General features: G+C 35.9%; 104 protein-coding genes, 1 tRNA gene and 1 riboswitch (1 of these 106 running past the window's edge). Of the genes, 47 read left to right on the top strand and 58 right to left on the bottom strand.

The annotated features are described in order from the left end of the window. Window positions 1–134: 134 nt before the first annotated feature. Window positions 135–1,520 carry a DNA repair protein RadA gene (gene radA, locus IPZ78_RS03130; RefSeq protein WP_225551481.1) on the bottom strand — a complete coding sequence of 462 codons (1,386 nt, stop codon included), beginning with the start codon at window positions 1,518–1,520 and terminating at the stop codon, window positions 135–137. A 141-nt stretch (window positions 1,521–1,661) separates the two neighbouring features. Here radA and IPZ78_RS03135 point away from each other — a divergent pair, with 141 nt between their 5' ends. From IPZ78_RS03135 to IPZ78_RS03150, 4 genes are all read left to right on the top strand, one after another. After that, a complete protein-coding gene (locus IPZ78_RS03135; RefSeq protein WP_225551482.1) occupies window positions 1,662–3,515 on the top strand; it encodes a Xaa-Pro dipeptidyl-peptidase in 1,854 nt (617 codons plus the stop codon). A gap of 304 nt (window positions 3,516–3,819) precedes the next feature. Beyond that, window positions 3,820–4,329, top strand: a complete 510-nt coding sequence (locus IPZ78_RS03140; RefSeq protein ID WP_225551483.1) for an RNA polymerase sigma factor — start codon at window positions 3,820–3,822, stop codon at window positions 4,327–4,329. Further along, window positions 4,326–5,009 (top strand): hypothetical protein, encoded by a 684-nt coding sequence (locus IPZ78_RS03145; protein ID WP_225551484.1) that lies wholly within the window; start codon window positions 4,326–4,328, stop codon window positions 5,007–5,009. Before IPZ78_RS03140 ends, IPZ78_RS03145 begins: the two co-directional genes overlap by 4 nt. A gap of 195 nt (window positions 5,010–5,204) precedes the next feature. Then, window positions 5,205–5,705, top strand: a complete 501-nt coding sequence (locus tag IPZ78_RS03150; RefSeq protein WP_225551485.1) for an ecotin — start codon at window positions 5,205–5,207, stop codon at window positions 5,703–5,705. A gap of 81 nt (window positions 5,706–5,786) precedes the next feature. On the opposite strand, the gene typA is transcribed toward IPZ78_RS03150, so the two are convergent. The 3 genes from typA to IPZ78_RS03165 all read right to left on the bottom strand — a co-directional run bounded on the left by typA (window position 5,787) and on the right by IPZ78_RS03165 (window position 9,560). After that, window positions 5,787–7,592 (bottom strand): translational GTPase TypA, encoded by a 1,806-nt coding sequence (typA, locus tag IPZ78_RS03155; RefSeq protein WP_225551486.1) that lies wholly within the window; start codon window positions 7,590–7,592, stop codon window positions 5,787–5,789. A 203-nt stretch (window positions 7,593–7,795) separates the two neighbouring features. Next, window positions 7,796–8,983, bottom strand: a complete 1,188-nt coding sequence (kbl, locus tag IPZ78_RS03160; RefSeq protein WP_225551487.1) for a glycine C-acetyltransferase — start codon at window positions 8,981–8,983, stop codon at window positions 7,796–7,798. Window positions 8,984–9,128: 145 nt separating this feature from the next. Next, a complete protein-coding gene (locus tag IPZ78_RS03165; protein ID WP_225551488.1) occupies window positions 9,129–9,560 on the bottom strand; it encodes a DUF2147 domain-containing protein in 432 nt (143 codons plus the stop codon). A 164-nt stretch (window positions 9,561–9,724) separates the two neighbouring features. Between IPZ78_RS03165 and IPZ78_RS03170 the strand changes: the two genes are divergently transcribed. After that, window positions 9,725–10,072 carry a phage holin family protein gene (locus tag IPZ78_RS03170; RefSeq protein WP_225551489.1) on the top strand — a complete coding sequence of 116 codons (348 nt, stop codon included), beginning with the start codon at window positions 9,725–9,727 and terminating at the stop codon, window positions 10,070–10,072. 52 nt (window positions 10,073–10,124) lie between these two features. On the opposite strand, the gene IPZ78_RS03175 is transcribed toward IPZ78_RS03170, so the two are convergent. Further along, window positions 10,125–11,537 carry an aldehyde dehydrogenase family protein gene (locus IPZ78_RS03175; RefSeq protein WP_225551490.1) on the bottom strand — a complete coding sequence of 471 codons (1,413 nt, stop codon included), beginning with the start codon at window positions 11,535–11,537 and terminating at the stop codon, window positions 10,125–10,127. Window positions 11,538–11,597: 60 nt separating this feature from the next. After that, window positions 11,598–12,707: a DUF4407 domain-containing protein gene (locus tag IPZ78_RS03180; RefSeq protein ID WP_225551491.1), complete on the bottom strand. Its 1,110-nt coding sequence runs from the start codon at window positions 12,705–12,707 to the stop codon at window positions 11,598–11,600. A 230-nt stretch (window positions 12,708–12,937) separates the two neighbouring features. On the opposite strand from IPZ78_RS03180, the gene IPZ78_RS03185 reads away from it, so the two are divergent. Then, window positions 12,938–15,049: a M3 family metallopeptidase gene (locus IPZ78_RS03185; protein WP_225551492.1), complete on the top strand. Its 2,112-nt coding sequence runs from the start codon at window positions 12,938–12,940 to the stop codon at window positions 15,047–15,049. Window positions 15,050–15,289: 240 nt separating this feature from the next. After that, on the top strand, window positions 15,290–15,478 hold the full coding sequence (locus tag IPZ78_RS03190) for a hypothetical protein (protein ID WP_225551493.1): 189 nt from the start codon (window positions 15,290–15,292) through the stop codon (window positions 15,476–15,478). A gap of 119 nt (window positions 15,479–15,597) precedes the next feature. On the opposite strand, the gene IPZ78_RS03195 is transcribed toward IPZ78_RS03190, so the two are convergent. From IPZ78_RS03195 to truA, 4 genes are all read right to left on the bottom strand, one after another. Beyond that, a complete protein-coding gene (locus tag IPZ78_RS03195; RefSeq protein WP_225551494.1) occupies window positions 15,598–16,041 on the bottom strand; it encodes a hypothetical protein in 444 nt (147 codons plus the stop codon). A gap of 6 nt (window positions 16,042–16,047) precedes the next feature. Further along, window positions 16,048–17,097: an endonuclease/exonuclease/phosphatase family protein gene (locus IPZ78_RS03200; protein WP_225551495.1), complete on the bottom strand. Its 1,050-nt coding sequence runs from the start codon at window positions 17,095–17,097 to the stop codon at window positions 16,048–16,050. An 80-nt stretch (window positions 17,098–17,177) separates the two neighbouring features. Then, window positions 17,178–18,875, bottom strand: a complete 1,698-nt coding sequence (locus IPZ78_RS03205; RefSeq protein WP_225551646.1) for an ABC transporter ATP-binding protein — start codon at window positions 18,873–18,875, stop codon at window positions 17,178–17,180. 52 nt (window positions 18,876–18,927) lie between these two features. Beyond that, window positions 18,928–19,701 (bottom strand): tRNA pseudouridine(38-40) synthase TruA, encoded by a 774-nt coding sequence (gene truA, locus IPZ78_RS03210; RefSeq protein WP_225551496.1) that lies wholly within the window; start codon window positions 19,699–19,701, stop codon window positions 18,928–18,930. A 111-nt stretch (window positions 19,702–19,812) separates the two neighbouring features. Between truA and IPZ78_RS03215 the strand changes: the two genes are divergently transcribed. Then, window positions 19,813–20,286 carry a DUF4293 domain-containing protein gene (locus IPZ78_RS03215; protein WP_225551497.1) on the top strand — a complete coding sequence of 158 codons (474 nt, stop codon included), beginning with the start codon at window positions 19,813–19,815 and terminating at the stop codon, window positions 20,284–20,286. A 4-nt stretch (window positions 20,287–20,290) separates the two neighbouring features. Beyond that, complete coding sequence (locus IPZ78_RS03220; protein ID WP_225551498.1) at window positions 20,291–20,752, top strand: hypothetical protein; 462 nt, start codon at window positions 20,291–20,293, stop codon at window positions 20,750–20,752. Between the two features lie 35 nt (window positions 20,753–20,787). Here the strand turns inward: IPZ78_RS03220 and IPZ78_RS03225 are convergent, their stop codons facing one another. Then, window positions 20,788–21,327 carry a tetratricopeptide repeat protein gene (locus IPZ78_RS03225; RefSeq protein WP_225551499.1) on the bottom strand — a complete coding sequence of 180 codons (540 nt, stop codon included), beginning with the start codon at window positions 21,325–21,327 and terminating at the stop codon, window positions 20,788–20,790. A gap of 99 nt (window positions 21,328–21,426) precedes the next feature. Here IPZ78_RS03225 and ung point away from each other — a divergent pair, with 99 nt between their 5' ends. Next, window positions 21,427–22,101 carry a uracil-DNA glycosylase gene (gene ung, locus IPZ78_RS03230; RefSeq protein WP_225551500.1) on the top strand — a complete coding sequence of 225 codons (675 nt, stop codon included), beginning with the start codon at window positions 21,427–21,429 and terminating at the stop codon, window positions 22,099–22,101. On the opposite strand, the gene IPZ78_RS03235 is transcribed toward ung, so the two are convergent. Together IPZ78_RS03235 and IPZ78_RS03240 are read right to left on the bottom strand one after the other, a co-directional pair. Further along, window positions 22,098–23,171, bottom strand: a complete 1,074-nt coding sequence (locus tag IPZ78_RS03235; protein WP_225551501.1) for a DUF6695 family protein — start codon at window positions 23,169–23,171, stop codon at window positions 22,098–22,100. The genes ung and IPZ78_RS03235 overlap by 4 nt on opposite strands. Continuing rightward, on the bottom strand, window positions 23,172–23,642 hold the full coding sequence (locus tag IPZ78_RS03240; protein ID WP_132777368.1) for an Lrp/AsnC family transcriptional regulator: 471 nt from the start codon (window positions 23,640–23,642) through the stop codon (window positions 23,172–23,174). 432 nt (window positions 23,643–24,074) lie between these two features. On the opposite strand from IPZ78_RS03240, the gene sufB reads away from it, so the two are divergent. The 3 genes from sufB (at window position 24,075) to sufD (ending at window position 27,728) form a co-directional block, all read left to right on the top strand. Then, complete coding sequence (gene sufB, locus IPZ78_RS03245; RefSeq protein ID WP_225551502.1) at window positions 24,075–25,526, top strand: Fe-S cluster assembly protein SufB; 1,452 nt, start codon at window positions 24,075–24,077, stop codon at window positions 25,524–25,526. A gap of 85 nt (window positions 25,527–25,611) precedes the next feature. Beyond that, the gene (sufC, locus tag IPZ78_RS03250; protein ID WP_225551503.1) at window positions 25,612–26,370 is read left to right on the top strand and encodes a Fe-S cluster assembly ATPase SufC; all 759 of its coding nucleotides are present in this window, start codon (window positions 25,612–25,614) and stop codon (window positions 26,368–26,370) included. A gap of 50 nt (window positions 26,371–26,420) precedes the next feature. After that, window positions 26,421–27,728 (top strand): Fe-S cluster assembly protein SufD, encoded by a 1,308-nt coding sequence (sufD, locus tag IPZ78_RS03255; protein WP_225551504.1) that lies wholly within the window; start codon window positions 26,421–26,423, stop codon window positions 27,726–27,728. A gap of 86 nt (window positions 27,729–27,814) precedes the next feature. Here the strand turns inward: sufD and IPZ78_RS03260 are convergent, their stop codons facing one another. Beyond that, window positions 27,815–28,783, bottom strand: coding sequence for an energy transducer TonB (locus tag IPZ78_RS03260; RefSeq protein ID WP_225551505.1), 969 nt, complete (start codon window positions 28,781–28,783; stop codon window positions 27,815–27,817). A 146-nt stretch (window positions 28,784–28,929) separates the two neighbouring features. Here IPZ78_RS03260 and IPZ78_RS03265 point away from each other — a divergent pair, with 146 nt between their 5' ends. After that, entirely contained in the window at window positions 28,930–30,183 is a 1,254-nt protein-coding gene (locus tag IPZ78_RS03265) for an MFS transporter (RefSeq protein WP_225551506.1), read from the top strand. 37 nt (window positions 30,184–30,220) lie between these two features. On the opposite strand, the gene IPZ78_RS03270 is transcribed toward IPZ78_RS03265, so the two are convergent. Together IPZ78_RS03270 and IPZ78_RS03275 are read right to left on the bottom strand one after the other, a co-directional pair. Continuing rightward, window positions 30,221–30,293: transfer RNA gene (locus IPZ78_RS03270), tRNA-Gly, on the bottom strand. Window positions 30,294–30,392: 99 nt separating this feature from the next. Beyond that, window positions 30,393–31,934, bottom strand: a complete 1,542-nt coding sequence (locus IPZ78_RS03275) for an NAD(P)/FAD-dependent oxidoreductase (RefSeq protein WP_225551507.1) — start codon at window positions 31,932–31,934, stop codon at window positions 30,393–30,395. A gap of 163 nt (window positions 31,935–32,097) precedes the next feature. Between IPZ78_RS03275 and IPZ78_RS03280 the strand changes: the two genes are divergently transcribed. The 4 genes from IPZ78_RS03280 (at window position 32,098) to IPZ78_RS03295 (ending at window position 35,236) form a co-directional block, all read left to right on the top strand. Further along, on the top strand, window positions 32,098–32,676 hold the full coding sequence (locus tag IPZ78_RS03280) for a LemA family protein (protein WP_225551508.1): 579 nt from the start codon (window positions 32,098–32,100) through the stop codon (window positions 32,674–32,676). An 81-nt stretch (window positions 32,677–32,757) separates the two neighbouring features. Next, on the top strand, window positions 32,758–33,192 hold the full coding sequence (locus IPZ78_RS03285; RefSeq protein ID WP_225551509.1) for a TPM domain-containing protein: 435 nt from the start codon (window positions 32,758–32,760) through the stop codon (window positions 33,190–33,192). 10 nt (window positions 33,193–33,202) lie between these two features. After that, a complete protein-coding gene (locus IPZ78_RS03290) occupies window positions 33,203–34,024 on the top strand; it encodes a TPM domain-containing protein (protein ID WP_225551510.1) in 822 nt (273 codons plus the stop codon). A gap of 90 nt (window positions 34,025–34,114) precedes the next feature. Next, a complete protein-coding gene (locus tag IPZ78_RS03295) occupies window positions 34,115–35,236 on the top strand; it encodes a TlpA disulfide reductase family protein (protein WP_225551511.1) in 1,122 nt (373 codons plus the stop codon). A 64-nt stretch (window positions 35,237–35,300) separates the two neighbouring features. Here IPZ78_RS03295 and IPZ78_RS03300 read toward each other — a convergent pair whose 3' ends face one another. Then, window positions 35,301–36,485 carry a trans-sulfuration enzyme family protein gene (locus tag IPZ78_RS03300; RefSeq protein ID WP_225551512.1) on the bottom strand — a complete coding sequence of 395 codons (1,185 nt, stop codon included), beginning with the start codon at window positions 36,483–36,485 and terminating at the stop codon, window positions 35,301–35,303. Between the two features lie 127 nt (window positions 36,486–36,612). Between IPZ78_RS03300 and IPZ78_RS03305 the strand changes: the two genes are divergently transcribed. Next, window positions 36,613–39,111, top strand: coding sequence for a M14 metallopeptidase family protein (locus IPZ78_RS03305; protein ID WP_225551513.1), 2,499 nt, complete (start codon window positions 36,613–36,615; stop codon window positions 39,109–39,111). A 207-nt stretch (window positions 39,112–39,318) separates the two neighbouring features. On the opposite strand, the gene mfd is transcribed toward IPZ78_RS03305, so the two are convergent. After that, on the bottom strand, window positions 39,319–42,654 hold the full coding sequence (gene mfd, locus IPZ78_RS03310; protein WP_225551514.1) for a transcription-repair coupling factor: 3,336 nt from the start codon (window positions 42,652–42,654) through the stop codon (window positions 39,319–39,321). 106 nt (window positions 42,655–42,760) lie between these two features. Here mfd and IPZ78_RS03315 point away from each other — a divergent pair, with 106 nt between their 5' ends. Then, the gene (locus IPZ78_RS03315) at window positions 42,761–43,150 is read left to right on the top strand and encodes a hypothetical protein (protein ID WP_225551515.1); all 390 of its coding nucleotides are present in this window, start codon (window positions 42,761–42,763) and stop codon (window positions 43,148–43,150) included. A 186-nt stretch (window positions 43,151–43,336) separates the two neighbouring features. Here the strand turns inward: IPZ78_RS03315 and IPZ78_RS03320 are convergent, their stop codons facing one another. After that, a complete protein-coding gene (locus IPZ78_RS03320) occupies window positions 43,337–43,762 on the bottom strand; it encodes a nuclear transport factor 2 family protein (protein ID WP_225551516.1) in 426 nt (141 codons plus the stop codon). A gap of 422 nt (window positions 43,763–44,184) precedes the next feature. Further along, window positions 44,185–44,736 (bottom strand): hypothetical protein, encoded by a 552-nt coding sequence (locus IPZ78_RS03325; protein ID WP_225551517.1) that lies wholly within the window; start codon window positions 44,734–44,736, stop codon window positions 44,185–44,187. A 34-nt stretch (window positions 44,737–44,770) separates the two neighbouring features. Here IPZ78_RS03325 and IPZ78_RS03330 point away from each other — a divergent pair, with 34 nt between their 5' ends. The 3 genes from IPZ78_RS03330 to IPZ78_RS03340 all read left to right on the top strand — a co-directional run bounded on the left by IPZ78_RS03330 (window position 44,771) and on the right by IPZ78_RS03340 (window position 48,116). Continuing rightward, on the top strand, window positions 44,771–45,730 hold the full coding sequence (locus tag IPZ78_RS03330) for a helix-turn-helix domain-containing protein (RefSeq protein WP_225551518.1): 960 nt from the start codon (window positions 44,771–44,773) through the stop codon (window positions 45,728–45,730). Between the two features lie 21 nt (window positions 45,731–45,751). Continuing rightward, window positions 45,752–46,165: a DUF983 domain-containing protein gene (locus IPZ78_RS03335; RefSeq protein ID WP_225551519.1), complete on the top strand. Its 414-nt coding sequence runs from the start codon at window positions 45,752–45,754 to the stop codon at window positions 46,163–46,165. Window positions 46,166–46,256: 91 nt separating this feature from the next. Beyond that, window positions 46,257–48,116, top strand: coding sequence for a M1 family metallopeptidase (locus IPZ78_RS03340; protein WP_225551520.1), 1,860 nt, complete (start codon window positions 46,257–46,259; stop codon window positions 48,114–48,116). A 672-nt stretch (window positions 48,117–48,788) separates the two neighbouring features. On the opposite strand, the gene IPZ78_RS03345 is transcribed toward IPZ78_RS03340, so the two are convergent. From IPZ78_RS03345 to IPZ78_RS03365, 5 genes are all read right to left on the bottom strand, one after another. After that, the gene (locus IPZ78_RS03345) at window positions 48,789–49,937 is read right to left on the bottom strand and encodes an Sb-PDE family phosphodiesterase (protein WP_225551521.1); all 1,149 of its coding nucleotides are present in this window, start codon (window positions 49,935–49,937) and stop codon (window positions 48,789–48,791) included. A gap of 182 nt (window positions 49,938–50,119) precedes the next feature. Continuing rightward, on the bottom strand, window positions 50,120–51,379 hold the full coding sequence (locus IPZ78_RS03350) for a hypothetical protein (RefSeq protein WP_225551522.1): 1,260 nt from the start codon (window positions 51,377–51,379) through the stop codon (window positions 50,120–50,122). A 6-nt stretch (window positions 51,380–51,385) separates the two neighbouring features. Next, the gene (locus IPZ78_RS03355) at window positions 51,386–53,326 is read right to left on the bottom strand and encodes a hypothetical protein (protein ID WP_225551523.1); all 1,941 of its coding nucleotides are present in this window, start codon (window positions 53,324–53,326) and stop codon (window positions 51,386–51,388) included. 4 nt (window positions 53,327–53,330) lie between these two features. Next, on the bottom strand, window positions 53,331–54,017 hold the full coding sequence (locus tag IPZ78_RS03360) for a hypothetical protein (protein WP_225551524.1): 687 nt from the start codon (window positions 54,015–54,017) through the stop codon (window positions 53,331–53,333). A gap of 360 nt (window positions 54,018–54,377) precedes the next feature. Beyond that, entirely contained in the window at window positions 54,378–55,280 is a 903-nt protein-coding gene (locus IPZ78_RS03365; protein ID WP_225551525.1) for a helix-turn-helix domain-containing protein, read from the bottom strand. 250 nt (window positions 55,281–55,530) lie between these two features. On the opposite strand from IPZ78_RS03365, the gene IPZ78_RS03370 reads away from it, so the two are divergent. The 5 genes from IPZ78_RS03370 to IPZ78_RS03390 all read left to right on the top strand — a co-directional run bounded on the left by IPZ78_RS03370 (window position 55,531) and on the right by IPZ78_RS03390 (window position 59,291). Then, a complete protein-coding gene (locus tag IPZ78_RS03370) occupies window positions 55,531–56,565 on the top strand; it encodes an alpha/beta hydrolase (RefSeq protein ID WP_225551526.1) in 1,035 nt (344 codons plus the stop codon). A 4-nt stretch (window positions 56,566–56,569) separates the two neighbouring features. Continuing rightward, window positions 56,570–57,622 (top strand): alpha/beta hydrolase, encoded by a 1,053-nt coding sequence (locus IPZ78_RS03375; protein ID WP_225551527.1) that lies wholly within the window; start codon window positions 56,570–56,572, stop codon window positions 57,620–57,622. 41 nt (window positions 57,623–57,663) lie between these two features. After that, window positions 57,664–58,080: a nuclear transport factor 2 family protein gene (locus IPZ78_RS03380; protein WP_225551528.1), complete on the top strand. Its 417-nt coding sequence runs from the start codon at window positions 57,664–57,666 to the stop codon at window positions 58,078–58,080. A 19-nt stretch (window positions 58,081–58,099) separates the two neighbouring features. Next, a complete protein-coding gene (locus tag IPZ78_RS03385; RefSeq protein WP_225551529.1) occupies window positions 58,100–58,807 on the top strand; it encodes a carboxymuconolactone decarboxylase family protein in 708 nt (235 codons plus the stop codon). A 76-nt stretch (window positions 58,808–58,883) separates the two neighbouring features. Then, window positions 58,884–59,291: a (R)-mandelonitrile lyase gene (locus tag IPZ78_RS03390; protein WP_225551530.1), complete on the top strand. Its 408-nt coding sequence runs from the start codon at window positions 58,884–58,886 to the stop codon at window positions 59,289–59,291. Window positions 59,292–59,453: 162 nt separating this feature from the next. Here the strand turns inward: IPZ78_RS03390 and IPZ78_RS03395 are convergent, their stop codons facing one another. The 4 genes from IPZ78_RS03395 to IPZ78_RS03410 all read right to left on the bottom strand — a co-directional run bounded on the left by IPZ78_RS03395 (window position 59,454) and on the right by IPZ78_RS03410 (window position 63,849). Then, window positions 59,454–60,875, bottom strand: coding sequence for an RtcB family protein (locus IPZ78_RS03395; RefSeq protein WP_225551531.1), 1,422 nt, complete (start codon window positions 60,873–60,875; stop codon window positions 59,454–59,456). A 12-nt stretch (window positions 60,876–60,887) separates the two neighbouring features. Beyond that, window positions 60,888–61,943 carry a DNA polymerase beta superfamily protein gene (locus tag IPZ78_RS03400; RefSeq protein ID WP_225551532.1) on the bottom strand — a complete coding sequence of 352 codons (1,056 nt, stop codon included), beginning with the start codon at window positions 61,941–61,943 and terminating at the stop codon, window positions 60,888–60,890. After that, window positions 61,918–62,688: a nucleotidyltransferase domain-containing protein gene (locus IPZ78_RS03405; RefSeq protein ID WP_225551533.1), complete on the bottom strand. Its 771-nt coding sequence runs from the start codon at window positions 62,686–62,688 to the stop codon at window positions 61,918–61,920. The genes IPZ78_RS03400 and IPZ78_RS03405 overlap by 26 nt, the downstream gene beginning before the upstream one ends. A 66-nt stretch (window positions 62,689–62,754) precedes the next feature. Beyond that, entirely contained in the window at window positions 62,755–63,849 is a 1,095-nt protein-coding gene (locus IPZ78_RS03410) for a slipin family protein (protein ID WP_225551534.1), read from the bottom strand. 896 nt (window positions 63,850–64,745) lie between these two features. Between IPZ78_RS03410 and IPZ78_RS03415 the strand changes: the two genes are divergently transcribed. After that, on the top strand, window positions 64,746–65,777 hold the full coding sequence (locus IPZ78_RS03415; protein ID WP_225551535.1) for a helix-turn-helix transcriptional regulator: 1,032 nt from the start codon (window positions 64,746–64,748) through the stop codon (window positions 65,775–65,777). A 134-nt stretch (window positions 65,778–65,911) separates the two neighbouring features. Here IPZ78_RS03415 and IPZ78_RS03420 read toward each other — a convergent pair whose 3' ends face one another. Further along, the gene (locus IPZ78_RS03420; protein ID WP_225551536.1) at window positions 65,912–67,393 is read right to left on the bottom strand and encodes a TlpA family protein disulfide reductase; all 1,482 of its coding nucleotides are present in this window, start codon (window positions 67,391–67,393) and stop codon (window positions 65,912–65,914) included. Between the two features lie 118 nt (window positions 67,394–67,511). On the opposite strand from IPZ78_RS03420, the gene hemW reads away from it, so the two are divergent. After that, window positions 67,512–68,645, top strand: a complete 1,134-nt coding sequence (gene hemW / locus IPZ78_RS03425; protein WP_225551537.1) for a radical SAM family heme chaperone HemW — start codon at window positions 67,512–67,514, stop codon at window positions 68,643–68,645. 251 nt (window positions 68,646–68,896) lie between these two features. After that, window positions 68,897–70,345 (top strand): glyceraldehyde-3-phosphate dehydrogenase, encoded by a 1,449-nt coding sequence (locus tag IPZ78_RS03430; protein WP_225551538.1) that lies wholly within the window; start codon window positions 68,897–68,899, stop codon window positions 70,343–70,345. Window positions 70,346–70,388: 43 nt separating this feature from the next. Here IPZ78_RS03430 and IPZ78_RS03435 read toward each other — a convergent pair whose 3' ends face one another. Together IPZ78_RS03435 and IPZ78_RS03440 are read right to left on the bottom strand one after the other, a co-directional pair. Beyond that, complete coding sequence (locus IPZ78_RS03435) at window positions 70,389–71,387, bottom strand: WG repeat-containing protein (protein ID WP_225551539.1); 999 nt, start codon at window positions 71,385–71,387, stop codon at window positions 70,389–70,391. Window positions 71,388–71,394: 7 nt separating this feature from the next. Beyond that, window positions 71,395–72,639, bottom strand: a complete 1,245-nt coding sequence (locus tag IPZ78_RS03440; protein ID WP_225551540.1) for a 3-deoxy-D-manno-octulosonic acid transferase — start codon at window positions 72,637–72,639, stop codon at window positions 71,395–71,397. Between the two features lie 280 nt (window positions 72,640–72,919). On the opposite strand from IPZ78_RS03440, the gene galE reads away from it, so the two are divergent. Then, window positions 72,920–73,948, top strand: coding sequence for a UDP-glucose 4-epimerase GalE (gene galE, locus IPZ78_RS03445; protein ID WP_225551541.1), 1,029 nt, complete (start codon window positions 72,920–72,922; stop codon window positions 73,946–73,948). Window positions 73,949–73,991: 43 nt separating this feature from the next. Here galE and trhO read toward each other — a convergent pair whose 3' ends face one another. The 13 genes from trhO to IPZ78_RS03510 form a co-directional block, all read right to left on the bottom strand. After that, the gene (trhO, locus tag IPZ78_RS03450) at window positions 73,992–74,978 is read right to left on the bottom strand and encodes an oxygen-dependent tRNA uridine(34) hydroxylase TrhO (RefSeq protein ID WP_225551542.1); all 987 of its coding nucleotides are present in this window, start codon (window positions 74,976–74,978) and stop codon (window positions 73,992–73,994) included. Between the two features lie 92 nt (window positions 74,979–75,070). Beyond that, the gene (locus tag IPZ78_RS03455) at window positions 75,071–75,310 is read right to left on the bottom strand and encodes a DUF3820 family protein (protein WP_225551543.1); all 240 of its coding nucleotides are present in this window, start codon (window positions 75,308–75,310) and stop codon (window positions 75,071–75,073) included. Next, entirely contained in the window at window positions 75,291–76,043 is a 753-nt protein-coding gene (locus IPZ78_RS03460) for a glycosyltransferase family 2 protein (protein ID WP_225551544.1), read from the bottom strand. The genes IPZ78_RS03455 and IPZ78_RS03460 overlap by 20 nt, the downstream gene beginning before the upstream one ends. A gap of 5 nt (window positions 76,044–76,048) precedes the next feature. Next, the gene (locus tag IPZ78_RS03465) at window positions 76,049–76,957 is read right to left on the bottom strand and encodes a glycosyltransferase family 2 protein (RefSeq protein ID WP_225551545.1); all 909 of its coding nucleotides are present in this window, start codon (window positions 76,955–76,957) and stop codon (window positions 76,049–76,051) included. Between the two features lie 6 nt (window positions 76,958–76,963). Then, window positions 76,964–78,097 carry a TDP-N-acetylfucosamine:lipid II N-acetylfucosaminyltransferase gene (locus IPZ78_RS03470; RefSeq protein WP_225551546.1) on the bottom strand — a complete coding sequence of 378 codons (1,134 nt, stop codon included), beginning with the start codon at window positions 78,095–78,097 and terminating at the stop codon, window positions 76,964–76,966. Window positions 78,098–78,106: 9 nt separating this feature from the next. Beyond that, window positions 78,107–78,739: an acetyltransferase gene (locus IPZ78_RS03475; RefSeq protein ID WP_225551547.1), complete on the bottom strand. Its 633-nt coding sequence runs from the start codon at window positions 78,737–78,739 to the stop codon at window positions 78,107–78,109. Further along, on the bottom strand, window positions 78,733–79,824 hold the full coding sequence (locus tag IPZ78_RS03480) for a DegT/DnrJ/EryC1/StrS family aminotransferase (protein ID WP_225551548.1): 1,092 nt from the start codon (window positions 79,822–79,824) through the stop codon (window positions 78,733–78,735). Before IPZ78_RS03480 ends, IPZ78_RS03475 begins: the two co-directional genes overlap by 7 nt. Next, the gene (locus IPZ78_RS03485) at window positions 79,821–81,260 is read right to left on the bottom strand and encodes a lipopolysaccharide biosynthesis protein (protein WP_225551549.1); all 1,440 of its coding nucleotides are present in this window, start codon (window positions 81,258–81,260) and stop codon (window positions 79,821–79,823) included. Before IPZ78_RS03485 ends, IPZ78_RS03480 begins: the two co-directional genes overlap by 4 nt. Window positions 81,261–81,267: 7 nt before the next feature. Beyond that, on the bottom strand, window positions 81,268–82,011 hold the full coding sequence (locus tag IPZ78_RS03490) for a DeoR/GlpR family DNA-binding transcription regulator (RefSeq protein WP_225551550.1): 744 nt from the start codon (window positions 82,009–82,011) through the stop codon (window positions 81,268–81,270). A gap of 31 nt (window positions 82,012–82,042) precedes the next feature. Further along, window positions 82,043–83,002, bottom strand: coding sequence for a hypothetical protein (locus IPZ78_RS03495; RefSeq protein ID WP_225551551.1), 960 nt, complete (start codon window positions 83,000–83,002; stop codon window positions 82,043–82,045). Window positions 83,003–83,079: 77 nt separating this feature from the next. Continuing rightward, window positions 83,080–83,805 carry a YebC/PmpR family DNA-binding transcriptional regulator gene (locus tag IPZ78_RS03500; protein ID WP_225551552.1) on the bottom strand — a complete coding sequence of 242 codons (726 nt, stop codon included), beginning with the start codon at window positions 83,803–83,805 and terminating at the stop codon, window positions 83,080–83,082. 3 nt (window positions 83,806–83,808) lie between these two features. Beyond that, the gene (locus tag IPZ78_RS03505) at window positions 83,809–84,753 is read right to left on the bottom strand and encodes an NAD-dependent epimerase/dehydratase family protein (RefSeq protein WP_225551553.1); all 945 of its coding nucleotides are present in this window, start codon (window positions 84,751–84,753) and stop codon (window positions 83,809–83,811) included. A 25-nt stretch (window positions 84,754–84,778) separates the two neighbouring features. Next, window positions 84,779–86,437 carry a lamin tail domain-containing protein gene (locus IPZ78_RS03510; RefSeq protein WP_225551554.1) on the bottom strand — a complete coding sequence of 553 codons (1,659 nt, stop codon included), beginning with the start codon at window positions 86,435–86,437 and terminating at the stop codon, window positions 84,779–84,781. A 282-nt stretch (window positions 86,438–86,719) separates the two neighbouring features. Between IPZ78_RS03510 and IPZ78_RS03515 the strand changes: the two genes are divergently transcribed. Further along, on the top strand, window positions 86,720–87,709 hold the full coding sequence (locus IPZ78_RS03515) for an aspartate-semialdehyde dehydrogenase (protein WP_225551555.1): 990 nt from the start codon (window positions 86,720–86,722) through the stop codon (window positions 87,707–87,709). A gap of 68 nt (window positions 87,710–87,777) precedes the next feature. Here the strand turns inward: IPZ78_RS03515 and IPZ78_RS03520 are convergent, their stop codons facing one another. Then, the gene (locus IPZ78_RS03520) at window positions 87,778–90,660 is read right to left on the bottom strand and encodes a DEAD/DEAH box helicase (protein WP_225551556.1); all 2,883 of its coding nucleotides are present in this window, start codon (window positions 90,658–90,660) and stop codon (window positions 87,778–87,780) included. Window positions 90,661–90,750: 90 nt separating this feature from the next. Next, window positions 90,751–91,539, bottom strand: coding sequence for a diaminopimelate epimerase (gene dapF / locus IPZ78_RS03525; RefSeq protein ID WP_225551557.1), 789 nt, complete (start codon window positions 91,537–91,539; stop codon window positions 90,751–90,753). Window positions 91,540–91,752: 213 nt separating this feature from the next. Between dapF and IPZ78_RS03530 the strand changes: the two genes are divergently transcribed. From IPZ78_RS03530 to IPZ78_RS03550, 5 genes are all read left to right on the top strand, one after another. Further along, window positions 91,753–93,312, top strand: a complete 1,560-nt coding sequence (locus IPZ78_RS03530) for a Do family serine endopeptidase (RefSeq protein WP_225551558.1) — start codon at window positions 91,753–91,755, stop codon at window positions 93,310–93,312. A gap of 81 nt (window positions 93,313–93,393) precedes the next feature. After that, window positions 93,394–93,831: a low molecular weight protein-tyrosine-phosphatase gene (locus IPZ78_RS03535; RefSeq protein WP_225551559.1), complete on the top strand. Its 438-nt coding sequence runs from the start codon at window positions 93,394–93,396 to the stop codon at window positions 93,829–93,831. 67 nt (window positions 93,832–93,898) lie between these two features. Beyond that, window positions 93,899–94,246, top strand: coding sequence for a hypothetical protein (locus IPZ78_RS03540; RefSeq protein WP_225551560.1), 348 nt, complete (start codon window positions 93,899–93,901; stop codon window positions 94,244–94,246). A 10-nt stretch (window positions 94,247–94,256) separates the two neighbouring features. Further along, a complete protein-coding gene (locus tag IPZ78_RS03545; protein WP_225551561.1) occupies window positions 94,257–95,021 on the top strand; it encodes a peptidylprolyl isomerase in 765 nt (254 codons plus the stop codon). A gap of 3 nt (window positions 95,022–95,024) precedes the next feature. Continuing rightward, entirely contained in the window at window positions 95,025–95,789 is a 765-nt protein-coding gene (locus IPZ78_RS03550) for an exodeoxyribonuclease III (RefSeq protein WP_225551562.1), read from the top strand. A gap of 27 nt (window positions 95,790–95,816) precedes the next feature. Here the strand turns inward: IPZ78_RS03550 and IPZ78_RS03555 are convergent, their stop codons facing one another. The 6 genes from IPZ78_RS03555 to IPZ78_RS03580 all read right to left on the bottom strand — a co-directional run bounded on the left by IPZ78_RS03555 (window position 95,817) and on the right by IPZ78_RS03580 (window position 99,746). Beyond that, the gene (locus tag IPZ78_RS03555) at window positions 95,817–96,236 is read right to left on the bottom strand and encodes a 6-pyruvoyl trahydropterin synthase family protein (RefSeq protein ID WP_225551563.1); all 420 of its coding nucleotides are present in this window, start codon (window positions 96,234–96,236) and stop codon (window positions 95,817–95,819) included. 16 nt (window positions 96,237–96,252) lie between these two features. After that, window positions 96,253–97,419 carry an alpha-hydroxy acid oxidase gene (locus IPZ78_RS03560; RefSeq protein ID WP_225551564.1) on the bottom strand — a complete coding sequence of 389 codons (1,167 nt, stop codon included), beginning with the start codon at window positions 97,417–97,419 and terminating at the stop codon, window positions 96,253–96,255. A 65-nt stretch (window positions 97,420–97,484) separates the two neighbouring features. Continuing rightward, window positions 97,485–98,006, bottom strand: coding sequence for a DUF4833 domain-containing protein (locus IPZ78_RS03565; RefSeq protein ID WP_225551565.1), 522 nt, complete (start codon window positions 98,004–98,006; stop codon window positions 97,485–97,487). Between the two features lie 60 nt (window positions 98,007–98,066). Next, window positions 98,067–98,243, bottom strand: coding sequence for a hypothetical protein (locus IPZ78_RS03570; protein WP_225551566.1), 177 nt, complete (start codon window positions 98,241–98,243; stop codon window positions 98,067–98,069). A 56-nt stretch (window positions 98,244–98,299) separates the two neighbouring features. Continuing rightward, window positions 98,300–98,860 carry a helix-turn-helix domain-containing protein gene (locus IPZ78_RS03575; RefSeq protein ID WP_225551567.1) on the bottom strand — a complete coding sequence of 187 codons (561 nt, stop codon included), beginning with the start codon at window positions 98,858–98,860 and terminating at the stop codon, window positions 98,300–98,302. A 13-nt stretch (window positions 98,861–98,873) separates the two neighbouring features. Continuing rightward, a complete protein-coding gene (locus IPZ78_RS03580) occupies window positions 98,874–99,746 on the bottom strand; it encodes a helix-turn-helix domain-containing protein (protein ID WP_225551568.1) in 873 nt (290 codons plus the stop codon). A 386-nt stretch (window positions 99,747–100,132) separates the two neighbouring features. Between IPZ78_RS03580 and IPZ78_RS03585 the strand changes: the two genes are divergently transcribed. Beyond that, window positions 100,133–100,516 carry a hypothetical protein gene (locus tag IPZ78_RS03585; RefSeq protein WP_225551569.1) on the top strand — a complete coding sequence of 128 codons (384 nt, stop codon included), beginning with the start codon at window positions 100,133–100,135 and terminating at the stop codon, window positions 100,514–100,516. 72 nt (window positions 100,517–100,588) lie between these two features. Here IPZ78_RS03585 and metE read toward each other — a convergent pair whose 3' ends face one another. Beyond that, complete coding sequence (metE, locus tag IPZ78_RS03590) at window positions 100,589–102,904, bottom strand: 5-methyltetrahydropteroyltriglutamate--homocysteine S-methyltransferase (RefSeq protein ID WP_225551570.1); 2,316 nt, start codon at window positions 102,902–102,904, stop codon at window positions 100,589–100,591. 72 nt (window positions 102,905–102,976) lie between these two features. After that, window positions 102,977–103,078: riboswitch (SAM riboswitch) on the bottom strand. Window positions 103,079–103,483: 405 nt separating this feature from the next. Here metE and IPZ78_RS03595 point away from each other — a divergent pair. Next, window positions 103,484–103,660: a hypothetical protein gene (locus IPZ78_RS03595; protein WP_225551571.1), complete on the top strand. Its 177-nt coding sequence runs from the start codon at window positions 103,484–103,486 to the stop codon at window positions 103,658–103,660. 2 nt (window positions 103,661–103,662) lie between these two features. After that, on the top strand, window positions 103,663–105,372 hold the full coding sequence (locus tag IPZ78_RS03600) for a hypothetical protein (RefSeq protein ID WP_225551572.1): 1,710 nt from the start codon (window positions 103,663–103,665) through the stop codon (window positions 105,370–105,372). A gap of 58 nt (window positions 105,373–105,430) precedes the next feature. Here the strand turns inward: IPZ78_RS03600 and IPZ78_RS03605 are convergent, their stop codons facing one another. Continuing rightward, entirely contained in the window at window positions 105,431–106,117 is a 687-nt protein-coding gene (locus tag IPZ78_RS03605; RefSeq protein WP_225551573.1) for a response regulator transcription factor, read from the bottom strand. Window positions 106,118–106,132: 15 nt separating this feature from the next. Beyond that, the gene (locus tag IPZ78_RS03610) at window positions 106,133–107,983 is read right to left on the bottom strand and encodes a sensor histidine kinase (RefSeq protein WP_225551574.1); all 1,851 of its coding nucleotides are present in this window, start codon (window positions 107,981–107,983) and stop codon (window positions 106,133–106,135) included. Window positions 107,984–108,093: 110 nt separating this feature from the next. Here IPZ78_RS03610 and IPZ78_RS03615 point away from each other — a divergent pair, with 110 nt between their 5' ends. Next, the gene (locus IPZ78_RS03615; RefSeq protein ID WP_225551575.1) at window positions 108,094–108,447 is read left to right on the top strand and encodes a hypothetical protein; all 354 of its coding nucleotides are present in this window, start codon (window positions 108,094–108,096) and stop codon (window positions 108,445–108,447) included. 32 nt (window positions 108,448–108,479) lie between these two features. On the opposite strand, the gene pyk is transcribed toward IPZ78_RS03615, so the two are convergent. Both pyk and IPZ78_RS03625 read right to left on the bottom strand, forming a co-directional pair. After that, a complete protein-coding gene (gene pyk, locus IPZ78_RS03620; RefSeq protein WP_225551576.1) occupies window positions 108,480–109,910 on the bottom strand; it encodes a pyruvate kinase in 1,431 nt (476 codons plus the stop codon). A gap of 123 nt (window positions 109,911–110,033) precedes the next feature. Then, window positions 110,034–110,531, bottom strand: a complete 498-nt coding sequence (locus tag IPZ78_RS03625) for an IPExxxVDY family protein (protein ID WP_225551577.1) — start codon at window positions 110,529–110,531, stop codon at window positions 110,034–110,036. Window positions 110,532–110,801: 270 nt separating this feature from the next. Here IPZ78_RS03625 and IPZ78_RS03630 point away from each other — a divergent pair, with 270 nt between their 5' ends. The 5 genes from IPZ78_RS03630 to pdhA form a co-directional block, all read left to right on the top strand. Beyond that, window positions 110,802–111,038: an acyl carrier protein gene (locus tag IPZ78_RS03630; RefSeq protein WP_159633049.1), complete on the top strand. Its 237-nt coding sequence runs from the start codon at window positions 110,802–110,804 to the stop codon at window positions 111,036–111,038. 27 nt (window positions 111,039–111,065) lie between these two features. Next, a complete protein-coding gene (fabF, locus tag IPZ78_RS03635) occupies window positions 111,066–112,319 on the top strand; it encodes a beta-ketoacyl-ACP synthase II (protein WP_225551578.1) in 1,254 nt (417 codons plus the stop codon). A 78-nt stretch (window positions 112,320–112,397) separates the two neighbouring features. Further along, window positions 112,398–113,126: a ribonuclease III gene (gene rnc, locus IPZ78_RS03640; RefSeq protein ID WP_225551579.1), complete on the top strand. Its 729-nt coding sequence runs from the start codon at window positions 112,398–112,400 to the stop codon at window positions 113,124–113,126. Window positions 113,127–113,195: 69 nt separating this feature from the next. Then, complete coding sequence (gene hisS, locus IPZ78_RS03645) at window positions 113,196–114,581, top strand: histidine--tRNA ligase (RefSeq protein ID WP_225551580.1); 1,386 nt, start codon at window positions 113,196–113,198, stop codon at window positions 114,579–114,581. A 168-nt stretch (window positions 114,582–114,749) separates the two neighbouring features. Next, window positions 114,750–115,343: the 5' portion of a pyruvate dehydrogenase (acetyl-transferring) E1 component subunit alpha gene (gene pdhA, locus IPZ78_RS03650; RefSeq protein WP_225551581.1), read on the top strand. The gene runs 402 nt beyond the window's last position; 594 of the gene's 996 nt are visible here — the first part of the coding sequence; its start codon is at window positions 114,750–114,752; its stop codon lies beyond the right edge, outside the window.

Consider the following 115,343-nt stretch of genomic DNA (forward strand, 5'->3'; position numbering starts at 1 on the left):
ATTGTACTTTCATATCGTTTTTTGGGTGCACCTCAATTTACAAAAAATTGAGGACAAAAAACATAAGCCCCGCCATTATTTTTTAATGACGGGGCTCTTTAATTAACAGACCTTTTTAGACAGCCTCTTTTATTTTACCCAAACAATGCTCTAAAAATATCTTCCAATTTTCCGACTGGACGAATGGCGATATTATACTTTTTGGGATCAAGCCCTTTGGTATTATGCTTAGGAATAAAAATTCCCTCAAATCCTAATTTTTCGGCTTCTGCTATACGTTGTTCAATGCGATTTACGGCACGTATTTCACCTGATAATCCTACTTCTCCAGCGAAAGTAATATTTGTCGGTAAAGCAATATCTTGTTGAGAAGAAATAATCGCTGCAATTACGGCCAAATCAATTGCCGGATCCTCCACGCGCAAACCTCCCGTAATATTCAAAAACACATCCTGTGCACTCAATCGGAAACCAAATCTTTTCTCTAGTACGGCTAAAAGCATATTTAATCTTTTGGTGTCAAACCCCGTAGAACTACGCTGCGGTGTGCCGAAAGCTGAATTTCCGACCAATGCTTGAACCTCAATCATCAGTGGTCTTACCCCCTCCAACATCGTAGCAATCGCCACACCAGAGGTGGGTTCATCGCGTTGTGAAATCATGATTTCCGAAGGATTCGACACTTCGCGCAATCCCGAACCTTGCATTTCGTAGATTCCCAATTCCGAAGAAGAACCAAATCTATTTTTCACAGCACGTAAAATACGGTATACGTGATGACGATCGCCTTCAAATTGCAAAACCGTATCCACCATATGCTCTAAAACTTTTGGCCCTGCAATAGAACCGTCTTTGGTGATGTGTCCTACGATAAAAACTGGAACACTGCTTTCTTTTGCGTAGCGTAATAATTCGGCGGTACATTCACGCACCTGAGAAACAGAACCCGGAGCAGATTCTATTTGCTGCGAATGCAGTGTTTGAATGGAATCAATTACTACTAAATTCGGTTCGACAGCTTCCGCTTGCTTGAATATATTTTGTGTAGATGTTTCGGTTAATATATAGCAATTCGCTCTCGAATGTTGGGAAAGGCGCTCAGCGCGCATTTTGATTTGTTGCTCGCTCTCTTCCCCTGAAATGTACAAAACCTTGATCTGTGGAATGGAAAGTGCTAATTGCAACATTAAAGTAGATTTTCCAATTCCGGGCTCTCCTCCAATCAAAACCAATGACCCCGGAACAATTCCACCACCTAATACACGATTAAATTCTTTATCCGGTGTAACTATGCGTTGTTCTTCACTGTATACAATCTCATGGATGATAGCGGCTTTGTTTTGTCTTTTGGGCGAACTATTCGTCGTCGTGCTACGCCATTCAGGCACACGTGAAGACGCTGGAGCAACCACTTCTTCTACAAAAGTATTCCATTGTTTACAGGAAGGACACTGCCCTAGCCATTTAGGAGATTCGTTACCGCAAGATTGACAGAAATATGCTGATTTTGATTTTGCCATATAAGCGAAATTACTAAAAATATGCCTTAAAAATTATTTTACAAATCCATTGTAACGAACAATAAATTTTCTTTACTTCGGTTAGTAATTCTCTATCTAAAGATGTTGGGAATAGAGAAAGAAAATTATAAACCATATTCTATGATACAATTACATACCAAATCGTTCTACTTACTTCTAGTATTAACGGTTCACACTCTAGCATCTATTGGACAGGTAAAACAAGATTCAACGAGCACGGCTCCTTTCTTCAAGGATGGCCAAGCGCAAATTGTATCTGCTTTCCAAGATGCTAAGAAATGGATACGTCATGATTTGTGGGTTGAAACATCTTTTGATACAGATGGAGATGGAAAGCTTGACCGTATGCACGTTAGTGTTACACGTCCGTATCAAACTGAAAACAAAGAATTAAAGCTTCCTGTAATCTATGAAACAAGCCCGTATTATGCAGGTGTAGCGAATGACATAGACGGCATTATGTGGGATGTAAAACATGAGCTCCGTACAAAACCACCAAAACCTCGAGTACATCCAAATGTGGTTCGTACTGGCAAAAGACCTATTATTTCAAATACGTTAATTGGGCAATGGGTTCCTCGTGGATTCATCGTTGTGCATTCTTCTTCGCCAGGGACGGGGCTATCACAAGGTTCTCCCACGGTAGGAGGTATCAACGAATCCTTGGCGCCGAGGGCAGTTATTGAGTGGTTATCCGGAAAGAATAATGGATATACGACTCCTGATGGTGATGAGAAGATAAACGCATTTTGGAGCAGCGGTAATGTGGGGATGACTGGCACATCGTACAATGGTACATTACCAATTGCCGCTGCAACAACAGGTGTAGCAGGTCTAAAGGCTATAATTCCAGTTGCCCCCAATACATCCTATTACCATTATTACCGTTCAAATGGTCTAGTACGTAGCCCCGGCGGTTATTTGGGCGAAGATGTAGATGTACTCTACGATTTTATCCATAGTGGGGCAGAAGATAAGAGAGCTTATAACAATAAGACGTACCGTGATGGTGAAATAGCAAAAGGCATAGATAGAGAAAGTGGTGATTATAACTCTTTTTGGTCGGGTCGCGACTATTTGAATGCGATGAAAAACTTTAAGGCAGCTTTGTTGATGGCACATGGCTTTAACGATTGGAACGTTATGCCTGAGCATAGCTATCGTATTTACAATGAAGCAAGAGCAAAAGGATTGCCTGTTCAAATTTATTATCACCAAGGTGGACATGGCGGGGAGCCACCCTTTGAGATGATGAACAAGTGGTTTACACGTTTTCTTTTCAATATTGAAAATGGTGTCGAGAAAGATCCTAAATCTTGGATTGTAAGAGAGAATGACAAACAAAATAATCCTACATCTTATGCAGATTATCCGAACCCTGCAGCTACTGATGTCAAATTTTATTTGGGTAAGGGAGGTAACGCAGCAGGAACTTTGCAATTAGTAAAACCAACAACTAAAGACACTGAAGTTTTCGTGGATGATGTGTCTTTTTCGGCGAAAGATTTGGCAATAGCAAAACAATCGGAGAATCGTCTGTTATATTTAAGTCCAGTGTTAACACAAGATTTGCATTTATCAGGTATAGCACGCGTTTCTGTAAAATTAGCTTCCAATAAATCCGCAGCAAACTTTTCTGTTTGGTTGGTTGCACTACCTTGGTCAGCGGATAAGAAAGCAAAAATAACGGATAACATCATTACCCGTGGCTGGGCTGATCCACAAAATTATAAATCAATTACAAAGGGCACTCCTCTAAAGCCGGGTAAATTCTATGACTTAAAATTTGATTTACAACCAGATGATCAAATTATACCGGCTGGCAAGCAAATTGGATTAATGATTCTATCAAGTGATAAAGAATTTACGTTATGGCCAAAAGCAGGGACAGAGATTACAATTGATTTAAATGGAACAAGCATTACCTTACCAGTCGTGGGTGGTAAAGAATCGTTTTTAAAGGCTACGGAATAAGTAAGTTTTTTTAAATAGAAGCGTTAGCATTTTCAATGTTAGCGCTTCTTTTGTTAGGTGAAATACCTTAATACGAGAAATTGAATTGTCTAAAGATAACATCACGTTCGATTCACGAATTCCTTTACAGAAGTATTCCATTAATAACACCACGAGCTTTGATCCTAATCTCTTAGGTGATTCATTGCTGTGGGATAGATATATGCCGATTTTGCTGGTAGGTTAATAGCAGTTTTAATAGGCAGGAAAAAATAATTACACCAAGTTGTAACATTATCTACTTATTTTCGACCAATTAGCAATTATGAATAAGGAAATCGAGAACGAGTTTACTACACTACTAGAGCAACATCAAAATATCTTGCATAAGATATGTAAACTCTATACTAGTGATGTTGATTCACACAAAGATTTGTTTCAAGAGATGGTTATTCAGATTTGGAAATCGTACCCAAGTTTCAAAGGCGATGCTAAATTCACCACTTGGGCTTACCGTATCGGATTGAATACCGCGATATCATTATACAGAGGGACAAAACGCAAAATCAACACTGTTAATTGGGATATCTCTTTTGAAAACATCAAGTACGAAGAATACAATTCAGAAGAAGAACGACAGTTGCAATTCATCTATGCTGCCGTAAGGCAATTGAATGATATTGAAAAGGCGTTAATCTATATGTATCTCGAGGATAAAGACTACGCAGAGATTGCCGAAACTCTTGGTATTAGCGAGGTGAATGCTCGTGTAAAAATGAACCGTATCAAAACTAAAATCAAAACAATAATTGCACAAAAAGGAGGTTTATCATGAATGAATTAGACTTACTAAAGACACATTGGCAAAAAGACCATGACTTTATAAAATTTAAGAGGGAGGATATCATATCAATGATTCACAAAAGCTCGTCCTCAATTGTGAAATGGCTATTAATAATCAGCTGCCTGGAGTTTCTTATTATCGGGTTTATAGGACTTTCTTCGTATTTTGATGACCCTAGTGAATTCACTGTTTATGAAATTGTTTTCCAAATTTTTGCACACATAATCTTATTTATATTTGTATCCCTCTTTTATAAACAGTACAAACGAATTAAAGTATCTAGCAATACAAAAGCATTATCATATAATATTTTAAAAACAAGGAAGTTGGTTTTTAATTATATAAAAGCAAATTTTATTTTATTAGGCATTCAATTCGTTATAGGCGCTTTTATTGGATCTCATTTTGAAGCATTTAAAGAGGGATATAACGATGGTTATAGTGAGGGGGCTGGTGAGAATCTTAATACAACTGTTGAATTAGTCCAATCAACGTCTAAGAACTTAGAAACATTTCATGATATGGCTTTGTGGATAGTATTCATAATTGCGGCTTGTATCTTCTTTCTGCTATTATACTTATATTACAAAATTGTGTATACAGGATTCACAGAAAGATTAAAGAAAAATTACGATGATTTAATAGCAATAGACTCGGAAGAAAAGTTGTAAAAATAAAAGCGTCATTTCAATGAAGTAAGAGGGGAAATCTAATTGCAATTAGATTTCTCTTTTCATTTCGCAAACATCATAATGAGAACGAGTACAATAGTATAATTTGTTAAATAGTGTTAATAACAACTAAAATTTATAACCAACTGTAATCTTTCAATAAAAATACTCGTCTTATGTACAAAAGAGAGTATTATGAGAAAAAATAAAATAAAAATTTTAAGCCTTTTAGTTGCATTAATTAGTATATCTATTCAAACAATGGCTCAACAAGTGATTACAAAACAAGATCTATCTATATTCCCTAAGCCAGAGGCAGGATACAAAAAAGTTATAATCGAAGTGCCTCATTCGGATAAGGACAATCAAAAGAAAATTGAATTCTCCGTAGGGAAATGGATGGAAGTAGATGGTTGTAATTATTTCAATCTACAAGGAACACTTGAAACTAAAGACCTACAAGGTTGGGGCTACAACTATTATGTATTTAAGACGAACGGTCAAGTGACTTCCACCATGATCGGTTGTCCAGACGCAGCAAAAAGAAATCTTTTCGTAACGGCTCAGCCAGAAATGGTTCGTTATAATGGTAAATTGCCAATAGTGATTTATATTCCTGAGGGTTACGATGTTCAGTTCAAGATTTATAAAGCAGAAGACGAAACCTATTTCGCCGCCGAAGAAAAATCAAAATAGTATAGTTTTGCAAGTTTAGTATAAAAGGAAAAGCCTCGAATAAATCATTCGAGGCTTTTCCTTTTATGTATAGACCAAATGTTATTGGTATTTTTTAGCATTTAATTTACGCTCATTCTCTGTTAAGTGAATTTTACGTAAACGGATTGACTGAGGAGTTACCTCAATGTATTCGTCAGCTTGGATATACTCCATACACTCTTCTAGAGAGAATTTGATAGCTGGTGCAATACGTGTATTGTCATCCGTACCTGAAGCGCGCATATTCGTTAATTGTTTTCCTTTTACGATGTTAATCGTTAAATCGTTATCACGGATGTGCTCGCCTAAGATTTGACCTTCATAGATATCTGCTCCTGGATCAACGAAGAATTTACCACGATCTTGTAATTTATCGATAGAATAAGCTGTTGTAGTACCTTTATCCAAAGAGATCAATACACCGTGAAGACGTCCAGGGATAGTTCCTTTCCAAGGCTCGTAACCTTTCAAACGGTGTGCCATTACAGCCTCACCAGCAGTAGCTGTCAATACGTTGTTACGTAAACCGATAATACCACGTGAAGGGATTTCAAACTCTAAATGTTGCATTTCACCTTTAGTTTCCATGATCAACAACTCACCTTTACGTTGCGTTACTAATTCGATCACTTTACCTGAAACTTCAGCAGGAACATCTACTACTAAAACCTCAACTGGCTCACATTTCTTGCCGTCGATTTCTTTCAAGATTACTTGAGGTTGACCTACTTGCAATTCGTAACCTTCACGACGCATAGTTTCGATCAATACAGATAAGTGAAGAATACCACGACCATATACTAACCACGCATCAGGAGATTCTGTAGGAACCACGCGTAATGCTAAGTTTTTCTCTAATTCTTTTTGTAAACGATCATGAATGTGACGAGAAGTAACCAATTTACCTTCTTTACCAAAGAAAGGAGAGTTATTAATCGTGAACAACATGTTCATCGTAGGCTCATCGATGCTGATAACCTCTAATTGCTCAGGGTTTTCAAAATCAGCGATAGTATCACCAATATCAAAACCTTCGATACCAACAACCGCACAAATATCACCACAAGCTACCTCAGTAACACGACGACGACCTAAGCCCTCAAAAGTATGTAATTCTTTCACACGTGATTTAACAATCTTGCCATCACGTTTTACTAATGAAATAGGTTGATTTTCTTTGATTGTACCACGCGCTACACGACCAATAGCGATACGACCTACGAACGTAGAGTAGTCTAATGACGTGATTTGCATTTGTAATGTACCTTCAACAAATGGAGAAGGAGGGAAGTGATCAATGATCGCATCTAACAATTCAGAAACATCCTCTTTAGGCTCTTTCCAATCTGTAGACATCCAACCATTTTTAGATGATCCGTATAATACTGGGAATGCTAATTGCTCTTCAGTAGCATCTAAGCTAAAGAACAAATCAAATACATTCTCATATACTTCTTCTGGACGACAGTTTTCTTTATCTACTTTATTTACAACAACAAGTGGTTTTAAGCCTAAGCCTAATGCTTTTTGTGTAACGAAACGAGTCTGAGGCATTGGGCCTTCAAACGCATCTACTAACAACACAACACCATCAGCCATTTTCAATACACGCTCTACCTCACCACCGAAATCGGCGTGACCTGGTGTATCAATAACGTTAATTTTAACGCCTTTATATTGAACTGAAACGTTTTTAGCAACGATTGTAATACCGCGTTCACGTTCTAGATCATTGTTGTCTAGAATTAAATCACCTGTACCATCATTATCTCTAAAAAGATTAGTGAAGTGTAAGATTTTGTCTACCAATGTAGTTTTACCGTGATCGACGTGTGCGATAATCGCGATGTTTCTGATATTTTGCATTGAGCGATAATGTGTTATAATAAAATTCGAGGTGCAAAGATAACTATTCTGAACCTCAAATTTTAATTTTTTGTATTATTATTTTTTTAAGTTATTAATATTGATATAGAATCAGCTTTAAATTTTGTGATCTATAGGCTTTCTAAATGCAAAAAAGAGTTTCTGATGGTTAGAAACTCTTTTATATTTAAGATTTTTAATTTTTAAATTACACCTAGTTCTTTACCTACTTTGGTAAATGCAGCAATGGCTTTGTCCAAATGCGATATTTCATGCCCTGCAGAAATTTGAACACGAATTCTAGCTTTATCTTGAGGTACAACAGGATAATAGAACCCGATAACATAAATTCCTTCTTCCAACATTTTAGCCGCAAATTCTTGCGCTAACTTAGCATCGTATAACATCACCGGAACAATAGGGTGAAATCCTGGTTTGATGTCAAAGCCTGCAGCAGTCATCTTCTCTCGGAAATAGATTGTGTTTGCTTCCAATTTATCACGTAATTCTGTCGTCTCACTCAACATATCCAGCACAGCGATGGAAGCACCCGTGATAGCAGGAGCTAAGGTGTTGGAGAATAAATATGGGCGTGACCGCTGACGTAACATCTCAATGATTTCTTTCTTACCCGAAGTAAATCCACCTGATGCTCCCCCTAGAGCCTTGCCTAATGTACCTGTGATAATGTCAACACGATCAATTACATTAAAAAGTTCGTGCGTTCCACGTCCTGTTTTACCAATAAAACCAGAACAGTGTGATTCATCGATCATGACCAAAGCTTCATACTTGTCTGCTAAATCACAAATTTTGTCCAAAGGAGCTACGGACCCGTCCATTGAAAAGGCTCCATCCGTTACGATGATTCTATGACGAGCGCCAGCTGCTGCTTTCAGTTGTGCTTCCAAATCATCCATATCACAGTTTTTGTAACGGAAGCGTTGTGCTTTACACAAACGAACACCATCGATAATAGAAGCATGATTTAATTCATCCGATATGATCGCGTCTTCAGCACCAAGAAGAGGTTCAAATACACCACCATTTGCATCAAAGGCGGCAGCATATAGAATAGTATCTTCAGTGCCTAAAAATTGAGCTATTTTAGCTTCCAATTGTTTGTGAATATCTTGGGTTCCACAGATAAAGCGTACAGAAGACATACCATATCCGTGTGAATCGATTGCTTTCTTAGCAGCCTCGACTACCTGTGGGTGTGAAGAAAGGCCTAAATAGTTGTTTGCACAAAAGTTTATCACTTCTTGACCAGTGCTGACTTTTATATCTGCACCTTGAGGTGTAGTGATTATTCTTTCTTCTTTGTATAATCCTGCTTCTCTGATAGAGGCAAGTTCTTTTTCTAATGCTGGTTTTAGTGTTTTATACATTTTAGATCTAATTAAGTTTAAACAACTAATACAAAGATAGTATTATTCCTAACTTGAGTTTTATGAAAACGATTGTGTAATTTGTAAATAAAAAACGGTTGTGATAAATTTATCACAACCGTTTTTTAGAGGGGCTAACATTTACTTATTTTGTTAATGTCCAAGTTTGTGTTCTACCTATTAAAGAAAAACCAAGGTAGCCACGTACACTTAATTTATCAGCATTGCGCGTAATGGTACATTTGTATGTTTTACCACTTTTAGGGTCGGTAATATTTCCTCCAGTAAATTCACTACTTTCTTTTTTCAAGCCTGTAATAATTTCTAAACCAATTAATGGCTTGTTTTTTTGTGTTCCTTTACAGTTTACACAGTTTTCGTTTTCGGGTTTTTGTAATAGTTTAATAATTTTACCGTAGTATTTCCCGTCAGCTTTTTTGTAAATCTCTACAATGGATTTTGCTTTACCTGTTTCATCATCTACAGTCGTCCATTTACCCAAAATGTCCACAGAAGATTGTGCTTGAGATATGAATGCTATTAATATCATAAAGCATGCTAATAAAATCTTTTTCATAATGTTTCTAGCTTAGTAGGATTAAAGATACAACTATTTAACTATGTTAGCATAGTAATTGAGTTAAAATCTTGTATACAAGGAGAATATTTATTCTCGGTATTGGCATTACTTTTGAAGTAATTTATAACGATTATATGCTTTTTATTAATTAAATTGGTGTTATGAGGTTTATTATTTCTTTATTATTGACAGGTTTGGTAGTAGCTGTAGCAGCTTACTTAGTTCCTGGTGCGAGTGTAGCTGGTTTTGGATGGGCAATTATTACAGGTTTGGTAATAGGTTTGGTTAATGCATTAGTGGGAGGTTTATTGAGGTTATTTACATTCCCGTTGAACTGGTTAACTTTTGGATTGATTTCGTTTATTATTACTGTATTAATGGTGATGTTAAGTGATTCTATTTTGGGGTCTAAATTTGATGTTGGCGGATTTTGGAACGCAACTTTATTTGCAATAATAGTTGCTGTGTTGGAAATGATTATAGGTAAGGTAAAAGGTAAGGAAAAATAGAACACTATAAAACTACATATTATCCCTATTCACGTAAGTGTTTAGGGATTTTTTATGTAAATATCCTTTTAATATAGCCTAGCATCTTTTTTGTATTGTTGTTATAAGGGTACCAGAAAAATTTACTCATGGGAAAAAAATTGGATTTCAATACAGCTCTTTCGTGAGAAAAGGATTTGAATCCGTAGTGTCCAAGTGATTGTCCAAGTCCTGAATTATTGACACCACCAAACGGAAGATTTGGATGCATGATATGCAGCATTGCATCATTAACTGTAGTTCCTCCTGCTGTTGTATTTCCTAGTACATAATTAATATAATCTTGCTTCTTACTAAAAATATAAAGTGCTAATGGTTTTTCCTTACTTCGAACAATTTGCAAAGCTTGTTGTATATCTTGATAGTAAATGATTGGCAGTATTGGACCAAATATTTCATCTTCCATTAATGCACAATTTATGGGCACGTTTTTCAATACTGTTGGATGAATAAACAAATCTGATTTGTTATTAGTTCCCGATACAATCCAATTTGTATCAGAGTTTTTTAATTCATTTAAATAATTTTCAAGTCTATCGAACTGTTTGGTATTTATTATACGTGCTAAATCATTGCTCTCTATAGGATTTATGCCAAAAGCGTTTAGGATTTCTTCTTTCCACGCGTGATCGAATTCTTGTTCTATTGCTTTATCAACTAATAGATAGTCAGGAGCAATGCAAGTTTGCCCCATGTTGACAAATTTTGCCCAAAGTAAATTTCTGACAACCTCCTTGATATTGATATTTTTGTCAACGAAAACAGGACTTTTACCCCCTAGCTCTAGTGTGATATCCGTTAAGTTTTTTGACGCTGCTTGCATTATAATCTTACCAACAGCTGGAGAACCAGTGAAGTGAATGTGGTCAAATTTCAATGCTAGTAGGTGCGTTGTCTCTTCAATTTCGCCCTCAACAATAGCCACATGGTTCGACACGAAGACTTGTATGATTATAGATTTTATTACGGCATTTATATGTGGTGTAAATTCTGATAATTTAAGAATAACAGTGTTTCCAGCCGCAACGCTAGCGATTAAATGAACAAGAGGAAGTTGGAATGGATAATTCCAAGGTGTAATTATTAGCGTATTCCCTTTGGGCTCGTACAGTAGTTTTGCTGAAGTAGATGCGAACATTAGGGAAGAGCCCACTGATTTTGATTTTGTCCATTTTTTGAGATTCTTTATGAAATGATTGATCTCCAAAATACTCGTGAGAATTTCTGTGGTCTCAGTCTCAATGATTGACTTACGAAAGTCTTTGTAAATAGCATCTTTTATCTCACCTTCTTTATGTAGAATAGTGGCTTTAAGTTTTTTCAGTAATTGTACTCTATTATATACGGATGTTTCTTTACACTCTTCTTTGAATTTTACCTGTTGATTGTAAATTTCATCTATATATATAAACCTGTTGTCCTCCATAAATGCTCTTTAAAGTGTTTTTAACTTGCCGGGAAACGTATATATTTAAGTAATGCCAAGTTAATAAGATTCTTTTTTAGACTCATATTCTTGAGATAGTTTGTCCATTCTACGTTGGATAGCTACATCAGTGCGATGTGGGATAAGCTTATTTAGTGCATTTTTTTCTATATCTACATTTGAAGCAGACTCGAAATTATGAATTATATTCTGATTTGAAATAGCAATGTCATAAGTATCTTTATGGCTCATTAATTTAACAAAAACAGGGAGACATTCGAAAAAGACAAATAATAAAGTGATAAATATCACCGCGTATTGTGTCGATTTTTCGGTAGTGCCGTCAGGGTTTTCATGTAAGTTACTGAGCGCAGCATTTCTGTCCGCAAAGCCTGCTACATTAATAGCGCTATCCAGTTTGTGGTCAGTCAATATTTTTTCATCCATAATACCTTCTTTTCCTTTTCGTTGTACAAGTAGGTTTTCTTTCGTATTTATTCTTGAACGCAAGGTGTCCAAGAAAATCTCTTGCTTCGTTAAGTTTACCTCCTTCATTTTAGCATAAGGACCATAGCCCATTACCCCAGATGTTTCGTTGGTTTTTGTGCCAAAAATCTCGTGGTTAAGCTTTTCTCTGTCCGTTTTTATAGAAGATTCAAGAGAGTCTGCTTGAACTTTTAATGCATTAAGTTGTGAAAATTCTGTTGCGTATTTATTCTGAAAAGTACTATTTAACGTGTCTATATTTGCTTGTTGCTGTTTTAAGTATTCAATACGTAAATGCTCTCTAATTTCCTTGTCAAATATTTTAAGTTCAAGTGGTCGCGAAATAACAAGTCCAATCAAAATAGCAAGCAATATCCGAGGCAATGCTTGTAATACCTGTTTAAAAGTACCTTTAGTTTTATCAATACTCAATACGATATATCGGTCAAGATTGAATATGGCTAACCCCCAAATAATTCCAAATATAATCGAATAGAATATCGCGAAGTCTCCACCGCTGAATACGAAATACAAAGCATATCCACCCGCTAGAGCAGCGAATAGTCCAGTGAAAAATATAGTAGCGCCTATGCTGATATATTTATTGTGTTCTTCTGGGAATTTATTGAGTGTATCTTTATGCACTCCTGCGCACCACCAAAAGAATTGTTTTGTGTTGTTCATATTGATAATATTCTGAATTTAAATCATTTACTCAAAGATAATTATATGGACTTGATTTTTTTTGGAATTTCGGCGAAGCCCTTTTCTTTATCGGTAAAAGGGGGGTAGGTGATAATATTTGTGAGATCTTCAGATTATTTATATCTTGTTAGTTATGACAATATGATATCAATAGTCGTTAAAATATTGTTTACTTTTGCAGCAAACATCTAAAAACTAAATAATTTGTAATGAATAAGAAGAGTTTCATTCCATTTTTGGTAGTTGCATCTATATTCGTAGGATGCGGTAGCGAAAATAAATTACAGTCCGACAATCCACTTTTGTTAGCGTACGAAACGCCATTTAATGTTCCTCCATTTGACAAGATTAAAGATGAGCACTTTAAACCAGCTTTTGATGAGGCATTAAAACAACACAATTTAGAAATAGATTCAATCATTAATAATACAGAAGAGCCAACCTTCGATAACACCATAGTAGCTTTAGAAAATGCGGGTTCATTATTAGCAAACGTCTCTACAGTATTCTATAATTTGAATTCCGCAAATACAAATGATAGTATTCAGGCGCTTGCTAAGGAGTTAGCACCTCAGATTTCAGCTCATAGTGATGAGATCAACTTGAATGCGAAGTTATTTGATAAAATTAAATCGGTGTACACAGGAAAGGATAAGTTTGCTTTAGATGCTGAAGATTTAAAATTGTTAGAAGAAACATATAAAGGATTTGTACGTTCAGGGGCTAATCTTTCGGATGCTAACAAAGAAACATTGAAAAAAATAAATTCTGAATTATCTGTTTTGACAACTCAATTTGGTCAAAACTTGTTAGCTGAAACAAATGCTTATGAACTTGTAGTTGATAAGAAAGAGGATTTAGCTGGTCTTCCTGAAGGCCTAGTATCAGCTGCTGCTGATGTGGCTAAAGCAAAAGGAAAAGAAGGTAAATGGGTATTCACATTGTCTAATCCATCTGTAATGCCTTTTCTTCAATATGCTGACAATAGAGAATTGCGCAAAAATATTTTGGATGCTTACCAAAAAAGAGGTAACAACGATAATGAAAATGACAATAAAGATATCTTAATTAAAATTTCAAACCTTCGTTTAGAAAAAGCTAAACTATTGGGCTATGAGTCTCATGCTGCTTACGTTTTAGAAGAATCTATGGCTTCTAATCCTGCTAATGTTTACCAATTATTAAACAAGCTATGGACGCCAGCTATTAATAAAGCTAAAGTCGAAGCTGCGGATATTCAAAGTGAAATTGATGCTGCTAAAGGAGGATTCAAAGTAGCTCCATCTGATTGGAGATATTATGCAGAGAAAATTCGCGTGAAGCGTTTTGCTTTGAATGAAGAGGAAATTAAACCTTACTTTAGTTTAGCATCAGTTCGTGAAGGTTCTTTTGAAGTAGCGAATAAATTATGGGGATTGACTTTCGTAGCATTGAACAATGTGCCTACTTATCATGAGGAGGTTGAAGTTTATGAAGTTAAAGATAAAGATGGTTCTCATTTAGGGTTATTGTATGCAGATTTCTTCCCTCGTGAATCAAAACGTGGTGGTGCGTGGATGACTTCATACCGTAAGCAATCAACAACAGATGGTAAGCGTGTAGCTCCAGTAATTTCTATTGTATGTAATTTTACTAAACCGGTAGGTGAACAACCTGCATTGTTGACTTTCGATGAGGCAAGCACATTATTCCACGAATTTGGACATGCCTTACATGGTTTATTATCCAATGTGAAGTACAAATCGTTGTCTGGAACATCAGTCTCACGTGATTTCGTGGAGTTGCCTTCTCAAATTATGGAGAACTGGGCAGCAGATCCAGAAGTGTTGAAAACTTACGCTAAGCATTACAAGACGGGTGAAGCTATTCCTGATTCATTAATCAAAAAAATGGACAATGCAGGATCGTTTGATCAGGGTTTTGCAACCACTGAATATCTAGCTGCGTCATTATTAGATTTAGATTATCATGCGACTAAATCACCTATATCAAATGATGTAAATACGTTTGAGAAAGCGGCAATGGATAAAGCTGGATTGATTGAGTCAATTATTCCAAGATATAGAAGTACATATTTCCAACACATCTTCTCGGGAGGGTATTCAGCTGGTTATTATGCATATATCTGGGCTGAGGTATTGGATTCTGACGCATTTGCGGCTTTCAAAGAAAAGGGCTTGTTTGACCAGGCTACGGCAGATTCCTTCCGAAGAAATATTTTAGAAAAGGGTGGGACAGCAAATCCTGCCGATCTTTATAAAGCATTTAGAGGAAAAGATCCTGATCCAGTTCATTTAATGAAAAGGCGTGGTTTGAACTAAACCATAAATGATAAATAAAAAGGGAGCGAAATGAAGATTTTGCTCCTTTTTTATTTATAAATATTGTTATTTTAGATTTATTATTTATATTTGGTCTAAATAAAAATAATGATGTGTCAATCTGTTAATCTTTCAATTAAAGGAAATACCTGCATAAGCTACTGTAGTAAATGCAAGTATCATTATGTGTGGCAAAAATCATATGTTTTGACTTTTACAGCTTTTCAGTATAATTATTTTTTGAAAGAAATTAGGAAAAAGATTGGAAATGAAGATTTTTTAGCTTTCCCAGATGAGGAAGAACGAATGTTTTTGCCGACTCCGGCTCCAGAAATTCTTTTTACGTTTACTAAAAATGAATGGTGTGATTTTACGACTGCATTAGAAGAGGCAAATTATATGCGAGAAGTTTATCAATTGTTTCAATAAGATATTAAGTCCTAGTCTTTATCTAGATTCTCTCTCCCTTCAAATAGGTAGGCTAGGCACAAATTCAAAACCTCTTCTCAAATTGATAAGGGGGGACTTTAATTCAAGTATTCAAATATTTACTTTTTCTTCAATTTTTGAATAATCGAAAGTAATGCCTTACGGTTCTTGGCTTCGTGGTAAAATTTGGGAAGTCTTTCTAAAAGTGTAAAACCAGTTCTGTCTTTATGTTCTCGTAGATCGGCCGCTATGTATTGTTCCAGATAATCTAGATGTTCTCCATTAAGGGCATAAAATACATCATTTTTAAAAGAATGCTCAAGCCATAATTGAGTGTTAAAATAATTGTGTGCGATCATTTTCCAATTCCCTTTAATACCTGCAACAGTTATAGTGGTAGACTTCTGCTTACTTAAACCGCAATTTTTGCAGAATAAATAAGCTTTAGCATTTTCATAATCCACTTTGGTGACAGCCTTTTTGGCACAATCTGGACATACTATCCAAACTTCCGATTGAAAATATGAAAGTCCCTTATTTTGATCATTGAAACGTATGGACATATACTACTACTTTATAATGAATGTCGCTAATAACCCTTTATGATCTGTCGGCCAAACGCCTTTTGGCAACAAAAACCGATCTTCACTGTCTTTGCTCTGTTTTTGTGCGAATCGAACAGTAGACTCTGGGCCGACAATTTTTATATCCTTCAGTTTTAATTTCTTATTTGGTGTCTTAAAATAAATATAGTCTATACGATCGCGATCGTCAGCTTCTGGGGTCCACGCCAATTTGCTGATCGCGACATCGGCATTAAAGCTAGGATAAGTAAATCCTGGATGCGTTAGTGGGCTCTTATAGGTGATACGAAAGGCATCTTTAAAACCTGCAGCATACAGCATTAACGAACAATCCCAAGGCACTACCGCACCACGACGATCGTATAAGTTTTTATTCTCCTCAATCCAGTCTAAATGCGACGGTTCATTAAAATCTCCTCCTATAATAATGCTGTATTTCTTAGATTCTTTATTTGCATCGGTGATCAAATCTCGAATAGCCTCATCACGCTTGCCCTTTCGGTTAGCCTTTAATATTTCGTTTACATCAGTAATAGGTTTATCCATTTTTTGCCATGTCACACCGTCATATCCACGTGGCAAATAACACGCATAGTTGGTGTAATCTAAATGTACAGAATAGAAAATGATAGGATGATTGTGAATGGTAATCTTGGTTTTTAAAACTTGACCAAGTCGGTTTTCTTTTTCGTAAAGTGTATTCTGCTCTAGAATAGGAAATTTAGAAAGTGTAGCGACATCAACAGAATGTTCGGACGAAATTGCATAGTAGATAAGACCTCTTAGTTTTAAATCTTTCAGAAGTTTAGCAACGAAATCTATACCATCTTTGTTATTTACTTCACATAGTAAAACAACATCAGCATTCTTGTCGACAAGTTCATCTACAATAGCATCATAGCCTTTGGGTACTACATTACCTTCATGCCAGATGTTGAGTTGAAAAACTTTAAAACTCTTCTTCTGAGCAAAAATGTTAGAATGAAGAAATATACAGGAAATTAGAACTAAAAAGCAAAGACTCCGTGTATGCATAGCAATCAAGTAAGTTTAAAAATTGTTAATCGTAGATTAAAAGTAATAAACTTATTCATAACTATCCGATAAATCGAATGTTAAATCCCTGCTGAATCAAATTGCAGATCGTAGAGCTTTTTATAGTGACCATTCATCGCTAACAATTCCTGATGCGAACCAATTTCTTTGATTTCTCCCTTTTCTAGCACAATGATTTTATCCGCTTTTTGAATGGTAGATAGCCGATGTGCGATCACAATTGCGGTCCGTCCATCCATTAAATTATCAATTGCCGATTGAATCATGATTTCCGTTTCGGTATCAATAGAAGAAGTTGCTTCATCCAAAATCAAAATACGTGGATCGTGTACCAAAGCACGAATGAAAGAAACCAATTGTGCTTGTCCCGCTGAAAGTGTGGCACCACGTTCTTGCACTTTATAATCAAACCCTCCAGGCAGTCTCATAATAAAATCATAAGCTCCTACACGTTTTGCTGCATTGATAATTTCTTCGTCTGTAATATTTGGGTTCTGTAGCGTAATGTTGTTTTTCACAGTATCTGAGAATAGAAAAACATCCTGTAATACTGTCGAAATATTCTTACGTAAGAAAATTAATTCATATTCTCGTATATCGATACCATCCAACAAAATTTGACCTTTTTGGATTTCGTAAAAACGGCTCAGGATATTGATGACCGAAGATTTACCCGCTCCCGTTGCCCCCACTAATGCTAATGTATCTCCAGGCTGTACTTTAAAACTGACGTCCTTCAATACCCACCTCTCATCATTGTAGGCGAACCACACGTTCTTAAATTCGATTTCACCACGAATATATGTGGGTGTATGCGTACCTGAGTTCGGAGTGAATTCGTCCGTGTCCAACACATCAAAAATTCGTTCTGCCGAAACCATACCCATTTGCAAGGTGTTGAACTTATCAATAAGCTCGCGAATAGGTCGGAAAATCATATTGATATACATCAAAAATGCAACTACTACACCAGGTGAAATTACATCGGCTAACACTTGTTTTGAACCGTACCACACCAAAAGACCCGTTGCAATAGCAATGATGATTTCCAGTACAGGAAAAAAGATAGAGAAATACCAGTTGGCGCGCACATGTGCATTACGATGCTCTTTATTGATAGCATCGAATTTCTTCATTTCTTGCTCTTCGCGTGCAAAATATTGGATAACAGCCATACCCGAAATGTGCTCTTGCAAGAAGGTATTCAGATTTGAAACCCAAAGACGAACATCCTGAAATGCGGACTTCATAGCTTCTTTAAAAATATACGTCGCCCAAAGCATCAACGGCATCGGAACAAGGATAATCAATGTCAATCGCCAATCGGTATAGAACATGACACCCAATATCACTACCAATTGCAATAAATCTCCAATAATCTGAATCAAACCTTCGGAAAAAATATTGGCAATTGTTTCTAAATCTGAAATCGTCCGTGTGATTAAACGACCAATAGGCGTATTGTCAAAATATTTTAGTCGTAAGTTCGTGATATGCTCAAAAACTTGAATTCGAATATCTCGTATAACCGATTGTCCCAAAGAGTTGGTCATCAACGTGTGAAAATAGCGAATAATAGTTTGAGCTATAAGAAGGAGCATCATGATGATAAGCATCATATTCAATCCTTCGTATTGACCATTCAAGATATAATTATCCAGAGTATATTCAATCAACATTGGAAGTGCTGGAGCGACAGCTGCCAATAAAATAGTCAGCAGTACAGATACCCAAAAGATAGTTCTGTACGGACGCATATATTTGGCTAGACGACCCAACAACTTGCTGTCGTATGCATTTCCTGCTATTTTATCTTGTTTCAAAATCTAGATTTAATTGAATATATGGGTAAATAACACGTGTCAAATACAATCCATGCGCCGGCACAGATGTCCCAGCTTTCGAACGACTTTTACTTTCTAATACCTCCTGCATATATGAGATTGGCTTACCTTTTACACCGATCTCTAATAACGTACCTACAATAGCGCGAACCATATTACGCAAGAAACGATCTGCAGTAATATGAAAAACAAAACCGTCTCCATTTTGTTCCCAACGAGCTTCTTTGATTGTGCAAATATTAGTAAAAACCTGTGTATTAGATTTACTAAAACATTCGAAATCTTTGGTCCCTAACATCAATTGTGCAGCTTCATTCATTTTCTGCAGATCTGGAATATCACGCAATAACCAAGATTTGTTGATCAAAAATGGATTTTTTGTACTGTGAATATGATACTCATATGAGCGTTCGGTCGCATCAAAGCGTGCGTGTGCGTCCGATGCAACCTCGATAATTCGTTGAACGGATATATCGTACGGCAACAAAGAGTTGATGGACAATAAAGCTCGATTTGGATTATCTAACAAGACTTTGTTTGCACTATCAAAATGCACATACAATTGTTTTGCATGTACCCCTGTATCGGTACGTCCTGCGCCAATGGTCTCCACTTCCTCTCGTAAAAATGTATGCAAAGCGTGGTTTAATTTTTCTTGTACAGCTATAGCATTTGGCTGAAGTTGCCAACCGTGGTAGGCTGTTCCGTCATAGGCTATCTCTAAAAAAAATCTTTTCATGTCGTTCACTCAACAAAGGTAAAAAAATACTGTAACCGATAAGATAGAACAAAGTCATATTTCTGTGGTTTATATTATATTTGTAGTATTGTCATAAGATTAAAAAAAGATATGATTCAACGTATTCAAACAATTTGGTTGTTATTAGCAACGGTAGTTATTTTAGGGCTATTTATGTTTCCATACTTAAACTACATTGATTTGGTAGGATTAGGTAAAAAGTTATTTGTGACTGGCGAATATTCTGCTGTGAATAATGAGTCTGTCAAGCAAAGCAGCTTTTTATTACAAACTATAGCAACAGTTGTAGTCGCTTTAGTTCCATTGATTACTATTTTTCAGTTCAAAAACAGAAAACTTCAAATCAAGTTAATCTATTTATCTATCGTTTTGATTGCACTTTTGGGTGTTTGGATGTATGTAAGTTCTATTTCTACACTAGCACTTATTTCACAAAATTTTGGAGCTAACAATATTGGAGTCGGCTTTTTTCTATTACCAATTGCAATAATCATTTTAGCGATGGCAATAGGTGGTATCCGCAAAGACGAGAAATTGATTAAATCAGCAGATAGATTACGTTAATACGATGAATAGATTCCTTTTATCTCTCTTAGTTACAGCATTAGCGTATTCATTTTCTTTTGCACAAGAAAAGCCTGAACGCAATTCTATAGACATCAATGAGATCGAGGTTTGGACCAAAAGTGTACAATTGTCTGCTAAAGGCGATACTGCAACTATAGAACTGTATTTGCAGAGTTATTTGAAAAACCCGAGAGAATTTAAGCTAAATACTTTTTCAAGCGGTTTGCTAAGTGGAAATGAAAAGCCATTATGGTATCATTCGATGCAGATGGGTAAGGTTCATGTGCGTCTTGAGGATAAACAAAATTATCTACATTATCTATTGACACGGAATGAGCCAGTTGTATTAACAATCAAGACAGGCGGTTGGAAAAAACAATGGGGAAAACCTAAACAATTAAAATTGGCGATTGAAGATTTCGAAGAACAAGGAAAAATTTTAGAATATACAATTGATTTGTAACAATAAAGCCTCGAAATTTTCGAGGCTTTATTACTTTATCTAGAGTAACGGAACTGTTGTTTGTCCATCATTCCCATTTGATCTTTCATCATTTTGATCTGATCCGCCAACAATTTGTTTTTGTCTGCACGTTTTGCTTCTTGTAAGTATTTTTCAGCTTCGCGTTTGTTGCGTTTTGCCATCATTACACCTGCTAGGCTCAATTTTGCCAAAGCTACGTTGTGATCCATATGTAAGCCTAATGAAAGTGCTTTTTTGAAAAATTTCTCTGATTGCAATGGAGCACGTTGAGATTCCATAAGCCCCAATAACAACTGATAATATCCATGTTGAGCTGGAATAAGTTGCTTCTCGTAATTCGTAATTTTACTCAACCATTTTTCTGCATTGACAGTATCCTGTTTACGAAAATACCATTGTGTAATAAGCATATATTCGTGAAAGAAAACAGTCACCCAAGCCAAAATTGTAACTAGAATACCTAAAATACCCCAGCCCCAATATCCAAACCAAAATAATACAACTGTACCTACTAAAAGTAAACAGCTAATAATAATACGCACTAAATTTGACATCTCTTCTTGTTGTAGTTTCTAAAACGCAAATATCCATTAATTTAAGTAGTTATGCAAACATGTTTGTATGATTAAAAGCGAAAAATGTACTTTTGTGCTATGGAAAATTTGTACGACGAAAGTTGGGCGCCTATTTTAAAGCCTTTGATGCAACAAGATTATATGAAAAAATTGTCTGCTTTTGTTCAACAAGAACGTAAGCAATTTGAAATATTTCCTCCTCAAAGCTTGGTTTTTAACGCGTTTCTATTGACGCCATTGCACGATGTGAAAGTTGTCATATTGGGGCAAGATCCGTACCATAATATAGGCCAAGCGCATGGGTTGTCGTTTTCTGTACCTCAAGGAATCGCTTTTCCTCCATCCTTAAAAAATATTTTTGCTGAGCTTTCAACGGATATTGAAGGTTTTCAAATTCCGCAATCTGGAGATTTGACAAAATGGGCAACTCAAGGTGTATTATTATTGAATGCTACATTGACAGTTAGAGCACATCAAGCTGCTTCGCACCAAAAGCAGGGTTGGGAAAGTTTCACCGATCAGATTATTGAAAAGATTTCTACCGAACTGGAAAATGTAGTTTTTGTATTGTGGGGTTCTTACGCGCAAAAAAAATCAGTTCTTATTGATGAAAAGAAACATTTAATTCTTAAAGCTGTACATCCTTCACCATTATCCGTATACAGAGGCTTCTTTGGAAGTAAGCCTTTTTCGAAAGCTAACAATTATTTAGTTACGTATGGAAGAAGTTCAATTAATTGGAAATTGACTTAAGCGTAACGCTCTTTAATATTTTCAAAATCGTATTTGTCGTTTTCTAATCTTTCTAGATGATTTATACGAATTTTCTTGTTGTTCTGCTCTATATGTGTAAATAACAAATGACTATCGTAAGTGATTTGATAAGGGGTACTTAAATCAATTGGCTCAACAGATTCACCTAAAACAACATATTCTAATTTCCCTGAGGAAGCAAACCTTTTTACGATAAATTGATTTATATTGTCAGCTGATGAGATCGTATACCAAGCCCCATCACCTACACCACCTAGATACATAGCCTCTTTTGGAAGGGTTATTGGTTTTGATCGGTAATTCATGCCACCTATTATTAAATCATTTGGAAATAAAGCTGATTTTTTGTGTGAAACATTATCACTCAATTGCTTTACCAGGAACCAAAATGATTGAAATCTGTTCATTTTGAAACTTTTAATCCCTTCATCTGGTAGGTATGAATAGATGATGCGATCTTCGGCTGTATTGACAAGATTACTAACAGGGCTGCTTTTAATTGTTTCGGGGAGATTTATATAATGCCAGAAGTGATACTTTGTTGATGATTTCATTAACATACGTGTTATAAATCGTGAACAATTGTTATTGTTTTTTGCAACGGCACCATAAGGAAATGTCCCTTGTTCAACGCATTCATCACCATAAGCTTTTGCTTTTTCAAAATTTATACCTTCGACAATAGAAAAATATAATTTACCATCCCCATACATCGCAGGTTTAAGGTCTTCGAAAAGCCTAATTATTTCCTCAATATTTGCTATTTTATTATTGCTGATTACCGCTTTCATCGAAATATCTAAAAGCGGATCAGAGTTTTTAGATCGAGCTCTACCGTAGCCACGAGGTGTAATATAGCGGCCAAAGTCATAGAAATACATCTCTCCATTTTGGTGATTAACAATAACAACTCCTGTGTGACCAACTTTGAAGTTTAGATTTTTTACCAAACCAATTTTTTTGAAAAACATCATCCATTTTTCATCACCACGTATAGTGGCGTCTGGCCAAGTTAAGATAATTGCAAAGTCTCGATAATCAGTATTCATTTAATATTCTAACGGCACTATTGGTTCTTTCTTCGAAGTCGACATAATCATCATTGTTTGGAAGGTTTTCACAAACGGGATTTTTGATATCTTCTCCATGATTACAGCTTCGTATGCTTTGATGTCTTTGACGTATACTTTCAGGATAAAATCACAGTTCCCTGTTACGTGATGACATTCTGTTACTTCTGGAATGGCTTTCACGGCTTCAACAAATTCAGGAATTGCGTTGTGCGTATGAAAGTCCAATGATATTTGAATAAAAGATTTGATACCCAAGCCAAGTTTTTCTTCATCAACAAAAGCGTGATAACTTTTGATAAAGCCTGAGTTCTCCAATTTACGAACACGTTCCAAAGTGGGAGCTGGCGATAGACCAATATTTGTCGCTAATTGTAAATTCGTGATACGGCCATTTTCTTGTAAAAGGCGCAATATCTTTAAATCCAGTTTGTCGAGTTGGTAAGACATGGTAAATCTTTCTTCTAATTGTAAATATAACAAATATTATACAATAATATGTCTTTTTGAAGAACTAATCTAGTTGTTTAAGTTGTGGTTTATAAAATATTGTTAGGTGAAATACGGAAGCGTTTGAAAAAGAGTCTTTTTTTTGTTGATAGCTTAATTTTGTTATCTGATAGGGGTAATTTTGCCTATAGATTTTAATTATAGAAATGTTACGTCGATATAGTTTAATGTTATATAAGATCATTTTTTTGTCAAAATAAATCAACAAAATCGTCTTGAACACACTAAGAAGTGACTTTTGTCATTAAAAAGCCTAAAATACCGTTTCTAAGCCTCAAAATATGCTACATTATTGGTAATTATATCGTAACTTTGTAGTCCCAAAAAGGTCAGTTATAATAGTTTGGCTTACTAAAAGGGGAAGCATTAAATATGAGTACCAAAGACGACGAATTACTGAAAGAGCTGGAGCAAGAAGAATATAAATACGGTTTCACGACTGATATTGAGATGGATATTGCTCCCAAAGGATTGAACGAAGATACAATTCGCCTAATATCATCTAAAAAAAATGAGCCTGAATGGTTGCTGGAATGGCGATTGAAAGCTTTCCGTCACTTCCTTTCTATGGATATGCCGACTTGGCAAAATTTTGATAACCCAGAGGTAGATTTTCAAGAATTATCTTACTATGCTGCGCCAAAACCCAAAAAGCAATTGGAAAGCATGGACGAGGTAGATCCTGAATTATTGGAAACATTTGCCAAATTAGGTATTCCTTTGGATGAGCAAAAGATTTTAGCTGGAGTAGTTGCTGTAGATGCTGTATTTGACTCGGTATCAGTAAAAACTACTTTCCGTGAAAAGTTAAAAGAAAAAGGTGTTATTTTCTGTTCATTTGGTGAGGCTGTGCAAGAGCACCCAGAGCTTATCAAAGAATATTTGGGTACTGTTGTTCCTCAAACAGATAATATCTATGCAGCTTTGAACTCAGCTGTATTCTCTGACGGTTCTTTTGTATATATTCCTAAAGGTGTACACTGTCCGATGGAATTGTCTACGTACTTCCGTATCAATGCACAAAATACGGGACAATTTGAACGTACGTTGATTATTGCGGACGAAGGTTCTTACGTTTCTTATTTAGAGGGATGTACAGCGCCTATGCGTGATGAGAATCAACTACACGCGGCAGTTGTCGAGTTAATCGCAATGAAAGACGCGGAAATCAAATATTCTACTGTTCAAAACTGGTATCCTGGTGATAAAGACGGTAAAGGTGGTATTTTCAATTTCGTAACCAAACGTGGTATTTGTAAAGGCGATAATTCTAAAATTTCGTGGACACAGGTAGAAACTGGTTCTGCTATTACATGGAAATATCCTGGAGTTATCTTGAAAGGTGATAATTCGGTTGGTGAATTTTACTCTGTAGCCATGACGCGTAATATGCAGGTGGCAGATACAGGTACGAAAATGATCCACTTGGGTAAAAACACGAAATCTAAGATTGTTTCCAAAGGTATTTCTGCGGGTAAATCACACAATAGCTACAGAGGTTTAGTGAAAATAGGTCCTAACGCTGATAACTCACGTAACTTCACGCAATGTGACTCATTGTTGATTGGTGACCGTTGTGGAGCACATACATTCCCATACATTGAGAATAAAAATAAAACAGCAAAACTAGAGCACGAGGCTACAACTTCAAAAATCGGTGAAGACCAAGTTTTCTACTTGAATCAACGCGGTATCGATTCGGAAAAAGCCGTAGGATTAATCGTAAACGGTTATGCGAAGGAAGTATTGAACCAATTGCCAATGGAGTTTGCTGTAGAAGCGCAAAAATTATTAGCGATCTCGTTAGAAGGTTCGGTAGGATAAAAAATAAATAAGAAGATAGAATTTGAAAATGTGATTGAGCTAAAGTCTCATCCCGCATACATCAATACTCAATACTATAAAAGAAATGTTATCAATAAAGAATTTGCAAGCGTCTGTTGAAGACAAACAAATATTAAAAGGATTAAACTTAGAAGTTAAAGCTGGAGAAGTTCACGCGATTATGGGACCTAACGGTGCTGGTAAAAGTACATTAGGTAATGTATTAGCGGGACGTGATTCGTACGAAGTAACTGCTGGCGAAGCATTATTAGATGGTGTAGATTTATTAGATTTATCTCCAGAAGATCGTGCTCGTGAAGGTTTGTTTTTGGCTTTTCAATACCCAGTTGAAATCCCAGGAGTATCAAACATCAATTTCTTAAAAACTGCTGTTAATGATATTCGTGAATATAAAGGTCTTCCTCCGATGGAAGCTAAAGAATTCTTAGCGATGGTAAAAGAGAAACAAAAATTAGTAGAGTTCTCTGCTAATTTAGCTAATCGTTCGTTGAACGAAGGTTTCTCAGGTGGTGAGAAAAAACGCAACGAAATATTCCAATTAGCGATGTTGAATCCAAAATTGGCTATTCTAGATGAAACAGATTCGGGTTTAGATATCGATGCTTTGCGTATCGTAGCTAATGGAGTGAATCAACTGCGTTCTGAAGGTAATGCTTTCGTAGTAATCACCCACTACCAACGTTTATTAGATTATATCGTTCCAGATTTCGTTCACGTATTGCACAATGGTCGTATTGTAAAAACAGGACCAAAAGAATTAGCATTAGAATTAGAAGAAAAAGGATACGACTGGTTAAAAGACTTAGATACGCAGAATGCCTAATCGGTCATCGATAAAAATTTAAGGTCATGAGCGGATTGATAACAAATAACATGAGTACAACAATAGCAAACTCTTTATTCGAGCAGTTAACATCTATTTTTCAAGAATTAGAGGTGACAAATGAGCCTTCTTCTTTGAAAGCTATTCGTCAAGAAGCCTTCGCAAAATTTGAAAAACAAGGTTTCCCAACTGTAAAGAATGAGGAATGGAAATATACAAACATTCATTCTTTGATCAACAAAACTTATTTGTTGAATGAAGATGTGGATGTTGCGAATTTGGATTTAAGCAAAGCGGATATTCCAGAATTGGATGCACACCGTATTGTATTGATCAATGGTCAATATGTGTTGGCTTTTTCTTCGTTAGAAGATGAAGTCGGTGTAACGGTGAAGCCTATCGAAGAGGCTGTTGAAGAAGCGAATTTTCAAAAACACTTCGGTCAATATGCAGACAAAACAGATAATGCATTAGTCGCTTTAAATACAGCTTTATATACTTCTGGTATCTATTTATCAGTAGGTAAAAGCAAAGTGGTATCAAAACCATTACATATTGTTCACGTAGCGACAGGTGGCGCAGAATTTTTCTCGCAAACTAGAAATTTGTTCGTTGTAGAAGCAAATGCTGAGGTGGAGATTGTAGAATCTTTTATAACATTAGAAAATACAGCAAAAAACTTACATAACAAGGTTACAGAAATCTTCGTAGATGAAAATGCAAAAGTGCAACACTATTACCTTCAAGTGGCTGATGCAGTAAGTAACTATATCAATCATACAGAAGTATACCAAACGAAATATAGCTTGTACAATAACTACAACTGTAATTTCCCAGGTGCGGCTTTTGTACGTAATAATATCAATGTACGTTTGGATGCAGAGAATGTAGAATCACATTTGTATGGAATCAACTTATTAGCAGATAAACAATTGGTAGATAATCACACGGTCGTAGATCATTTGAAGCCACACTGTGAGTCGTACGAATGGTACAAAAACATTCCTCAAGATGAATCTACAGCTGTTTTCAACGGTAAGATCTTTGTTCAATTGGATGCACAAAAAACAAATGCGTTCCAACAAAACAACAATATGTTGATTGGTGATAAATCTACAGTGTACACAAAACCTCAGTTGGAAATTTTTGCTGATGACGTTAAATGTTCACATGGTTGTACTATGGGGCAGTTTGATGATGATGCTTTATTCTACTTAAGAGCTAGAGGTATAGGTGAAGAATCGGCTCGCATTTTATTGGTACATGCTTTTGCATTTGATGTGACATCGCGTTTCAATAATGAATCCGTTAGGAATTACGTGGAAGATTTAGTCGCTAAAGGATTAGATAGAAAATAATTAGTAGTGTAGTTTTATATTTTAAAAGCGTCTAGGAAGGAATTCTTAGACGCTTTTTAAGTATTTTTAATCTTTAATAACCCAAATTAACTTCCAGACAAATCCAATCGAATTGGTAGTGAGTATGAAACTCGAACAGGAATTCCTCTCATATATCCTGGTGTCCATTTTTTAGCTCTTTTCAAAATTCTTATTCCCTCTTCGCCAGTCCCAAAACCTAAATCTTCTTCAACCTTCATTTCTACCATATTTCCTTCTTTATCAATTACGAAGGAAAGTTTTACTGTTCCTTTTACGCGATTTCGAATAGCCTCCTGTGGATATCTATAATTGTTAGCAATGAATCTTCGAATGGCTATTATATCTCCTGGATAACTAGGAGGTTGATGATAATTCTTGTTATCATAAATATATTCCTTATTCAAGGAGTCCTTTGTTATACCAGAAATGAGTTTGCCATTATCGTATGTTTCCTCGAAACTATATTTATCATCCATAAAAGTTCCAGTCCATTTTCCGATACGTTTGTGGTTCTTGTAGTTTCCCTTTTCAACACTTGAATTTTTAAAGTCGATTTCTGCGTATCCATTACCGTTTTGTAGAAGACGGCTCCCTAAGGAATCGTGATATACAAGTATTAGTGTATCTGTAACCTTAGTAGCTTCTTTTTCTACTTTATAAGGATATTCAAATGCGATTTTCAGCCTTCCATTAGGATGATAGTAGTAAGCGGTATCTATCATAACGCCATCAGCGCTATAAAATTCTTTTGATTTTATCTTTCCATTTTCAAAAGCCTCAAACTTTTGTCCAATAAATTTTTTGTCCTTAATACTAGGGAATGTCCCAACTAATTTAGTTTGATTGGATTGAATATACTTTTCGATAACTCGTATCTGAGAATTCTCTAATACAGATAACTCGCGATAATAATGAGCTTGTTCTTGATTCTTGGTTTCTTTTCCATCTTTAGTGTAAAATGTGGTGAATGATAATTGGCCGTAGACAATTTGAAAAAGCAAACTAATTAGAATGGTACTAAATATTCTTTTCATATTAGGTTTAACATTGTGTTTTAATCGTAAATATAATATATTATCGGTGTAATAAAAATTTGACCTATAGAAGGAAAATGCAAAAAATAGACGAATGCTAATAATTACGCTAATGCAATGTTATATTTGAACAAAATTTATCTAAAATGCATACCGAAAAATGGTTTAAAACCTATATATACATTTGGATAGGGCAATTTTTGTCCTTGTTGACTAGTTCAGCGGTCAATTTTGCGGTAATCATCTATTTAAGTTTGCATTACAAATCTGCTGAAATACTCGCTTACGCAGGGATTGCTGGTTTACTACCGCAAGCGATCATAGGACCATTTGCTGGGGTGTATATAGACCGTTGGGATAGGAAAAAAGTCATGATCTATGCAGATGCATTTATTGCATTTTGCACATTTTTGATGTCCTTTGCTTTTGTGGAAGGAGAAGCGAATTTGGGCTTCGTATATATGCTATTAGTTTGTCGATCTTTAGGTCAAGCATTTCATACACCAGCTATGCAAGCTATAGCGCCATTAATAGTTCCCGAGGACAAACTTTTAAAGGTGTCTGGTATCAATCAAATGTTGCAATCTGTCAGTATGATTGCTGGACCAGCGGCAGGTACTTTGGCCATTACTTACTTACCAATTTCTAAAGTATTGTATTTGGATGTAATTGGAGCCAGTTTAGCCATTGTATCACTCTTATTTGTGGTTATTCCTAAATTGACCACCCAACAAGCAGAAAGTAATATTTCTACTGTCTTACATGATCTTAATTCAGGTTTCATAGAAATCCAGAAGAATAAAGGCCTTTATATGCTGTTTATTTATGCCATGCTAACCACATTTTTTGTAATGCCTGTAGCCATCATGTATCCTTTACTGACTATTGATCATTTTTCTGGAGGGAAGTGGGAAATGAGTATCATAGAGATTGTCTGGGGAGTAGGAATGTTAGTTGGGGGAGGAATATTAAGTATTTGGCAAGGTTCAATTTCCAAAGTTATTTTGGTGAATGCTATGCATATTTTTTTAGGATTAACCTTCGTGTTTTCAGGTTGGATAAGCGGTGATTTATTTTGGATTTTTGTCGCGATTACCACATTTGGTGGGATCGGAATGTCTTTCTTTAATGCATCATTCATGACTATAATACAAGAAGAAATAAAACCCGAATTTTTGGGGCGCGTTTTCTCTCTGTATTTTAGTTTTGCGATTATCCCTAGTGTTATCGGATTACTTTTCACGGGCTGGATTGCTGACGAGATAGGCGTGGTCAATGCTTTTATAATAGGTGGACTGGCCATGTGTGTCGTTGGGCTTTTATCTTTCTTGACTCCCTCAGTGATGAACTTAGGTAAGAATAGATTGAATAAAGATAATGTTGAGTCTGAGATTGAATAAAATAAAAAAGCTTCTCAATTTGAGAAGCTTTTTATTGAGCGAAAGACGAGATTCGAACTCGCGACCCCAACCTTGGCAAGGTTGTGCTCTACCAACTGAGCTACTTTCGCTTGGTTTTGTGATACAAAAATAGGGCTTTTTTTAGCATCTGTCAAGACCATTTTAAAAATTGTGTAGCTTTCAAGTAAATAAGCTTCATATTTAGAGACTTAAATTTTTATAGCATCCACACAATTGATGCCATCAATAGCTGCTGAAACAATTCCCCCAGCATAACCTGCTCCTTCCGCACAAGGATATAATCCCTTTACTTCTGGATGTTGCAATGTTTCTTTATCACGAGGTATACGAACAGGTGATGAAGTCCGCGATTCCACACCTACAAGAATAGCCTCATTGGTATAATAACCTCTCATTTTTTTGCCGAAAATTGGTAACGCACCACGCAAAGCTTGGTGTACAAAATTGGGTAGTACTTCATTCAAATCGACAGAACGCGTACCTGGTTTGTATGAATTCTCAGGAAGGTTTCTTGAAACTCGATTTTCCACAAAATCAACCATACGCTGCGCGGGAGCAACTAAATTACCACCGCCCAATTTAAAAGCTTGTTGCTCGATTTGACGTTGAAAGTCTAATAATGCAAAAGGATCAGTCGCCGCATTGGGAACGTCCTCTAAGTTAATCTGAATAACTGTTCCAGAGTTGGCGTGTGGATTATTACGTTTGGAAGGTGACCATCCGTTTACGACTATTTCGTCGTGATCTGTTGCACATGGTGCAATAATGCCACCCGGGCACATACAGAACGAGAATACACCTCGATCATTAACTTGCTCCACCAAACTATAATACGCAGGAGGAAGATTTTCATGACGTGTACTGCAATGGTATTGCGCTTGATCTATAATTTCTTGCGGATGCTCTATACGTACGCCCAAAGCAAATGCTTTCGCTTCTAACAACCAATTTTTATTGCGAAACAATTCAAATATATCACGTGCAGAATGTCCTGTTGCTAAAATAACATGTTCCGCATCAAAAGATTTTCCATCTGCAGTTTTGACAGATTTCACTTGCCCAAATTGTTCAATTATATCTACAACTTTACTGTCAAAATGGACTTCTCCTCCCATTTCCAAGATGCGATTTCGCATGCTTTCGATAATGTGTGGTAGTTTGTTGGTGCCAATGTGTGGTCTCGCATCAATTAATATATCTTGATCAGCGCCATTTTCTACAAAGATGGAGAGTACTTTTTGGACATCACCTCTTTTGTTAGAACGTGTATAAAGCTTGCCATCCGAATATGTTCCTGCGCCACCTTCACCATGGCAATAATTGGAGTCTGGATTCACAATTCCCTCGCGATTTATTTTAGCTAAATCGCGTCTACGGTCACGCACGGCTTTCCCGCGTTCAATAACAATAGGTTTGAGACCTCGTTCTATACAGCGATAAGCGGCAAAAAGACCCGCCGGACCAGCTCCTATAATAATGACAGGTTTAGCCTCTTGAACGGCTTTTAGTTCAGAAGTAAATGTTTCGATCTTTGGCTCTTCGTTAATAAAAAATACCACACGGATTCGATACAACACCTGTCTACTTCGTGCATCTATCGAACGCTTGCGGACATATATTCCCTTTACTTGATCTTTAGAAATTTTTAATTTTTGAACACCCTGTTGGATGATATAGTCCTCATTGTAGATATGGTCAGGACTAATGGCCAATTCGATTTCTTGTTGCATAAACTAATACCATTGGGTATTTATCCCAAAACATATGCAAAGCTACAAAATTTTAAAGACTAGCTTTGATTTTACATTAATTTGGCATTTGCTTTGACGCTAATGTCATATACTTTAAAAAGTTATTTGTATTTTTAACAAAACAGATTTGAAATTATTACACATGAAAAGATTATTATTTGCCCTAGTAGGTTTATTTACAGCACTTTCTTTTAGTTCTTGTGGTTATAACACCATGGTGTCAAAGGATGAAAACGTAAAAGGTAAATGGGCTCAGGTAGAAAATGCTTACCAAAGACGTGCGGACTTAATCCCGAATTTGGTGTCAACTGTCAAAGGTGCAGCTGAACATGAACAAGGTACATTGACTGCGGTCGTAGAAGCACGAGCGAAAGCTACATCGGTTACTGTAAATCCAGAAGATTTGTCAGAGGAGTCAATTGCTAAATTCCAACAGTCACAAGACGCTTTATCGCAATCTATCGGTCGATTGTTGGTGAGTGTTGAAGCTTATCCTGAATTGAAAGCAAATTCTAATTTCCAAGAGTTACAAGCACAGTTGGAAGGTACAGAAAACCGTATTTCTGTAGAACGCAGAACTTATAATGAAGCTGTTCAGGATTACAATACTACAGTTCGTAGTTTTCCTAACAATATTATGGCTGGCATTTTTGGATTCAAGGCTAAAGGTACTTTCCAAGCGGCAGAAGGATCTGACAAGGCTCCTACAGTTACATTTTAGACTTTTTGCTCAATTGTATAAGAAGATGAATATTGGAACTGTAAGTCGTCCAGTATTCATCTTTTATTTTTATTAAAAGATATGGGTATTTTAAATTCAGATGAACAAGAGCGTGTCGTACACGCAGTGAGTGTGGCCGAAAATATGACGTCCGGTGAAATCCGTGTAGTCGTAGAAAATGTAGTAGGAAAAGATCTTACTGCAATTCAAAAAGCTCAAAAATACTTTGTCGAACTCAATATGCATAAAACAGTTTTGCGCAATGGCGTATTGGTTTACTTGGCTGTAGCGGACCATCAGTTCGCCATTATCGGCGACGCAGGTATAAATTCACGAGTAGCGGAAGATTTTTGGGAAAATACAAAGGAAAAAATGGTAGTCCACTTTAGAAATGGAGATTTCGCTTCTGGTCTTGTGGCAGGAATACATGATGCTGGTGAACAACTTCACCATTATTTCCCACGTAAAGAAGACGATGTGAACGAATTACCTAACGATATACACTTTGGTCATTAATTTTGATTCTATGATTTCTTTTTCGAAAAATAAGCAATTTGCTTCTATATTTTTCACGTTTGCACTTTGGATTAGCACAATAGCGACTGTTTTTGGACAAGATCTACCGGCTGTTTCTCGTACTATTGTGACGGATTTTACGAATACGCTTTCTGCATCTCAAAGAGATGCCTTAGAGCGCAAGCTGGTAGCTTTCAATGACACTACATCCACGCAAATAGCAGTTGTATTAGTAAATAGTACAGACGGGTACGATGTATCTGACTATGCAGTACGATTGGCGAAGAAATGGGGTGTTGGAGATGCAAAATACAACAATGGAGTCATGTTGTTGGCTGCTATAGGTGATCGAGCTGTGACTATTCAGACTGGTTATGGAGTGGAGGGTGCACTACCCGATGCTATAGCGTATCGAATTATTGAGAATGACATTAAACCCGCATTTAGAGAAGGTGACTACTTTACCGGATTGGATAACGCGACGAATTCTATCATTTCTTATACCAAAGGTGAATATAAAGCGGAGAAAGAATCAGCAGAATCTCCAGAAGGTGGAGGTGGGATAAGTGGCATTGTCATTATTGTGGTGATAGTTATCATATTTGCTTTGATCTCAAAAGGTGGCGGAGGCAACAATAGAGGAGGTAAAGTGATTAATGGAAAAGGATCGAATGATTTATTCTGGTGGATGCTATTGAGTGGCTTAGGTGGTGGTGGAAATTCACGTGGTGGCGGCGACTTTGGTGGTGGTTTCGGCGGGGGAGATTCCGGTGGATTCGGTGGATTTGGCGGAGGAGATTTCGGTGGCGGTGGCGCTAGTGGTCGCTGGTAAGTGTTAATAGGTGTTAAATGCATAATTTGAAAATTAAATTTTACGTAAAAAATTTTAACTTTGATCAATAACTAATCTAAAAAGAAAAAAATGAAAAATATTTTAGTTGCATTACTAGCTGGATTACCAGCATTAGTATTCGCTCAAGAAGAGTATACAATTAAAGGAAAGATTGGGGCACACAATGCTCCTGCTAAAGTGTATCTACAATATGTAGATGGTACTGCTCGTAAATTAGATTCGGCTGTTGTCAATAATGGTCAGTTTACATTAAGTGGCACTGTTTCATCACCAGTAGAGGCTTATGTAATTCTTTCACCAGAAGGAAAAACTATGCGTGAATTAAAGTCTCCTGATTTTGGTCAAGTTTATCTATCAAAAGGTGTAATTAATTTGGCAGGAGAGTCATTAAAGGCGGCAAAGCTTTCTGGGAATTCAGTTAATGAGGAATTTGTAAAGTATAAGGCTTTATCGAAGGATACAGAGGCTGCCATTGAGGCTATTAATCAAGAATTTTATAATTCTACAGACGAACAGAAAAAAGACGAAGCATTCGTTAATGGTTTAAGAGCTAAGATGATGCCTTTGTTTGAGAAAATGGAAGGAATTGATAAAGATTATTTAAAATCTTCAACTAGTATCATTGCCCTTAATTTAATTGAACAAAAGTTGGGTGCGGAAAATGTAATTGAATATGAAGGGTATTTAAAAAAATTCCCCGTAGCATTACAAAACAGTGTAAAGGGTAAAGCAATCATTGAAAAAATCAACAACCTTAGAAGTGTAGCTATTGGCGCAGTAGCTCCTGATTTTACATTACCTACGCCTGATGGAAAAGATGTTTCATTATCATCACTTAAAGGGCAGTATGTGTTGTTAGATTTTTGGGCATCATGGTGTGGTCCGTGTCGTCAAGAAAATCCACATGTGGTAGCTGCTTACAACAAGTATAAGGATAAAGGATTTACTATTTTGGGCGTATCTTTGGATAACCCTGGGAAGAAAGATGCTTGGGTAAAAGCTATTGAAGATGATCAGTTGGGACAATGGACTAATGTTTCAGATTTGAAAGGTTGGCAATCAGAAGTTGTGAAACTGTACTCTGTACGTGGTATTCCTCAAAATTTCTTGTTGGATAAAGATGGTAAAATCGTAGCATCTAATTTAAGAGGAGAAGCATTGGAAGCTAAATTAGCTGAACTTTTGAATTAATATAGCATACATATTTCAAATAATTGACAAAGCCCTGAATATTCTTATTCAGGGCTTTGTCAATTTATATCTTTCCTATTGCTTGTTCCCAATCGGCAATAATATCATCGATATGTTCGATGCCAACGGAAATACGTAGCATACCTCGTGTAATTCCAGAAACTTGTTTCTGTGTCTTCGAATGATGAGACCCCCACATACTTGCTGGATGCACCACTAATGATTCTACGCCACCTAAACTTGCTGCATTCGCAAAAATGGTAAGATTGCTGAGTATAGTTTGTGCATTTTTAAATTCTTCTTCTTCGTCATTCCCTGCCACTTCAATACACAACATTCCTGTATGTCCTTTCAGTTGCTTTTTAGCTAATTCATGTTGTGGGTGTGACTTCAATCCAGTATAAGCGACTTTTTTTATAGCGGGATTTTTTTCTAACCATTCGGCTAATGCCAAAGCATTCGAATTGATTTGATGAACACGAAGGGAGAGAGTTTTCAAGCCGCGTAATAATAACCAAGAATCAAAAGGGCTTAAGCTTGCTCCTAAAGTAATAGAACGTCTCCAAGCTTTCACAATAAAATCTTTGCTTCCGCAAATAACTCCAGCAGTCAGGTCCGAGTGGCCCCCCAAATATTTGGTAGCACTATGGATAATTACATCAATTCCAAATTCTGAAGGTACTTGATTTATTGGCGAAGCAAAGGTGTTGTCCACCATCGTCAAAATTCCTTTCTCTTTGCCCAATTGTCCGACAAAAGCTAAGTCTGTAATGTCTAGATTTGGGTTTGACGGTGTTTCTATATAAATCAATTTTGTATTCGGTTGAATCGCATCTACGAATGCTTGATTATTCGTTTGGTCAACGTGTGATACCGTAATTCCGTATTCCGAAAGGAATTCTTTCAAAAAAAGTGTCGCTCCCGAATAATGTGCATTTTGTGCGACTATATGATCTCCAGCTTTGACAACTGCTAACATAGCCGTGCTAATTGCTGCCATACCAGTTGCAAGAACTAAAGCATCTTCTGTCTTCTCCAATTTGGCGATAACGGCCGCTACCTGACTATTCGTGGGATTGCCGTGTCTGTGGTAAAATTCAGGATGTTTAGGCTCTGTAGCTGCTGCAACATATTCATCTAGATTTTCGTCCGCAAAATAAGTTGACGTTTGGTATATAGGAGCTACTACAGCTTTGGTTTTATTAAACTCTTCACCTGTATGTATTAAGTTCGTTTCGGTCTTTCTCATTAGCGTAAGGGTCTTTTTTCAAAGCTAATAAAATATCTATTAATTAGATAGAGTATTTTCTATTCTTTAATAGGATATGTTTTTGTTCTGTATTTATTTTTATATTGCACATAGCTTTAATTACATTATGAAAAAGATATTATCCATTATACTTACGGTTTGTATTAGTACTGTAGCATGGGCGCAGCTCCAATCTCCTGAAGAGTTTTTAGGTCGTCAAATTGGAACTAAAATCACGCCGCATTGGAAGGTTTTAGAATATTACAAGCATGTAGCGACTCAAGCACCAGAACAGGTTAAATTTCAGCAGTATGGAGAGTCTATAGAAGGTAGGCCAATGTATGTGTTTTTTGTATCCTCCGCTAAAAATATCGCACGTCTTGAAGATATCCGAAAATCTAATTTGCAAATAGCAGGAGAGCTTTCTGGAAATACACTTTTGACAGATATGCCAGCCGTAATTTGGATGAGTAACAATGCGCATGGCAACGAAACTTCGTCGATGGAATCTTCCATGAAGACTTTATATCAGTTAGTCAATCCAAAGAATGCTAGTATACAAAAGCAATTAGAAAACTCTCTGGTGATTATAGATCCATGTCTTAATCCTGATGGTACTGAACGTTATAATAATTGGCAAAATGGAATTTTAGGTGTGAAATATCATCCAGATTTATACGCGAGAGAACATAATGAACCTTGGCCAGGGGGACGTGTAAATCATTATTATTTTGATTTGAATAGAGATTGGGCTTGGCAAACACAACTAGAAAGCCAACAGCGTATGAAGATTTACAATGCTTGGTTACCGCATATTCATATCGATTTTCATGAAATGGGGATCAATGCGCCTTATTATTTTCCTCCAGCAGCCGAACCATTGCACGAGGTAATTACACCTTGGCAACGCGAGTTTCAAACAACCATTGGTAAACATAATGCCAAATATTTCGATCAGCAGGGTTGGTTGTATTTTACAAAAGAACGGTTTGATCTTTTTTATCCTTCATATGGAGATACCTACCCGATGTATTCGGGTGCTATCGGTATGACCTATGAAAAGGCAGGGAATAGTTCCGCAGGATTGGGCGTATATACTGACCAAAAGGATACATTGACGTTAGTGGATCGTGTTATTCAACACCATGCTTCAGGGATGAATTTAGTGGAAGTCGTTTCACAAAATTCACAGAAAGTCGTGGAAGAATTTAAAAAATTCTACAAACAAGCGAATGGTGGTGAATTGGCAACTTTTCAAAGTTATGTTGTTAAATATGATGTCAATAGCGAAGGACGTATTCGTTCGTTGCTTGACTTACTTGACAAGAATAATATTCGTTATTATGCTGCTGAAGGCGTTTTCAAAGGAATAGATTTTGCAACAAAGAAAAACACAACTTATACAGCGAAAGAGAAGGATCTTGTTGTACCAGGTAATCAACCTAAGGCAGCTTTGGTTCGAGTGTTGTTTGAACCTGAAGCTAAATTAGTGGATTCAGTGACCTACGATATCACCGCCTGGTCTATGCCATATGTCTATGGACTGTCAGCTATAGCAAGTCAAACGAAAATTAGTTCCGTTAAAGCCTATTCTTTAGAAAAAATTAGTAATGCGTTGGAAGATAGCTTTGGCTACGCTATTAAATGGAATGGATTTAACTCAGCGCAAGTATTAACTTCATTGTTACAGCATAAAATTACAGTCAAGCGTTCTGAATATGCTTTTAAATTGAAAGGGGAAGATTTTCCTAGAGGATCACTGTTGGTAATGTCAAGTAACAATAAATCTGTTGATGTTAAAAAAGCATTAAAGATAATTGCAGATGAAAATGCTGTCAAGATATATACTATTAATTCGGGAATAATTGACGGAGCTAAAGATTTTGGTAGTTCGGATGTGAAGACTATTAAAGCACCAAAAGTATTAATGTTGGCGGGAGAAGGGCAACGATCATTGAATGTAGGGGAGGTGTGGCATTATTTCGATCAACAATTGAAATATCCAATTATTCTAGTAAATCCCAAAGATATCTCTAGAATAAAATGGACAGAGATTGATGTGTTTATTATGCCGAGCGGAAGCTATCCATTCTTGAATGATAAGTCCCAATCCGATAATTTTGCCAATTGGGTACGAGCAGGAGGCAAAGTAATCGCTATTGAAAGTGCTATAGCGCAATTGTCTATCCAATCTTGGGTGAAAATTAAACCAATGAAGCAGGATACAACTGCGAAAGCGAAGGAGAGTCCATTAAAAGTTTATGGAGACCGTGAACGTGAATCGCTTAAAGAATATACTGCTGGTGCTATTTATAAAGTGGACTTCGATGCTACGCATCCTCTCATGTATGGCAATAAGGAATATTACACCCTACGTCAGGAAGGAACGCTTTATCAATATTTCAAAGATGGGGCAGGCTGGAATGTGGGATATATCAAAGAAAATGCATTGATGAGTGGTTTTGTCGGTCAACATCTAAGTAAACAAATCAAGAATGGTTTAGTCTTTGGGACTGAATCGGTAGGAGCAGGAACTATTGTATACTTAGCAGATAATGTATTATTTCGCAATTTTTGGGATTCAGGTAAATTGGTAATGGCTAATGCTGTTTTTCAAGTAGATTAGAGAAAATTCATAATTTGCAGATATCAGTGTAGTTAAAAATATTTCTATATTTGATGGTTAACTTATTTATATGCAAATCAACTTAAAAAATATCTTTTATCTTCTAGTAATTGTATGCTTTATAGTTGCAGTAGTAAAGAATTTGCCAGCGATTATTAAAGGTATAGAATCCGTATTATAAACTTTTCTTATATACGGATTCTATATTTACACCATCTGCTTTAGCAAATGCAGGGCATAATCAATAGTCGAAATATTACTTAATGCCAAACGCAATTGTCCTTTTACTTCTTTCAAATTACTGATAGAAGGGTTAGCACCTACGAAAGCCAATACTTTTCCAAATTGATCAGACTCAAAATAACTGGATTTAGCATTACTTACAAAGAAGCCTTTCAGTATTTGTTTTTTGTATGAAATCTTTTCAAAACCAATTTCTTTTCCTAACCACTGCAAACGTAGGGTATTGAACAGTTCAAAGACCGGTGCAGGAATAGCACCAAAACGATCTTCTAATTCTTTCTCAAAAGCCAACAACTGTTCCTCATTTTCCAACTTCGCAATATCATTATACAGATTATAACGCTCACCGATATTCGTCACATACTCATCTGGTATCATGACTTCCAAATCCGTGTCAATTTGTGTAAAGGAAACATATTTTCGGTTTTGTTCGTCCGCAAACAACTCACCAAACTCATCATCTTTTAACTCTTGTACAGCTTCATCCAAAATCTTGTTGTACATCTCAAAACCAATCTCTGCGATAAAACCAGATTGTTCTGCGCCTAATAAGTTACCCGAACCACGAATATCCAAATCGCGCATCGCCACATTGAAGCCTGATCCCAACTCAGAGAATTCCTCAATCGCCGAAAGACGTTTGTAGGCTTCTGGTGTCAATGTAGACATCGGAGGACTCAACAAGTAACAAAATGCTTTTTTGTTAGAACGACCTACGCGACCACGCATTTGGTGCAAATCACTCAACCCAAACATATGCGCATGGTTGATGATAATGGTATTGGCATTCGGAATATCAAGACCTGCTTCGATAATCGTCGTAGCGACTAAGACATCAAAGTCATGGTTGATAAATTTCAACATTACATCTTCGAGATCATCGCCTTCCAACTGACCGTGCGCTACGCCTACGCGTGCTCCAGGTACGAGCTTTTGTATCATCGCACCTAATTGCTTCAAGTCGGCAACACGATTGTGAATAAAGAATACCTGTCCTCTACGATCTAATTCGTAAGAAACGGACTCTTGTATCAATGTTTCGTTGAAAACATGTAACTCGGTCTGTACGGGCTGTCTATTGGGTGGAGGTGTAGAGATGATACTCAAATCGCGGGCACCCATCAACGAAAAGTGTAATGTACGCGGAATAGGTGTTGCGGTCAATGTCATCGAATCTACATTGGCGCGCATCAATTTGAGTTTTTCTTTGACTGAAACACCAAATTTTTGTTCTTCATCGATAATCATCAGACCGAGGTCTTTGAATTTCACATCCTTGCTGACCAGTCTGTGCGTACCGATGATAATATCTATTTTACCCTCTTCGAGTTTTTTAAGGGTTTCTTTTATCTGTTTGCTTGATTTAAAACGATTGATGTAATCAATATTAGCAGGTAGTCCTTTTAGACGCTCTGAAAATGTACGGTGATGTTGTGACGCCAAAATAGTTGTTGGTACCAATACCGCCACTTGCTTGCTATCTGCTACGGCTTTGAACGCTGCACGTACCGCGACTTCGGTCTTACCGAAGCCCACATCACCACAGACCAATCTATCCATCGGGTGCGGTGATTCCATATCACGCTTCACATCGTTGGTTGCTTTCTCTTGGTCTGGTGTATCTTCGTAGATAAACGAAGCCTCCAATTCTTTCTGCAAATAGGTGTCAGGACTAAAGGCATTACCTGTTTGCGCTTTACGCAAGGCGTACAATTTAATCAAATCACGCGCAATATCTTTAACCTTTTTCTTGGTTGTTTTCTTCAGTTTGTCCCACGCATCTGTACCCAGCTTATTCATCTTCGGAATCGTGCCTTCCTTGCCCGAATACTTTGAAATACGGTTCAAGGAGTTGATATTGACATACAACAGATCATTGTCTGCATAAATCAGACGTATCATCTCTTGCGTCTTACCGTTGACATCTACCTTCTCCAATCCTGCATATTTACCCACACCGTGATCGATATGGGTGATGTAATCGCCAGGTTTGAGGTCGCGCAATTCTTTCAATGTAATCGCTTGCGAACGCTCATATGCTTTGATGCGCTTGTATTTGTAATATCGATCAAAGATTTGGTGATCTGTATAACAAGCCAACTGAATCGTGTCATCACGGAATCCTTCGCGCAAGGCTTTGTAGACTGGCGTAAAAGTTACAGACTTATCTATATCATCCAATATTGCGTAAATACGCTCTACTTGTTTTGTCGAATCCGAAAAGATCAGATTCTTAATCTTTTTACTTTCGTTTTCTTTGAAATTGTGAATCAACAGGTTGAAATCCTTGTTGAAAGAAGGCTGTGGATGGGTATCAAATAAGATAACTTCGTCCGCCTTGAAGAAGAATTGTTTTCCAAATTCCACATTTGGAAAATCAAACAACATCGAACCGAAGTTCTTGTCGTCTGTAAAGGTAAATCGTGGATCGACTAAATCTGGATTGTTCTTTAGATCGGCTTCTGAAAGAGCTTTCCACAGTTGTGAAGCTTTTTTGTAGCCTTCTTGAATCACATCAAAAGTGAATTGCACATCTTTGATCCAAATCACTGAATCACGATCAATATATTCCAATAGGGAAATATGATTGTTGGCTAAAAACTTGGCTTGTACATTGGGTACAATCGTTACGGTGTGAATCTTGCTCACCGAAAGCTGACTTTCGATATCAAAGGTACGGATGCTTTCAATCTCATCTCCGAAAAACTCGACACGGTACGGTAAATCATTCGAAAAGGAGAAAATATCGACAATACCGCCACGAATGGCAAATTGTCCCGGCTCATACACAAAGTCAACACGTTCAAAGTCGTATTCGTACAAGAACTCATTGATGAATTCAATGCTTAGCTTCGTATTCTGTGTGATTGGTAACGTATTTTTCTCTAAATCTTGACGATTAATTACCTTCTCGGCAATAGCTTCGGGATAAGTAACCACTATCTTCGGCAGTTCGGAAGTGTGATTGAGCGAACTTAAAGTCTCTGCACGTTGTAACACATGCGCGCTATCCAATTGGGTGAAATCAAAAGCTTTACGGTAAGAGGCTGGAAAAAACAAAATCTGCTTGTCAAACAAGCTCTCTAAATCACTCAAAAAGTACGATGCCTCCTCGTGCGTTGGCAAAATAAAGACATAGGGGCGCTCTTGCAAATGGTACGCCGAAGCCGCTACCATCGCATCCGATGACCCAATAAGTCCTTTGAGTTGGATTTTAGGATTTTTACTTTGAATTGCTTTTACAAGTGTAGTGACTTGTGTTGTTTTTCCGTAATGTGCTAAGATTTCTTGAATATTCACTTAAGTCCCAATGTTTTCACCAAAGTTAGTAAAAATATGGGAGTGAGGATTAGTCCTATTTTCTGTGATTATAATTTTATTATCTTAGTGAACAAACCAATAACCTATGAAGCTAATACTGTTTACACTAGTATTGATCTTGTCCTATAATAATAGTTTCTCACAACACAAAGTCTGTGTAGATGTTGTTAAAAATGATGCGGGGAAATATTATATTCTCTATTCTGATAGTACTTGGGATATAACTTCAAAATCTACTTTTGATGTATATAATATTGTTAAAAGTAATATTTCTGAAAAAACTGTTAGTAATAGAGTTACCTATTTAGGATCTAAACCTATTCAATCTTCGACTACGAATACAATACAAACTTCAACGAAAAGTAGCAAAAAGAAGACTTCAACTACCTCATCTATTTGCTGGGGAAGAACAAAAAAGGGTTCTCCTTGTCAAAGGCGGGTAGTAGGTGGAGGCTATTGTTATCAACATAGATAGAGGTAAAGAATACAACTCGACGTTTTATAATCAAGTTGTCTTTTATTTATATTCTGTGCTAGAATGCTATGAATTTTGTTACTGCAAGATTGTAGTTCTTTTGTAACAAAATTTGGAAAGAATTTTATAAACAAAAAAAAGCCTGCACTCCTGCAGACTTTTATACTAAACAAAATTACCCAGTACCTATGGGTAAGTCGTTACGACTTTATTAATTTTCCAGCCTTCAGCAGATTGGATCAATGTAATGTAGTCTACTCTTTTAAACGAACCGAAATCCATAGTGACTTTGCTAATTGTCGTGCTACCCACTTGATCTAAGATCTCAATAGTTTGTGTCGAGTTATATTTTAAGTCCTTGACAGAATTCAAGTAGTTAACATAATCTTTCTTGCCAAATTTGTCGTTGTTAGCCGTGTTGCTGTATTCAAAGTTATCAGCAAACATTTCTTTGGTGTATTCCGAATTGCCCAATAAGGATGCACCTACATAGTTCATGACAACTTCCTTGCTGTTTAATTCTTTGAAAGGTTTGCTATCAGCGTGAGCATAAAAAGCAGTTGATACTAATGCGATAACTGCTACTGCGATTGTTTTTATATTTCTTTTCATAACTGTAATATTTTAATTTCTGGTGTTTTGTTAAGACAAAGGTATAGTAGTAACGTGGGCCACGAAACGTCGTTTCGACCAGTAGGAGTAGATTTTCGGTAGAACGGGAAAAGAAATCGGTGAGAATATTTGAAGTAATTAAATTGTTCGGTTAAAATAAGTATTTATGGCTAATAGCCCTCTATGCCGGGCAGGCATCCTACTTTTATCGCAAAAGTAGGCAAAGCTCGTCGCTACACCGAGTTGTCACAACGCTTTACCATCCTTGCAATTGGCAACTCACTAAGGCGACATTTATAGTATAACAACGAATTGTACAATAATTTGATTGTAAACAAATAAGCATTTTTAATTGTCACTATAATAGCAATAATAAAAAAGTATTTGCCAGCCCGGCATGTGGGCATGAAACTAGAATGATTTTAGCTTATTATTAGGCCATGTTCTTCCGCAAAGGCAAGAACCTTTTCATAGGACTCTTTCAAATCAAACTGTAAGTCTTCGTGCAGTTTGTCATATTTGTTGAAGGTCGTTTTAAGGCGTGCGGCTACATAGCGTTGCAATTTGTCTGCGGCAGCCACATAGGTTTTTTGGAATAAAATAGGGTAGTGTTCGAAAGCAGCTTCAAGTATTAATAATCTAAATTCAGATTCGCTAAATTTATCTTTTGTCACTTTCTCATGTTCGTTTATCATACCGCTAGCTTGTCGGAGCAATACGGTTAGTGCGCGGTAATGGGAATACATCGCGACATTCTTGATGCCCGAACGATTGGGCTCAAACAATTCATTAAGTCGCTCGCGCAAGGCATTAATGCGTTCTTCCAAATCCACTTCATCTTCCAACAATTGAAAGTGCAATTGTTTGATTAGCATTTTGTCTTTGCTAATCAAACGTACCAACAATTTGTCTTTCTCCTTTGGAGGAAGATTTAGAACAGCTGCTTTGAGTTCGGAGTCTTTGTGTAAGGACATTGGGTTAAAGTTAACAAGAAAAATTGTAAAGTGAATGCGTACAGCCCACGATTGGGCTGGTGTTATTTACTTATCCATAAAAAGTGCCATTAAATATACTAATACTACCATATATAATGGCGTATTCAAAGTATCTTTGTGTACGATGGCAAAAGTTCCTGTTATAGCGCAATGTGTCGTGTCTGATGGGCTCAATCAAGATATTATGATTGAGAGCTTGTCGGATTATCTGGTTCGAAATTCGAATTTAGTATTTCCACATCGCCATAATTTTTACCATTTTGTGCTATTCACGGCAGGACAAGGATCTCATACGATAGATTTTGAAAAGTTCGTCATCGAGCCTTGGCAAATCTATTTTATGTCTCCAGGGCAAATTCATACTTGGGAATTTGAAGGAGATATGCAGGGATATGTAGTGAATTTTCATAGGGATTTGTTCAAGAATATACTATTGCGTTCAGATTACTTGACGACATTGTCTTTTTTCTCAGGATTGGTGAGGGATGAAGTATTTGTAGTAAATGAGGAAGACAGGCCTTTGGTTTTGGAGATTTTAGAACGGCTAGTAAAGGACAATACACAGAATGATTTTGTATCGAGTTCGCTATATTATCTTTTCAATTTGTTGAATGCCCGAGGCTTACCTTCTTTGAATCAAGATACAAATGCGTACAATCATACCTTGTTGCGTAATTTTTTGAATCTAATTGAAGCAAATTTTACGTCCTTACGTCTTCCGAAAGAATATGCAGCACTGTTATACATCACACCAAATCATTTGAATGCGCTATGTAAAGAATTGTTGGGACAATCTGCGGGTGAACTCATTCGTGACCGTGTGATTTTGGAAGCGAAGCGTCTACTGGTGATTAAAGATTATTCGGTAGCTGAAATAGCATATGAACTGAATTTTAACGATAATTCGTATTTTACGAAGTTTTTCAAGAAAGCGGTAGGACTAACACCTGAAGAGTTTAGGAAAAACATATAAACATTAGAAATACATAATACTATGTCTACAGAATATACAATACCTGGTGAATTTAAAAGTGCAGTGGAGGGCAAATGTCCAAGATGTCGCAAAGGAAATATGTTTAGAGCGCCATTATTGAGTTTTAAATCTAAGAAGATGTATGAACAATGTCCGCATTGTGATTTGAAATTTGAGAAAGAGCCCGGTTATTTTTACGTAGCGATGTACGTGAGTTATGCTTTTATAGTGGCACAATTGGTAGCTTCTTGTGTAGCAACATATGTTTTGACAGGCAATTTGGAATCTCCTTGGTTATATTTATCTGTTGCGGTTGGGGTTGCTATTTTATTAGCTCCATTTAATTACCGTTATTCGCGAATAGTATTAATGTATTGGCTGACACCACAATTTAAATTTCAAGGAAAGCATTTTTTGAAATCTAAAGAACTATAAATTTTATAATTTATTTGTAACAAAATAATGGGGATTTATTTCATCGTGAGATAAATCCCTAATTTTATTCCTTTATCTATTAATTCAACATATGAGATATATATCGCTATTACTTTGTATGATTTTGTCTACGGTAGTTTTTGGTCAGCGCAAAGGCTATTGGCAACAAGATGTTAACTATAAAATGGATATTGATGTCAATGAAAAGAACTATCAATACGACGGCAAAATGACCTTAATTTATGGCAATAATTCTGGTCAATCGCTTTCTAAAGTATATTTCCATCTGTATTTTAATGCTTTTCAGCCAGGAAGTATGATGGACAACCGTTTGGTGTCTATTTCAGATCCAGACGCACGAATGGTAAAAAATATTGGAACAAAAGAGAAGCCAGTTTACCAAAGTCGCATTTCTCAATTGACACCTGAGCAGATTGGTTACCAAATGATTTCGTCAATCAAAGTGAACGGTGCCTCAGCGAACTTCAAAGTGGATGGTACGATCTTAGAAGTGACATTGCCTACTGCATTAGCGGATGGATCTAAAACGAATTTTGAATTGGGGTGGAAGGCACAAGTTCCTGAACAAATTCGTCGTAGTGGTCGTAATTCAAAAGAAGGAGTTGCTTTTTCAATGGCGCAATGGTACCCAAAGATGGCACATTTTGATGAGTTTGGGTGGCATTTGGATGAATACGTAGGTCGTGAATTTATTGCACCTTTTGGAGATTTTGACGTCACTATTCATTTACACAAAGACTATGTAATCGGTGCATCGGGAGTATTACAAAATCCGAATGATGTAAAGGGATATGTGAAAAAGGCAAAAGTAAAGACAAAAAATAATAAGGCTTCTTGGCATTTTAAAGCCGAGAATATTCATGATTTTGCGTGGGGTGCCGACCCAAAATTTGTGGTTGATTCCGCTTCTTCAGCAGGAGGAGTGAAGCTGTACACTGTATATATTCCTGCGAATAAGGATGTTATTTCGAATTGGACGCAAGCTTTAGGTTTTTCGAAAGAGTTTTTCGATTTCACATCTACACGTTTCGGCGCATATCCTTGGCCTACTTATACAATTGTCCAAGGTGGTGATGGCGGTATGGAATACGGAACAATGACGTTGGTGACAGGCGGTCGTAATCTAAAAAGTTTAGTGAATGTGATTTTCCACGAAGTAGCTCACTCTTGGTATCAACATATGTTCGGTATCAACGAAACGGTAGACGAATGGTTTGATGAGGGCTTTACTTCCTATATAGAAGAGTTGGGGATGCAGCATATCTTTGAGAAAAAAGGTGCTGTTTCTACCAATCCAGTGATTGAACCTTATCGTGCGTATTATAGATTAGCATTGTCGGGGAAGGAAGAGCCAATGAGCTTGTTGGCCGATTATTACAATACTAACTATGGATATTCGAATCAGGCATACAACAAAGGAGCGGTAATGGCAGAACAATTGGGATACATCATAGGGCAACAAAATTTGGAAAAGACTTTTTTGAAGTTTTATGAGGAATGGAAATTCAAGCATCCTACACCAAATGATTTCAAACGTGTGGCTGAAGAAGTTTCTGGTATTAATCTGAAGTGGTATTTTAATTTATTCATTAATACCACACGTAAGATTGATTACGCTATAGAAAGTATTTCGGATAATACTATCTCTATTCGCAATAAATCAGACTTAGCTATGCCATTGGATATTTTAGTAGAATACAAAGACGGTAGTAAGGAATTATTTTATATTCCTCTGCGTGAAATGCGCGGTGAGAAACCAGCTGAGCAATTTGATTTATATAGAGGTTTGAAGCGTACCGCATTAGAAGATTGGTTTTGGACAAAACCTACCTATACTTTTAAAGTTGGAAAAGAAGTTGCTAAGGTCATAATAGATCCAACATTGAGGTTGGCTGACGTAGAGTCTTCGGATAATCATAAAAGTAATTAGTAAATAAAGGAGTCTTTGAGGGACTCCTTTTATTTTTCATATACACTGAGATCAGACATGTTGCCCGTTTCTGTGTGTGCAGTTTTATGAGTATGGGATGATTTTTCTAATAAATTTATCAATCCATACATACAAATACTGCAAATAAACATAATTACGCAAAGTAAAAATTGTTTCATATAGTTTGTTATATTGGTGTCTGCTGTTTATCGTATGCTTATTTCATTGTTGTATATCATTTTTTCTCCCTTACGCCATAATAATCAACTGTTAAAAGTTTTTATTAGTTAAACATTAATGGAAAAGCTTAATGATATTAGTCTTGTCCTATGAAATAAATGTGCCAAAAAATATTTATGGAGATATTTGTTTTAGTAAGTTTAAAAATTGGATAAATGCTATTGTTACCAACACTAGCTGTTTATTATCAGTAGATAAAGTTTTTCAAAGATCTAAGATAATCAAAAAGTACCACCAAAATGTTTTTTTTGATATATTTTTTCAATAATAATGTTGATTGACAGTTTTTATTGTTTTAGTAAAAAAATACCATTAATTTATTTGTGAACTGAACATAGTCAAGGCGTTGTGTCCTGGTTATTTTAAATTAATATAGGATTATTAAAAGAAAGCCGTTAAATAAAGGATATTTAACGGCTTTAATATTATAATTTATAATTTGATATCAATTGTCAAGTGCTTGTCGCTTCGGATGAAAGTGGAGACCACTTCGTAAGTGAGTTGTGATTGATTTTCTTGAGCAGTTAAGATTTGAGAAGATTGTGGGTACAAGATGATCTTTTCAGTTCCTTTTCCAGATTTGCGATGAAGTTCAAAGTATAAGTCACTCGTGTTTGAGATTTCATAATATTTAGACGTGACACCTTGCGCGTTCTTCTTTTCATGGTAAGCAGGACCAATCTTTACACATGCATTGTACAAATCACGTACATGTTGTTCTTTTCCGATTAGATACTTACTAGACCATGCTACAGTGTTACCTTTCTCTAATGCTTCGCGAATTGCTTCAGCAGAACGATTTTTTGCCATTACTAATGTCATGGTGCGGTGCACACCTTCACGACCTAGATCATAATCATGTGCAATTAAATTATGTACGTCTGTATTCCCAATGATTGTTAAGTTCCTGTCTATAGCCCAGTCTAATGCTTTTTTGTGAAAGCCGAACCCATTAACAACCTCAATACCATGTAAATTCTTCTCCCTGTACATTTTTTCTATAAAAGGTAACCATTCGTAGGATCCTTTGACTTGAGTAGCTTTCCAGCCTGGGTGATTCCAAAAGATAAAAGCTTTTTGATCTACCACAGCTTGGATTGCTTTTTCGTCGGTCTCTTTCGTGCGTTCTACGACTAAATTTTTGTCATCATTGATGAAAAGTGCATTAAAGTGTCCTGGAGGAGTATCTCTTGTTACTTCACTGCCTTTTATTAGTATTAAATTGTTTTCTTTAGCTAGATTTTCTGCTAATTCATACGATCTTAAGTTTCCTGGTTTTACATCATCTTTGTATGGTGTATATTCTACGTGCTCCGTAAATGAAAAGGCGTCTAAGCCTTCTTTCCAAGCTTCCTGTACTCTGACATTTGGCCATACATGCCCATCTGTAAATACAGTGTGCATATGGAAGTCACATTTTAAAACAGTCAATCCATTTACATTAGGAATGTGTATTGTTTCGCGTTTCTTTGGTAAGCGGAATTCATCAAATCGAACCACACCATTGTCTGCGGATGTTTGAGCTATACTGTCAAAATTAAAATAGCCTATTACAGCCAAAAGAATAGATAATCTTTTCATGTTCTTCATAAGTCTTTATTGCCACAAAACTATGGTTACAATGTAAAGAATATATGATGAGCAGGTAATCAAACTATAAACTTTCAGGTCGTTGTGTTAAATCTTTTTAACCTATATCGGATTTGAAGGACAGTAGACTTCTGTTTTTTGATAGGGTAGATTCTATGTTTCAGCTCTATAGTTTAATAGCTGATTTGTCCATTTAGGTGTATTTCATTTTTGTTGTGAAGGGTCGTCGAAACAGTTGCTTTGACTTTTTTTGCTTTTAATCTGTCCAGTATTGGTATGCTCCACATTTCAGGCCAAGTCTCAAAATTAACAGAAAGGTATAAAGGGTGTTTAGTCGCCTTCCTTGTAGCTTGATGGGGGAAGGTTTCTAACGTTGTATTTAATAAGTATGGACCGATCCGTTTTTTGTTGAATCTATAAAACATTTTATTAGGAAGGGACTTTTCTAAAATCTCGTCATAGCTCCACGTGTGTACAATACTTGGAACAGCTACTTCCAATATTTTCGTTTCTTCAGTTGCATTAAAATCATCGTCATATACATAGGAAATTGAGCTGTCTTGCTGTGAAGTAGGATCTCTATAAATTTGCAGGTCAAAATAATTACTATTCAATTGTTCTGGAGCTAGTCCCGTAAATTTATTCATAAGCTTGGAAAGTAGAGGGATTTCGTTGAGCGGTATTAAGTTCCAAAAGGTTAATGTTTGCTCAAGACTGTCCATCTCGCGTACTAACAAATTATCATCTAAGTTTTGAGATAACAACCATTTTCCATTTATTTCAGTTTTATCACTTGAAACCGTACCCTCAAGAGTCAATCTCCCGTCTTTTTGCATATAGGTAATATGCTTGGTGGACAAGGTGTTTTCAAAACCATTAAGAGCTGAAATTTGAGTCCACGTGTCAGGCTGTAATAACATAGATTGTAAATTCTCCAAATCTAAATTATCACCCAGAGCGATGTTGTAAATTATATGGCTATAATTAAATAAAACATTGATATGTTTATTAACGACTACGTTTACTATTCCTTTCTCTTTATCTATAAAATTAATTCCATCTGGATACTCGGTGGCGAAAAAGGAAAAGCAATCATCATAGTTTTTTACTGCTAATATCCCAAAAAACTGATTCTGATGTGCGTCCGTGCTGAATGAATATATCCGTGCCGGAATTTTAATTCCGGCATCGAATATTAGTTTTTTCAACCAGGAGTCGCGCTGTTTTTTTCCTTTAGATTTATCATCTCTCCACGGGTAGAGGTTAGAGATATTGTCTAATAATAAGTCATCAACAGCAATCGACAATATCCGTGTGCTTGAGCTACTGACATATTGATCTTTAATGTCATTTTTTCGTAGGGTGTACAATGTCCATGTAAGGACAAGCGTAGTCACCATTAGCACAGCTATAATAATTGCAAATCTTTTCATCCTAGATTAGTTGCTGCTCGTATTACCCACGTTTTGAATTACCTGTTTCAATATATATTGAAGTGCATTACTGTCTTTTTTAGGCAATTCTAAAGACATTTCTCCTGATATACGGTTTTTACTTAGCTTATTGTATCTAATTTGAAGTTTTCCATAATCTGAAAGATTCTGTAAGGTTGGATCCCAAGATGCAGCCACTGGAATTTCCAATTTATGGATGACCTCTGGTATAGAAGACGTGTTAATTACGAAATTGAATGGATGTGTAAATATATCTTTTTTAACTTTTGGATCATTCCCTGTTTTGAATCTATTCTTTTGAATAGCTGAAATCTGTTCAAAATTATTACCAACAAAAACAATGTCTTTTTTGAAAACAACATACATGGCCTCTGTGTCTTTCGTTGCATGGATGGTGTATATGTCCTCGTCTAATTCTACTTTTTCTTTTTTTATGGCAAATTCAAGTGTCTTTTGGAATAGACGTTGATCTTCAGAAGTAAACATCCACAGGAAGTTGGGAGAATATTCTTCTTTTGTTTTCATTACTTCTGTATAGTTGTAATCATCATCGTACTCGTACGTTAGGTATTCTTTGGATACTTTTTGTAGATCATTTAGAAAAAAAACATTGTCCCCTTTCAGTACTTTAGCAATTGATTTTTCATCTAAGCCTATTTCTAATGCTGTCGCCACGATTTGCAGTACATCAGCGTATTCACCAACCAACGGTGCGTAAGATAGTTTTAATAGCGAAGGTAACTGTTTTAGATAACCCTCTGTGCTGATATTCATAGATGCATAGGCTAAGTGGTTTTCAGGAATATACTGTGCAAATTTCTTGTTGATGTTGTTCTTGTGTAGCGCCTTGAATATGTGTGTCAAATCTTCATCGATATGTACACTTCCTGCTATTTTGAGACTGTGCTCATGCTGAATCAAATCGATTGTAGCATCTTCATAGCCATATTTAATATCTTTCAAGTCCGTGCCGAAAATCGAGTAAAGCATATTATCGGCGTAGGCCTCTCGATATAAATTATCAACATTTGCAATCCAAAATCGAAGCAAAATATTTTGATCTTTTATTTTAATTGATTTGTGATTTGCTAGGTTATTGGAGGGATTTATGTAGTTGGCAAAATCCTTCGCTAGCCAATTGACAAAAACATCATTTCTAATCGAATCATTCTTCGCTTCTCTTGCTAGGTTCGCTAGATATATGGAGTCGGTGGCCAGATCGTAGCTATCAAGTTCGGTGCTATCTGAATAGGAATCCCATTCTTGCGTCTCATCTACTATTTCTTCAGCGGCACTTTCCCATTCTGTAGTATCAATTGTATCCGCTACAACTATTTCCTCTGCTGTGGCCCAGGCTTCTTCTGCTACCAACACCGTATCTGGTGAATAAAGTTCGTCGTAGCGTTCCAAATCCAAGCCATAAAGATTTGCTATTTCTTCTGTTTCAAAATAGCTGCTTTTGGGGCTTCCGGTCATAATGAATAAGGATTCTTGATCCCATGCGACTTGCGTTTTCCCATCTTTAGAGACTCTTCTTTCGAAGCCATCGTGACTAGAGCGGCTATTAAATTTAGAAAACATACGCTCTTTTACTTGGTGATTGGCTTTCAATGGTATTAATATACCTATATAGTATAAGCTATCTGCATCTGTACGATACACATAAGCTTGCTTGTCAAGATTGAAGTCCAATTCCATGATAGTATTGGTCGGATAGTCATTACGCTCGTTTATTTTCTCAAAGGCGCCAAGTTTAACCAAAGTTTCATTCAATAACGCTATCGAACTTTTTTCGACTATTGCTTTATTATTAATCGTTATAACAAATTGTGCATTTCCGGGTATTTTACGCGTCAACTCCTGTGCACAGACAGTTATTCCTGCTAAAACAGAAATGGAGAGTAAAGTGAAGAACTTTATATTCATGTGTTTATTTAACATTTAGAGTAATGGTATTTCCTAAAGAAGATTTGCCGTTGGCAAGGTCTTTCGCCTTCAATTGAAGTAGAATGGATTTTGAAGAATTAGAGATTTTGGCAGATGGATGTTTTTGAGATTTTATAGTATTGTCGAATCTGATAATTTGTGTATAATACGCCTCATCAAAATATTTTCGGTCTTTTTCAGCTATCTTTTCGTAGGCTTTGCTCATAGACGGGGAATGTTTGTAAGATCTCGTAAAAACGCCAGTTTTTGCATTATAGTCGTAGCTGTTATTATTTCCCATTGTGCTCTTGAAATGGGTGCCTAGTGCTTGAGTAAAAGCATTTAATGTTTTAATAGACGTGAAATTGCAAGAAACCGTTGCGATGTAATTTTTAAAATCCAAATTGTACTGTACTTGGCTTATACCATTTGTCTTTTTTAGGATTTGAACCATGTCTTCCGTTTCCTTCTGTATTTTCTCTTTCGAAGGAATTTGAATGCCATTTATACTTTTTAACTTCAGTAGGGAAGCGACTTTGGTACTGCTTTTACTAAGGTTCAAAGTGGCTTTAATACTGCCTGATCCGTTACTCTTGAGGTTGATGTTTTCTATAAACTCAAAACAACCGCTCAGTAGGCTACAACAGAAGAATAAAAGTAATACGAGTAGCGTTGATTTGAATCTTTTCATCCTTTTATAATAAAAATCTATAAAATAATCCCGAAGGTAATAAATATTCATATTATCCTTTGGTGTTATATCTTAATGTTTTGTTACAAAATTACTCTTTAAGGCAAAATTTGCTATCCCTGAAAACAGTGGTTTTGTGTCCTGAAACTATTATTTAATCTATAGTCTCAGAAAGATGTTGATCAAGTTGAATAAAGTTCCGTTTTATTTGTTGTCTAAGCTGTGTATAACAAAGCTTTACTATTAGTTGAGAATTTTTAATTCTAAAGGGTGGGGATATAATCAGATGATCAAAAGTTGATCAAAGTAGCTCATTGGAGGAATATTTGGAAATTAGGGAGAAAGGCTTAAAAATCTTTACTAATTTGAATTCAAGTTTCTAAACTCCATAGGGGTTATTCCTTCTTTGTTTTTAAATAGTCGACTAAAATGCTGAGGGTATTTGAATCCGAGTTCATAGGCGATTTCGTTAATGTTTTTTTGGGTTTCAAAAATTTTGGACTTAGCGATATCAATTGTTTTCAATTGAATGTATTCTTGTGCCGTTTTTCCCGTTTCTTTTTTTATTAAATCTCCAAAATAGTTAGCCGACAGATTCAAAGATTCTGCCATATTCGATACAGAGGGTAGACCTAATGTCGCTGGTTTATCCGAGGCGAAATATCCATTCAATTCCTCCTCAAAATTTTCTAAAATTCCCTTATTTGCTGACTCCCTTGTAATAAACTGTCTATCGTAGAATCGCTCACAATAGTTTAGAAATAATTCAATATTAGAGGCGATCAGTTTTTTGCTATGTTTATCAATCGTATGGTTCAGTTCAAATTGAATCTTCTTAAAACAATCCATGATGATATTACGCTCTTCCTTCGACAAGTGTAAAGCTTCATTGGTGTTATACTTAAAAAAGTGATAATCTTCCATCAAATTATTAAGTGGAGTACCTTTAATAAGATCAGGATGAAAAGCAAGTCCATGTCCGATAGGTTGATATAAATCAACTTTGTTTTCAACGTCTATGACTTGTCCTGGCGAAACGAAAACTAACGTACCTTCTTCGTAATCATAGGTGTTACATCCATATTTTAAATCACCACAATGTACATCTTTTAAGAAAATGTAAAACAGACCAAAGGTCATTTTGGAGCCTGTTCGTTTATGAGCTTTGGAGAAGTCTATTACCGTAACTAAAGGATGTAATGTGTCATGATTATTGAAAATATTGTATTCATGCACTGTATCGAAGATAAATTTGTTGCTCATAGTTAATGTCGTTACTTACTCAAAAATAAGTAATTAGATGTCATGCTGTAGGAAAAAAACTTAAATCAGTAATTATGGTAGTATATTCTGTAATAGGTATACGTTTAGCGGTCTATGATTTCAGATATTTGATTAGACAATAATGAATGGAACTGTGTCGTTACTTTATTTAAGTAATAGGCTTTATAAAAAGAGTATGAAAATCAGAATGATAGTTTGTTTAAGTACGGTTTTAGTCGGGTCGATAGCAATGAAGGAACTTGAAGCTCAGTCGAATAAATCAAAGCCATTGGTTATCTCGGAGCAAGGTAGTTTTGCTGTTGGTGGATCCGTGATTACAAAGGATGGAACTTTTGATGTACAGAATGCCCTTAAACCCGAAGGACAAACATTACATGGTGATCACGCTTATGTTTTTTATCAGATACCAGCTAAAAGAAAAAAAATGCCGTTGGTGTTTTTGCATGGTGCAGGTCAGTCCAAAAAAACTTGGGAATCCACTCCTGATGGGCGAGAGGGATTTCAAAATATTTTTTTGAGAAAGAGTTATCCCGTTTACTTACTCGACCAGCCTCGACGTGGGATGGCTGGACGTACTACGAAGACAGCGACCATAACAAATACACCCGATGAGCAGTTTTGGTTTACGCAGTTTAGAATTGGAAACTATCCGAATTATTTTGAGAATGTTCAATTCCCTCGGGATGAACAATCCTTAGCACAATTTTATAGACAAATGACTCCAAACACGGGGCCATTTGATTTGAAGGTAATATCCGATGCAATATCCGCTTTATTTGACAAAATAGGTGGTGGAGTTTTGGTTACCCATTCACAAGGAGGAGGTCCAGGCTGGATGACAGCTGTCAAAAGTTCCAATGTGAAAGCTATTGTTGCTTATGAACCGTATAGCAGTTTTTTATTCCCTGAAGGAGAGGTTCCAGCATCTATCTCGTCTACAGGTTTATTTGGTGCGTTAAAAGGTGAGGCTATTCCTTTGGCAGATTTTCTTAAACTGACTAAAATCCCTATTGTAATTTATTACGGAGACAACATCGCTGATTCACCTACTGCTATATGGAATAAGGATCATTGGCGTTCAGGATTAGAAATGGCAAGAAAGTGGACAGATACAATTAATAAGCATGGAGGTGATGCTTCGGTAGTACATTTGCCATCTATCGGAATTAAAGGGAATACACATTTTCCTTTTTCAGATTTAAATAATTTGGAGGTAGCTGATGCACTTTCAACGTGGTTAAAAAGTAAAGGTTTAGACAAGTAGAAATATGATAAATACAATAAAAATGACGATGGTTTGTATTGGCTTTACCTTAAATACATTCGCTTTTGGCCAGATTAATCAAGCAAATCCTTTTGGACTAGTATATCAAAACGCTATTAAACAGAATAATGAAGGGGCTGTGCAAATACATTCGGTTCATTATTCGTTGAATGGAATTACTATTGCTGCAAATGTGTACACGCCGCCAGGTTATGATCATGCTAAAAAGTATGCTGCAATTGTTATTGCGCATCCAAATGGTGGAGTAAAGGAGCAGGTCTCAGGACTATATGCACAGCATTTAGCGAATAGGGGTTATATCACTATTGTTGCTGATGCTGCATACCAAGGAGCTTCAGGTGGACAGCCACGCAATGTTGATAAACCGGCAAATCGTATTGAAGATATTCATGGGATGGCAGACTTTATTTCTAAGTATCCCGCGGTAGATGCCGACAAAATAGGGCTATTAGGCATATGTGGTGGCGGTGGCTATGCCTTAAAAGCCGCTCAGGGTGATAAGCGTTTCAAATCCGTAGCTACATTGAGTATGTTTAATTCAGGTCGAGTTCGGCGTAATGGTTTTTTAGATAAAGATGTTGCGACTATTCAAGCGCGTTTGGCAAAAGCGTCTCAGGCTCGCGAGCAAGAAGTTTTAACAGGGGAGATTTCTTACTTGGGGACAGCAAATCCAACGGACGAGGAAATAAGAAAAATTCCTACAGATTTGTATCGTGAAGGTTATGCTTATTATTACCGTACCCACGCACATCCAAATTCAACATTCAGATACGCAGAAAGCAGTTTGGTAGACTTAATGACTTTTGATGCGAATACCAATATGGATTTAATAAATCAGCCTTTGCTTATGATAGCAGGCAGTAAGGCAGATACCAAATACATGAGTGAAGAAGTCTTCCCTAATGCAATTAATGCCCTACAAAAAGAGCTGTTTGTATTGGAGGGAGCTACGCATATAGAAACATATTGGAAAGAAGAATATGTAAAACAAGCCCTAGATAAGTTGGGTAGTTTTTATGGCATTACCCTTAATTAAATTGATATATGAAGAATTTTATAAAATGTTTTTTAATTGGATTGTTCCTTTCGTGGAATGTGTCCATTACGTATGCTCAAGATAAAAATGTGGAGCAGGAAATTATCACCTTGTCAAAAAATAAATGGCAATGGATGGCTGAAAAGAACGTAAATGTACTGGATAGTTTATTTCATGAGAAATCTGTCTATGTACATATGAGTGGCTCTTGGGACAAGGCCAGAGAAATGGATGTCATTAGGAGCGGCAGTATTTGGTACAAAAATGCCGTTGTACATGATGTCTCCGTCAATATTGTAAACAATACGGCGGTTTTGTTAAATAGAATTGATTTGCAGGCGGTGGTGAGGGGCAATGAGGTGACAAATCCTTTTGTCGTGACCGAAGTATATGTCAAGGAGAATGAGAAATGGAAGCTTCTATCGCTTTCATTTACTAAAATTCTTACCCCTAATTAATTCTTATATGGTAAATAATATGCTGTCGGTTTTGGTCTTTTGTTTTTGCTTCACAATACAAAATGCTAATGCGCAATTCAAAGAAAATAGTGCGGTAATCAATAAAGAACATGTTGCTCTTATCCGGATTTCATCACAAACTGCAATCGGCAATCTGGATGAATTGCGGAAAGAAATTCATAAAGGTTTGGATGCAGGATTGACGATTAATAAGGTAAAAGAAGGTTTAATTCATCTTCATGCTTATGCTGGTTTCCCGCGAAGTATACGAGGTTTACAAACCTTAATGTCTGTTGTGGAGGAGCGTCAAAAAAATGGAATTAAAGATGAAAATGGAAAGGAAGCTTCTCCGATTTTGACTGAAAAATCTAAGTATGAGCGTGGGAAAGAGATTCTGCAACAGCTAACTGGCGTAAAAGAAAATGATGTAAAATCAGGTTATGCTGCGTTTGCACCAACTATAGAGGTTTTTCTTAAGGAGCATTTATTTGCAGATCTCTTCGAACGTAATGTACTGACCTATTTAGAGCGTGAATTGGTGACTATTTCAGTGTTATCAAGTATTGGTAAAGTAGAACCTATGCTAAAATCTCATCTGACGATTTGTGTTAATTTGGGCTATAGTCTAGCGCATTTACAGCATTTTGTTGAAATAATTAAACAAACACAAGGCGAAGAGAGGGCATCAGAAACAGAAAAAGTGTTGGCGGAGGTATTAAAAAAATAGAACACTTATGATGAATTGGAAAATGAAAACTACACTATTAGCTTTCTGCACTCTAGTGTTTTCTTGCAATCAAAATATGGATACAAAAACTGTAGGGAAGGTGCCGTTTGAAAAGGGCGAATTGGTAACTAATAGCAATTTCACAGGTACCGTATGGTTGAATTATTTAGCCGAGACGGATAGCATTCATAATGTTAATATTGGCTCTGTTACGTTTGCACCTGGGGCTCGAACAAACTGGCATTACCACAAAGGTGGACAAATATTGTTAGTTACGGCCGGTCGTGGTTTATATCAGGAAAAAGGTAAACCAATTGAAGTTATTGAAACAGGTGAAGTCGTAAAATGTCCCCCAAATATTGAACATTGGCATGGCGCAACGCCTAAAGACACGATGACGCATATCGCAATTGGAACAAATACAAATATTGGAGGAGCTGTTTGGTTAGATCCAGTCACTGATGAAGAATATCACAAGAATTAAGAGGTTTTTCTATCGATTGGTAATCATGGTGAGTTAATATTTTTGTGACATCAAAGACTTTATGTGCAAAAAAATGAAGATTCTGAAACTCAAGTTTTGCGGTTACAAATGAGGCTGTCTATTTTAAGACAGCCTCATATTTTTTACTGAAATATAATATTATCAATCCTCTCGAGATCCATCATCCGCCATTCGAACAATTTTTGGCAAGAAAGTAGCCACAATATCCACTAAATCCTTTTGTGCTGCCATCACCGTATGAATATCTTTATACGCCATAGGTGCTTCATCCATTCCTGCGCCGATCAAAGTCACTCCATTATCTGCCAAAAGGGAAGATAAATCAGATTTTGAGAGTGATTTTATTGCTTTCGTACGGCTCATAAGCCGTCCTGCACCATGTGATGCCGAATTAATAGAAGTTTCCTCACCTTTTCCACGTACCAAAAATCCTGGTGTAGCCATAGAGCCCGGGATAATTCCCATAACGTCTTTGGAAGCAGGTGTAGCTCCTTTACGATGTACGATCACTTCTTCACCATTGAATTGCTCTTTCCAAGCAAAATTATGGTGGTTTTCTACTTTGGCTAATAATTCAGCTCCTAAGGCTGATTTTATTTTAACATGAATCATTTCATGACAAGCAGAAGCGTAATCACCAGCCAAATTCATCGCCAACCAATATTCATGTCCTGCCTCAGAATCCAAATCTAAGTAGGCCAAATTTTGTGCTTTGAAAGGTAATTTACATAATTCCTTTGCCAATTTGGTATAATGATCTGCTATTGTAGCTCCCATTCCTCGAGAACCTGAATGTGTCAATAATGCCAAATAAGAACCTTTTTCGATATTCAAAACCTCATCCTTCTCTTTGAACTCCATTACCCCAAATTCCACAAAGTGATTACCTCCTCCAGAAGTGCCCAATTGCGTCCATGCCTTGTCCTTCAATTCTCGAATGAAAGCATTGGTTTCAAATAAGGAGTTATCCAATACAGCATGATCCGAGCGTTCGTGCTTCAAAAAACTATGACCTGCACCAAATTTGGTGTTGTCGATTAAGATTTTCTTCAATTTATGATGTTCTAAATCTAAATAAGTAGCAGGTAAATCAAAAACTGATAACGCCATTCGACAACCAATATCCACACCTACACCGTAAGGAATAATCGCATTTTTGGTAGCCAACACACCACCAATGGGCAATCCATATCCTTGATGCGCATCGGGCATCAAAGCCCCTGCAACAGTTACAGGAAGAGTCATAGCTACATTCATTTGATCTTTAGCACCTTCCTCAATATTCTCTGCACCATAGACGGTATATTCATTGGGTTTATCATTCAGTGTAATCAGCTCGTCATCAATCTTTTCTATATTCAACAAGACATTAGCTAAAGGCTCAAAAGTTGAATCTACCAAAAAGGATTCAGGAGTTTCTAATACATCTTTAAACTTTTGGAGCATCTCTTCTTTTGTGAGCCCCAAACGTTTTTTATTAATTTTCAATGCTACTCCCATAGCATGATTTTCTTTATATCCTAAAGCAATCAAATCGTTGCCATTTATTCTTTTATTTTTCATTAATAAAACTCATTAATTGTATAAAATTGTACGTATCTCAACCAATCTAGGTCGCAACAATTCCGTATTTACAGTTTTTTTTAAATCACTTGTGATCCTCAATTCGCTTATTTCATCTTGCAGAGCAAGAGCCTTATCTAGCAACTCTTCATAGGTATATAAACCAGATTTTATCTTAAGCAGTTCTTCTCGATTTGACCTTCTAACCCGTAAATCTTGATGAAGCAATATATCCTTAGCGACTTCCATTAGGCGTATTGTATGCATCATATTCTTGGCGTCATATCCTGTATTGTGCTCCAAATTGGCAAGAAATCGTTTTTCATTACGATTAGATTCCCATTCATAATATTCCCGATAACTCTTACAATGTTGGGCAAAGGAATCTTGATTAACGACAAGATAAGCTTCCAATTTTTCACCTTTAGGTATGGATGAACAGGACACGTCACAACTATCAGGTTTTGCTAAAACTCCTTTATACTTGCCTTTTGTTGGATTATGATACAAACCGTATGTCCCTTTGCAATGATTCAATTTAGCTAATCCACAATTGGTCTGATCCCAACCTTTATTTTCCAACCATTGAACAAAAGGTTTGGCATCATTCCCTTCCAGAACATAGCAAAAATCTAACAATGTTTTTCTGTCCCGTTCTATCGGATTATTGATTTTCTTATTTAGACCTTTTGCTTTTTGAATCTGAACCATTGCATAATTCGAAAATGTCTTGACAGCTTCTAAAGAAAGGCAATCTCGAATATTCAAATCCTCCATCAAAGGATGCTTATACGTCACACAATCTGCAGGGCTTGCTAATATTTCCAAAGCACTCGGATTACTCTTGGACAAAAGTTCGAAAAACCGTCCCAATTCGTAGTAAACCACATCATTTTTTTCATCCGCAACTTGTGCTATATATTCACCAGCATAAAAATTGTCTTTTGAAAGATAGAACACTCCTTTTACATCCATGTCCGAATCTTTGGTAGCCAATCCATAAGCATGGCTACCAGCCACTACTTCAAAAAGTATTAATCCATTAGCATGAAGCGCTTCTATAGTCATCTTCCAATATTTTTAAAAATCCAACATTTGCTAATTCTTTACTTATCATCATTGCATCCAAAGTATCTGCGTAAGTCCATATTTCGTCTTGTCGTTCTATGATGAATGTTCTCAATTCATCTGAAAGACTAAAAACAAAACTTTCTTCAAGCTCTAACTTCAGACTTCTCAACTCTTTACAAGATACTTTTATTTTCTCCGGAAGCAAAGTCATCAAAGGTTCAAACTCCATTGGTGCATAAGTCCCAAATTTCATACTCCAATAAGCTGAAAGCAAAGAGCGCATGATATAAAAAAAGGATTTCAGTTTCATTTCTTCAAAAGACACAGATTCCATTCGTCCTCGAACTATACCTAAATAATGATGTATATGTCTTTTAGCTACATAAAAATCAATAAAAACTGATTTCATGTACGTCTGAAAACCCTCCTTTTCGCAGTAAACTATAGGCGATTGTAACCATTCAAAAGGCGTTACATTGCTCTTATGAAGTAACAAAAACACTTTCTTTATGTCCCAACCTACAAAATCCAAGTCATCAACTATGGAGAATCCCAATTCAGTTGATTCCTCAAACACTGACATATAATGATTCTTCTTTCTTTTATATATAAATCGAACATCGTAGTCACTATCTGTTGATGGAAACCCCCAAGCTCTACTTCCAGATTCACAAGCAAACAATATTTCTATGTCGTACTTTTCCTCTATTTCCTTAAGTTTTGATATTATTATCTTTTCCATTAATTCCCTATTTTGGTTAGAGGTAGTAACCTCTTCAAAGCTACCCCTAACCGTCTAAAAATCTAATTATTTAACAAACAATTGTTTCAATTGATCGACTATTTGGCCATTTCCGGAGACAGATATAGAGTTAATCTTTTCGGCAATTTTCTCTACATATTCCATCTCTTTCAATTTGAACAACATCGTATTATCTTCCATCAATTTCGCTGTATTCAACAAGCTTCTTGTCGAAGCTGTCTCTTCACGACGTGTAATGATATTAGCCTGTGCACGTTTTTCAGCTACCAATACTTGGTTCATGATTTCTCGAATATCTCCTGGCAAAATCACATCTTTCATTCCCGAATTAAGAATTTTTACCCCCAATAATTCGACTTGAGACGCGACTTCTGCTAAGATATGCTCGTTAATCGCTGATTTGTTCTCCATCAATTCATCCAAAGTCAATCGACCGATATAAGAACGTAATGCTAACTGCATTAAAATGTACAATTGTTTTTCAAAATCCTTATTCTCCAATAAAGATTTGATGATATCAACCACTTGGTATTGCACCGAAAAATTGATACGGATTTGTGCTTTATCTTTAGTTAATATTTCTTGACCTACGATTTCCATAGTAGTCAAACGCATATCAGCTTTTGTTACTGCAATAGTGGTGGCATTTTTCCACCAGTAGTATGTACCAGCTTCCAACACTTTCTCAAAAGCACCATCGACAAACAATAATCCTTTCTCGGATGGCTCAATCTTGTGTTGACGGACATAGAATGCCAAAGATTGTTTTTCTAACAAATTCTTGCTTATCGCTTTCGAAATCTCGATAGTCGAAATATCTTCTTTTTGAAATGTTAACTCTTGCAATCCTTTCCAAAATATATGTCGCCCAGAGGTTAATGATTGTTTGAAATTACCATTCGCATAAACAATTCCAATTTCATTATCCAATACATCTACAACTTCTACCAATTCTGAAAAACCCGAAATCTGTAACAATACATCAACATCATATGGCGTATGAAATGGTTTCGCCATATCGTATTTTTGTATTTGCTCACCGAATCCTAACCAATATTTCCCAGCAGTCAATACACGTACTACAGCATTGTTCTTTACAACAAATCCTACTTCATTAGTGTTAATAGTTACTCTTTTCATATTATTGTTTTTTAATTTTTTATTTATTTGAACAGTTAAACTCCTAATTCTCACTATTCATACCTCAATTCTTCTAAAAAAGCCTTTCGTGTCTTGCTCATCAGTTCGCTACGGAGTACAGAAGGAGTTTACTAAGCTAAACGAGTATTCATCTATTATATTTCGATGATCTAAGACCAAAGATTTCCCTAGAGATTACATACGAATATGTTTAACAAACTTGTTCTATTCTGCTAAGAAGCAAGCCGATTTGTTATTTTCATACTTTAATTAGAGCAATTCAACAACCGAACAAGAGACGAAAAGCTTATGGTGACTTTTTGAAAGAAAGTCTAAACTTCAAAAATGGAACTTTCGTTCCTCCAACCGATGACACATGTGACAGATGTGTGCGGGACTCGAACCCGCCTTTTTTGGCTATACTCTACCCACTGAGTTATTTCGTCTATGACGAAAGTAGGATTCGAACCTACGACCCTAGCATTAACACCACCGTCCTCTTGCTATGTCAGTATATTGTATTCTATGGAACCAACACTACCCTGCTATACAGAAACAAGAGACTAGGACAAGCATTCGAGCTTTGTGGTTTCTTTGTGTACATTGGTACACATATCTTGATAAGCTTTTCGCTTCATTATAATCAAAGAACTCATTCAGCTTAGCTGACATTACAAAGATGCATAGGTCTATACGCAGCAGTTTTGCGCAGTAAAATAATTAATGAAATAAATTGCGTGAAAACAGGTAATTGCCTTAAAATAAGTTATATAATTTCTTATAAAACAATATTTATTACAAAAATGAGGTTCGTTAGCGAAGAGTTACGCAAGTCCTTTGCGTAGTAAAATAATTATCCTTACATTTAATACTGTATTTAAAGCACACAAATAGCCATGTCTGTAAATAAACTTGCACTTATACGTTACAAAACTATAGATCACTTCCTCAGACAGCGCCATAGAAAGTGGACATTGGAAGATCTGATGGTAAAAATTGCAGATGCCCTATATGAATACGAGGGTATTACATCTGGAGTCAGTAAACGAACGGTACAAGGTGATATACAGTTTATGCGATCCAACAAACTTGCTTACAATGCGCCGATTGTTGTGATAGATAGAAAATACTATACGTACGCAGATCCCAACTACAGCATTAATAATTCTCCAATGACTGATGCTGATTTAGGTAAAATGAAAGATGCTGTCGATTTTTTGAAATATATGAATGGTTTCACTCATTTTGAAGAAATGAGTGATTTGATTGTTCGTTTAGAGTCCAATTTGAGTAAATCCGAAGGAAATAAAAAAGTAGCTATACAATTAGAAAGCAATAAGCTACTCAAAGGTTTGGAGTGGATTACAGCAATACACAAAGCTATTCGTGACGAGATACCCTTATTAATATCCTACAAGTCTTTCAAGTCTAAAGCAGAAACGCAACAAGTTTATTTTCCTTACTTATTAAAGGAATACCGAAACCGTTGGTTTTTGATTTGTAAACCTAAAAAAGGAACTGTTTTAATAACTCTGGCTTTAGATCGAATACTTGAAATTGAAGAAATGGCAAAATCCGGATTTGTACCTTATGAAGGGATAGATTTTGAACGTTATTTCGAAGACACCATTGGTGTTACAAAAACTAGTCGTGATAGAGGGCAACGTGTGATCTTAGAAATTGATGCCTACAATGCACCTTATGTAGAAACAAAGCCTATACACCCATCTCAGCAAATACTTACAAAAGGGGAAGATGGAAGTATCATCTTACGCATAGATGTTGTATTGAATTTCGAATTAGAACGCGAAATATTAGGTTTCGGCGAAAATATAAAAGTTATCTCACCTCCAAGACTAAAAAATAGAATTGCAAATAGATTAAAATCTGCTTTTAATAGGTATGTAGACGTAAATATAGATAACTGAACCTAAAGAATAAATAACTTACCTTTGCCTAATCAAAACACCCATAATGTGTAATTATCTTATAAATCAACTGGTTGCATTTTTAAAGTAACAAGAGAGAAACATTGAATTTTCTGTGTTTTTCGACAATTGAATTATAAATTCTTTACTATTTCTATCCTAGTAATTAAGTCATTCATGATTTCATCTATAGATGACGATGAACCTGAAGAGTGAAATCGGATGTCTCCATATTTATCAATAATGATTTTTGTAGGCAAAGCTTTTACCTCATATAAGGTAGCGATTCTTTTATTCCAATCAGTCATTTCGTCGAACAAGACATTAAAAGAATAATTATTATTCTTAATAAACTCTGATACAATAGATTTAAAATCCGGCTCCTTCTGAGAGGTATTTATAAATAGAAATTGAACATCTTCATCGTTTTTATATTTATTAACTAAAGACTGCATTCCAGGAAATGAGCGAATGCATGGGCCACACCAAGTTGCCCAAAAATCTAAAATCACAACTTTTCCTCGAAAATCAGAAAGATTGACCATTTTATTCTCTAAGTTGTATAGAGAAAAGTCTTGAGCTGATCTCTTTATTAGTTGAGATTTTAGATTAGCAATTCGATTATCTTTAGCTTTATTACGTAAATCAGAAAGGTATGAATCATAACTTCTAGAATCACCTACTTTAGTATACAATTGCTGTAATTCATTATCAGATATTATTTCAACTATACTATAGTGATTTTGAACGATATTGTCCTCAATTATATGTAATGCTTCTTTATAAGACAGTTTATCTCTATATCTTTGTATAAGATATTTTATAATAAAAAGAGTTCTATCCCCCTCGTTATAAAGTTTGTTCGCTAAAGAAATGGCTTGATTAGTACTATCAGTGGCTATCAGCGATTTTAAGTAAATATGATTTACTTGCGTTACAGTTGCCTCATCAATGACTGGCTTATCATGTTTATTTAAAATGTAATAAGCTTTATCTGATAGCATCAAAGCTTTACTATTTTCTCTTAGGTCTAATAACTGTTGTCCAACAATAGAATAGCTTTCTAATTTCTTAGTTAATGAATCTGTTAGCAATACATAATGAAGAGCTAATTCATAATTCTTACTATTTATAAATTTTTTTGAAATTTCTAAATAACTCCAATCATAAAATGATAATGGATTAAACCCAAACTTTTCGGCACTTTTTAAAGATTGAAAATAACTCTTGGGAAACCTCCTGTAGAAATCGTTAATACATAACTCGTATTGATCTACAGTAATTATTGAGTCTTGAATTAATTTATCAAATTCTAATTGCCTTACTAAATATCCATTTGGGAACTTATTTATAATTAATCTTTTCAAACTATCCTTTCCCTCATTATCTTCTACTAGACTCATGGCAGAATAACCTAACATATTTATGTTCTCATTCTTAGAGAACATAAATTCACTAGATAAATCTCTTAATTTAGATTTATCTTTTCCATTATGATAGACTTCATTGAGCATTTTAACTGCAGAAGTTAAATCATAGCTATCAAACTCTTTCTTTTGAGCAAAAGACATAAATCCTAACAAATGCATTAATAAGTATAAGCAAAACCTTTTCATGGATTATAAATTGATTTATTCTAAAAATACTGATTATCTAATAAATCTTTATAAAATTTATTCGAGTAACAATTTAACTAATCGATTATCTTTGTTCCACAACAACTGAGCGGCACCCATGATATATTTTCATATTCCTTTCTGTAAGCAAGCATGTCATTACTGTGATTTTCATTTCAGTACTTCGTTGAAGTATAAGGAGGAGATGCTTTTAGCTATGCAAAAGGAAATTATACAGCGTGCACATTATTTAGAGGATAAGAAAGTACACAGTATATATTTTGGTGGCGGTACGCCTTCCATTTTGGATTCTGAAGATATATTGAAATTGATCGGAACTGTTGAAAAGAATTTTGAAATCAGTTCGGATGCCGAGATTACATTAGAAGCTAATCCTGACGATTTAACTGCAAATAAGGTCAAAGCACTGCGACAGACTCCTATCAATCGTTTTTCAATAGGCATACAGTCTTTCTATGAGGAAGATTTGATATGGATGAATCGTGCGCATAATGCTCAAGAAGCAGATTCCTCTGTCAAACGCGTGCAAGATGCGGGATTTGATAATATTACCTGTGATTTGATATATGGTTATCCATTGCTGACGGACGAAAAGTGGAAAGCAAATATGCAGAAGCTTATTACGATGAATATTCCACATATTTCCTCCTATTCTATGACTGTAGAGAAGAAAACGGCATTGGCGCATTTTGTAAAGGAAGGGAAAACTCCTGCTATGGATGATGCGCAGAGTGCGGGACAGATGTTGATGCTAATAGATACGCTCACAAATAATGGTTTTGAGCATTATGAGATATCTAATTTTGCGAAAAATGGTATGTATGCTAAGCATAATACAAACTATTGGAAAGGTAAACATTATTTAGGTATAGGGCCTTCGGCACATTCTTTCGATGGAAATAGCCGATCATGGAATATTGCCAACAATGCAAAATATATTGCTGCACTTACAGACCATAACGATTTTCAAGAGATTGAAAAACTAACAAAAAATGATCGTTTCAACGAATATGTGATGACTTCTATCCGCACGATGTGGGGATTGGATGTACAAAAAATAGAACAAGAGTTTGGTTACGATTATGCCCAACATATTTTGAAGTCGAGTCGTAGTTTTGTTGCGAATGAAGAGGTGGAAATCATAGACAATCGAATAATTCGCGCCACAACAAAAGGTAAGTTATTAGCCGATCTTATCGCTTCAGAATTATTTGTGCTGGATGAGAAATGATTCGAAACAAGTTGATTTCTTAAAAAACTGAAAATCAAAAGACTATTTCTTGGCATTATTGAGTTAATTATTGTCTTTTCTGGCACGTCGGTTTGTTATAGAAATTCAATTTTTGATACTTATACACCTGATTTTTTGTTAAAATAGCAAAATATCATACTGCGTGAGGTGAAAAATTATTAAAAATAAAATTAGTTTGGTGTAGAATACACAATATACCTAAGTTTGTGTCATAATAACCCTATTATTTTATGATACAACAAGCAACTTTTGAAGCAGAGATCAAAAGTTATAAACACAAGCAAAATGCAGCTGTAAAGCTTATCAAAATTGTAAGCGATCTGTGGTTCAATCATACGATAGAACTCATCTTTTTCCGCAACCAAATGGTGGATCGCCGTGTGAGCCAAATTCTCAATTTGCACGAAGAGTCTAAAGAACTTTCTGTTGAGCCTATAAGTATTTTTGCGACACTACAAGTGGCTGAAACAATTCAAAATCTCAAGTTATCACCTTCACGTATTGATATCGGAAAATTAGCCTTGAAAATTCGCGAACAGGACATCGACGATGATCAGCTATTATATTTTATCAAAAATGAACTAATTTCTGCAAAAGAGCATAAATCATTCGAGCCACGTGATGTAGTTTTGTATGGGTTTGGTCGTATCGGGCGTTTGTTAGCACGTGAGTTAATCACGAAGGCTGGGGCAGGACATCAATTGCGCCTACGTGCGATCGTAACTCGAGACCAAGTAAATCAGAAAACCTTGTTTAAGCGTGCGGCTTTATTACAGAATGATTCTATTCACGGAGAATTTGAAGGTACGGTAACAATTGATGAAGAAAAGGGTGCACTAGTTATCAATGGAGCGACAGTGTATATTATTTCTGCTAAAAGTCCAGAAGAAATTGATTATACACAGTTCAATATTCACAATGCGCTAATAATTGATAATACAGGAGCTTTTCGTGATGACGAAGAATTAGCAAGACATTTAGTGTCCAAAGGTGCAAGTCAAGTGTTATTGACAGCTCCAGGAAAAGGTATTCCTAATATTGTTTATGGCGTGAATACGGATATGATCGATACAGAAAACAATATGATTTTTTCTGCAGCATCTTGTACAACCAATGCTATTTCCCCTGTTTTAGATGTGATACACAGCCGTATTGGTATAAGTCAAGGACATATCGAAACTATACATTCTTATACTAATGACCAAAATTTGGTGGACAATATGCACAAAAAGTCTCGGAGAGGACGTGCTGCGGCATTAAATATGGTTATCACGGAGACAGGTGCAGGTTCGGCAGTATCAAAGGTTTTGCCAGAACTAGCAGGTAAACTTACATCTAATGCTATCCGTGTACCCGTTCCTAATGGTTCTTTAGCAATTCTTAATTTACAGCTGAAGAAGAAAATATCATTGGACGAGGTTAATGCTTTAATAAGAGAAGCATCATTAGATGGGCATTTAATCGAACAGATTAAATTTTCAAATAACGATGAACTTGTTTCTTCAGATATTGTAGGCACTACAGCGGCATCAGTATACGATGCACCAGCGACAATTGTCTCGCCAGACGGCAAGAATGCCGTATTGTACGTGTGGTATGATAATGAATATGGTTATACGCACCAAGTTATGCGATTAGCTCGCCACGTAGCCGGTGTACGCCGCTATACATATTATTAACAGTTGTCCAATTTTCAATTTTTTAATATAATGAAAGCCATCTCTAGGGATGGCTTTTTAATCTTTTAAGTTCTTGTTCGGCTATTTTTCGAGTTTCAGGAAGAATATCAGTACGCAGTATTTCTATCAGTTTACTCATCATTGCTTCTCGCAAAGGAATTTTATTACTATAATAGTCTAATATATAACACTCCTTATTTACGGAATCAACAAAAATCTCCCCGTTGTAAGTCTGACTTTGATTTTTATCAAAAACTGTCACCCTATGATATTTTCTATAGTTATTAGGTCTTTCAGTAATTTCTAACTGCACCGGTGAATAGATATATCGATATTGATTACTCTCGAATAAAAATGATATTCCTACAATGTCGACATTAAATCTTGATAACATTTGGGTTTCTTCCTCTGAGTAAGAAAAAGGATAAGGATAATATTTTCCTTCATAAAAATAATCTTTTGGGTGTCTCTTTGTATTACTTGGAAATACGCGTTTTCCTTTTTGATTAATAAGATACCTTAAAGTATCACCTGCTATACTCCAATGTTCGCCACCCTCATCATACTTTCGATATAGGTTACCTTCAAATACTGTGGCATACCCATAGTGGAAAGGTGTCGCAAAACCCCAACATGCAGGAATAACTTTTTCACCGGAGCGATTTACAAAGCCAATTTTATTATTTTCAACAAACCTTCTTAAGCCCTCCTCCCAATAATCCATACCATTATCAAATGATTGTGCGGAATACAAAAACTCTCCATTTCGATTATAGACTGCTCCTGTGGGAATCGCTGGTGAGTTTTTAACACCTGCAAATGGTGCTCGAATGCCTTCAAAGTCAATAGTTTCATCGGTTATCGATTTGGATTCATCGACATAAAGAAAGTATTGAACAGGAGTTATTAAAACTTGTCCTTTGTGATTTCTTACACCCACTTTAGTACTATCTTCATTTGCATAGAAAAAGTACAAAGTATCCTGAGCTAGCACATAATTAAAGGCTAATAGAAGTGAAATTAAAACAAGAATGTGACGCATATGTTTATCAATTTAACAATCTCTCTGTCTCCAGATATTTCATAATAATCTGTGTAGCGCCAGCGCGTTGTTGCACATATTTTTTGGCTGATTCACTGGCTTCTTTTAAGAATTGTTCCTCTTGCAGGGAGTCAAATACCTGTTTTAGTTCTTCGTAATTAGAAATTGAAAATCCAGCTATTAAAGTAACTAAATCAATGGCCTCTTGATACTTTTCATATTTCGGACCAAAAATGATAGGTTTACCATAAGTAGCGGCCTCCAATGTGTTGTGTATTCCGACACCAAATCCTCCTCCAATATAGGTGATGTCCGCATAATAATACAACGATGATAGCATGCCAATATTGTCAACGATCAAAATTTTGCTGCTTTGGATTTGTTCCTCTGTATAGGATTCGAATTGTGAAAACAACAATACATCACCAAATAGTTTAACTATATCGTCAATGTGTCCTTTATGTATCTCGTGTGGGGCTAGAATAAATTTCCATTGTGGATTATCATTCGCGAGTTGCTTCAATAGTTCTTCGTCAGGTTTCCAAGTACTACCAGTTACAATAATTTTATTTGCGCGACAAAATTTTTCTACTTGTGGAATAGTTTTGTGTTGGTTAGGCAACTCAACCACGCGATCAAAACGCGTATCGCCCGCTAGACCGGCCTTAGTGATATTAATCCATTTCAACATATGAACGGAATCCATGTTTTGTGCGAAAAAATAGGACACATGATGTAATATAGATCGAAAGAAGCCGCCGTAAGGTTTAAAGAAGATTTGATCCTCGCGAAATATAGCGGAAATCATAAGTAAGCGGATATCTCGTTTTTTGAGTTCTTTAAAGTAATGATACCAGTATTCATATTTGGTGAAAATCACAAATTTTGGTTGAATAATATCAATAAATGCTTTCGCATTTTTAGATGTATCTTCTGGTAAGTAAAAAACATAATCTGCGAGATTTGTATTCTTGCGGATCTCAAAACCAGAGGGTGAAAAAAATGTTAGTATTATTTTTTCGTCAGGAAATTTAGTTTTTATCTGCTCTAAAACGGATCTTCCTTGCTCAAATTCTCCTAAAGAGGCAAAGTGAAACCAGATGTGTTTTTGCCCATGCTCAACCGTTTGACTGATGCGTTTCAAGATGTCTTTTCGACCATTTGTCCACAGTTTTGCTTTTGGATGAAATGGCGATATTAGGTGTAATACTATACCGTAAAGCCATATTCCAAGGTCGTATAATAATCGCATATTGTTAAAATAATACTTATATTCGTCAAAGATAAAGATATTAAACCTTTTCTAAACGTAGACACAGTGCAAAATAGAGTTTGCAAACGCTTAAGCAAGGATGGAAAGGAAGATTGCGCCGAAGCTCAACTTAAGAACCTGTTTTTTACAACTATTTCAAGCTACATTCAACTGAAACATCACTACCAAGAATCTGTAAAAATTATTATGGGGATGGGTATGTTATGTACTTTGCGAACATTTTATAAGAAATCATATAATAAATAGATATATAAACATTATGAGTAAAATTTTAGTAACGGGAGGAACAGGATACATAGGTTCGCATACTGTTGTTGAATTACACAATGCGGGATATACACCTGTTATCATTGACAATTTATCTAATTCAAATATTCAAATTTTGGATCAAATTGAGAAAATCATTGGTGTGAAGCCGGAATTTCATCAATTCGATCTGTGTGATGTCACCAAAACTACAGCTTTTATCGAAGCGAATCCTGACATCAAAGGTATTATTCATTTTGCGGCTTCTAAAGCGGTAGGAGAGTCAGTATTAGATCCATTAAAATATTACCATAACAACTTCTTTTCGCTAATCAACTTATTGAATAGCTACCGCGATAAACCAATCAACTTTGTTTTTTCGTCAAGTTGTACAGTTTATGGCGAGCCCGATTACTTGCCTGTAGATGAGGCAGCACCTGTAAAGAAAGCTACTTCACCTTACGGTAATACGAAGCAAATTGCGGAGGAGATCTTGGAAGAAACAGCTAATGCGTACGATAATTATAATATCATTGCTTTACGTTATTTCAACCCTGTAGGGGCACATGATTCTGCGCTCATTGGTGAATTGCCGAATGGCGTTCCTCAAAATTTGCTACCTTTCATTACGCAAACAGCAATTGGAAAGCGTGAAAAGTTAACCGTATTTGGAAATGATTTCGATACACCTGATGGATTTTGTATTCGTGATTTTATACATGTTGTTGATTTGGCGAAAGCACATGTTGCTGCGATTAAATTGTTAGAAGCAGGAAATCCAGCTGGTAAATATGATACTTTTAACGTCGGCACAGGGAATGGATATTCGGTTTTGGAAGCTATCAAAGCCTTTGAGAAAGTGTCAGGTCAACCTTTGAATTATGAAGTGGGACCTCGTAGAGAGGGTGATATTGTGAAGGTATATGGAGATGTGGTGAAGTCTACAGAAAAATTAGGTTGGAAAGCGGAGCTAGGTATTGAAGAAATGATGAGTTCAGCTTGGGCATGGGAAAAATATATTAAGGACAATCCTTTAGATTAGATCGATAAACAAAATAGCCTTGACAATTGTCAAGGCTATTTTGTTATGCTTCTATTTTATTCCCTGTAGGGAAGTTTTTGTGTTTTCTTTTTGAAATTTTCTCGACATTAACTGGCTGAGGAACTTTCACATAATAACCAGTGCCATCGTATTCTCTCTTGTCAGGAACAGATTGACATGCTGTTGAACAACATCCATCTAATTTAGAGCCACATTCGTCGCATTGTGTGAAATGCTCGTTACATTTTGCATTAGCACAATTGATCATTTTGTTGGTCGTCGTACCACAGTTACGACAGGTAGAAATAATACTAGGGTTTACTGAATTGACAGGAACGGTAACACGATTATCAAAGACATAACAATCACCTTCAAAGTCTTTACCACCAGCTTCTTTACCGTATTTGATGATGCCGCCATGTAATTGATAAACATCTTCAAAACCCTCTTTTAATAATAGTGCAGATGCTTTTTCACATTTAATACCACCGGTACAATAAGTAAGGATTTTTTTGCCTTTCAGGTGTTCTAATTCTTTTACTTTCTCTGGGAATTCACGGAAATTTTCGATATCTAAAGTAACGGCATTTTTGAAACGACCTACCGAATGCTCGTAATTTGAACGCACGTCCAAAATAACTACATCATCTTGGTCTTTCATTGCCATGAAATCTTTCGGCTCCAGATGTTTTCCCGTTTGTTTATTGGGATCGATAACTTTGGGATCGCGTAAACCAGAATGAACGATTTCCTCTTTATAACGACAGTGCATTTTTATGAATGAAAGTTCTTCAACATCATCAATCTTAAACTCCGTGTGATTGAATCTGCCATCTGCATATATAGCGTCCATGTAAGCCTTACAGGCTTCTGGAGTACCCGATACAGTGCCATTCAATCCTTCGTCAGCTACGATGATACGTCCTACAAGGTTTAGCGATTTACAAAATTCTAAGTGATCTGCAGCAAACTGTTCTGCATTTTCGATAGGGCTGTAGCAATAGTACAGCAGAGTTTGATATTGTGCCATATATTCATTGATACCGCTGCAAACGGCGTTTAATGTTAAAAAATAAATTGATGCAAAGATAAGAAAAAGTATGCGACGAAAAATGAGCGCAATTACTTTTTAATAAGTGGAGTCAATAAGTACTCCAAACCGTTTAATTTGATTTCATATAAAGTCGCTAATTGTGTGCCTAATTTTCCTGGAGGAAATCCTTTTTTGTGAAACCATACTAAGTAAGGTTCTGGTAATCGACAAAGTAGCCAGCCTTGATATTTACCAAAAGGCATTTTTGTGTTTGCAAGTTCAATAAGTATTTCAGGATTAAAAAAATCGTTACTCTCTTGTTTTGCCATGTACGAGTCTGTGTTTGATAAGTCTTAAAGCGATAATACCATGATTGATCCAATTCTGAACTGTGCCATAATGTTTCTCGAAAATAGCATAACGTTCTTTTAAACTTTGTTTATGTCGTTTTTGAGACATACCACCCACTAAATAACGCGCAACATAACAGTTGACATTTTGTGTAGTTTTGGCATTTTTAGCGGCACGAATTACCCAATCTACATCAGCACTGAGCTTGTATTGAAGGTCATAAGGTTCTGCAATGTCGCGTTTGACATAAATGGCTTGATGACACACATTCATGCCATATTGAAAGGATTTCCAGTCAAAATGATTGGGTGCTTTATGACGGCGATCACCAACAATGTTTCGTCCTTCATCTACCAATTTTGTTTCACCATAGATGATATCTGCACCATTTCCTTTATCCACGATCGTTTGGATGGTATTATTATCGTACAATTCGTCTCCGGAGTTCAGAAATAACACATAATCGCCAGTAGCTCTAGTTAAGCCCTTGTTCATGGCGTCGTAGATGCCACTATCTTTCTCTGAAACTAGTACATCTATACTTCCTCGGTATTTGTGAATAATATCTAAGGTACCATCAGTAGATGCACCATCGATAATAATATATTCAATGTTGGTATATGTCTGATTGATAACAGAAAGAATCGTATGTTCGATATCACGTACATTGTTGTACACAATGGTGATTATGGATATTTTTGGCGACGTCACTTTAATTATTTTTTATTCCAATGCTTCTTTGCAAATCGTACGGCTCTAGCCCATAATGAACCTTTGCGATGTTTGTAAAAATACTTAATTGCTTCGTAAGCTTCTTTATTTTCTACGATTTCTTTTGGAAAGAAGGTCACTGCGTGGGTCGCAAGTTCCACGTGATAGGCATTATCTGCATCTGAATGAGTGCCCGAACCATCTGTCCCCATGTTTTGAATTATCGATTGTCGTGGGTACAAAGTCAATCCATCGTTGTTAAACAATGTCAGATACCAACGAATAGCCCAAGAGTTGATCTTCCCAGCCTTAAAGTCTTGTACTTGTTTCCAAAAGTTTTCAGTGTGGTCAATACTAAATCTTTTAATTTTGTCTTTATCAAAATCAGCAATTAATTCGTCTATGTTTGCATTGTATTTGTTCCAAGCGCGAGCCCAAGTTGCCCACCCCCAACTATTCGCTACGCGAAAGAAAAAAGTCTCAGCTAATTTGTCCGCATCTTTCACTGGATACATAAAGCCACTTATCTCCATGACTTTTTCTTCGTTTTCATAAGTATCCAATGCATCATTAAAGAAGCGTAATCCTACTTTAGAAATTTGTAAATCATCCTCTAATACAATGACTTTGCCGTATCTTTCAATCACTTCTGAGACACCGTTGATTACATTTTCAGCTAACCCAATATTACGTTCTCGTTCGATAATGGTAATATTTTTAAAGTTCCAAGGTTCTGCAATGATAGCGCGAACTTTATTTACATCATCGACGGCATCTGCATTTTTCGCCCCATCTGAAAAAATGAATACATTAGATTCTTGAGCCAGATCAGCCTTTTCCAACGCTCCCAACATACGACGTGTATGTTGTGGCCTATTGTAGGTAAATATGATGATGGGTGCTAGCATTGACATGTGTTTCTAATCAGTGATCATTAAGTTATGCATCATTTCTGTAAATATTTTATCATTAAAGACTTTTTTATAACAGTCTTTGTTGTGCTGAATCTGATCATCGAATAATCCATCTAGATTGGATAGTTCATCGTATTCGTTTTCTAAAGAAAATACAATAAAGTCTCTTTTTCTTAACCACTGTAAAAGTGTATTTTCTTCTCGTAAAAAAACTTTTGTACCCATATTGATGAGTTGGAAAATATTGCCAGCAGCCTCCTGTCTTCGCATGCCGAATATTGCTATTTTCACGGTCGATAGTAGATTTTGATATTCATTTAGAGGCATAAAAGAACGCAAACTGGTTATGTCAGTTATAATGTTGTTTTTTGCATAAATCTCTATTTCATTTGCATAGTTTTCATTTCCATAACTAAGCGGTAGCAATAGGTTGTAATTGTTTTCTTTAAGTGGTAAGCTCTTTATTGAGTCCAATACAAAAGAATGATTACCTGTAATTGATGCAGAATGGTTAATCATTATCGTATTTGACTTTTGTGTCGTTGGGAAATTAGAGTCTCCTAAAGCATTTATATATACAAAGTTTTTATAGTTTGCGTTACTTTTTGTTTTTGATTTAAAGAGCTCATAATCAAACTCGTTCCAAAAGCAAAAAAAATCTAATCTCTTGAAGAAACGATCCATCCCTGCCTTGGGTGTCCAGCCAAACCAAAGCAAATACTTTATTGTTTTGACAATACTTTCTTTGACCGTTGTTTTCTGTATTGACTTATCATCAATGATATCATATTGATGGTACTTACTTAAATAGTCGTATAAATCGCCTCCATAGAATATCCAGTATACTTTTAAAGTAGAATTTTGCGATAGGATCTTTGATGTGATTGAAGCCTTGAAGGTATCCAAATAATGGATGAAGAGATTTTTAACATTTTTCTCACCTACAACTTCACGAATTTTGAGCACTAAATTCTTATCTCTGATATGAAAAATCAATATATCAGGATGTGATATGGTATATTTTGGTGTCTTATCGTTATAAAGTAATAGTATATAGATGTTTTGCTTAGGGAAGTAATTCTCAAATTGTTCTATACCACCATTGGTAAATTTGTCATCGTGAAAAATATGTAAATTCATTGCGTTGAATCAACTGTTGTACTTGAGGAATTTTGCGGGATTACCAACTACGATCTGATTGTCTGGTACATCTTTAGTTACAATAGCTCCAGCACCGATTATACAATTATCCCCAATACAAACACCTGGTAATATAGTCGCATTTGCACCTACTTGAGTGAAGTTGCCTACTTTGACCCGACCAAGTAGCGTTGAACCTGGAGACAATTCTACATAATCGCCTATATGACAATCATGTGTGACAATACAGTTGTAATATATAAGTGCTGCCTCGCCAATTTGTGCACTATTACTTATGCAGGCTTGGCTTAATATGGTAGCGCCATTTCCAATGGAACAGTATTCGCCTATGGTAGCGTTAGGGTCGATAGCGTTAGATAGTATTCCTCCTAGATTTTTTGCTAAATCTGCCATCATAGCTCGTAATTTGGGGTTTCCAAGACCTAGGACAAAATTTGGACCTTTTGTCTCAAAGTAATTTTTTAATTCTTCTTTTGATCTTAGAATAGGGTATTTGTTAAAGATGTCATTGGGTGATAACAGAGATACATCATCAAAGAAGACTATTTCTTCGATAGAAAGATTCTTTTCTAAAGTTTGAAGTATTTCTTTGGCAAAACCACCAGCCCCTAATATTACCATTCTGTATTATTTTGTGTTCGTAATATTATTCTTGAGATGAAGTTAATTTCTTCTATAGTAAGATCAAAATACAACGGCAAACACAGTACTCTCTTGGCAATACTGTCTGCTTGGGCTAAATCTTGAGGAGCCAAGTAGGGTAGGGCTTTGGCTAGTGATGGATAGAAATATCTTCTTGTAAAGATTTGATTTTTTTCCAACTCAGCCATCACATTTAATAAGAGTTGTTCTGTTTCGAATACAACAGGGTAATAGGCAAAGTTGGGATTAGAGAATTCATTCCATTTTGGAGTATATCCTTTTACTGTCTTTAAAGAAGTATTATACTGGAGCGTAAGCTCTCTTCTTTTTTCAATGATTTGGTTGATATATTTGAGATTTGCTAATCCCATTGCTGCATGAAATTCCGAATTTTTACCATTGATACCTAAATCACCAAATTTGTTAAAATCAGATATGCCGAAATTACGCATCAGTGCTACTTTTTTCAGTAGCGTAGGGTCTTTGGTGATTACTAATCCGCCTTCAGTGGAATGGTATAACTTTGTTGCGTGCAAAGAACAGATACTAATATCACCATACTCGAAAATGGATTTTCCTTTGTAATTAACGGAGAAAGCATGCGCTCCATCATATATTACCTTTAATTTATATTTATCAGCAATCTTTTGTATTGCATCGATGTCACAAGGATTACCATAGACGTGAGTTGCTAGTATAGCAGAGGTGTTTTCAGTGATTGCGGCTTCAATTTTTGAAGGATCAATATTTAGTGATCGCTCATCGATGTCAACAAAAATAGGATTACAGCCTTCCCAAACAATGCTACTTGTCGTCGCTACAAAGGAAAAAGGAGTAGTTATGATATCACCTTTTAATTCTAAAGCTTTTATTGCTAACTGTAGAGCGATAGTTCCGTTTGTAACAAATAATAAATGATCGAGTTTTAAAAACTCTTTCAATCGCATTTCAAGATCACTAGAAAGTGGTCCCATGTTTGTTAACCATTGCCTATTCCAGATTTTATCAATATATTCTTTATAGTCTTCTATCGGAGGCAAGAAAGGCTTAGTAACTTGAATCATGAGCGATAATTTTTTATTGTTTTAAGCAGAAATTTAAAAGACGTCAATTGAAAAATATAGCTTATTGCTATATATCCTATTAATCCAGCAATAAAGTTAATGAAAATCTGTAACAACGTCGGAAATGTTATCGTATGTTGTGAGACAAAGAGAATGATTACATACATTGCTGCTGTAGCTAATAAGGTAGGCACCATTTCTAATAACTGCTGTTTTGTTGAATATTTGATTAACTGTTCGCTATAGTATGTGTTTACAAATAATGATAAGGCAGAAGATGCTACGGCACTCCAAAGGAGCCCGTATATACCATAACTCCACCCTAGGGCTATACAAATAATGGTTATAATTTTCTTTATTACTTCCAGTTTCAAGAATAAATCAGAACGGCCATAGACTTTTAGCACATTAAGATTAATAGAGTGAATAGGGTACAATAGACTTGCTAAACACAGAATTTGGAAATATGGTATAGCTTGAGTGAACTGATCGCCCATTAGAAAATGAATTAGACTAGGAGCAGTTGCCGCCAATCCAACCATGAGTGGGGCACTGATGTATAGACAGACACGTAAGATTTGACGGTAGGCATTAGAAATCTCTTCTTTATTATTTTTGATATCTGACAATAGTGGATATGTAACTTTGGATACTATTGTGATCAAGATATTTGTAGGATAACCATTCAACGTCATAGCCCTTTCGTAGTTACCTAAAGAGCTTAAAGTATAACGTTTGCCAATAATGAAAGAATAGATATTTTTAAAAATAGTGTCTAATAGTGACGAAAGCAGCAATTTGTAGCCAAATGAAAAATGGTATTTGGCTACATCCTTGTCAAAAATAAATGAAGGCCTCCATTTGGACGCGATCCACAATGCGATACTTTGAAATAGTGGGGTAGCAATTACCATGGCTACTAGGGCCCAGACGCCATAGCCATAATATGCTAGGCCGACACCTATAATAGGACTAAGGACGGCTGATGGGATATTAGTAATCATAAGTTTTCTAAACTCCATCTTTTTCGTTAGTTGTGCTAACTGAACAGTAGTAAAGCTAGATATTATGATACTAAGACAACTAATACGTAGAATATCTATAGGTATGGGTTTATTAATATAATCAACTATATAAGGAATCGAAATATATAGAATGATGTATAACAGTAAGGAAGTAAGAATATTCATCCAGAATACTGTTGAATAATCTTTCTTCGTTGGATTGTCGGATCTGATTAATGAATTACTCAGACCGCCTTCTACGATAGTCGCTCCTATACTAATAAAAATGATTAAGATACCATTCAATCCATAGTCTTCTGGCGTAAGAAGTCTATTTAATATGTAGAAAGAAACAAGTGACAGGCCTTTTAATAATATGGCGTCTGTAAAGGTCCAAAAAATGCCTGAAACAGCTTTCTTCCGAGTTGACATTGACTTTTTAAATAACTTTTATTTGATTTACAAAGTTCTTCAATCGATGATCGTTGATGTCTAGGTCAGTGACCAAATACGACACCTCTTTCAATGGTGCTACACGCATCTTTTGATTGGAGTTTAATTTTTCGGCAATACTCAGTATAGCCAATGATTTCGAACATTTGATCATAGCACGTTTGATCTGTACAACTTCCCAATCCGAATCTGTAATACCCTCTTCAAGTGAGAGGCTATTGGTACCTAACAAACAAAGATCCACACGTAAGTCAGATAATTCGTTAATTACCTGAGATCCTGTTACAATGTTCGTATTGCGAGATAGTTTTCCACCTAATAAGAAAACTTCAATATTATCTTTTTCAGCTAATTCTAAAGCTACTAAAGGGCTTATTGTAAAAAAAGTACATTGTAAATCATTTGGTATTAAACGTGCCAACTCAATCATGGTTGTGCCGCCACCAATTAATACGGTCATACCTGAAGTAATTAATGAAAGCGCCTTTAAAGCAATTTCCTTTTTCCCCTCTTTGGCATAAACATTACCTTCTTGAAAAGGATATTGGAAAGATTTAGATAAGGCCCCGCCGTAAACTTTGATTACTTGACCATTCTCTGCTAATTCATTCAAATCGCGACGAATTGTATCTTCAGATACATTCAGTTGAATACTCAAATCTGAGGATAATACTTTGTTATGCAGATTTATTTGATGAATAATATACGCTTGTCTTTCTTCTTTAAGCATGATTTAAATATTAATATATTTGGTTACAATTTTAGGAATTGCCTTCGTTTGTAGGCTTTGTTTTTGTTATGCCAGCCTTAAAACGCGGTTTGAATCCGGCGGGCTTATTTGCTGGTTCGGGAATACTTTCTTCTGATTTATTTATTAGATCAGTTTGCTCTGCATTATTCTCTTCTGTAACAGCTTTAGTTATTCCCGCTTTAAAACGCGGTTTGAATCCGTTAGGCTTATTTTCTGGTTCGGGAATATTTTCTTCTGATTTACTTGTTATATCAGTTTGCTCTGATTTATTCTCTTCTGTAACAGCTTTAGTTATTCCCGCCTTAAAACGCGGTTTGAATCCAGCAGGCTTATTTTCTGGTTCGGGAATATTTTCTTCTGATTTACTTGTTAGATCAGTTTGCTCTGCATTATTCTCTTCTGTAGCAGCTTTAGTTATTCCCGCTTTAAAACGCGGTTTGAATCCGGCAGGCTTATTTGCTGGTTCGGGAATGTTTTCTTCTGATTTACTTGTTAGATCAGTTTGCTCTGAGCTATTCTCCTCTGTAGCAGGTTTAGTGATTCCTGTTTTGAAACGAGGCTTGAAACCAGCAGGCTTACTAGTCTGTTCATTAGAAGTTTCTACAGCTTTATTTTCATCAAGAGTTCTATTTGGACTTGTATCTTTATCACTAGCTTCTATAGCTGGAGCCTTAAATCTAGGTTTAAAACCAGCTGGTTTTACTATCTTTTTTTCTTCATTAGATGTAGAGACTACACTTTCATTCTGATGTGTATCTATCGTTTCTTTCTTAGGAGATAATACCTCTACGTCCAATAGCGGGTGAGTTTTGCGTAATCGATTAAACCAAAATTTTTTGCTGTGATCGAAACTTTTTTCTCCCATTTGCTGGTAATGCTCTTCAAATTCTATAAATAGAGAGTTATCTGCATTTCTTAAAGCAGATAGATCAATTTTTTTCTTTGTGAAGAATTCTTCGAATGTGAGCATTCCCAAAGTTAACGAATAGAATAGATAATAAAAAAGAGGGTCTTGCCCTCTTTTTTATTTTTTGCTATTAAGAATGATTAATCCATGTTGTGATAGACTGCTTGAACGTCATCGTCCTCTTCAATCTTATCAATAAGTTTTAACACATCTGCAGCCTGTTCTTCTGTTAATGAAGTGTGGGATAGCGCTATGCGTTCTGTTTTTGCAGACTTTAATTCAACCCCTTTTCCTTCTAAAAGACGTTGCATATTGCCAAAATCTTCAAAAGAAGTTTGTACAACGACGATGTCGTTTCCTTCTTCATCAGATTCTATATATAACTCTTCTAAACCACCATCGATTAATTCTAACTCTAGTTCCTCTTCATCTAAATCTTCTGCTGCAGCAAAACGAAAAATAGATTTACGGTTGAAAATAAAATCTAAAGAACCTGTTTTCCCTAGTGAGCCACCAGATTTTGTGAAATAAGATCTTACATTAGCTACTGTGCGGTTCGTATTATCAGTCGCAGTCTCAATTAATACAGGCACGCCGTGAGGACCATATCCTTCGTAAACAAACTCTTCGTAACCTTTTGAGTCTTTTTCTGACGCTCTTTTGATAGCTGCCTCTACACGATCTTTAGGCATGTTGACTGCTTTCGCATTTTGAATAGCAGTACGCAAACGTGAGTTATTTTCTGGGTGTGGACCACCTTCTTTAACAGAGATTGCAATTTCTTTTCCTAAACGTGTGAATTGGACCGCCATTTTGGCCCAGCGTTTAAATTTTCTTTCCTTTCTAAATTCGAAAGCTCTGCCCATTGTTTATTTATTTTTAAGATTTTCGATCATTTCTCGTGTCAAATCTTGTAGGTTGTATTCAAGCTTCCAATTCCAGTCCTTTTGAGCGTATTCGTCATCGATACTCTTAGGCCAAGAATCAGCAATAGCTTGACGTGGGTCACCTTCCGCATAAGACATCTCAAAATTAGGAAGAATTTTTTTAATTTCTTGGGCAATGTGTGTAGGAGTGAATGAAATACCTGCTAAATTGTAACTCGAGCGAATAGTCAAGTTCTCTGCGGGAGCATCCATTAATTCTATGGTTGCACGCACAGCGTCGTCCATATACATCATTGGTAATGCAGTGTCAGCGGATAAGAAACTCTCGTATTTTCCTTTTGCTAAGGCCTCAAAGAAAATGTGAACAGCATAATCTGTTGTGCCACCACCTGGAGCTGTTTTCCATGATATAATACCTGGATAACGAATACTACGAATGTCCAATCCGTATTTAGCATGGTAATATTCTACTAATCTTTCCCCAGATAATTTACTTATCCCATAAATGCTATTAGGATCCATGACACAGTATTGTGGGGTGTCAACTTTTGGTGAATGTGGACCAAAAACAGCAATTGAGCTAGGCCAAAATATTTTCTTAATTCCCAATTCTACAGCTAGATCCAATACATTCAGTAAACCATTCATGTTTAGATCCCATGCTTTCTGTGGATATTGTTCTCCTGTCGCCGAAAGCATCGCTGCCAAAAGATATATTTGTGTCGGTTTGTATTTGATAAATAAATCTTTTAAAAGCCCTTTATCTAATACATTTGCCGTCTCAAAAATGTCGCCATCCTCTAGATCATGAGGAGGTCTTATATCTGTTGTAATGACGTTTTGTCTACCGAATTTGTGGCGAAGAGCTAATGCTAATTCAGACCCAATCTGACCATTTGCTCCAAGTATAATTATAGTTTCTTTCATATGATCCAGCAAAGTTATTTCTTTTTTAATGTCTTGCCAATGAGTTGATTAAGACAAACGGTTGTTTAAATTTTTGTGTCTTCCCTTCGTGGTTAAAAATTTGTGTAAAGCAAATGTAATGACCTCTTGGACAGGGACTACCATTATCATGAACTCCATCCCATGTAACACTGCCATTAGTACCTGATAGGTTTTGATGAGCTAGTTTTTTGACAAGCTGTCCTTTGTCATTATAGATCTCTACAGCGATAATATAGTTTGGGTTGATTAGCTCGTAGTTGATTGTTAATTCATCTTCATACCCATCGTTATTAGGAGAAAATGTTTTTGAATTTAGGTATGTTTTATTTTGAGAGATGGATAATTGTTGAGTAGAATTCTGATAACCAGGAGTAGCGCCGCCGATTAATGTCGAGGCTGAGTGCCAATTCAAATTATCAAAACTTGTGCGTTCTAAAGAAATACCCTTTGAGTCGATTAAATGCTTTGAATGCATTTCAGCCGTATAATAAACAGAATCCAAAAGTAAATTTTGGTCAGAATACAATGTCACATTGCCCCGTTGATTCGTATAGGGAGGAAGGGAGGCAATTTCCAAAATCCGATCAGCATAAGCATTTGGATAGTGTTTGATAATTGAACTCTTGTTTGTCGTGATTGCTAAATATTGTCCAGGTTCGAAAAGGAAAAATTGACTGGAAATGCTGCGGTTCCCTAGTTTGAAATGTTGTAGGTTGATAGGGAAACCAGTATGATTGTAGAGTTCTACAAAGTCAACACCCCCTTCTTTTGGATTGAAAAGTATCTCGTTAACCAAAATATCACCAGATTTAATCTCTTTTTGATCAAATAGGTTGAGGTCAAATGGTGGTATAGTAAGATTGCATACTCTTAAGTTTTCAATCTTTAGTGTATACAATTTTTGTGCATCCAATTGTGTAGGAAACGTCAATACAATCTTATTTTCCCAAAATTCTACTTTGGTTGCTTTTCCTACGTTTTCAATGATAGTAAAGGAAGAAGTATTAATATCTGGAAAATAAGAATTATTCAAATCTATCGTTAAGTATACCTGATCCCTTTGGATTTGATAAGCAGTTATACCAATATTTGGTGTGAAATTCTCATTTAAAATTGTATTTGGCTTACCGGGCGATCCTCCTGTTAAAGAATTTGTCGCAGACCAATTCAGGTTAATATTACACGTCCAGTTCGGATTAATACGTTCTAGACTCCATCCGCCATTTCGTTTGGAGGTATTATTGTACCAAGAGTCAGTATACGCTACTTCGTCTATCAATACATCTTTTTGAGTCAATTTGATTGTTGCAGAGGTGTTATTCAACGGACTCCATCGGATTAGCGATACTGCATTTCCATAACGAGAAAATTGCCCTAAAGATTCTTGACTGCAAAGTAGAATGTATTGATTTGGTGCAATTTTGTAATTAGGCAAAATTTGACTGTTATTATTGATGTGAAGTATTATTTCACTCAAGTCAATTGTCGCTGTGGAATTATTAAATATTTCTATGTACTCAAATGGGGGTAAAGAAGCTGTGTTGTTTGGGTTGATCATCAACTCGTTAATGATCAGTGAAGGGGCACTCTGTGCTAATGCTTTAATCTGTATATTAAATGCGAGAATAAGCGAAAGTAAATAAAGCTTAACCAATAGTTTCATAACCCAATTATAGCTCAGCGCAAATAAGTTTTTTACTGGGGGCAATTTACAGAATAATTTTCGCTACAATTTATTTTTACATTGCATTTGTTCCGTGTAAAACGGTTAAAAATTATCATTTTAATAATTTTTAACGTCAAAATCGCTGTTGTTTTTAACATAATTGTATTATCTGGTGCGAAAATTTAAAATTTATATCGTTTTACTGATTTTAATTTATTATGTTTGAGACCATTTTAAATTCCAGTATTAACAAATATTTAAAGCAATAATTGTAAAGAAATGAAAGTAGCAGTAGTTGGCGCAACTGGCTTAGTTGGGTCCGAAATGTTGACAGTATTGGCGGAGCGAAACTTCCCAGTAACAGAATTGATTCCAGTAGCATCAGAAAGAAGTAAGGGCAAGGAAATTGATTTCAAGGGTAAGAAGTATAAGGTAGTCACTGCAACGGAAGCTATTGCACTTAAACCCGATGTAGCGTTGTTCTCTGCAGGTGGTAGTACTTCTACTGAATTTGCTCCATTATTTGCTGAAGCAGGTATCACTGTTATTGATAATTCATCGGCTTGGCGTATGGATCCTACTAAAAAATTAGTAGTACCAGAAGTGAATGGTGATGTATTAACTGCAGATGATAAAATCATTGCGAATCCAAATTGTTCGACTATACAAATGGTAGTGGTATTAAAGCCATTACATGAAAAATATAAAATCAAACGTGTTGTTGTATCTACCTACCAATCGGTAACAGGTACAGGTGTGAAAGCTGTACAACAGTTGAATGACGAACGCGCAGGTATAGATGGAGAAAAGGCTTATCCTTACCAAATTGACTTGAATGTAATTCCTCAAATAGATGTATTCCAAGATAATGGATATACGAAGGAGGAGATGAAGATGATCAAGGAGACAAACAAAATAATGCAAGATGATTCAATTAAAGTTACAGCAACTACTGTACGCATTCCAGTGATGGGTGGTCACTCAGAGTCTGTAAACATTGAGTTTGAAAATGATTTTGATTTGGATGAATTGAGAGATGCTTTACGTGCGCAAGAGGGTGTTGTCGTAGTAGATAACCCTGCAAACTTAGAGTATCCAATGCCTAAGGATGCACATGGCAAAGATGAAGTTTTTGTAGGTCGTATTCGTCGTGACGAGTCACAAGACAAAACTGTAAATCTTTGGGTTGTCGCTGATAACTTGAGAAAAGGTGCCGCAACTAATGCTGTTCAAGTAGCAGAATTGTTGGCTAAAAAAGGATTAATTTAACACATTATAACCTTTTTAAAAAGGGGATTAGTATAATGCTGCAAGTATTTCTTGCAGCATTTTTTATTTTATCGAAGTAATTCTTTCAAATCTTCCTGAGATAGCGACTTCACAAAAGTGTCTTCTGTCGTTATTAAGGAAGAGGCAATTGACATTTTGCGGTTTTGTAATGCGACAATCTTTTCTTCTACGGTGTCTTTACTGATGAATTTATAAATAAAAACATTCCTTTTTTGTCCAATACGGTGCGAGCGGTCTATTGCTTGCTGCTCTACGGCAGGGTTCCACCATGGATCCAAAATAAAGACATAATCAGCTTCAGTAAGGTTCAGCCCCACGCCGCCTGCTTTTATGGATATTAAGAAAATTTTAACATCTTCATTTTCTTTAAACTCTTGAACGGCTTGAGCACGGTCTTTGGTGGCGCCATCCAAATAGGCAAAAGGGATTTTATGTGTATTGAAATATTCTTTGAACAATTCCAAATGCTTTACAAACTGGGAAAATATCAAGACTTTATTACCTTCTGTAGAAATCGATTCTAACATATTAATTACAGCGTCGAATTTGCCGGATTTTTTTGAATAGGAAGCATCGACCATTCTTGGGTGATTCGCGAGCTGGCGTAATTTTGTCAAACCTTGTAGTAAGGCAATTTGGTTTCCTTTTGCGTTGTCATTTACAGCCCCTTCTAAAAGCGCGTTGCGGTATTCTGATTTTGTAGATTCATAGATCTCAGCTTGGGCTTCATTCATTTCGCAGTAAACGATTTGTTCTGTCTTCGGAGGTAACTCAGTGGCCACTTGGCTCTTTGTACGTCGTAATACAAAAGGTTTGATTATAGCTTGCAAACGTCTAGCTGTATTTTCATCCTTCTTTTTTTCGATCGGGATCACAAATTCCTTTTGAAAGAATGAATAGCTGCCAAGCAATCCAGGGTTCGTAAAATGCATTTGAGACCAAATATCCGAAACAGAATTTTCTATAGGCGTACCACTCAAGGCTAATTTATTACGTCCCTTTAGTGATTTAATAGATTTAAAGGACTTTGAAGTCGGATTTTTAATATTTTGACTTTCGTCAAGGATAATGTAGTTGAAGAAAAACTTACTAAATAATTCTTCATCACTTCTTACAATACCGTAAGTAGTGATCACCAAGTCAAAATGTGTGAACGCATAGGCGTCTTTGAAACGATTGGAGCCTACATGCATTAATATGCGTAGATCGGGCGCGAATTTATCTGCTTCTTTTTGCCAATTGTACACTAAAGACGTTGGTAACACCAGTAAGGATGTTTTGGCGTGATCGGTGCTTTTTAATTCTTCTTTTTGTTTTTGCAATAATGCTAAAGTTTGCACGGTTTTACCCAATCCCATGTCATCAGCCAGTACGCCTCCAAATTTGAATTCTTGAAGAAAATGAAACCAGTTGTAACCAGCTTCTTGGTAAGGACGTAGGCTACCACTGAAATTAACAGGAGGAGTAGCTTTATGAATTTCTTCAAAATTGGTTAGATTTTGAAGTTTACGACTCATTGTCAAAGCTGTATGCTCTGAAATCTCATGGAGTATACCAATATGAGCTTTGTTGAGCTGTAAACCATTTTTCTTGATAGCAAAATGAAACAAATGCTCGTATTGAGCAAACCATTCCTCTGGGATAATAGCGATCTCCCCATTGGGTAAGGTAAACTCTTGAATCCTATTAAGGATATGATCTCGAAGTTGAATAAAAGGAATTTTATAGGGTCCAAAATTGGCAAATGCGCGAACATCAAACCAATCATTGTCTTCTACGACTTCAATATCCAATGTCGTTTTTCCTATGAAAAAATGCTTATCTCCAGTCTCTTGTTTTATAAGGTATCCTTTTGATAGTAAATTTTCTTGATTTTGGTTTAGCCATTCAAAGACATTTGAAGCCTGTTTGTAATCAGTTATGTAACTTCCGAATAAAGCATCCTCTCTTCTTAGCCCTAATTCTTCAAGTAAGCTTTGTTGATTAGACTCCCATAAGATGGAACGCTTGATTCTTGTAAATGTATAAACGTCATTTTCATCATCATACAATAGGCGCACAGAAACCTTCTGCTCTGATGTGGGAGAAAAATTGTAGGAACCATATTGAAAAGATAGTTGAAGATGTGATTCTCCTTCTGGGATATAATTTAATGTCAAAACAGGAACAGCTTCTTCTTTTATAGTCTTGATTTCAAAACCTTCGGCATAGACAGAATATTTTTCAATCAGTGGAGAAATAAATGATTCATAGTATTTGCGCTCTGTAGCATGTGGAACACTGATGTATCGTTTGTTGAGAAACGGAGTGAGTTTTTTTCCTTCTAGTGGCTGATCAAAGTGATAAAGAACTTTATCTAACAGTAACCAAGCTTGTGCATTGATGATGACTTCCGCATTTTTGAACATGAATTCCATACGATTTCCATCGTATTTCAACGTCGGAAAATACCGCGTTTCATCATTATTTCTTCTGAAGTGAAAAAGTATTGAAGTGGGGTGCTTCGCTATCTCTAGTTTTTGTTCTGCGGGGTAGCCATCTTTCTTACTCATAAGGTAGATGGGTTTGTCACCAATCATCTCTAGAGCCTTCAATAGTTTTCTTTCTAGTTTTGGACGAATATAATCTTTAACCTTGTCATCGAAAATTTTGCTAAAATAATCTGCTGGCCGAACGGGTTTTTTGTGATACTTCTTGATGACATTACTTTGTTCGACTTCATCCAACAATTTGATGATTTTATAATCTGTTTCGTCCAGTACATCTGCAAATTCATCTACGGTATTCGTAAAAACTCTTTTGTACGAGAGTGAGAGGCTACGGTTTGGATTTAGCTGTACAATGTGAGGTTCAATAAGGAAGCCTAAATAGGGGTGTTCACCGATTGAAAATATTAATTTGTAAGGAAGTGAAGAATCTATCTGTTGCATCAATCTATAGTATGTCTCTCGAAAAAGACATCTAATATAACTCGAATATATAGTAAGATAAAATAATCCGTAAAGATTACTTAAAAATAATTAACCGATTTCTATTTCTCCTTTGAAAACAAAGTTTGCAGGACCTTTCAAGTACACGTTTGTGAATGTGTTACCCGATTTGTGAAATGAAATATACAACTGACCGCCTAATACACGAATTGGAATTCTTAAATCGCCTTCTAAGCTTTGATCGATTGCCATAGCCATAGCAGCAGCAGTGGCGCCAGTGCCACAAGCAAAGGTTTCGTCTTCAACACCTCGCTCGAAAGTGCGGACGAAATAACCATTTTCTTCAGGTTCGATAAAGTTGACATTGATTCCTTTCTCCCCGTAGATCTCGTTATTACGAATAGCATATCCTTCTTTGAATACATCGAGATTAGCTAGGTCATTTACTTTCAGTATATAATGAGGTGAGCCAGTATTCATGACATATGCTTCACGATCACGATGAATCTGGTTGACATCTATCATACCTAGATTGACTTGGTAAGCTGCAATTTCTGCATCGTGAGGTCCGTCAACTGCCAGAAAGTCAGTTTTTTCTGAAATAATATTTAAGTCACGGGCAAATGCTACTATACATCTTCCTCCATTGCCACACATTGTACCTTCTGCACCGTCAGCATTGTAATATACCATCTCAAAATCAAAATTTTTTGTATTTTGAAGGAGCATCAACCCATCGCCACCTATTCCAAATCGTCTATCGCAAAGTTTTTTAATTAATTCTTCATTGTTTCTATCAAAATGCCCATTTCTATTGTCGATTAAGATAAAATCATTTCCAGCTCCTTGATATTTAGAAAATTGAATTTTTATGCTCATTTACTTGTGAATTATTAACAAATTTAATATTCTTGTTACAAAACTGTAGCCAATTTGTTAAATCTTGTTAAAACACTTGTAAACATGCGATGTGTTAACAAAATTTAACTGACAAAACTTGTGTCAGCTATTAATATGGTATTACATTTGAATACTTACTACAAGGTAAGAATTGAAAAACAAAATTAGAATTTTAAAACAGCAATATAAAATATGAGAAAGATAGGAGTAACTTTATTAACAGCTGTCTTAGGAGGCGCGGTGGCTGTTGGAGGGTATAAATTGTTTGAAGACAAGCAATTTGGAAACATGACACTTGAAGAGCAGCAAAAAGTATATTATGCAAATAATCCCGGCGCAGAGCTTATGTCATCTACAGGCAATCCGGATTTTACACAAGCGGCAGCGGCTGTCTCGCCAGGAGTTGTACATATTAAAGTAACAATGACAAGTCGTGGGTCTCAGCGTGGAGGAGGAGGCGAATCTCCATTTGACATGTTTGAAGAGTTTTTTGGAGCTCCACAGCGCCGTCAAGCACAACCTCGTCAAGCGCAAGCGTCTGGTTCTGGAGTTATTTTGACTCCTGATGGATATATCGTTACGAATAATCACGTAGTCGAGAATGCAGATAAAATTGAAGTTCAATTAACGGATAAGCGTACTTTCGAAGCTAAAGTAATCGGTCGTGATCCGAATACAGATTTAGCATTATTGAAAGTTAATGCAATGAATCTACCTATGGTAAGAATGGGTGACTCGGATAATGTACAAATTGGAGAGTGGGTTTTGGCTGTAGGGTATCCATTGAGCTTGCAATCGACAGTAACGGCAGGTATCGTAAGTGCTAAGGGACGTCAGATAGGGATTTTAGGAGATTCTCAACAACAACAACAGCCGCGCGGATATGGTTATGGTCAAGAGGATCAACAAATTATTAATACCGCAATTGAATCATTTATCCAGACAGATGCGGTTATTAATAAGGGAAATAGCGGTGGAGCATTGGTAAATGCACGTGGTGAATTGATAGGTATTAATTCAGCAATTGCATCACCTACGGGGGTGTATGCTGGATATGGATTTGCGATTCCAATCAATTTAGCTAAAAAGATTTTGGATGACTTCAAAGAATTTGGTAGTGTTAAACGTGGTTTTATCGGTGTGACATTTACGGAAATTAATGAGGCATTGCGCAAGGAAAAAGGTATTACAGATATTAATGGATTATATGTTCAGAATGTAGTAAAAGGTGGTGCCGCTGAGAGTGCAGGTGTCAAAGGTGGTGATATTATCACTAAGATTGAAGGTAAAACAATTTATTCATCATCTGATTTGCAAGAGCGTGTGGCTAGACTGCGTCCTGGTGATAAGGTAAAGATTACCTACAAGCGTGAAGGTAAAGAGAAGGAAGTTGCACTAACGTTGAAAGCAGAAGAAGCAGCAAAGGCGAAAGCTGGTGATGAGGGGAGCAGTGCAAGTGCGACCGAAATATTTAACAAATTAGGCGCAAGTTTTATCCCTGCTAATGATGCTCGCAAGAAAGAATTGGGAGTGAGCTCTGGCGTTGTAGTGACGGAAGTTCGCAGAGGTGGTGTGTTCGAGTATTTCGGTGTAGAGAAAGGTTTGGTTATTACAGAGGTCAATGGCAAAGCAGTTAACAATGTAGATGATGTTGAAACAGCATTGGAAGGCACCAAACGTAATATAGTACGTATAAAAGGTGTTCCAGAACGAGGTAGTACTGTAGAGCTGAATGTTCCTATTGAATATTAATTTGAAACAAATTATAAAATTAAAATGGCTTTCTGCGGAAGGCCATTTTTGTTTTAGAGAATAAAACAACATTTTTGTGGTATGAAAATTTTAATGGTTTGTTTAGGTAATATTTGCCGTTCGCCATTGGCGCACGGGATTTTACAGCATGTAGCAGATACTAAGAATTTGGATTGGGAGATTGATTCTGCAGGTACAGGAGATTGGCATGTAGGACATAGTCCAGACCGAAGAAGTGTAGCCGTAGCTAAGAAGTATGGTGTCGATATTTCGGGGCAAAGGGCACAACATTTTACAGCTGAATTGTTTGATAACTATGACCAAATATTTGTAATGGATAGACAAAATTATAAGGATGTAATTCGCTTGGCTCATCGTGAAGAACAGAAAGCTAAGGTGGCACTATTTTTAGATGATGATATTGTGCCTGATCCGTATTATGATGATGCAATGTTTGAACCAGTATATGCAATGGTTGAAAAGCGTTGCTATGATCTGATAGATAAATTGTCCAAATAACGTAACGATTAATCGAGTCTGTGCTGAAAACAAATTTTAATCTGTAATTTGGCACAATAGCTATAATATGAAAGCAACAGAAGTAAATCAGAAGTGGAATGTCCTTAGGGAAGAAATATCAAAGAGCTTTGATATGGATTTGCCCGATTTGAAGGTGATGTTGTTTTTGATAGGGGTACAAGAATTAGGAAAGGGGCCTAAGCAATTTTCAAAGCGCGAGAAAGAAGAGCTGATGCATATTGCTACATGTCGTCTTTTTTCGTCTATGGGCTTTTACGAGTTGCTAGGAGCTGATGAAGAAGGATGGCCACACTGGAAGTTAGTGAAACCTGTTCCCAACTATACACTTCTTGAGCAGGAACTAATTATCAAATCACTTATTATCGATTATTTTCAAGATTTAGATTTTATATAAAATTGGTTAAATGAAAAAATTATTTTTTAGTCTTATTTTAATGATGTTCGCCTTGCAAATTTTTGCGCAAAAGCCAACACACTATTACGTAGAGATCAAAACGAATAAAGGTACGATTACAGCTAAATTGTTGAATGAGACTCCTAAACATCGGGATAACTTTAAAAAATTGGTTGAGGAAAATTATTACGATGGAGTTTTATTTCATCGTGTGATTAAAAATTTTATGATTCAGGGAGGTGATCCAGATTCTAAATTACCTACTACAACTAGTTTGACTGTGTTGGGCAATGGTGGACCTGATTATAAAGTGAAATCTGAAATCCAAGAAGGAATATTTCATAAAAAGGGAGTTTTAGGTGCAGCAAGAGATAATAATCCAGCGAAAGAATCCTCTGGTTCTCAGTTTTATATTGTCCAAGGACGTAAGTTTACAGATGCAGGATTAGATTCTTTGGTGAAATTTCGAATGCAAGGCAAAGAATTTTCAGCTAAGCAGCGTGAAGTCTATAAAACTATTGGTGGTACACCCCATCTGGATGGAAATTATACTGTTTTTGGAGAAACAATTAAAGGGATGGAAGCAGTCGATAACATAGCAGGGGTAAATACAGATAAAAGTGATCGTCCTATTACGAATGAACCTATGCACATTCGTCTATTGACTCGTCGTGAGGCAATAAACCTTGAGCGTGAGTTGGTGGGGCTGAAACCGAAAGGTGGTTTTTTTACAAAATTATTTGATTCTCTAAAATCTAAGAACTACAAACTTTAATTAATGAAGATAGTTACTTATAATGTAAATGGTCTAAGGGCTGCTTTGAAGAAGGATTGGTTAGGATGGTTGACGTCTGTCAATCCAGATGTGGTGTGTCTTCAAGAGATAAAAGCTACACCAGATCAAGTTCCTGAAATATTATTTTTAGAGCAAATGGGGTACGAGCATTATTGGTATCCTGCTCAGAAAAAGGGGTATAGTGGTACTGCGATTTTAACTAAGATTACGCCTAGACATGTTGAATATGGATGTGGTCACGAAGATTATGATTTCGAAGGGCGTGTGATTCGTGCTGATTTTGAAGATATATCCGTGATGAGTACATATTTTCCTTCGGGTACGACAGGTGATGTACGTCAGGATTTTAAATATAGGTTTTTGGATGATTTTCATCAATATGCGCATAAATTATTAGTAGATCATCCGAATTTAGTCATTAGTGGAGATTACAATATTTGTCATCGTGCTATCGATATTCATAACCCTAAATCCAACGCTAATTCTTCTGGCTTCCTGCCGGAAGAGCGTGAATGGATGGAAAATTTTATCAATTCGGGATTTATTGATACTTTTCGTTTACTTAATCCAGATCCTCATCATTATACGTGGTGGAGTTATAGAGCGGGAGCGAGGGCTAAAAATTTGGGTTGGCGTATAGATTATAATATGGCCTCAAAAGCTTTGGAAAATCGCATCATAGCAGCTAAAATATTGCCCGATGCTGTGCATTCGGATCACTGTCCCGTGTTACTGGAGTTGGTATAAAAAATAAGGAGAAACATTTGTTTCTCCTTATTTTTTATACGTTGCGGAACATTTCTGCGTTTCTTCGACTTTACATCGAATAAGCTCACAGCCCGTGCCTTCTAATTGTAGCGGGGCAATTACTTCCACAAGATGTTGCGCTATATTTTCAGCAGTAGGATTGAATGGTACTATCACCAAGCTTTCCGCTGTTAACATTTTTAAATCTTCTAGCAAAGGATCATTTTCCCAAATCAAAAACTTGTGATCGTAATGGTCTTCTAACCACATGCAAAGTTTCTCTTTGATTACGGAAAAATCCAAAACCCGACCAATATTATCCAGTTTTTGTGCCTCGACTTCAAAATGTATTCTATAGTTATGTCCATGAAGGAATCTACATTTCCCCTCGTGACCTACGACTCTATGTCCACATGAAATATCATGATATCGCTCTGCTGTAATCATGTGACAAATATAAGTTTTATTTTATCAATCGATCTTGAAGCTGGTAGATATTGTCCACAGTCAATTGTTGCATGACTTGATAAAGATGTGCCTTAAACATATTGATACTGTGTTCACCACCGTCTTCACCCAGGGCGCCTACACCATACATAAATGGACGTCCCATGAAATTAAATTCTGATCCCACCGCATAAGCTCTAGCCAAATCAACACCCGAACGAATTCCTCCATCCATCATGATTTTAACTTTGCTTTTATAACTTGGATTAGCTGCTAATTTCGTTAGGGACACTATTGAAGATTCGCCCGCATCGACTTGTCTTCCTCCGTGATTAGAGATAATTACACCATCCACGCCTAATTGTATAGAAGCTTCCATATCCTCTTCTGTGGCGATACCTTTTAAAACTAATGGGCCTTGCCAAATATCTCGGATGGCTTTAACTTTCTCCATGTTTACCTTGCCTGTGAATGTACGGTTCATGAATTGTCCTAATTGAGACAAGTCTAGTCCTTTTTCCATATAGGGCTTTAGGGTTGCAAATGAAGGTATGCCGTATTTTAATGTTTGAATTCCCCAAGTAGGACATACCATAGCCTGCAATATGTTTTCAATATTCATTTTAGGAGGCATAGATAAACCACTTTTGATTTCTCTATATCTTAATCCAAATGAAGGAACATCAACAAGTACCACTAAAACCGGGCACTCGACAGCCTTAAGACGTCTTAAAATATCATCACGCAATCTATCTTCTGTAGGGTGATACAATTGAAACCACGCTTTACCATCAGATACATCAGCTATTCTTTCGATACTACTTGTAGACACAGTGCTAAGTGTGTATGGAATATCGTGTTTTGCGGCAGCTTTGGCTAAGATTTCAGGTGCGTTAGGCCACATTAATCCTTGTAGTCCAATCGGAGAAATTCCGAATGGAGCACTATATTTTCGTCCGAATAATTCTACGGACATATCAATTTCTTGACCTACTCGTAAGTATTGTGGCTTTAATAGGATATTGTCAAAATCATTTTCATTTCTGAACAGATTCAGTTCTTCATTACATCCTCCTTGTAGGTAGTCAAATGCAAACTTTGGTATTCTTTTTTTGGCTTTCTTTTTAAGGTCTTCGACAGACGGATATCTACTATTATATTTGAAAATCGGTTTTTTAGACATTGGTTAAAAAATTTTTTAAAAATACGATAAAAATTCTAACTAGCTATCCTGAACTATTCTGTGTTTTAAAGTTTCATTTTCGCTTGAATTGCGTCTCCTTTTTTGTCTATTCCATAGAATAAAATGTAGTCAGCTTTAGTTGTTAGCCCAGAAGTACCATCTTGTAGCTGTATGAAAAGATGTTTGACAATCATATGTCTGCCAGAAATAGTGGTTTCTATATAGGGATTCATGTCTTTGTCAAGTTTTAAATATAGTTTTTGCTGGGGATAAGACACGAGATTTATCTCGAAATAATTATCACTTAATTTTACGGCTTTTATGCCATAAGCATATCTACGTTGTATGCTAGTGAGGGGTTTTATCTCACTATTTCTATCAAATAATTGTCTACTGATTTTTATTGGGTGTTTGTCATCGAGACGAGTTTTTGAACTGTAGTTTGGTTGATAAATAAATGTGTTTTTCCCTCTATTATGCTGGATGTAAAAAAGGATATCTTTAGTGGTAGGTTTTGGGTAGTTCTCTTGTGCGAAATTTGAGGTACTAATAATGAAAAAAGTAAAAAGTGTAACAAGCTTAATCATATTGTATTGTTTAAAGCCAAATTACATTTTTTACTTTCAGAAACTGTAGGTTTTCAAGTATTAATTTCTATTGCCACCCATAAATTTGGATATTAACCAAATAATCAATGCTACGACAATGACTACTATAATAATGCCAGACCAAACGCCAGCTTTGAATATTCCGCCAATCACTTCACAACTTGATAATAAAGTAATGGTGGATAATATTGTTGCTAATAAACCTATTCTTTTCATAAATGATATATGTTTTATTGTAGAACAAGTTAAATGCTAGGTTGTTTTGTAGTTTGTTAAACTGACGGGTTTTTGTTTAGTTTAAAGACATTGTATAACGTATAGCTAATAGTGATTCCGTAATAAAATATTAGAGCTATTAGAATAGTATTTCCATCTAAAGGCATTTTATAATGTAGGATTTTGAATATTATGAATATTGGGAAGTATAGGCTAACAACTATTGAAAGAATGTGAAATTGTAATATTCTGCTAAAATGTTTTTTATATATTTCAGATTTATTTTGTTTGGAAAATCCAATTATTGTGGGGGCTATGAAACCTAAAATTGGCATTAAAAGAAAGAATAGAGAAGATGTATATAGGGCTTTTATACTCCCAATCTGATTGGTGTCAATACTAATTTTGTCTACATTTTGCATAACAAGGTTTTCCAATGGGATATCTAATACTTTACTAATTTGTTTAAGACTAAAGCCGCTGATTTCTTCCGTTCCTTTTTCGATACGTTGCACTGTTCTTAAGGATATTCCAGCTTCATCCCCAAGATCTTGTTGAGTTAGTCCTTTAGTTTTTCTAGCTGTTTTAATGATTTCGTTGATACTTGATTTTGTCATGCTGCAAAATTGATTAATTATTTTTTTTGGGGGTCAGTTTATTTACTTGGACTACAATTATGACTATGTTTGCTATGTAATAAGCAGCAATCAAAAAGATTAGAATTATTTTAAGCCAATTTATTTCTGATGACGTTTCGTTTCGGTTACGGTCTAATACTTGCGGATCAGTTACTTTTAATGTTTCGAGACTTGTTTTCACTCCGATGATAGAGGCTATTGTATCATATTCAGAATCATAAAATTTAATAGAGTCTGCAGACATACTTATTAGATTTTGTTGTAATATTTTGGTTCGTTTTAGGGAGTCAATACTATTAAAATTTCTAATGATGTATATAGAGTCCTGTCGTTCTATTTGCACACTCTCTTCATTAATCAAGATCATACTCTCAGTATTGGGCATAGTAATATTTATTTGTTGAGGAGAGCTTGTGGATGTGAATAATATAAAAGGAAGATAGAAGCAGACTAAACAAAGTATTATAATAGATTGTATTCCCTGTAATAAAAGTATAAATCTGAAGTGTTTTTTATAGAGCGTGTTTTTGTTTTCTTTGGTGAATCCAATTAGGGATGGGATTATAAATCCTAAAAATGGTAATAAGATGAATAATAATGAAGATAAATACAACGTTTTAATACTTCCAATCTGATTGGAGTCAATGCTAATTTCGTTTACGTTTTGCATAATAAGGTTTTCCAATGGTATATCTAATACTTTACTAATTTGTTTAAGACTAAAGCCGCTGATTTCTTCGGTTCCTTTTTCTATGCGTTGTATAGTGCGCAAAGAAATTCCTGCTTCGTCTGCTAGTTCTTGTTGTGTTAGTCCTTTTAGCTTGCGCGCTGCTTTTATCTGATCGTTAATATTGATTTTATTCATAGTTCAAAAATGGAAATTACTAGCCCTAGTATGCAAATAAATGATATGCCAATAATACGACAATTCTATGAAAGTGACTTTATGGAAGAATTTATAAAGATTAACTGGAAAACTAGGAATTATTTTATGATTGCTGTAGCTCAAAATATTTAGTTAAAGGAGATCTTTCTGTTTTATTATCAATGAACATTGAGTTTGAAGGAGTATGTGTGATCGACTGAGGCATAACATCAATTTTGTACGAACCATTAAACAAATAAGCCTTGGGGTTAATCATTTATATCAGGCCTTCGCTCAATCAAACCAGTGCTTGGCTCATTGTGGCTATTTATATTTTTTTTCAAATGCTAGATTCAAATAAAAATGTTATGAAAAAATGTATATTAATGGCTGTGATACTGTTTGTAATAGGGGTATGGTCGTGTAAGAAAGATGAGGCAACTCCAACGCCTGATCAGTTAATTCAAGGATTTTGGAAAGGTAAATATGGGAATGGTACGGATGTTGGTAATACGGATATCGCTTTTAAATTGATGAAAGGGGGGCAGTTGATGGTTTATGCGAATAAGGCGGATACAGCAAAGGCAGATAAAGCTATTGGAACCTATTTTTACGCCAATGGAAAAATTTCTGGTAGATATACCTATCCAGGGCCTTTGACCTATAGCTTTTCTGCTACATTGTATAATGACAATACAGCAATAAAAGGGACTTGGGGATCGGGAAGTTCTGAAACCAATAGAGGTAACTTTGAATTAATTAAGGAATAAGTGGGTGTTAAAAAGAAACTCCCGATATCAATAGATTCGGGAGTCCTTTATTTAATAATACTATATTCTGAATTATGCTTCAGCTCTTAATACTTTAGCAGCTTCTACCATTGCTTCTAAAGCAGCTTTAGTTTCTGGCCAAGCACGAGTTTTCAATCCACAGTCAGGGTTTACCCATAATTGAGATGCAGGAACTACATCTTTTGCTTTGCGCAACAAGTCAATCATTTCTTCTTTACTTGGTACACGTGGCGAGTGGATGTCATATACACCAGGACCGATATCGTTAGGGTATTTGAATTCACCAGCGAAAGCATTCAACAATTTCATTTGTGAACGTGAAGTTTCGATAGTGATTACGTCAGCATCCATCGCAGCGATATCTTTGATCACATTGTTGAATTCTGAGTAACACATGTGCGTGTGGATCTGTGTATCGTCATCTACATTGGATGAAGAAACACGGAATGAACGTACTGCCCAATCTAAATATTTTTGTTGATCAGCTTGACGCAGTGGTAAACCTTCGCGGATAGCTGGCTCATCGATTTGAATGATTTTGATACCTGCTTTTTCTAAAGCTTGAACTTCGTCCAAGATAGCCAAAGCGATTTGGTAAGTAGTCGTTTCACGAGGTTGATCGTTACGTACGAATGACCATTGTAAGATCGTAACAGGACCTGTCAACATACCTTTTACTGGGCGATCAGTCAATGATTGTGCGTATGCAGACCAACGAACAGTCATGTCTTCAGGACGGTAAACATCACCATAAATAACTGGAGGTTTCACACAACGAGAACCGTAAGATTGTACCCATCCGTATTGTGTAAATGCGTACCCTGCTAATTGCTCACCGAAATATTCAACCATGTCGTTACGTTCGAACTCACCATGTACTAATACATCGATATCTAGAGCCTCTTGCAAACGGATTACGCTTTCAGTTTCTTCAGCGATAGCTTTATCGTATTCTTCTTGTGTGATCACACCTTTTTTCAAATCAGCTCTCCATTTACGCACATCTTTTGTTTGTGGGAATGAGCCGATTGTAGTTGTAGCAAATGATGGAAGGTTGAACTTCACTTGTTGAGCTGCTTTACGCTCAGCGAAAGTAGAAGTACGTTTAGCATCTTCATCCGTGATGTTGCTTACACGTGTTTTAACTTCTGGCTTGTGGATTAAAGGAGAAGTACGACGGCTTTCAGCAGCAGCTTTGTTTGCCTCAAAACGTTCTGCAGTTTTAGCATCTACATCACCTTCAGCTAATACAGCTAAATCTTTAACCTCAGCTAATTTTTGTTTAGCGAATGCTAACCAATTTTTTACTTCAGCAGGAAGCGTATCTTCTTTTGTTTCACTATCTAGATCGTTAGGAACGTGCAATAATGAAGAAGAAGTACCTACCCATACTCTGTCTTTGCCTAATGCAGCAACAGCTTGTTGGATTTTAGCTAAAGATTTTTCGTAATCATTTTTCCAAATGTTACGTCCTTCAACTACACCTAATGAAAGTGTTAATGAAGCAGGTACTTTTGCTAAAACAGTATCCAATTGGTTTTCACCACGTACTAAGTCTAAGTGTAAAGCGTGAACAGGTAAACTTAAAGCTAAATCTTCGTTATCTTTTAAGGCTTCGAAATATGTAGTTGCGATTAATTTAGAATCACCAGCAGCAGCATTTAATTTTTCGAATACTGTAGTGTATAAAGCTTTTACTTTTGCGTCAATGTCTAAAGCTAAGTAAGGCTCATCAATTTGGATATATTTAGCGCCAGCAGCAGCTAATTTAGAGATGATCTGCTCATAAACAGGTAATAAACGATCAATTAAATCGATACGATCAAATCCTGCTTCTTTTTCTTTACCAATTAACAAATAAGTAATTGGGCCGATAACAACTGGTTTTGTTTCGATACCAGCAGCTTTAGCCTCGTTATATTCATTTAAGAATTTTTCAGATGTTAATTTGAAAGTTTGATCTTTAGTGAACTCAGGCACCATATAGTGGTAGTTCGTATCAAACCATTTTGTCATTTCCGATGCTGTAACGTCGATTCCGTCTGCTTGGAAACCACGAGCCATAGCAAAATATAAATCTAAGCTATAGTTATTGTCAACTTTGTTTACTAATGATTGGTAACGAGTTGGGATAGCGCCAACAGTTAAAGATAAATCTAAAACTTGGTCGTAAAAAGAAAAATCATTTGAAGGGATTAAATCAATACCAGCTGCTTTTTGAGTTTTCCAGTTGTTTTCACGAATTTCTTTCGCTGCATTTAATAATTCTTCCGCTGAAATTTTCTTAGCCCAGTATGCTTCGTTAGCTTTTTTCAATTCACGGAAAGGTCCCACACGTGGGTAGCCTAAGTTGTTCGTTAGTAACATATAATGTTCCTTAATTTAATTAAAAATATTTTTACTAGTTGCTAAGAGAAGGTCACTTGGCTTAGTGATCTCGGCTTATCATTCCCAATAAAATGGGTAGAATGTAGCACCTTGTCAAGGGACAGGTTGCTAAGGCTTCATCGGGTCTATTCCCTCTACCTTTCTCTATAAGCGTTGGCTAAGTTATGTGTTTTAGTTTTAGTATCAAAATTTTTTTTTCATTTACTGAAGGACATTAGGATTTTGGTGTAAATGTATAAAGTATATACTGTCAATCAGTTATTATTGTAATTGAAGTTTGTTGTTTAGGATACTAATATTTTATTTTGGTTTTATTTATTTATGACTTTTCTTTATTTGAAAATTCTTTTATTGTAACATTAGTGTAATAATGAGCTGTTTTTGTGGTGTTTATCTATAATTATTTACACTTTCGTGTTTGAGCTGTTGCGTTTAGGTAAAGATAATTTCCGGTATATTTTCTTTTTTTTTTGATTGTTGTCTAAGCAATTAATTAATTGTTTTTTACCCACACCTGTTCTCAATAAGATCTACATCAACGTATTATTTAATAAAGCTATGAATAAACAAAATTACAAATGCCCACAAGTTCATCTGATTTCGGTTGAAATTGAAGAATCAATTTCAACCGGATCAACGAATACTTATTATATTACTCCTACTGAAAATCGCGTTGATATAGTTGATTATGAAGTTTTTGATGAACAAAATAAGGACTTTAATATAAATTTCTAATTATGAGAAAGAACATATTATTATGCGGTATTACCTTCGTGGTTTTAACCTTTATAGGTTGTAAAGAGGATGCAGTTTTGTCTGTTGATAATCAAGGTGAAATAAAATATTTGGACTTAGTTTTTAACGCCGATTATATTGATTCAGAAGAAGTCAACATCAGGAAGACGGCTTCTAAACAGTTTTCTTCTTATTCGGGTGTTAAAGATGCTCATGTTACTCGTTTGAGTAATGCATTCTTTTCTGAGGTTTCAGTGGTAGAAAAGACTCGAAGCTACACACCTAAGTCTCAAGCATTGCTGTCTAAAGCTAACAAAGTAGCGACAGCATCGAAAGAAGGTGTTAATTATCCAGTGTCAACAGATAATCTAAAGATTCGTAGCTTGGCAGATAGTGTTAAGTTCATGGTGTTGATTTTTGATGATAAGGATAATCATGTGGGTACGACAATCGCATCGAGAGGAGCACAGACACGAATTCCTTTGTTAGTTCCTGTGGATTATGTTCCTACAGTGGCTAATAAATATCGAATTGTTGCGTTTACTTTCAATACGACAGAAGCTAGTGATTTTGATTATTTGAATTTAGATCCTTCTGAGACAAACAACAATCCACAAATTGTGCTTCCCTCAGATAGGGAATTTTACTATCACAATAATGATTTGCCAATCGTAGAGACTGGGGCTAGTAATCCGGCAAAAGTTAATATTATTTTTCTGCCACAAACTGTAAAAGTAGGAGTCACAGTAGACGCACGTGGTGTTGATGCGAAAATAAAGGAGGTAAGTGGTACTTTTGGATCTTTTCCTAATGCGCAATCTGCTAACTTTGATTTGAAGCTAAACAGGGTTATTAATAAAGTTGTAATTCCTGAACAGAATTTCCCTACAGCATTTAGTTTTACGGGAACAGCAGATACCGTTTCATTTGCTCGCTATATTTATATGGATGAAAGTGATGAGACAATCTTTCTCGAAAGATTGAATCTTACCTTGGAGACGTTGGTCTTACAGAAAAATGGTGAAACAACAAATGTTTCAATTTTGGGAGAATCAAAGTCTTATTCATTCAGTGGGGTAAGTCTTAAAAAGGGGACGTATTTTAACGGAAGAATTAATTTGTTTTCTGGATTTGATATTGATGGTGTGATTTGGAGTTATGCTAATCTATATTATGATAAGAATGCTCCTGTAGGTTATCAGCATAAGTTTCGTCAATCTCCGAGTGATGGATATAAGGAATTAACGGATTATTGGAATTTCAATAAAGAGTTTCCGAAATCAGAAGATGAGTCTGGTCGCGATATTGATCCTTGTACATTAGTGTATCCTGGAGGATGGAGAATGCCTACTATAGCAGAAGCGTCTCTAGCGAATCCGTCAAATATTAATTTGAAATCATTCTCTTATTTTGACGCTAGTGGTTCATCTGTAGAGAGAGATTATGATTATATGGAGCTGATTAATAACGAGGATCAAAAGATTCATTTTTATGCATTCGGAATGCGTGATGGGTTAGTGTATAGTGGAGAAGGTGCAAATGCTCTTTATTGGTTGGCAGGAAGTTCTTTAAGTACACAGGCGGATGTATTTAGAATTGGGATCCTTGAGACGGGTAATGACTCAGGAAGTGGTTTGATAGATTATCCAGATTATGTTACATCTGGAGCTAGAGGACTAAATATTCGATGTGTACGTACCCTTAGAAACTAAGATAAATATATTGTAAGTAAAAGCAGAGGTCTGAAATGTTAATTTCAGACCTCTGCTTTTAACTCACTAAAAGTTTATATCCTCGACCATGTACATTAACAATTTCTACACTTGTGTCCTCTTTGAGGTATTTGCGCAGCTTGCTTAAGAATACATCCATGCTTCTTCCTGTAAAGTAATTGTCGTCGTGCCAAATTTTCTTTAAAGCTTCTTCACGAGTCAACACATCATTCTTTTTCAAACAGAGTAAACGTAACAATTCAGCTTCCTTAGTTGATAACTTCTGCTGTTGTCCCTTGTACGTAATGATTTGACTGGTGTAATCGAAGAAATAACTACCGATCTCAAATTTGTCAGCCAATTCTTCTTCCTTGTCTTTTGAAGCTCTTTTAAGTAAGGCATTAATTCTTAAAAGTAATTCTTCTACGCGAAAAGGTTTCGTGATGTAGTCGTCACCACCAAGTTCAAAAGCCTGTGTTTTATCTTCCATCATACCCTTGGCTGTCGCAAAAATAATAGGCATTGTGCTATTTAATTTGCGAACTTCTTTTCCCAGGGTGAAACCATCTTTTTTGGGCATCATCACATCAAAGATGCATAAGTCAAACTCACTTTTGCGAAATTCTTCAAGAGCTTTTTCCCCATCTGTTGCTAATGTGATGTCAAATTTCCCTTTTAGCTCAAGGTAATCTTTTAATAGATCCCCTAAATTAGGGTCATCCTCTGCTAGTAATATTTTTTGCATAAAATATACATTTATCTAATTTCTGATAGCTTTCTTAAGAGGTAATATAACCTCAAAAGTTGTGCCTTTATCTTTTTCGCTTTTAACAGTGATGTTACCATCAAAACGTTTTACAATGTCATGCACATAACTCAATCCCAATCCAAAGCCTTTTACGTTATGAACATTCCCCGTGGGTATACGGTAAAATTGTTCAAAAATCTTTTCGGATTGTTCTTTAGTCATTCCCATTCCTTTGTCGGAGACAGAGATAATTATTTTGTTGCTTGAATTGTATGTTTTTACAGTAATATCAGGAGCATTTAAGCTGTATTTTATGGCATTATCAACTAAATTAAACATTACATTCGATAGATGCAATTCATCGCCGATCACCACATCCTCTCTTGCAAACAATTCTTTAGTCAATTTGCCATTTGCTTTATTTATTTGTAATTGCATACTGTCTAGGACATCTTCTACAATTGTATTTAGTTGTATATCAGTTTTTTCAATTTTTAGGTCTTCTTTTTCTAGTTTAGCAATATTCAATACACGTTCGATATGATTGCCTAATCGTACATTTTCATCGTAGATAATATTAGCCAATTTATTTACACGTTTATCATCCGCAGCTATTTCGGGGTCGCGTAATGATTCACTTGCGATCATAATGGTTGCCACGGGAGTTTTAAATTCATGTGTCATATTATTGATGAAATCGGTCTTCATCTCCGAAATCTTTTTTTGCCTGAAGATTATGCTTAATGTGTAGGCAAAACAGCCAACCAAAAGTGCAAAAAGTGCAATGGTAGGAAGTAATAGGTAGCTGATGTTTTTAACTATGATATTCTTTTTGTTTGGAAAATAAATAGATAATCTACCGCGCGATTCACCTATATCTCCTTTGAAAAGGTCTGTTGTATAGCGAGTTAATTTTTGTGGTTCTAACAGCGTTTTTGGATCAGTAGTCTCATATATTAATTTGAAATGATCTCTAATTTCCATGTTGAAAGGAGAGTGTATGTCTCGACTTGCCAATTCCTGTTGAATTAATTGCTGTATCCGACGTGTGTTAATTCTTTTGTGTAATGGCTTGTTTGCTAATTGGACACTTAATGCAACATCTTCTACCACGTTAGCTTTCTTACCTGATAGAATTGCAACAGTGTCAAAAAGTGTAACGGGATTGGATTCTTGTAAGACTGTTTCGCGTATACGGTCTAATTTGGTGATTAGATCAGCAATCTGATTATTGATTTTAGTGTCTTCACGTGGAGGAAGAGTAGCAATTTGGTACCAATTTACAATTCCAGACAGCAAGTCGAATTCTGATATTACATAGCGTACAGAGTCATCTTTTGCATTTACACGAGAAACCTCTTTATCTGCGGATACAATGACGTATGTATTGGCCAATGATGTACCAATAATAGGCTCTTGCTCTAATCGGATTTTAATAAATTTTCTGTTTTGTTTATTTTGATAATACGTCTCGAAAAACCAGTTATCAATAGGTGTTACGTTAGGATATCTTGATTTTAATGCTTCGTCCGCCTCCTTAAATTTTAGATAATCATTCTGTTGTTTTAGACGTAGACGGTCAATTTCCTCTTGTATATCTAGTTGTTGTGCAAGTCTTTCTTGTTTTTTTTGTTCTGCGATATATTTATCTCTGTTGACACGGGATTGGACTTTGGCAAAGTCCAAAACCTCCACTTTTTCAATCTCAGAAGCTACTTTTGATAAGGAAGTATTTACTTTTTCATCAAACAATTGGGACTCTTGATAGAATGTTTCGCGTATAAAATAGTACTGCATTGCCATTACACCAATTAATGCAATTGACATTAGCCATATTATTAATGAGATACTTTTTTTCTTCATTTTGTACAAAAATAGCAATGATTGCTACTTAATTTCCTCATTTAACAGAATTTAACTTGAATACAATATTTAAAACGAATAACTTTAAGTTGTTAAATATCAATATAATTATGAAATCATTACTATTATCATTTATTGCTACAGTGACTTCTATAGGTTTTGTTTTAGCGCAAGATAATAACAAGAATAGAAACAGTACACATTTTTCGATACCAAAGTTAAATTTTACATTGCCAGATTCTAGTATGCGCATGTCTCCTTCTAATTCTTTATTTGATAGAATAGACGTCTCTATTCCAATCCCCAATGCTTATTCAGGTAATAATAAAGTTGTTTATAATATGCCTATCCAAAAATTATCTGGAGCAGGATTAGCTCCTATGCCTGGGACAGAAAATTTGGATAAATTGGAAAGGAAACTCAAGGTTGACTCCTTGCTGATCAAGGAAAAAAATAGAAAATAAAAATGGCGAGATGTATCTCGCCATTTTTTATATTATTGAACCACAGAAACGCGGATTGTATTTGTTTTGCCTTTATGGTGTAAAGGTGTAGACGCTGTATTGATAACTATTTGTCCTGGATCTACTAATTGATTTTCTTTCAATAGCTCATTTACATCTTGAATTGTACCATCAGTACTTTCGTATTTTTTGTAAATAAATGTACTAACACCCCAAACCAAACTTAATTGATTTAATAACTTCGTATTACCTGTAAATACAAAAATATTAGCGTCAGGACGGTAGCTTGAAATTTCAAGGGCAGTATAGCCAGAAGCAGTCATTGCTACGATTGCAGATGCATTAGTTTTTTCAGCTAAAAATATTGACGATCCACAGATAGAGTCTTGGATCATTGTAGAATCTTCAGACCTATTTGTTTTAGCAATATAATAAGGGTAAGATGTTGATTCTACGTGTGTGATAATTTTAGCCATTGTTTCGATAACGATTTCGGGAAATTCTCCAACAGAAGTTTCGCCACTTAACATTACCGCGTCTGCACCATCTAGTACTGAGTTTGCAACATCATTAACCTCAGCACGAGTAGGGCGAGGTGTAGTAATCATACTTTCCAACATTTGAGTAGCAATGATTACAGGTTTTGACAAGTTGCGACACTTTTGTACAATAATTTTTTGAAGTCCAGGAACTTCTTCCATTGGTAGCTCAACACCTAAATCTCCACGCGCCACCATTACGGCGTCTGTAGCTTCGATGATAGCATCAATATTTTCTATAGCTTCAGGTTTCTCAATCTTAGCAATTATTTTTGCGTGACTACCTTTTGCAGCGATGATTTCTTTACATTGTGCAATATCTTCTGCTGAACGAACGAAAGACATCGCGATCCAATCTGCTCCATGATCTAAAGCAAAATTTAGATTGTCTAAATCTTCTTCCGTCAATGAAGGGATAGATACTTTTGTATTTGGAAGGTTTACACCCTTGCGTGATGTCAAAATTCCACCATGTACTACTTCACAGATTACTGAATCTTTATGATTAGTCGAAAGTACACGCAATTGCAACTTACCGTCGTCTAATAATATAATTTCATTTTCTTTTACGTCATTTGGGAAATTGTCATATGTGATGTAGATTCTATTTTCATCACCTATTAATTCTTGGGTAGTCATTTCGATTTTTGACCCATTAACTAGGAATGCGCCACCTTCTTTCATTTTACCTATGCGGATTTTAGGCCCTTGTAGATCGGCTAAAATTGCAACGTGAAATGGATGTTCTTCGTTAATTTCTTTGATTGTGTTGATTACCTTCAAGTGGTCCTCTTGGCTACCGTGCGAAAAGTTAAGTCTACATACATCTACACCTTTTGCAATAAGTTTGGTCAATACCTCTTTTTGTGCTGATGCAGGTCCTAGCGTAGCGACTATTTTCGTTCTTTTTTGAATTTTCTTCATCTGAGTTTTATTCTTTATTACATATGACATCCTATTCATAAATATCTAACAGGATGGTGTGTTTAGGCATAATTATTAATCTTTTTTACTAAAGTGTAAAATGTACACTTTGAAAAGAGTTTGCTAAAATATTAGATTTTCTTTAGATTTCAATGAAGTTGGTTCAATTTCTTTTACCAGCATGATGTCATTGATTGATTTCAAGTTGTCAATTAACCTATTTAAGTCTTCAAAATCTATGTAATGCTTAATCAACATAAAGTAGTCAAAATTGGCAATTTCTGGTATGAGAACGCCATTTTCTAAGCTTTTATTGTTGATGATGTAATATTCGTAATCAAAATTTTCGCAACAATATCGATACATTGGAAAATGATGAGTAACGATCTTACTCTTATTTTTTTCTGTAATAATATGATAGTCTAAATCCTCTTGAGGTTTAGATTTTATATTTCCATTATGATCAATTGGAGATTCTTTTCCAAATTGGAATTTAAGTCCCGCATGTTTATTTATGAAGTGGCAAAGTCTATAATCTCGCAACGAAGAACTAATACCTATTAAAGTAAAATCAAGCTCTAAGTCGAAATCAAGATCGAGTTTAAATGTTACTTTGTTCAAAATCTTAGTCTAAAATGTTTGTTGTACGAAATTACAATAATTAAAATGCATATTGGAATTTTGATCTTCAAAAAGTAAACTTTTTTTGTAATTACTTGTTGGAATTATTATATTGGATATAATATTATTTCAGCATAACAACTAGTTATTTCATGTGCAATAATGGGGTTGTCGTTCTTTTATTTTGTACCTAAATATCAAAAAGGTTTGATATTTGAGTAAATTTATTTTTCTTTGCACAGATTTATTAAATAATTAAACTATACAATCATGTCAGATATCGCATCAAGAGTAAAAGCAATTATCGTTGAAAAGTTAGGTGTAGATGAAAACGAAGTAACACCAGAAGCTTCTTTCACGAATGATTTAGGTGCAGACTCACTTGATACAGTTGAGTTGATCATGGAATTCGAAAAAGAATTTAATGTAGCAATTCCTGATGACCAAGCTGAAAACATCAGCACAGTTGGTGAAGCAGTTGCTTACTTAGAAAAAAACGTTAACTAACTAATTTTATTAGGCCAAACATAATAAATGGAGCTTAAGAGAGTAGTTGTAACAGGATTAGGCGCACTTACACCCATAGGTAATACAGTTCCTGAATTTTGGGAATCATTAGTTAATGGTGTAAGTGGTGCCGCTCCTATTACGCATTTTGATGCGTCTAAATTTAAAACACAATTTGCTTGCGAAGTAAAAGGTTTTGATCCTCTTCAATATATGGATCGAAAAGAAGCTCGCAAGGTTGATCCTTTTGTGCAATATGCTATTGCTTCTACAGATGAAGCAGTCAAAGACGCAGGATTGGATTTTGATAAATTAGACCGAAACCGTATTGGAGTAATTTGGGGAGCAGGTATTGGAGGATTAACTACTTTTACAGAGGAGATTTTTTCATACGCCAAAGGAGATGGGACGCCTCGTTTCAACCCATTCTTTATTCCTAAAATGCTTATTGATATTGCGCCAGGACATATTTCGATGCGTCATGGTTTGCGTGGGCCGAATTTTTCAGCCGTTTCAGCTTGTGCTTCGGCAACTAATGCGATGATTGATGCGTTTACTTATATTCGTATGGGTAGAGCTGATATTATCATCACTGGTGGTTCAGAAGCAACGGTTAATGAAGCTGGTATTGGAGGTTTTAACGCTATGCATGCTTTGTCGACTCGTAACGATGACCCAAAGACAGCATCACGCCCTTTTGATAAAGATCGTGATGGGTTTGTGTCGGGTGAAGGTTCGGGAGCAATAATATTGGAAAGCTTAGAGCATGCTTTGGCACGTGGTGCGAAAATATATGCTGAAATCGTAGGAGGTGGTATGAGTGCTGATGCACATCATATTACGGCATCACACCCTGAGGGATTAGGCGCTAAGTTAGCAATGACGATGGCGGTTAATGATGCTGAAATGAGTTTCTCGGATATTGATTATATCAATGTACATGGTACTTCTACTCCGGTAGGGGATATCAGTGAAACAAAGGCAATTGTTGATTTATTTGGTGATCACGCTTATAAATTAAACATTAGTTCTACTAAATCTATGACAGGTCACTTGTTGGGAGCGGCTGGTGCAGTAGAAGCTATAGCTTCAATTATGGCTGTTAAAAATGATGTTGTCCCTCCGACAATCAATCATTTCACTGATGATCCTGAAATAGATAATAATTTGAATTTTACATTCAATACTGCTCAAAAACGTGTAGTAAACGCAGCTTTGAGTAATACTTTTGGTTTTGGTGGTCATAATGCTACCGTAATCTTCAAAAAGTATAAAGTTTAGTGTTGAATAAGAATAAAAAGTTGATAGGTAGTTTAAGATTTTATTAAACTACCTATTTCTACTTTTAGCACTTGGGAAATGTCATTGCAGATATATAAGTTATATTTATCACGTAATAGGGCTTATTACAAAAAGCTAAAAAATATTCTTGGTTTTGTACCGGGCAATGTGAAATTGTACCAGATGGCTTTTAGGCATAAGTCTGTTGCGGTTCCAATAAAAGACGGTGTCAAAAACAGCAATGAACGTCTTGAGTTTTTGGGTGACGCTGTCCTGGGTTCGGTTATAGCAGAATTGCTATTTAAGTTATATCCGTACAAGGGAGAGGGTTTTTTGACTGAAATGCGTTCAAAAATTGTTTCTCGTGCGAATCTTAATCAACTTTCCCGGAAGTTGGGTTTTGATCAGTTGATTCAATATGATTCCCGTATGATTTCTTATCCTACCAAACAAGGTTCTTTGTTAGGAGATGCTTTTGAGGCTGTGATCGGAGCAATTTATTTAGATAAAGGTTATCTTTTTACAAAGGAATTTTTGTTATCTCGTATTATTGATCCCCATGTTGATATAGAGACTTTAGAAATCACGGAGTCTAATTTCAAAAGTAGATTGATAGAATGGTGTCAACAAGAAGGAAAAGAGGTGACGTTTAATCTTGTTGAAAATCCGGAAGGTGAATCTTCTAAAATGTTTAGTATTGAGGTTATCGTTAGCGGTGAGGTATGTGGGATTGGTCGTGATTTCAATAAAAAGAGCGCCGAGAAACTGGCGGCTGAAAAGGCCTGTGAGTTTTTAAGGATTATTTAATCTGTTTCTTTAGCGATATTCTTTTCGCTGTATTTTCTCATATTCGCTTTGTTATCTTACCTTTGCAGTATGGCAGCAATTAAACCATCATTAGCTAAAGGTACGCGTGATTTTTCTCCTGCTGAGATGGAGAAAAGAAATTACATCTTTAATACATTAAAATCAATCTTCAAGAAGTTTGGATACAATGAAATCCAAACCCCTTCGTTCGAAAACCTATCCACACTTACTGGAAAATATGGCGATGAGGGAGATAAATTAATTTTTAAAATTCTTAATTCGGGGGATTATCTATCTAAAGTTTCAGATGATCAGTTGTCTGAGCGCAACTCGAATAAATTAATACCGCATATTACAGAAAAAGCATTGCGTTATGATTTGACAGTTCCTTTTGCGAGGTATGTAGTCATGCATCAGAACGATATCGCTTTGCCATTCAAGCGTTTTCAAATTCAACCCGTATGGCGTGCAGATCGTCCACAACGTGGTCGTTATCGTGAGTTTTATCAATGCGATGTCGATGTTGTGGGTTCTGAATCGCTATTAAATGAAGCAGAATTTATCTTGATTTATCAAGAAGCTTTGCAAGCTTTGGGTTTGAAAGATTTCACGATCAAAATCAATAACCGTAAAATTCTAACAGGCATAGCGGAGATTATCGGTAAACCTGAACTTATCGTTGATATGACAGTTGCTATCGATAAGTTGGATAAAATTGGTTTAGATGGAGTCAATAAAGAATTGCTTGAAAGAGGATTTACGAATGAAGATTTGAATACTTTAAAGCCAATTATTGAACTTCAGGGGGGTAATATACAAAAGCTTGATCAACTGAAAAACGTTTTAGTTACTTCGGAGAATGGGCTAAAGGGGATTCAAGAAATCGAGGAGGTGTTTGCTTATGTAAAGACTTTTGTTGGTCAGGATGTGTTAGATCAGTTTGTTGAAGTTGATATTACGCTAGCACGTGGCTTGAATTACTATACAGGTTGTATCTTCGAAGTGAAAACCAATGAAGTCTCAATGGGCAGTATTGGTGGTGGCGGTCGTTATGATGACTTGACTGGTATGTTTGGGTTGAAAGGGTTGACCGGAGTAGGGGTTTCTTTTGGTGCAGATCGTATTTATGATGTTTTGGAAGAATTAAATTTATATCCTGTCTCGAATTCTACCAATACCAAAGTGTTGATTGCCAATTTTGATAAATCATTGGAATCCTTCACACTTCCTTTATTAGCAACATTGCGTCAGTCTGGTGTCGCTTCGGAATTATATCCAACAGCGACGAAATTGAAGAAGCAAATGAGCTATGCTGATGCCAAAAAAATTCCTTATGTGCTTTTAGTAGGTGATGAAGAGAAGGAATCTGGCTTATTAAGTTTGAAAAATATGGAATCAGGTGAGCAGATAAAATTGGATATAGATCAGCTCGTTCAGTATTTAAGTCAACTGTAAAACCAGCGAGCACATTAAATAATGTAATTTTATTGTGTCATAATAATGTAACTTCACTTTTTTATCCATTTGTGACAAAAATTACTTAAATCCAGTATTAAAAGTGCCCTAATTATCGATATAAATTATTAGATTTGTAATCGGTTAAGTAAGAAACAATACTTTAAAATGAGTTCAACACCTATAACAAAAGAGACATATTTAGAGTGGTATAAATCTATGCTACTCATGCGTAAATTCGAAGAGAAAGCAGGACAACTTTATGGACAACAAAAAATCCGTGGATTTTGTCACTTGTATATTGGTCAGGAAGCGGTTGTAGCTGGTACTGTATCTGCAACAAGACCTGCTGACACATTTATCACATCATACAGAGATCACGCTCAGGCTTTGGCTAAAGGTGTTTCTGCAAATGCTTGTATGGCTGAGCTTTATGGTAAAGCGACAGGTTGTTCTAAGGGTAAAGGTGGATCGATGCACTTTTTTGACAAATCAAAAGGTATGATGGGTGGTCACGGTATCGTGGGTGGTCAGATTCCATTAGGTGCTGGTTTAGCTTTTGCAGAGAAGTATTTAGGTACTGACAACGTGAACGTATGTTTCATGGGTGATGGTGCTGTACGTCAAGGTGCATTGAATGAAACTTTCAACATGGCTATGTTGTGGAAATTGCCTGTGATTTTTGTTTGTGAGAACAACGGTTACGCAATGGGTACTTCTGTACAACGTACAACAAACATGATGGATATTTATAAAATCGGT

Origin of the sequence: Sphingobacterium bovistauri (assembly GCF_020295405.1) — a bacterium.
Lineage (GTDB): Bacteria > Bacteroidota > Bacteroidia > Sphingobacteriales > Sphingobacteriaceae > Sphingobacterium > Sphingobacterium bovistauri.

Excerpts from the sequence above, each read along its gene's own strand:
- radA (WP_225551481.1), bottom strand. The coding sequence starts at position 1,520 with ATGGCAAAATCAAAATCAGCATATTTCTGTCAATCTTGCGGTAACGAA.
- IPZ78_RS03135 (WP_225551482.1), top strand. The coding sequence starts at position 1,662 with ATGATACAATTACATACCAAATCGTTCTACTTACTTCTAGTATTAACG.
- IPZ78_RS03140 (WP_225551483.1), top strand. The coding sequence starts at position 3,820 with ATGAATAAGGAAATCGAGAACGAGTTTACTACACTACTAGAGCAACAT.
- IPZ78_RS03145 (WP_225551484.1), top strand. The coding sequence starts at position 4,326 with ATGAATGAATTAGACTTACTAAAGACACATTGGCAAAAAGACCATGAC.
- IPZ78_RS03150 (WP_225551485.1), top strand. The coding sequence starts at position 5,205 with ATGAGAAAAAATAAAATAAAAATTTTAAGCCTTTTAGTTGCATTAATT.
- typA (WP_225551486.1), bottom strand. The coding sequence starts at position 7,592 with ATGCAAAATATCAGAAACATCGCGATTATCGCACACGTCGATCACGGT.
- kbl (WP_225551487.1), bottom strand. The coding sequence starts at position 8,983 with ATGTATAAAACACTAAAACCAGCATTAGAAAAAGAACTTGCCTCTATC.
- IPZ78_RS03165 (WP_225551488.1), bottom strand. The coding sequence starts at position 9,560 with ATGAAAAAGATTTTATTAGCATGCTTTATGATATTAATAGCATTCATA.
- IPZ78_RS03170 (WP_225551489.1), top strand. The coding sequence starts at position 9,725 with ATGAGGTTTATTATTTCTTTATTATTGACAGGTTTGGTAGTAGCTGTA.
- IPZ78_RS03175 (WP_225551490.1), bottom strand. The coding sequence starts at position 11,537 with ATGGAGGACAACAGGTTTATATATATAGATGAAATTTACAATCAACAG.
- IPZ78_RS03180 (WP_225551491.1), bottom strand. The coding sequence starts at position 12,707 with ATGAACAACACAAAACAATTCTTTTGGTGGTGCGCAGGAGTGCATAAA.
- IPZ78_RS03185 (WP_225551492.1), top strand. The coding sequence starts at position 12,938 with ATGAATAAGAAGAGTTTCATTCCATTTTTGGTAGTTGCATCTATATTC.
- IPZ78_RS03195 (WP_225551494.1), bottom strand. The coding sequence starts at position 16,041 with ATGTCCATACGTTTCAATGATCAAAATAAGGGACTTTCATATTTTCAA.
- IPZ78_RS03200 (WP_225551495.1), bottom strand. The coding sequence starts at position 17,097 with ATGCATACACGGAGTCTTTGCTTTTTAGTTCTAATTTCCTGTATATTT.
- IPZ78_RS03205 (WP_225551646.1), bottom strand. The coding sequence starts at position 18,875 with ATGCGTCCGTACAGAACTATCTTTTGGGTATCTGTACTGCTGACTATT.
- truA (WP_225551496.1), bottom strand. The coding sequence starts at position 19,701 with ATGAAAAGATTTTTTTTAGAGATAGCCTATGACGGAACAGCCTACCAC.
- IPZ78_RS03215 (WP_225551497.1), top strand. The coding sequence starts at position 19,813 with ATGATTCAACGTATTCAAACAATTTGGTTGTTATTAGCAACGGTAGTT.
- IPZ78_RS03220 (WP_225551498.1), top strand. The coding sequence starts at position 20,291 with ATGAATAGATTCCTTTTATCTCTCTTAGTTACAGCATTAGCGTATTCA.
- IPZ78_RS03225 (WP_225551499.1), bottom strand. The coding sequence starts at position 21,327 with ATGTCAAATTTAGTGCGTATTATTATTAGCTGTTTACTTTTAGTAGGT.
- ung (WP_225551500.1), top strand. The coding sequence starts at position 21,427 with ATGGAAAATTTGTACGACGAAAGTTGGGCGCCTATTTTAAAGCCTTTG.
- IPZ78_RS03235 (WP_225551501.1), bottom strand. The coding sequence starts at position 23,171 with ATGAATACTGATTATCGAGACTTTGCAATTATCTTAACTTGGCCAGAC.
- IPZ78_RS03240 (WP_132777368.1), bottom strand. The coding sequence starts at position 23,642 with ATGTCTTACCAACTCGACAAACTGGATTTAAAGATATTGCGCCTTTTA.
- sufB (WP_225551502.1), top strand. The coding sequence starts at position 24,075 with ATGAGTACCAAAGACGACGAATTACTGAAAGAGCTGGAGCAAGAAGAA.
- sufC (WP_225551503.1), top strand. The coding sequence starts at position 25,612 with ATGTTATCAATAAAGAATTTGCAAGCGTCTGTTGAAGACAAACAAATA.
- sufD (WP_225551504.1), top strand. The coding sequence starts at position 26,421 with ATGAGTACAACAATAGCAAACTCTTTATTCGAGCAGTTAACATCTATT.
- IPZ78_RS03260 (WP_225551505.1), bottom strand. The coding sequence starts at position 28,783 with ATGAAAAGAATATTTAGTACCATTCTAATTAGTTTGCTTTTTCAAATT.
- IPZ78_RS03265 (WP_225551506.1), top strand. The coding sequence starts at position 28,930 with ATGCATACCGAAAAATGGTTTAAAACCTATATATACATTTGGATAGGG.
- IPZ78_RS03275 (WP_225551507.1), bottom strand. The coding sequence starts at position 31,934 with ATGCAACAAGAAATCGAATTGGCCATTAGTCCTGACCATATCTACAAT.
- IPZ78_RS03280 (WP_225551508.1), top strand. The coding sequence starts at position 32,098 with ATGAAAAGATTATTATTTGCCCTAGTAGGTTTATTTACAGCACTTTCT.
- IPZ78_RS03285 (WP_225551509.1), top strand. The coding sequence starts at position 32,758 with ATGGGTATTTTAAATTCAGATGAACAAGAGCGTGTCGTACACGCAGTG.
- IPZ78_RS03290 (WP_225551510.1), top strand. The coding sequence starts at position 33,203 with ATGATTTCTTTTTCGAAAAATAAGCAATTTGCTTCTATATTTTTCACG.
- IPZ78_RS03295 (WP_225551511.1), top strand. The coding sequence starts at position 34,115 with ATGAAAAATATTTTAGTTGCATTACTAGCTGGATTACCAGCATTAGTA.
- IPZ78_RS03300 (WP_225551512.1), bottom strand. The coding sequence starts at position 36,485 with ATGAGAAAGACCGAAACGAACTTAATACATACAGGTGAAGAGTTTAAT.
- IPZ78_RS03305 (WP_225551513.1), top strand. The coding sequence starts at position 36,613 with ATGAAAAAGATATTATCCATTATACTTACGGTTTGTATTAGTACTGTA.
- IPZ78_RS03315 (WP_225551515.1), top strand. The coding sequence starts at position 42,761 with ATGAAGCTAATACTGTTTACACTAGTATTGATCTTGTCCTATAATAAT.
- IPZ78_RS03320 (WP_225551516.1), bottom strand. The coding sequence starts at position 43,762 with ATGAAAAGAAATATAAAAACAATCGCAGTAGCAGTTATCGCATTAGTA.
- IPZ78_RS03325 (WP_225551517.1), bottom strand. The coding sequence starts at position 44,736 with ATGTCCTTACACAAAGACTCCGAACTCAAAGCAGCTGTTCTAAATCTT.
- IPZ78_RS03330 (WP_225551518.1), top strand. The coding sequence starts at position 44,771 with ATGCGTACAGCCCACGATTGGGCTGGTGTTATTTACTTATCCATAAAA.
- IPZ78_RS03335 (WP_225551519.1), top strand. The coding sequence starts at position 45,752 with ATGTCTACAGAATATACAATACCTGGTGAATTTAAAAGTGCAGTGGAG.
- IPZ78_RS03340 (WP_225551520.1), top strand. The coding sequence starts at position 46,257 with ATGAGATATATATCGCTATTACTTTGTATGATTTTGTCTACGGTAGTT.
- IPZ78_RS03345 (WP_225551521.1), bottom strand. The coding sequence starts at position 49,937 with ATGAAAAGATTATCTATTCTTTTGGCTGTAATAGGCTATTTTAATTTT.
- IPZ78_RS03350 (WP_225551522.1), bottom strand. The coding sequence starts at position 51,379 with ATGAAAAGATTTGCAATTATTATAGCTGTGCTAATGGTGACTACGCTT.
- IPZ78_RS03355 (WP_225551523.1), bottom strand. The coding sequence starts at position 53,326 with ATGAATATAAAGTTCTTCACTTTACTCTCCATTTCTGTTTTAGCAGGA.
- IPZ78_RS03360 (WP_225551524.1), bottom strand. The coding sequence starts at position 54,017 with ATGAAAAGATTCAAATCAACGCTACTCGTATTACTTTTATTCTTCTGT.
- IPZ78_RS03365 (WP_225551525.1), bottom strand. The coding sequence starts at position 55,280 with ATGAGCAACAAATTTATCTTCGATACAGTGCATGAATACAATATTTTC.
- IPZ78_RS03370 (WP_225551526.1), top strand. The coding sequence starts at position 55,531 with ATGAAGGAACTTGAAGCTCAGTCGAATAAATCAAAGCCATTGGTTATC.
- IPZ78_RS03375 (WP_225551527.1), top strand. The coding sequence starts at position 56,570 with ATGATAAATACAATAAAAATGACGATGGTTTGTATTGGCTTTACCTTA.
- IPZ78_RS03385 (WP_225551529.1), top strand. The coding sequence starts at position 58,100 with ATGCTGTCGGTTTTGGTCTTTTGTTTTTGCTTCACAATACAAAATGCT.
- IPZ78_RS03390 (WP_225551530.1), top strand. The coding sequence starts at position 58,884 with ATGGATACAAAAACTGTAGGGAAGGTGCCGTTTGAAAAGGGCGAATTG.
- IPZ78_RS03395 (WP_225551531.1), bottom strand. The coding sequence starts at position 60,875 with ATGAAAAATAAAAGAATAAATGGCAACGATTTGATTGCTTTAGGATAT.
- IPZ78_RS03400 (WP_225551532.1), bottom strand. The coding sequence starts at position 61,943 with ATGACTATAGAAGCGCTTCATGCTAATGGATTAATACTTTTTGAAGTA.
- IPZ78_RS03405 (WP_225551533.1), bottom strand. The coding sequence starts at position 62,688 with ATGGAAAAGATAATAATATCAAAACTTAAGGAAATAGAGGAAAAGTAC.
- IPZ78_RS03410 (WP_225551534.1), bottom strand. The coding sequence starts at position 63,849 with ATGAAAAGAGTAACTATTAACACTAATGAAGTAGGATTTGTTGTAAAG.
- IPZ78_RS03415 (WP_225551535.1), top strand. The coding sequence starts at position 64,746 with ATGTCTGTAAATAAACTTGCACTTATACGTTACAAAACTATAGATCAC.
- IPZ78_RS03420 (WP_225551536.1), bottom strand. The coding sequence starts at position 67,393 with ATGAAAAGGTTTTGCTTATACTTATTAATGCATTTGTTAGGATTTATG.
- hemW (WP_225551537.1), top strand. The coding sequence starts at position 67,512 with ATGATATATTTTCATATTCCTTTCTGTAAGCAAGCATGTCATTACTGT.
- IPZ78_RS03430 (WP_225551538.1), top strand. The coding sequence starts at position 68,897 with ATGATACAACAAGCAACTTTTGAAGCAGAGATCAAAAGTTATAAACAC.
- IPZ78_RS03435 (WP_225551539.1), bottom strand. The coding sequence starts at position 71,387 with ATGCGTCACATTCTTGTTTTAATTTCACTTCTATTAGCCTTTAATTAT.
- IPZ78_RS03440 (WP_225551540.1), bottom strand. The coding sequence starts at position 72,639 with ATGCGATTATTATACGACCTTGGAATATGGCTTTACGGTATAGTATTA.
- galE (WP_225551541.1), top strand. The coding sequence starts at position 72,920 with ATGAGTAAAATTTTAGTAACGGGAGGAACAGGATACATAGGTTCGCAT.
- trhO (WP_225551542.1), bottom strand. The coding sequence starts at position 74,978 with ATGGCACAATATCAAACTCTGCTGTACTATTGCTACAGCCCTATCGAA.
- IPZ78_RS03455 (WP_225551543.1), bottom strand. The coding sequence starts at position 75,310 with ATGGCAAAACAAGAGAGTAACGATTTTTTTAATCCTGAAATACTTATT.
- IPZ78_RS03465 (WP_225551545.1), bottom strand. The coding sequence starts at position 76,957 with ATGTCAATGCTAGCACCCATCATCATATTTACCTACAATAGGCCACAA.
- IPZ78_RS03470 (WP_225551546.1), bottom strand. The coding sequence starts at position 78,097 with ATGAATTTACATATTTTTCACGATGACAAATTTACCAATGGTGGTATA.
- IPZ78_RS03475 (WP_225551547.1), bottom strand. The coding sequence starts at position 78,739 with ATGGTAATATTAGGGGCTGGTGGTTTTGCCAAAGAAATACTTCAAACT.
- IPZ78_RS03480 (WP_225551548.1), bottom strand. The coding sequence starts at position 79,824 with ATGATTCAAGTTACTAAGCCTTTCTTGCCTCCGATAGAAGACTATAAA.
- IPZ78_RS03485 (WP_225551549.1), bottom strand. The coding sequence starts at position 81,260 with ATGTCAACTCGGAAGAAAGCTGTTTCAGGCATTTTTTGGACCTTTACA.
- IPZ78_RS03490 (WP_225551550.1), bottom strand. The coding sequence starts at position 82,011 with ATGCTTAAAGAAGAAAGACAAGCGTATATTATTCATCAAATAAATCTG.
- IPZ78_RS03495 (WP_225551551.1), bottom strand. The coding sequence starts at position 83,002 with ATGCTCACATTCGAAGAATTCTTCACAAAGAAAAAAATTGATCTATCT.
- IPZ78_RS03500 (WP_225551552.1), bottom strand. The coding sequence starts at position 83,805 with ATGGGCAGAGCTTTCGAATTTAGAAAGGAAAGAAAATTTAAACGCTGG.
- IPZ78_RS03505 (WP_225551553.1), bottom strand. The coding sequence starts at position 84,753 with ATGAAAGAAACTATAATTATACTTGGAGCAAATGGTCAGATTGGGTCT.
- IPZ78_RS03510 (WP_225551554.1), bottom strand. The coding sequence starts at position 86,437 with ATGAAACTATTGGTTAAGCTTTATTTACTTTCGCTTATTCTCGCATTT.
- IPZ78_RS03515 (WP_225551555.1), top strand. The coding sequence starts at position 86,720 with ATGAAAGTAGCAGTAGTTGGCGCAACTGGCTTAGTTGGGTCCGAAATG.
- IPZ78_RS03520 (WP_225551556.1), bottom strand. The coding sequence starts at position 90,660 with ATGCAACAGATAGATTCTTCACTTCCTTACAAATTAATATTTTCAATC.
- dapF (WP_225551557.1), bottom strand. The coding sequence starts at position 91,539 with ATGAGCATAAAAATTCAATTTTCTAAATATCAAGGAGCTGGAAATGAT.
- IPZ78_RS03530 (WP_225551558.1), top strand. The coding sequence starts at position 91,753 with ATGAGAAAGATAGGAGTAACTTTATTAACAGCTGTCTTAGGAGGCGCG.
- IPZ78_RS03535 (WP_225551559.1), top strand. The coding sequence starts at position 93,394 with ATGAAAATTTTAATGGTTTGTTTAGGTAATATTTGCCGTTCGCCATTG.
- IPZ78_RS03540 (WP_225551560.1), top strand. The coding sequence starts at position 93,899 with ATGAAAGCAACAGAAGTAAATCAGAAGTGGAATGTCCTTAGGGAAGAA.
- IPZ78_RS03545 (WP_225551561.1), top strand. The coding sequence starts at position 94,257 with ATGAAAAAATTATTTTTTAGTCTTATTTTAATGATGTTCGCCTTGCAA.
- IPZ78_RS03550 (WP_225551562.1), top strand. The coding sequence starts at position 95,025 with ATGAAGATAGTTACTTATAATGTAAATGGTCTAAGGGCTGCTTTGAAG.
- IPZ78_RS03555 (WP_225551563.1), bottom strand. The coding sequence starts at position 96,236 with ATGATTACAGCAGAGCGATATCATGATATTTCATGTGGACATAGAGTC.
- IPZ78_RS03560 (WP_225551564.1), bottom strand. The coding sequence starts at position 97,419 with ATGTCTAAAAAACCGATTTTCAAATATAATAGTAGATATCCGTCTGTC.
- IPZ78_RS03565 (WP_225551565.1), bottom strand. The coding sequence starts at position 98,006 with ATGATTAAGCTTGTTACACTTTTTACTTTTTTCATTATTAGTACCTCA.
- IPZ78_RS03570 (WP_225551566.1), bottom strand. The coding sequence starts at position 98,243 with ATGAAAAGAATAGGTTTATTAGCAACAATATTATCCACCATTACTTTA.
- IPZ78_RS03575 (WP_225551567.1), bottom strand. The coding sequence starts at position 98,860 with ATGACAAAATCAAGTATCAACGAAATCATTAAAACAGCTAGAAAAACT.
- IPZ78_RS03580 (WP_225551568.1), bottom strand. The coding sequence starts at position 99,746 with ATGAATAAAATCAATATTAACGATCAGATAAAAGCAGCGCGCAAGCTA.
- IPZ78_RS03585 (WP_225551569.1), top strand. The coding sequence starts at position 100,133 with ATGGCTGTGATACTGTTTGTAATAGGGGTATGGTCGTGTAAGAAAGAT.
- metE (WP_225551570.1), bottom strand. The coding sequence starts at position 102,904 with ATGTTACTAACGAACAACTTAGGCTACCCACGTGTGGGACCTTTCCGT.
- IPZ78_RS03595 (WP_225551571.1), top strand. The coding sequence starts at position 103,484 with ATGAATAAACAAAATTACAAATGCCCACAAGTTCATCTGATTTCGGTT.
- IPZ78_RS03600 (WP_225551572.1), top strand. The coding sequence starts at position 103,663 with ATGAGAAAGAACATATTATTATGCGGTATTACCTTCGTGGTTTTAACC.
- IPZ78_RS03605 (WP_225551573.1), bottom strand. The coding sequence starts at position 106,117 with ATGCAAAAAATATTACTAGCAGAGGATGACCCTAATTTAGGGGATCTA.
- IPZ78_RS03610 (WP_225551574.1), bottom strand. The coding sequence starts at position 107,983 with ATGAAGAAAAAAAGTATCTCATTAATAATATGGCTAATGTCAATTGCA.
- IPZ78_RS03615 (WP_225551575.1), top strand. The coding sequence starts at position 108,094 with ATGAAATCATTACTATTATCATTTATTGCTACAGTGACTTCTATAGGT.
- pyk (WP_225551576.1), bottom strand. The coding sequence starts at position 109,910 with ATGAAGAAAATTCAAAAAAGAACGAAAATAGTCGCTACGCTAGGACCT.
- IPZ78_RS03630 (WP_159633049.1), top strand. The coding sequence starts at position 110,802 with ATGTCAGATATCGCATCAAGAGTAAAAGCAATTATCGTTGAAAAGTTA.
- fabF (WP_225551578.1), top strand. The coding sequence starts at position 111,066 with ATGGAGCTTAAGAGAGTAGTTGTAACAGGATTAGGCGCACTTACACCC.
- rnc (WP_225551579.1), top strand. The coding sequence starts at position 112,398 with ATGTCATTGCAGATATATAAGTTATATTTATCACGTAATAGGGCTTAT.
- hisS (WP_225551580.1), top strand. The coding sequence starts at position 113,196 with ATGGCAGCAATTAAACCATCATTAGCTAAAGGTACGCGTGATTTTTCT.